The organism is Streptomyces sp. NPDC043861 (genome assembly GCF_056435905.1).
The window spans coordinates 275,630-389,500 of sequence record NZ_JBWKDP010000006.1 but is presented as its reverse complement, the minus strand read 5'-3'; the positions used below and the strand labels follow the sequence as shown (position 1 = coordinate 389,500).

Sequence of the window (113,871 nt, the reverse complement as noted above, 5' to 3'; positions counted from 1 at the left end):
TCGCAGATTGTGATCGCTTACTGATCGAATCGCTTCGCGATCTGTTGCAGCGCGTGATGGGTTGTGCCCATGTGCCGGTATCGGGACTGGCGGGAGGCGCGGCCGGGTAAGGGCATCGGAATGCGACGTGCCGCAGGCCGGCGTTCGGTGCCGTCGGTGACACCGGTCGTGGCGCCGGTTGTCCGCGGTGGTTGTCCGCGGTGGTGCCGAGGGGTGCCGGGAGCCGTGTGGTGCCCTCGGTGCCGGCTGTGTCCATGGCGGCGGAAATCCGGCACTGTCACGGCGCCCGGTGCCGGAGGGGCGGGCGATTCCGACGTACCGGGGAGCCGGCGGCGCCCGGTCTGGGGGGCGCTCGATGTGTCAGAGGCGTCAGCGGCGTCGGCGGTGAAGGGCGACGGCCGCGGCCGTGCCCCCCGCCAGTGCGCCGACCCCGGCCGCGGCCGGGATGCCGACCTTGGCCGCCTTGCGGCCCGTACGGTAGTCGCGCAGCCGCCAGTCGCGCTCCCGCGCGTGCCTGCGCAGCTTGGTGTCCGGGTTGATCGCGTACGGGTGCCCGACGAGCGAGAGCATCGGGATGTCGTTGTGCGAGTCGCTGTACGCCGCGCAGCGGGCCAGATCCAGGCCTTCTGCCGCCGCCAGGGCGCGTACCGCCTCGGCCTTCGCCGGGCCGTGCAGCGGCTCGCCCACCAGCTTGCCGGTGTAGACGCCGTCGACGGACTCGGCGACCGTGCCGAGCGCGCCGGTCAGACCGAGCCGGCGGGCGATGATCGTCGCGGTCTCGACGGGCGCGGCGGTGACCAGCCACACCTTCTGGCCCGCGTCGAGGTGGGCCTGGGCCAGGGCACGGGTGCCGGGCCAGATGCGGTCGGCCATGTACTCGTCGTAGATCTCCTCGCCGATCGACATCAGCTCGGAGACGCGGTGGCCCTTGACGATGGACAGGGCGGACTCGCGCACGTCCTGCATGTGCTCCGGATCCTCGACCCCGGCGAGCCGGAACCAGGTCTGCTGCCAGGCGAACCTGGCCAGCTCGCGGCGCTGGAAGAACTTGCGCTTGTAGAGGCCACGACCGAAGTGGAAGATCGCGGCGCCCTGCATGACGGTGTTGTCGAGATCGAAGAAGGCTGCGGCGCGGTCGTCCCCGGCGACGGGGAAGTCCGGTTCCTTCGGCACCGCGTCCCCGGTTCCGGGGGACGCGGTGCCGGCGGCGAGCTGTTGCGAGGTCTTGCGCGCTGCCTCGGCGGCGGCCTCGCCTGCGAGGACGCTCCGGGCGGTTGCGGAGCGCCTACGGGGGGTGAGCCATCCCAGTGCGGCCATGGCGTGAGCATAGCCAGTCGGTTCGGCGGTTCCTGACTCGCAGGGATGCGAAGGCGTGAACTCTCGGTGGCCCGATTGTTAAAACCGGCAGTTCGGACACGCGACCAGGAGTAGAGGAGCGGGGCGGAGAATGGGGTCATGAGTCCTCTGCTGCGGCGTACCAAAAAGAAGGCCGGCGAGCGGGTCGTGACCCTGATCGGGAAGCCCGGATGCCACCTCTGTGACGATGCGCGGGCGGTGATCGAGGAGGTGTGCGCGCAGACGGGCGCGTCCTGGGAGGAGAAGGACATCACCCAGGACGAGGAGCTGCACCGGGCGTACTGGGAGCAGATCCCGGTGGTCCTGGTGGACGGGGAGCAGCACACCTTCTGGAGAGTGGATGCCGGCCGGCTGCGCCGCGAGCTGGGGGCGTGACCCGAAAGGCGGTTACCATCGTGGGCGATTTGGTGGGGTCTCGGGGGCGTGGCCGTAAGGAGTGTGGACCGCTTTGCCCCCTTCGTTTTTTCAACGGACACGAGCGGTCCCGGGTTCCGGAATCCCGCGATCGGCTCGCGTGACCCCGGTCACTTTGCACGGACAAAGCGGACACCATCTTTGTGCACGCGTTCACAAAGACATAGCCTGCATTCGACGGGGCGGTCCTGGAACGTATGGCCGCCTGCAGCCTCGCTCATCCCGCAGGAGCACCGTGGCAACTGGCCGAACTCACCGACCGGCGACCCGTAGCCGAGGAATCCCCGAGGCCACCGTCGCCCGGCTTCCGCTGTACCTGCGCGCGCTGACCGCGCTGTCGGAGCGCTCTGTGCCCACGGTCTCCTCGGAGGAGCTCGCGGCCGCGGCGGGGGTCAACTCCGCGAAGCTGCGGAAGGACTTCTCGTACCTCGGCTCGTACGGCACCCGTGGTGTCGGCTACGACGTGGAATACCTCGTCTACCAGATCTCCCGGGAGCTCGGCCTCACCCAGGACTGGCCGGTCGTGATCGTCGGTATCGGTAATCTCGGCGCCGCCCTGGCCAATTACGGCGGCTTCGCCTCCCGTGGCTTCCGGGTCGCCGCGCTGATCGACGCGGACCCGGCGATGGCCGGCAAGCCGGTCGCCGGGATCCCTGTCCAGCACACGGACGAGCTGGAGAAGATCATCTCGGACAACGGCGTCTCCATCGGCGTCATCGCGACGCCGGCCGGGGCCGCGCAGCAGGTGTGCGACCGGCTGGTCGCTGCCGGAGTCACCTCGATCCTCAACTTCGCGCCCACCGTGCTCTCGGTGCCTGACGGCGTCGACGTGCGCAAGGTCGACCTCTCGATCGAGCTGCAGATCCTCGCGTTCCACGAGCAGCGCAAGGCCGGCGAGGAGGCGGAGGCAGAGGTGCCGCCCGCGGGAACGCGCGGGGCGACGGGCCCGGACGACACTGCCGCCGCCGCGTCCGCCGGGACGGACACCTCCGCGGACACCTCCGCGGCCGCGGGCACGGGTGCAAGCCGGAAGGGACCCGACGGGGACGTCCCCGCCGTGATGCCGGCATGAGCCTCCTGGTCGTCGGACTCAGCCACCGCAGCGCCCCGGTCAGCGTGCTGGAGCGCGCCTCGCTGTCCCCGGACACACAGATCAAGCTGCTGCAGGACACGCTGGCCGCGGAGCCCGCGGTGGAGGCGTCGGTCCTCGCCACCTGCAACCGCATCGAGCTGTACGCCGACGTCGACAAGTTCCATGCCGGCGTCGCCGAGCTCTCCACCCTGCTCGCCCAGCACAGTGGCGTCGGGCTGGAGGAGCTCACTCCTTATCTCTATGTGCACTACGAGGACCGCGCCGTCCACCATCTGTTCTCGGTGGCATGCGGTCTTGACTCGATGGTCATAGGCGAGGGCCAGATCCTCGGGCAGATCAAGGACTCCCTCGCGCTCGGCCAGGAGCTGCACACCGCGGGCAGGCTGCTGAACGACCTCTTCCAGCAGTCGCTGCGGGTCGGCAAGCGCGCCCACAGCGAGACCGGGATCGACCGGGCCGGCCAGTCGCTCGTCACCTTCGGCCTCGAGCAGCTGTCCGACGGCACTCCGGTGGAGATCTGGGCGAAGGGCAAGCGGGCGCTCGTCATCGGCGCCGGCTCGATGTCCTCGCTCGCCGCGGCGACCCTGGCGCGCGCCGGAGTGGCCGAGATCGTCATCGCCAACCGGACGCTGGAGCGCGCCGACCGGCTCGTGCAGATCCTGACCGAACCCGGTGGTACGGGCGTGCGTGCCCGAGCCGTCGACATGGACTCGGTGGGTGAAGAGCTGACACGTGCCGATGTAGTGGTCTCGTGCACGGGTGCCACCGGTCTGGTGCTGCACACGGACGCGGTCGAGGCCGCGCTGGCGGGACGGGGCGGCACGCTCGCGCTGCTCGACCTCGCGATGCCCCGCGACATCGACGCCGCCGTGCACCGTCTCGACGGGGTCCGGCTGGTCGACATCGAGTCCCTCGCCGAGGCATCCGCCGACGCCCCGATGGCCGCCGACGTCGACCAGGTGCGCACGATCGTCGCCGACGAGGTCGCCGCGTTCGGCGCCGCTCAGCGCGCCGCGCACATCACGCCGACCGTCGTCGCGCTGCGCACGATGGCCGCCGACGTGGTCGCCGGTGAGATCGCGCGGCTGGACGGACGGCTGCCCGGTCTGGACGAGAAGGAGCGAGCCGAGATCGCCCAGACCGTCCGCCGCGTAGTCGACAAACTTCTGCACGCGCCCACTGTGCGGATCAAGCAGCTCGCGGCCGAGCCCGGCGGTGCCGGATACGCGGACGCGCTGCGGACACTCTTCGACCTCGACCCGGAGACGGTCGCATCCGTCAGCCGGGCCGACCTGAACGACGCCGACGTCAAGAACCGAGGGCGGGTATGACCGAGAGGGCCGAGAAGGCTTTGAGGCTGGGGACGAGGCGGAGCAAGCTCGCCATGGCCCAGTCCGGGCACGTGGCGGAGGCGGTGACCCGGCTGACCGGACGCTCCGTCGAGCTCGTCGAGATCACCACGTACGGTGACACCTCCCGTGAGCACCTGGCGCAGATCGGGGGCACGGGTGTGTTCGTCACCGCGCTGCGCGATGCGCTGCTCGCGGGCGAGGTGGACTTCGCCGTGCATTCGCTGAAGGATCTGCCGACCGCGCAGCCCGAGGAGCTCACGCTCGCGGCCGTGCCGCGGCGCGAGGACCCGCGTGACGTGCTCGTCGCGCGCGACGGGCTGACGCTCGACCGGCTGCCGAAGGGCGCCCGGATCGGCACCGGCTCGCCGCGGCGCATGGCGCAGCTCAACGCGTACGCCCGCGCGCACGGGCTGCAGATCGAGACTGTGCCGATCCGCGGGAACATCGACACCCGGGTCGGATACGTACATGACGGGGAGCTCGACGCCGTGGTGCTGGCCGCGGCCGGGCTGAACCGTATTGGCAGGATCGACGAGGTGACCGACTTCCTGTCGGTCGACATCGTGCTGCCCGCCCCCGGCCAGGGGGCACTGGCGGTCGAGTGCCCGGCAGCCAATGCCGGACTCGCCGCTGCGCTCGCCGAGCTCGACGACCCGCACACCCGGGCCGCCGTGACCGCCGAGCGGTCCCTGCTCGCCGCCCTGGAGGCCGGCTGCAGTGCACCTGTGGGTGCACTGGCCGACCTGCCGGCCGATGAACAGGCTGTTCATGAGATGCACCTGCGCGGTGTCGTCGGTACGACCGACGGCTCGACGCTGGTGCAGCTGTCCACCACCGGTCCCGTACCCAAGTCGCACGAAGACGCCGTGGCATTCGGTCGCGAACTCGCGTCCGAGATGCTCGCCAAGGGTGCGGCCGGTCTTATGGGGGAGCGAGCACATTGAGCCCCACCACCACTGCCACCTCTGCCTCGTCGGCGTTCTCCGCACCAGGGCATGTCACCTTCCTCGGCGCCGGTCCCGGCGACCCGGGGCTGCTGACGCTGCGCGCCGTGGAGGCGCTGGCCGGCGCGGACGTGCTGATCGCCGAGCCCGATGTCCTCGAGGTCGTTCGCGGCCATGCGCGGACGGGCGTGAGCACGTCCGAGCTGACGGTTGTTGACGATGCGTCAGCACCCGCCGGGGTCCCCGTGTTGAGGGATGCGACCAATCTTGTCATGGAGGCTGCACGGGGCGGCAAGCGGGTCGTCCGTGCGGTGAGCGGTGACCCCGGACTCGACGGCAACGCGGGCCAGGAGATGCTCGCCTGCGCCGCGGAGGGCATTCCGTTCGAGGTCGTGCCCGGCGTCGCGACGGCGGTGGGCGTGCCCGCGTACGCCGGCGTGCCGCTCCGTGACGCGCAGGGAACCGACGTGCGGTTCATCGACGCCCGTACCGCCGGCGAGCGTTGCTGGACCGAGGTCGGGGCGTCGGACGGGACCGTCGTCGTGTCGACCTCGCTGGACGCGGTCCCGTCCGCGGCGGGTGAGCTGATGGCCGCCGGGCGCAAGCCCGACACCCCGCTGACGGTGACGGTCGGCGGCACCACGACGCGGCAGCGGACGTGGACCGCGACGCTCGGGACCATCGCGCAGGTCTTCAAGCAGGCGAAGGTGCTGCCCTCGCCCGAGGGGCACCGGCCGGTCATAGCCGTGGTCGGCGAGCGCAGTGCCGCGGCTCAGCGGGACCAGTTGGCGTGGTTCGAGTCCAAGCCCCTGTTCGGCTGGAAGGTCCTCGTGCCGCGGACGAAGGAGCAGGCGGCTTCGCTCTCCGACCAGTTGCGTTCGTACGGCGCGGTGCCGCACGAGGTGCCGACGATCGCCGTCGAGCCGCCGCGTACGCCGCAGCAGATGGAGCGTGCGGTGAAGGGGCTCGTGACGGGCCGCTACGAATGGATCGCCTTCACGAGCGTCAACGCCGTCAAGGCGGTGCGTGAGAAGTTCGAGGAGTACGGGCTCGACGCCCGCGCCTTCGCCGGGATCAAGGTCGCGGCGGTGGGTGAGCAGACGGCCCGCGCGCTGATCGACTTCGGGGTCAAGCCGGACCTGGTGCCCAGCGGGGAGCAGTCCGCGGCGGGGCTGCTGGAGGACTGGCCGCCGTACGACCCGGTGTTCGACCCGATCGACCGGGTGTTCCTGCCGCGGGCCGACATCGCCACGGAGACGCTGGTGGCGGGCCTGATCGAGCTCGGCTGGGAGGTCGACGACGTCACCGCCTACCGGACGGTGCGGGCCTCGCCCCCGCCGGCCGAGACGCGCGAGGCGATCAAGGGCGGCGGCTTCGACGCCGTGCTGTTCACGTCGTCGTCGACCGTGCGGAATCTGGTGGGCATCGCCGGGAAGCCGCACAACGTGACCGTGATCGCGTGCATCGGTCCCGCGACCGCGAAGACCGCCGAGGAGCACGGGCTGCGGGTGGATGTGCTGTCGCCCGAGCCGTCGGTGCACAAGCTGGCGGAGGCGCTGGCGGAGTTCGGCGCGCGGCGGCGCGAGGCCGCGGTGGAGGCCGGGGATCCGGTGACGCGTCCGAGCGAGCGGAGGCCGGGGGCGCGCAGGCGTCGGACGACCTGATCGATGGGGTCGAGGGGCCACGGGGTTGTTCCCCGTGGCCCCTTCCTCGTGCTGCTCCGCCGTCGTGGCAGGTCGCCGGGCACGGCCCCGTGGCGGTCGTGACCGCGTTCGGCGCCCTGCCGGCCACCGGCGGTCTGTCGGTAAATGCCTGCCCCGGACCGGCGTAGCGTGGTGGGCATGACTGTGTACGGATCCTTCCCCGGATCGCGGCCGCGGCGGCTGCGGACCACTCCCGTGATGCGGCGCATGGTCGCCGAGACGCGACTGCACCCCGCTGATCTGATCCTTCCGGCGTTCGTACGGGAAGGCGTCGTCGAGCCCGTGCCGATCGCGGCGATGCCCGGCGTCGTGCAGCACTCGCTGGACACGCTGCGCAAGGCCGCGGTGGAGGCCGTGGCCGCCGGTGTCTCCGGGATCATGCTCTTCGGTGTTCCGGAGGACGCGAAGAAGGATGCGGCGGGGACTGCCGGCACGGATCCGGAGGGCATTCTTCAGGTCGCCGTCCGCGCCGTGAAGGAAGAGGTCGGGGACGATCTGGTGATCATGTCCGACCTGTGTCTTGACGAGTACACCGACCACGGGCACTGCGGAGTGCTCGACGCCGACGGCCGCGTCGACAACGACGCCACGCTGGAGCGGTACGCCGAGATGGCGCAGGTCCAGGCCGACGCGGGCGTCCATGTGGTGGGGCCCAGCGGGATGATGGACGGTCAGGTCGGGGTCGTCCGGGATGCGCTGGACACCATCGGCAAGGAGGACGTGTCGATCCTCGCCTACACCGCCAAGTACTCGTCGGCGTTCTACGGGCCGTTCCGTGAGGCCGTCGCCTCCTCGCTGACCGGCGACCGCAAGTCGTACCAGCAGGACCCGGCGAATCTGCGGGAGTCCATGCGGGAGCTGGCGCTCGACCTGGAGGAGGGCGCCGACATGGTCATGGTCAAGCCCGCGGGTCCGTACCTCGATGTGCTGGCCAAGGTCGCGGACGCGGTGGACGTACCCGTGGCCGCGTACCAGATCAGCGGTGAGTACGCGATGATCGAGGCCGCGGCCGAGAAGGGCTGGATCGACCGGGACAAGGCGATCCTGGAGACGCTGACGGGGATCCGGCGCGCAGGCGCGCAGATGATCCTCACCTACTGGGCGACCGAGGTCGCGCAGAAGCTGGGGCGCTGAGCGCGCTCAGTCCCACCGGAACGTCCAGTGCTCCTTCCCGAGCACTGCTTCGGCTGCGTAGGTACGCAGGGTCTCGTAGCCCTGCCAGACGTTGTCCGGACAGAACGCGTGGTGCTCGGCGGCCACGGCGAGGGCGTGCGCCATGGTGCGGGGCGGCGCCGCCACGGAGAGATGCAGGCGGTCGGCGGGGAGCGCCACGAGGCGTGCGCCGAAGCGGTCCTCCCAGGAACGCAGCACTGCGGAGATCAGACCGGCCTCCGTGTGGTTGCAGGCACCGGTCCAGCCGAGGGCGGCCGGTATGTCCGCGCCGCTTCTGGCGGGGACCAGGGCTGCTCGGGCGCCGGGCAGCCGGTCGGTGTCGAGGAGCGCGGCGCTGACGCCGGCGGCCACGGCGTCGGCGTCGGCCTGCGACTCTCCGGCGGGTGCGAGCCCGGGCCACTCAGGGGTGAACGGCGCGATCGTGTCGGCGTCGTCCTCGTCGTGGTCCACGGCCTGCACCCGGCCCCAGAGATGCTGAAGCGTCTCCTCGGGGTCGTGGTCGTCCGGGTCGGCAATCTGGTCGGCGTAGAGGTACTTGCCCTCGTCCACCATCAGCACGGGGTGCATACCGGCTTCCTCCCGAGCCGGGAGGAGGCGCGCCCAGGTGTTGTGGTCCGCGGGTGTGTCCGCGTACCAGAACGACGGCTGTGTACGCACAGCGCCGGACGGCAGGTCCAGGCCCAGCGCATTCGGGTTCATGACCATGGTCCGAACCGTACGGTCCGCCACTGACAGCGCCGGGCACGGGCAGCGGACGGGCGCCGACGGCATGTCAGGTGCCACGGACGGGGCTGTCACGGACGAGGTGGGCCTGCCGCATGCCTCCTGTTGCGCACGGCCCGAACTTCGACGGCCTCCCCGCCGCGGTCTCCGGGCTTGCGCGGCTTCCCCCGGTTCGTGGCTTCCCCGGCTTCCTGGCAGGGCGTTGCGCGGCGCAGAGGCACGGGGCGGGGTGCTCATGGGGATGGTGAGCACCCCGCGCCGGCTGCGGAGCCCGGCCGTCAGTACGTCAGAGCGTCCTGCATCGAGCTCTGCCAGTAGGTGACGGAGGCGGCATCGTCCTTGTGAGTGCCCGCAGGGAGCACGAGCCTGGTCGGTGCGCCGGTGGAGCCTGCGCCGTCACGAGGGGCGAAGAGCACGGTGAGGTCCTTGGCGGTGCGGCCGTTGCTGTCACCGCCGCCCTCGCCGCTCAGCAGGACCGAGGCGTAGGCGGACCGGCCGGGCGCGAGGCTGACGACGGCCTGTGGCTTGCTGTCCTCGTTGACCTGGGTGGGGGACTGCTCGTCGTCGAAGCGGAGGAACGGCGCGGCGTAGGCATCGCAGACGCGGGAGCCCGTGTTGGTGACGGTGAGCAGCAGGTGGTTGATGGGGCGCGTGACCTTGGTGACGACGACCTTGGTGTTCCCGCCGGTGCAGGTGGCGGGGGCGCCGCTGCCTGCACTGCTGCCCTTGCTGCTCTGGTTGGTTGCGCCCTTGCCCGTGTGCTCGGCGCCGCCCTGCGCGCCGGTGCCGCTGCTGCCCGATGAGCCAGTGGCCTGGGTCCCGGCGGCGGGGGCGCCCGCCTTGCCGGAGCTTGTGGCGGCAGGGGCATGGGCACTGTCCTTGCCGTCGTTCTGACAGGCGGTCAGGGACAGGCCGGCCAGAAGGGCCGTGGCGGCGGTGATGACGGTACGGGTACGGATGGTGCGCATGGTGGATCGACTCCCCGTTGTGGTGAATTCAGTGATGCGTGATCAGCGAGACCAGGACGGCGATGCAGATGATCAGCACCGTCGTGGCGAGAACATCGCTGATGTTGAAGCGGGTTCGCATGGAGGCTCCCGGTGGGGCTGATGCTGAACACACCTTGCGGGGCCCGTCGATGACGGGACAACAGACCCGGGACAATGAGGGAAGCCGGAACGCCGGAACGGTAGTTGACCTGGGAAAGTCCCCTGTCCCTGGAACGACCGCCTGGGATGCGTTCCGGGACGCGGGACGACCTGGAGGACCGGGGTGGCGACAGAGACGGACGGCTTCGCGGGGCTGCTGAGCGCGCTGAAGAAGCGCTCGGGACGCAGCTACGGGGCCCTGGCCGGGCAGCTGCACATGAGTACGTCCACGCTGCACCGCTACTGCAACGGCGACGCGGTCCCGACGGACTACGCCCCGGTGGAGCGGATCGCGCGGTTGTGCGGGGCCACCTCCGAGGAACTGATGGAGCTGCACCGTCGCTGGATCCTGGCCGACGAAGCGCGCAGGCGCAGCCGGAACGGCACCGCCGAGTCCACGGCGGGGACCGCTCGAGCAGCAGGGCCGATCGGCGCGGCAACGCCTGCCGAGGCAGTGACGGGCGAGACGGCAACGCCTGCTGTGGCAGGGACGACCGGCGCGGCAACGCCTGCCGAGGCAGTGACGGGCGAGACGGCAACGCCTGCTGTGGCAGGGACGACCGGCGCGGCAACGCCTGCTGAGGCAGTGACGGGCGAGACGCCGGCGACAGTTGTGGCCGTGACCGGCGAGACGGCGGCGCCTGCTGAGCCGGCCCGTACCGCGGCAGCCGCTGAGGCCGGGGCCGATGCTTCCTCGGCGGACCGCGCGACCGAGGACGCGGAGGACGGCGGCCCTGACACCGACGTGGCCGGGCCCCCGCCCCTCTTGCGCAAGCGCCGGATCCGCATCGCTCTCGCCGCGGCCGTCGTCGTCGCCCTCGCCGTCCCGGCGGCCTTCGCCATGGGCGAGTTCCCGCGCACCTCAGGAACGAGCGACGAGGACGGGAAGGAATCCGTCGAGGGCGCCGGAGCCGGCGCTCCCGCAGGAACCTCCGCGTCCGCATCGTCGTCGGCCAGTGCCGCCCCGAGTGGCAGCGCTTCCCCGCGTGACAGCGCCGCCCCGGCCGGGGGGACGCATCCCACCCCCTCCGACCCGTCCGCAACACGAAAGTCGCCGCCGCCCGCCGTCAGCGGCGAGCGTGGTGCCCCGCCCAACGTGGGGATCAGCTCATACAACTGGGAGGCGCCGTGCGATGAGAACTATCTGCTGGACCGTCAGCCCGACCAGGTGCCACGCCCGCCCGCCCCACAGGACGCCCGCCGCTGGGCGGGTGCCCTGGGCGGCGTCGACGGCGGGCGGATGCACCTGCAGCTGACCGCCACGGGTACCACGGACGAGGCGGTTGTACTCGGTGCCCTCCATGTACGCGTCGTGGGGCGCGACGCGCCTCTGCCCTGGCAGGCCTATTCCATGGGGGACGGCTGCGGCAGCGGCGTGACTCCGCAGACCTTCGACATCGACCTGGACGACGCACGGCCGGTGGCCACGCCGAGGGCCGGACAGGACGGCGACACTGTCGTGCCTGCCAAGAACTTCCCGTACAAGGTCTCCGCCCGCGATCCGCAGGTCCTGAACCTCGATGTGCACACCGAATTGCATGAGGTCAGGTGGTACCTGGAACTGACCTGGCGCAGTGGTCCCCGGCACGGGACAGTGCGCATCGACGACGGCGGCAAGCCGTTCCGTACGAGCGCGCTCGAGGGACGCAAGCAGTATCTCTACTGGCCCACGAAGGGTGAGTGGATTGCCGAGTGACCGCCCGGTGCGGTGACGGCAGGCGTCCCGGACACGGGCAAGGCAGGGGTCCAGTCGCGCTGCCGGGGTGTTCCGGCAGGGCGATGGGGGTGTACTCGCGTACACCCCCATCGGACCGTCGCACCGGTCAGAGGCGCTCGGGCGTGCCGATACCCAGCAGGGCCATGCCCTGGCGGAGCGTGCGGGCGGTGAGGTCGCAGAGGAACAGCCGGTTCTCCGCGATCTCCTGCGGAGGCGCAGGCTTGATGACCGGGCACTGGTCGTAGAACGTCGTGAGGAGCGACGCCAGCTGGTACAGGTACGCGGCCAGCTTGTGCGGTTCGTACGCCGCCGCCGCTTCGGCCACCGTCTCGCCGAACTGGTCCAGGTGCAGGCCGAGTGCCCGCTCGGCCGGGGCCAGTTCGAGCTCCGGGTGGGCCACCGGCGTCCTGTCGCCCGCCTTGCCGAAGATCGACTTGATCCTGGCGTAGGCGTACTGGAGGTACACGGAGGTGTCGCCGTTCAACGACACCATCTGGTCCAGGTCGAACTTGTAGTCCCGGGACGCGGAGGTGGAGAGGTCGGCGTACTTGACCGCGCCGATGCCCACCTGGGCCCCGCGTTCGGCGATCTCCTCCTCGGTGAGGTCCTTGGCCTTCTCGCGGACTACCGTGGAGGCACGCTCGATCGCCTCGTCCAGCAGGTCCACGAGACGCACGGTCTCGCCCTCGCGGGTCTTGAACGGCTTGCCGTCCTTGCCGAGCACCGTGCCGAAGGCGAGCTGAACGGCCTTGACGTCGTCGTTCAGCCAGCCGATCCGGCGTGCGGTCTCGAAGACCATCCGGAAGTGGAGCGACTGACGCGCGTCCACCACGTACAGCAGCGTGCTCGCGCCCAGGTTCCGGACGCGGTCGCGGATCGCGGAGAGGTCCGTTGCCGCGTAGCCGAAGCCGCCGTCGGACTTCTGGACGATCAGCGGGACCGGATTGCCGTCGGGGCCCTTCACATCGTCGAAGAAGACGCACAGCGCGCCGTTCGAGCGGACCGCGACGCCCGACTCCTCCAGGATCCGGCAGGTCTCGACCAGCATGTCGTTGTAGCCGGACTCGCCGACGACGTCCGGGTCGTTGATCTCCATGTCGAGCTTGTTGAAGACCGAGTAGAAGTAGATCTTCGACTCGTCGACGAAGCGCTGCCACAGGGCGAGGGTCTGCTCCTCGCCCGCCTGGAGGTCGACCACGCGGCGACGGGCCCGGTCCTTGAACTCCTCGTCGGAGTCGAAGAGGGCGCGCGAGGCCTTGTAGAGCCGGTTCAGATTCGACATGGCCTCCTCACCGGAGACCGCGGCCTCGTTCCTGTGGTCCAGCTCGTGCGGATGCTCGATCAGATACTGGATGAGCATGCCGAACTGGGTGCCCCAGTCGCCGATGTGATGGCGCCGGATCACCTTCTCGCCGGTGAACTCCAGGATCTCGACCATCGCGGCGCCGATCACGGCGGAGCGCAGATGGCCGACGTGCATCTCCTTCGCCACATTGGGCTGGGCGTAGTCGATCACGGTCGTGCCGGCACCCGCGGCGTACGGAACACCGAGGCGGTCGTCGGCGGCACGGGCCGCCAGGGTCTTCACGATCGCCTCGTCGGTGACCGTGATGTTGAGGAAGCCCGGACCGGAGACCTCGATGTCCTTCAGGACGTCGTTGGCCGGGATCGCCTCGACGACCTGAGTGGCCAGCGCACGCGGATTGCCCTTGAGCTGCTTGGCGAGCGCCAGGATGCCGTTGGCCTGGAAGTCGGCCCGGTCGCTACGTCGCAACAGCGGGTCGGCGGAGCCGGCCTCCGGCAGGGCTGCCGAGAGGGCTTCCGCGAGTCGCTGCTGCACGGTCGAAGCGAGGGAAGGGACCGAGGCCATGAGCTTCCGTTCCTGTCGGTGGGTGGTCGGCGGTGCTTAATCGGTAGTCAAGTGTCCCATGGGGGAGCAACCTGTTTCCTCCACGGAAGCGGGAGGCTGTGGACAACCACGCGCCTGTGGACAACCATCGAGCCCGCTGTTCCGTCTGGGAGAATGGCCGAAGCCAGCTCCGAAAGACTCAAGCATTCAAGGACGTGCCGATCGTGGCTCAGAGCAGCACCGAGACCGACTGGGTCTCCCGTTTCGCGGACGATGTCATCGCCGAGTCGGAACGGCGTGCGCCCGGGAAACCGGTCGTGGTTGCCTCTGGGCTGTCCCCGTCAGGACCGATCCACCTGGGCAATCTGCGCGAGGTCATGACCCCGCACCTGGTCGCGGACGAGATCCGCCGGCGCGGGTACGAGGTCCGTCATCTGATCTCGTGGGACGACTACGACCGCTACCGCAAGGTGCCGGCCGGCATCCCAGGAGTCGACGACTCCTGGGCCGAGCACATCGGCAAGCCGCTCACCTCCGTGCCCGCCCCCGAGGGCTCGCCGTACGCGAACTGGGCCGAGCACTTCAAGGCCGCGATGGTCGAGTCGCTCGCCGAGATGGGCGTCGAGTACGACCCGATCAGTCAGACCCGGCAATACACCTCGGGTGTTTACCGCGAGCAGATCCTGCACGCCATGAAGCACCGTGCCGACATCGACGCGATCCTCGACCAGTACCGGACGAAGGCCAAGCCCCAGCCGAAGAAGCAGCAGCAGAAGCCGGCCGACGAGGCCGAGCTGGAGGCCGCCGAGGGCTCCGGCGCGGCGAGCGAGGACGACGGCAGCGGCGGCTCCGCAGGGTACTTCCCCTACAAGCCGTACTGCGGCAACTGCGAGAAGGACCTGACGACGGTCACCGAGTACCTCGACGCGACGACGGAGCTGACGTACTCCTGCACGGCGTGCGGCTTCTCCGAGACGGTCCGGCTGAGCGAGTTCAACCGCGGCAAGCTGGTCTGGAAGGTCGACTGGCCGATGCGCTGGGCGTACGAGGGCGTGATCTTCGAGCCCAGCGGTGTCGACCACTCGTCGCCGGGGTCGTCGTTCGTCGTGGGTGGACAGATCGTCCGCGACGTCTTCGACGGAGTGCAGCCGATCGGACCCATGTACGCCTTCGTGGGGATCTCCGGCATGGCGAAGATGTCGTCGTCCCGCGGTGGGGTGCCGACACCTGCCGACGCGCTGAAGATCATGGAGGCACCCCTGCTGCGCTGGCTGTACGCCCGGCGCAAGCCCAACCAGTCCTTCAAGATCGCCTTCGACCAGGAGATCCAGCGGCTCTACGACGAGTGGGACAAGCTGGAGAGCAAGGTCCAGGACGGGACCGTGCTCCCCGCCGACGCGGCGGCGCACTCCCGTGCGGTGCGCACCGCCGCGGCCGAGCTGCCGCGGACCCCGCGCCCGCTGCCCTACCGCACGCTCGCCTCGGTCGTCGACATCACGGCCGGCCATGACGAGCAGACCCTGCGGATCCTCAGCGAGCTGGACCCGGCGAATCCGCTGACCTCGCTCGATGTCGCCCGGCCGCGCCTCGACCGCGCGGAGAACTGGATCACCACTCAGGTTCCGGCCGACGCCCGGACGATCGTCCGGGCCGCCCCCGACGCGGAGCTGCTCGGGTCGCTCGACGAGGCGGGGCGGGAATCGCTGCGGCTGCTCCTGGAGGGGCTCGACTCCCACTGGTCGCTGGACGGGCTCACCACGCTCGTCTACGGCGTGCCGAAGGTGATGGCCGGGCTGGAGCCGGACGCCAAGCCGACGCCCGAGCTGAAGGTCGCTCAGCGTTCGTTCTTCGCGCTGCTGTACCGGCTGCTGGTCAGCCGTGAGACCGGACCGCGGCTGCCGACGCTGCTGCTGGCCGTGGGCGCCGAGCGGGTGCGGAAGCTCCTCGGCTCCTGACCCGCCCCGGGCCCCAACCCCGCCCCGGGCCCCGACGCCGCCCAAGTCCCTGAGCCCGCTTCGGGCCGGATCCCGCTTCGGGCGCGACGGGCTTGGTGCCTGACCCGGCCGTCGCGTCGGCACGGCGCCGCAGGGTCCTCGCCCACTGGGGCGAGGACCCTGCGGCGCTGCTGTCTCCACTGGAACAACCGGCCCGGCCCCGCCGCCTGGGAGCTGTCCAGGACAGGTGTCGGGTGCCCACCGGGCGACCGCGGGGGCAAGGAAGCCGATCGCGGCGTCAGCCGGCCGGATCACCGGAGTCCGGGGACCTGCCGGCTCCCGCTGTCCGGCAGTCCCGTCCACGGGGACGAGCGGTAGGGGACGACCAGGAATCGGTGGGGGAGATGCCCACCGCCGAATAAGCGGCCCTCAGGGTGCTGTGCCCGGTGCTGTACGCGGTGCTCGCGGTCCGGGAAGGACGACGGGGAGAAGCGGGCATGACCCGCCGCCCACCGTGCGGTCGGTCCCTACGCGATGTGCTCGGCCTCCAGATCGGCCTGGTAGCGGTTCTGGAACTCCGGCATCAGACGCCGCAGGAGGCTTCCGCTGCGCGGGTGATGGATTGCGTGGACGTCGGCGAGGGTTATGTCCAGCACATCGTTGCTGGGGAAGGCGCCGTGGAGGTCCACGTAGTCCTTGAAGACCGGGTAGGCCAGCTCGGCGAAATCGGCGTCCTCGAGGAGGTCGGCGTCCTCGGGAGCGGCAGGCTCGGTGAGGCCGCCGGCCGGGGGCACGGTCGGCGCACCGGATCCGCGCTCGGCCTGCGGGGCGGCTACCGGGGCCTGTTCGTACATCGCCTGCTGCTCGGCACGCGGCGCCGGAATGGTGCCGGGACCCTGACCGGCGGGCATCGCGTCCGGGCCGGCCGGGACCGCGACCGCAGTCGGCTCCAGACCCTCGACATAGGTCGGGTTGTACGCGCTCTCGTACGCCTCCTGGGGTACCTGCGGCGCGGCGAACCACGGGCTTTCATGGGACCCCTGCCGCTCACCCTGCGGCAGCCGGTGATCGTCCGGGTGGGGCTGGGCCCATTCCTGCCGGGAGTCCGCGGGGGCGAGCGGCGCCGGAAGGCCGCCTGCCGGCGAACCCGCGGCGGACGGTCCGGCAGCGGGAAGCTCCGTTGCCGGCCGCTCCCCCGCGGGCGGCGGGTTCGGCGGCAGCAGGGCCGGCTCGATCCCTGCCGCCGCAAGTCCCGCAGGCGCCGTTTCCGCCAGCGGAACCCCGTACTTGGCGAGCCGCAGCGGCATCAGCGCCTCGATGGGCGCCTTGCGCCGCCACGCCCGCCCGAAGCGGGCCTGCAGACGGGCCTGGTAGATCAGCCGGTCCTGCTCCAGCTTGATGACCTGCTCGTAACTGCGCAGCTCCCACAGCTTCATCCGCCGCCAGAGCCGGAACGTGGGCACGGGCGAGAGGAGCCAGCGGGTGAGCCGCACGCCCTCCATGTGCTTGTCGGCCGTGATGTCCGCGATCCGGCCCACCGCGTGCCGGGCGGCCTCGACCGAGACCACGAAGAGCACCGGAATGACCGCGTGCATACCGACGCCGAGAGGGTCGGGCCAGGCCGCGGCTCCGTTGAAGGCGATCGTCGCGGCCGTCAGCAGCCATGCGGTCTGGCGCAGCAGCGGGAAGGGGATGCGGATCCAGGTGAGCAGGAGGTCGAGAGCGAGCAGCACGCAGATGCCTGCGTCGATGCCGATCGGGAAGACGAGGGAGAAGTCGCCGAAGCCCTTCTTCTCGGCAAGCTCGCGCACGGCAGCGTACGACCCGGCGAAGCCGATCGCGGCGATGATCACCGCTCCGGCAACGACGACGCCGATGAGAATGCGGTGCGTGCGTGTCAGCTGCATCGCGGCCACCCGCGATCCCCTCCCGATATCGAATTCCGGATCGAACTCCGGTGCCCGGACGCCGGCTCGCGCGCCGTCGGAGCGGGCCAAGCCTGGCACATGATTGCGGAGCCCGAGCCTCCGGGGAGGTGGTCCGGGCTCTCGCTGTGCCTTTTACCTGGGCTCCGGGCCGCTGCTGCCGGATTTCCGACGGTTCCCGGACCGGTGTCCGGAACGGGAGCGCGGTGGAGCGTCCAACGGCCGTCGCCGGGCGGGACGGTCGGGTGATCACATGATCGGGTCCGGCCTCGCCGGGTGGACTACTTGTTGGCCGTCGCGATCGAGGCCGCTGCTTCCTTGGCCGCCTTCACGGCGTCCTTCAGCAGCTCCGCCCCGTCCGGTGTCTTGGCACCGGCGTAGCCCGCACCGTTGTAGCCGAGGGTGAACACGACGTTCCCCGCACGGGCCACGATTGTGGCGTACTTGAACGTCTCGTCCGTCTTGTTCAGGTCGAAGCTGATCGCCGTGGCCTCGTCACCGACGCCCTGCGCCGGCGACTTCTTGACGCTCTTGGCGCCCTCCGTGGCCGCGGTCTTGGCGACTTCCTTCTCGTACGCCTCCTGGGCCCGCTTCTGGCCGCTGCCCAGACCGGACTCGGACTGGTAGCGCAGGAAGGAGACGTCGAGCCAGCGGTAGTTCGAGCCCTTGACGCCCTTGTCCTCCAGGCCGTTCCAGGAGCAGCCGCCACGGACGCCGACGTCACTGGAGGTGCCTGCCGTGCCGGCCTTGTTCTTCACCTTCGGCACCAGCTCCCCGATCGTCTTCGAGGAGAGCGCCTTGCACGGCTCGGGCAGCTTGGCGAACTTCGCGGGCTCGACGGCCGCCGCTGACTGCTTCGAGCCGGATGCCGCCTCGCCGGGGGAGGAGGGGGCCGAGCCGGAGGCCTTGTCCTCGCTGCCGGAGTCCGACGAGCAGCCGGCGACGACGAGCATCACCGGGACGGCGGCGCAGGCGAGTATGCGGGTGAGTCGCGGGGCTGATCGGTGCATGGTTCCTTCACTCGGTGTGTCGTACGGTCCGCCGTGGTGCGGGACGGACGGTCGGCCGGTCCGGAGCCTTCCGGTCGGCCACGGTACGCCGACACGTTACGTCGCCGAGGGCGTCCTGCGGGATGGGGTGCCGGAACCCGGTGGTGCGGGCGGGCACCCGACGGTGCCGGCGGTGGACGGGCTAGTCGTTGAAGCGCTCGGCCAGGTTCAGGGCCAGGGCCTGCGCCTTTTCCTGCAGTTCCTTGCTGTCCGGGATCTCTGTGACGAGGGCCGGCTGCTCGACGTACTCGACGGTCACGATCACGTTCGATGTGCGGAAGACCACGCTCACGGTCCGGTGCTGTGCGGTGGAACCGGCACGGGTGAGGGCGTCGTCGAGGAACGCCGCGTCGCCGAGGCCGTCGAGCTCTCGGGGTTCGAGCCCCTCGGCGCTTTCCCCCGGAGCAGGGCTGCCCGTGGTGCCCGAGGGGGTCGGGGTGCCCGCGGCTCCCGCAGCGGCGCTGGGCTTGGGTGACGCCGTGCCGCCGGAGGGCTCCGTGTCCTGGACCTTCTCGTCGCGGGGGTCTGCGGGCGCAGGCAGCTGGGCAGCGTCCTGCTTGCGGGCGTAGACCTCCTGGGCCCGGACGTCGTCGCTGACCTCCGTGTCGTACGACACGACGCGTTCGACGTCGATACGGAGGTGGTGCGAGGCGTCCGGCGCGTCGGCCTTCCAGCTGCAGCCGACCCGGCGGTCCGTGTCGTAGGTGACGGCTGCCGTGCCGCCGTACACCTTCTCCTGCTGCTCCTCGGGCAGTCCGGCGGCGCCGGGGAGCAGGTCCCGGAGGGTGGAGCGCTCGACCGCGCCGCAGGGCTCGTAGAGCGTGCGGTACTTGCCGGGGGCGGCCACGCCGGGACCGGCGGAGTCGCCGGGCTTGGTGTCGGTGGCGGAGCCGTTGTCCCCCGACCCGGCGGTGCAGCCGGTGACGAGCGCGACGAGGAGCGCCGCCATGCCGGATACGTACGCCTTTCGCTGCACGGTGCGGAACTCCTTCTGCCACGGGAAAACTGCTTGCCGCCCGGTGCGGGCCGATGGACACAATGTGTATCGCACGCGCAGCTGTGAACGCCGGTCGGTTGTCCGTTCAGCCGACCTTGGCGCCGGTTTTTGCGTTTTCAGGCTTATCGGGGGAATTGGGGAAGTATGTCGTATGTAGAGATGCCCGGGGCGAAGGTCCCGATCCGGATGTGGACGGATCCGTCCACGGTCGAGGACGGCGCGATGCGGCAGCTGCAGAACGTCGCCACGCTGCCCTGGATCAAGGGACTCGCCGTGATGCCGGATGTGCACTACGGCAAGGGTGCCACGGTCGGCTCGGTGATCGCGATGCACGGTGCGGTCTGCCCCGCGGCGGTCGGCGTCGACATCGGCTGCGGAATGTCGGCCGTAAGGAGCTCGCTCACCGCGAACGATCTGCCGGGCGATCTGTCCCGGCTGCGGTCCAGGATCGAGCAGGCCATCCCGGTCGGCCGGGGCATGCACGACGACCCGGTGGACCCGGGCCGGGTGTACGGGTTCCCGGCGGCGGGGTTCGGTGACTTCTGGTCGCGGTTCGACGACGTGGCCGACGCAGTGAAGTTCCGGCGTGAGCGCGCGACGAAACAGATGGGAACGCTGGGCTCGGGCAACCACTTCGTGGAGTTCTGTCTCGACGAGTCCGGCGCGGTGTGGCTGATGCTCCACTCCGGCTCGCGGAACATCGGCAAGGAGCTCGCCGAGTACCACATCGGCGAGGCCCAGAAGCTGCCGCACAACCAGGGCCTGGTCGACCGGGACCTGGCGGTGTTCATCGCGGACACCCCGCAGATGGCGGCGTACCGCAACGATCTCTTCTGGGCGCAGGAGTACGCGAAGTACAACCGCGCGATCATGATGGGACTCTTCCAGGAGGTCGTCCGCAAGGAGTTCAGAAAGGCCAAGGTCACCTTCGATCCGGTCATCTCCTGTCTGCAGGAGGATGCCGAGGGCCGGATGAGGACCGTCGAGTACCGCCCCGGCGTGATCAGCTGCCATCACAACTACGTGAGCGAGGAGCGGTACGACGGGATGGATCTGCTGGTCACCCGTAAGGGAGCCATCAGTGCGGGCTCCGGGGAGTGGGGCATCATCCCCGGCTCCATGGGGACCGAGTCGTACATCGTCCGTGGTCTGGGCAACCCGAAGTCGTTCAACTCGGCCTCGCACGGCGCCGGCCGGAGGATGAGCCGGACCGCTGCGAAGCGGAAGTTCTCGACGAAGGATCTGGAGGACCAGACACGGGGTGTGGAGTGCCGCAAGGACTCCGGAGTCGTGGACGAGATCCCGGCGGCGTACAAGCCGATCAGCCAGGTGATCGACCAGCAGAAGGACCTGGTGCAGGTCGTGGCGAAGCTCAAGCAGGTCATCTGCGTCAAGGGCTGACGTCCGGCACACCACGTCATCGACGGCCCGGACTCCGAAGCCGGGGTCCTGCTGTGGGCTCGGGGCCTCGGCCCTGATCGCGAAGTGGCGTGCCGGGTATCCCGAGCGCTCCGGGGCCCGATCGAGCCGGCGCGTGCCCTGCCTGCGGGCTACCGCCGACTCGGAGGACGGTGCCCGGCCATCGCTCCGCCGCCGGTGGCGACGCCGCCGCTCGGCCTGGGTGCGGAGAAGGGGGGCGTGTCCTGCCGGCACGTCGTTCCGGCCGGCGGGAGGGCGCCGTCGATGAGGTACCGGCTCTCGTACTGCTTGACGCAGCTGCTGGGGTTGATCAGTGCGGTGTGCCCGTACCCGTTGTTGGTGAGCAGACGGGCGTTGGCCAGTTCCCTGGCCATGGCCTGCGCGCCCCAGTAGGGAGTGGAGGGGTCGTCGGTGGTGCCGACCACCAGGACGGGGTGAGCCGTCGGCTTGTTCCACGGGCCGCGATAACGGTGGGCGGCGACCGCCGGCCAGGTGGCACACCCTTCGGCGGCCCAGGTCCAGAAGCGTCCGGCGTCGCCCGCGCGGGTGGCGGCGGCCTCCTCCAGGGCGTGGTAATCACCGGGGTCACGGGGATTGGGGCTGTCGCCGCAGAGCACCGCACTCGCCTGTTCTTCGCCCAAGTACGGATTCGGATGCGGAACCGGTGGTGCGGGTGGGAGCGGGGACGGCTCCGGGGCGCTGCCCCGCCACAGGTCCTGCAGCCTGCCGGCGAGGTCCGTCCACCCGGGATGGACGACGAAGAGGCTGTTCACGACGTCACCGACCGTGCGGCCGTAGGTCCACGCGCCCACGGAATGTTCCCGGAGCCGCTGCATCAGCCGGTCGAACTTGTCCCGGGTCGCCTTCGGGCTGCCGGCCGAGAAGGCGCAGCGGTCGGTGGTGGCAGCCCCGCACAGGGTGAGGAACCGGTCGAGGGTCGCTGCTGCGCTGCGGTCCGAGCCCAAGCGCAGGAATGTGGTGAGCCGGGGGTCGTCCTCGGACGCATGGTTCGTCCAGGCCTGCGGGTCGATGTTGCTGTCGAGGACCATGGCGCGGACCTTGCCGGGAAAGAGATTGGCGTAGGTGGCGCCCAGGATCGTGCCGTAGGAGATCCCGAAGTAGGTGAGTTGCGGGTCGCCCACCGCCTGGCGGAGCTGGTCGAGGTCGCGAGCGGTATCGGTGGTCGACACATGGCGCAGGAGCTCGGGGTCGCGCTGCTGACAGCGTCGCCCCAGATCCTTGTACGCGGCGATGAAGGCCGTCCGCTCCTGTTCGCCCACCGGGAAGCCGGCCGCTTTGCTCGCATTCCAGGTGGCGGCTTCCTCGGGACTCGCGAAGCAGTTCACCGCGGTGCTGCTGCCGACCCCGCGGGGGTCCCAGCTGACGATGTCGAACCGCTCCCGCACGTCCTGCGGGAAGGACTCGTAATTCTGCGGCATTTGCACCGTTCCCGGCCCACCGGGTCCGCCCGGGTTGAAGAACAGAGTGCCGACGCGTTGTCCGGGGCCGGTTGCCTTCCGCTTGATGACGGCCAGGTCGATGGTGCGACCACGGGGGTTGTCGTGGTCCAGCGGCACCTTCGCGGTCGCGCAGTCGAACCGACTGCCGTGAATGCAGGGTCTCCAGTCCAGCTGTGGGGCGGGCACCGAAGGTGCGGGTGTACCGCCTGCCGCGGCGAGGTGCTGTCCCGTCAGTACCGTCGAACAGGTCACCAGTGCGGCTATCGCCGCGACACCGGGCCGACGGCCCGCTGCGGATCCGGATATCGGCATGCTTGTCCTCCACGGCTGAGCGTCCGTTGCCATCCGTGCGCTGGGCCCCGGCACGCATCCGTGTCCACGACACCGCAGTCCGGCAGCGTGCGCGAGCCGACCGCAGCCGAATGGCGGTCGACACGGCGGTCGTCGGTGAGAGCGGTCGTAGACTCCGGCGGATGACACATACGACTGCTGCCATAGCCGAGGACCTGGCGCCGAGCGGCTTGTTGCGGGCCTCGATCAACCTCGGTAATCCGGTACTTGCCCAGGGCGCACCGGACGCGCCGACCGGGGTCACGGTCGATATCGCGCGTGAGATCGGCGCGCGGCTCGGTGTGCCGGTGGAACTCATCTGTTTCGACGCGGCGCGGAAGTCGTTCGAGGCGATGGCAACGGGCCGGGCCGACCTCTGCTTCCTGGCGGTCGAGCCCGCTCGCGAGGCCGAGGTCGCCTTCACCGCACCGTACGTGGTGATCGAGGGTGTGTACGTGGTGCCCCAGGAAGCGGCTTTCACCACGGCCGCCGACGTCGACCGTGCGGGTGTGCGCATCGGCGTGAAGCGTGGGTCCGCCTACGACCTCTTCCTCTCGCGCACTCTTCTGCACGCGGGCGTCGTGCGCGGAGAGGAAGGAGCCGAAGTGTTCCGTGCCGAGGGCCTGGAGGTCGCGGCCGGAATCAGACAGCCGATGACCGAGTTCGTTGCGTCGCACCCCGACGTCCGCCTGATCGACGGTGCGTTCATGCAGATACGGCAGGCGGTGGGCACGACGAAGGCCCGGCGGCCCGAGACCGTCCGCTTCCTCGGGGACCTCGTCGAGGAGTTGAAGGCCCGAGGGTTCGTCGCCGACGCACTTCGGCGCGCGAATCAGTCCGAAGCCCTGGTCGCCCCGCCCCGGTAGGCGCGGCGTTCGGCGGCTGGTCCAGCGGCATGAGTGATCGACAGCCCCGGACCGGCTTCGGTCCGGGGGGCTGGACGGATGCCTCGACCCGGCGGAGCGGTAGCCCCTGAACGGGGGCGGGCGACGAGTGCGGGACGGGTGATGAGCCCTGATCGTGCGGAGCGGCGGAGCACTTCAACCGGATTTCGGCCAGATCAGGCGATCGCATGCGCATCGGGAGTTTCAGCGGCCGCTCGTCGGCGACCCGAGAGGGGACCGAAAAACGTCTGCGAATGGAGGAGGCGCTCCCCGTGGAGTACGAGAACTGGCGTCATGACGCGGCATGCCTCGACGAAGACCCCGACCTGTTCTTCCCCATCGGCAACACCGGTCCCGCCCTCCTGCAGGTGGCCGAGGCCAAGTCCGTCTGCCGCCGGTGCCCGGTGCGTGAGCAGTGCCTCGAGTGGGCCATGGAACATGGTCAGGACACCGGGGTGTGGGGTGGTCTCGGCGAGGACGAACGGCGGGCGCTCAAGCGCCGTACGGCCCGTCGTCGCTACCGGGAACGGAGCGCCGGTTAGCGGCTGTGGCACGGTGCGGCGAGGGCCCGGGGGGACAGACTGCCGAGCCGTCGTTCGGTGAGGGGTCACTCCTCGGTCCAGCCGCATACGTGCGCCTTCTGCACCGGCTCACTGGTGACCTGCCCGTCGAACCCTGTGACCAGCTCGTACTCGATGGACACGGTGATCTGCCCGTCGTAGAAGGCTGCCTCGCCGCTCATCAGGCTGTACTCGCCGCTGTAGCGGCCGTCGTCCGATGTGGCCTCGACGACCTGCGCGGAAACGTTGTAGCCGCGCCGCAGGTCGATGCTGTTGGTGCCGTCGGAGAACGACTTGGGGGACTGGTCGGAGGCAGGCAGCGTGTAGGACGCGCAGTTGCCGACCGGTTCGTCATCCGAGTCCGTGCCACTTCCGGTGTCGGCGCCGTCGCCGCCCTGATCGGTGTCCCCGGCCTCGCCCGCGGTGTCGTCCGTGCCGGCCTCGCCCGCATCGTCCGAGCCGCCCGAGCCGTCCGTTCCGGACGAGGGCCCGGAGGTGCCTCCGCCGGAGTCGTCGTTGTCGCTGCACCCCGCCGGGAGCATGCAGAGGGCGACGAGAGCGACCGCTGTGAGCCGGCGGGCCAGGGTGGGGCGCGTGTGCTTCATGGTTCCCCCATACATGGACGGAGCAGCGAACTCCGTTGTAGGGGTGGACCGGGCCGGGCCGTGTCAGCTTGCCGGGTTATGGGCCGGCAACCACCTCCCGGATTCGAACAGCGCACGCCGAACTCCGTAGGAGGCCTCACACCAGGTAACGCGCAGGTGTGCATGGGGAGTCGTAGCTCGTCCCGGCTCCGGGAATCGCCACAACGTTCGTCGGCTCGGGCCTCCTGGGGAGGGCTCCGTGGCCGTGCTCAGGGTTCGCGGTGGACCTTGGTGTTGGACGCCTGGGCGCGGGGGCGGACGACCATGAGATCGATGTTGACGTGGGACGGGCGGGAGACGGCCCAGGCGATCGTCTCGGCGACGTCCTCGGCGGTGAGGGGTTCCGCCACACCCGCGTAGACCTTGGCGGCCTTCTCGGTGTCGCCGCGGAAGCGGGTCGTGGCGAACTCCTCCGTCTTGACCATGCCGGGGGCGATCTCGATGACACGGACCGGGGTGCCGACGATCTCGAGCCGGAGTGTCTCGGCGAGTACGCGGGCGCCGTGCTTGGCGGCGACGTATCCTGCGCCGCCCTCGTAGGTGGCGTGGGCGGCGGTCGAGGAGAGGACGACGACCGTACCGTCGCCGCTGGCCGTGAGCGCCGGGAGCAAAGCCTGGGTCGTGTGGAGCGTACCGAGGACGTTGACCTCGAACATCTGGCGCCAGTCGGCGGGGTCGCCGGTCGCGACCGGGTCGGCTCCGAGTGCTCCGCCCGCGTTGTTGACCAGCACCTTGACCGGCCCCCGGCCGGAGCCGTCGAGCGAGGCGGCGAAGGCATCGACGGCGGCGCGGTCGGTGACGTCCAGTGCGTAGGCCGTGGCCTGGTGGCCGGCTTCGGCGAGTTCGGCGGCTATGGCCTCGATGCGGTCCTTGCGGCGGGCGGTGAGGACCACATGGAACCCCTCCGAGGCCAGGCCACGTGCCGTCGCGGCACCGATACCACTGCTCGCTCCGGTGACGACGGCGATGGGCGCGGCGGAGGTCATGGCGGCTCCTAGGACATAGATCGATACCAGCGGCCACTGGTCAGGATATGCCGTGGTCAGCGGCTCCGCGGCTGCGCACATGATCGCTGGTGGTCGTGGCGGCGGCAGGATGTCGACGGCGTTGCGACAGCGGTGCCCTGCCCCGATCACCTTCGAGCCGTGCGGGGCCGAGGCCCTGGCTGTGACCGTGCCTGTACTTGTGCCTGGACCGTGCACCCGGACGCCGGTCCCGGCAGCGGGGCACAGGGCCGGGCGCGGCTGTGGATCAGCCCTGCGCCCAGGCGATGTATCCGTCAGGGCGGACCAGCAGGGACGTGCCCTGCGCCGTCTGCCAGTGGGCCAGGAGGACGGGACCCGGTGCGGTGGGCGCGGCCGCCGCGGCCGACGGGTCTTGACGGGGTATGACCAGGACGAACTCGCCTTTGCGCAGCAGTTCGTAGAGACGGCCCTCGGAGAGATCCAGGTCGGGGGCGCGTCGGCCCGTCAGGCGGTGGGCACCGCGCTCCGCGCCGTAGGCGATGCCGATGCCGGAGATCATGCCCATCGCCTTCCCCGCCGCGGGGCGGACCGTGTTGAGGAATCGCGCAGCAAGAGAGCGGGCCAGACGCTGGAGCGGCGTGTGCGCCATGGCGAGACGGACGATCGCCCCACTGCTGCGGAGCACCATGGCACCGACGGGATGCCGCTCTGCCTGGTAGGTGTCGAGGAGGGCATCGGGGGCGGATGTCTCGCCGCGGAGCACGGCAGCGATCTTCCAGGACAGATTTGCCGCATCCTGCAGGCCGGTGTTCATGCCCTGGCCGCCCGCGGGGGAGTGGACGTGTGCCGCGTCTCCGGCGAGGAAGACCCTGCCCGCGCGGTACGAGGGGACCTGCCGCTCGTCGCTGTGGAAACGGGACATCCAGCGGGCATCGCGCATGCCGAAGTCGCTGCCGAGTGCCTGACGGGCGATGTCGCGCACCTCGTCCAGCTCGACGGGCTCGCTGTCCGGGACCTGCCGGGTGCGCTTCCAGCCCATCACCCGGTACCAGCCGTCGCCGAAGGGGGCGATGAACGCGAAAGCATCGCCGGTGCCGTTGACCGTGAGGAGGCGCCCGGGCTCTTCGGAGAGGCGGACGTCCGCGAGCACGATGGAACGGATCGCCGACACGCCTGGGAAGGGCAGGCCCAGAACCCTGCGCACCGAGCTGCGCACCCCGTCCGTGCCCACGAGATAGCGGGACCGCAGTGTCGATTCCCGCTCGTCCCCCTCCTTCAGCTCGGCGGTGACCGAGTCGTCGTCCTGGCGCAGTCCGCGCAGCTCCGTGCCGTACCGGAACTCCACCCCGGCGGAGAGCGCCCGGCGCTCGAGGAGGTGCTCCACCTCGTACTGCGGGGTTATCAGCAGATAGGGGAACCGCGAGCGGAGGCGGGACAGGTCGAGGGAGAGACGGCCGAAGAGACGGAGGCCGGTGACGGGCGTGCCCTTCTTCACCAGCTCGTCCGCGAGTCCGCGGGCGTCGAGCAGTTCGAGGGTGCGGGCATGGACGCCGAAGGCGCGCGTCATATTGCTGGTCTCATGCGGTCGGCGCTCGACGAGCGTGACCCTGAGGCCCGCGGTCGCAAGGTCTCCCGCCAGAAGCAGGCCGGTCGGGCCCGCGCCCACGACGATCACGTCCGGGTCCGGGGTGTCCGGCACAGAAGCGGCGGACGGGGCTGCGGTCCGGTTACCGGCCTTGCCGGTCTCGCCGGTCTTTCCGATCATGGTGGCCTCCTGCCAACGCTTGTGGGTCAACGCCTGTGGGTCAACGCTTGTAGGCAAACGTACGCCCGACTGCTCTGGCATGTCAACATACGTTGGCCTACAGTTGTTGGCGTGAATTCGGAAGCAGTAGCCAGTACGCCGCGTCGCTCCGACGCCACCCGTGCCGCGATCCTCGATGCAGCCCGCGAGCGCTTCGCCGCGGACGGATACGAGCGGGCCACGATCCGCGCCATCGCCCGGGACGCCGGCATCGATCCGTCGATGGTGATGCGCTACTACGGCAACAAGGAGGGCCTGTTCGCCGCAGCCTCCGAAATCGATCTGCGGCTGCCCGAACTGGGCGCGATGCCCGGCAAGCACGTCGGCGCGGTCCTCGTCTCCCATTTCCTCGACCGCTGGGAGCAGGACGAGGTGCTGACGGGACTGCTTCGTGTCGGCGTCACCAACGAGGCCGGCGCCGAGCGCATGCGGCAGGTGTTCAGGGCGCAGATGGCACCGATAGCAGCTGGGGTCTGCCCCGTCCCGGACGAAGCCCCGCGCCGGGCCGCGCTGGCCGCCTCCCAGATCCTGGGGATGGCGCTCGCCCGCTATGTGCTGCACATGCCGCCGGCGGTCGACATGACCAGGGAGGAGGTGATCGCCTGGCTGGCACCCACGATCCAGCGCTACCTGACCGCGGAGAACCCGTGAGCCCGCTCGTTCCAGGCCGGCGGTGCCGCAGGGTCCCCCACGGCCTTACGTGCCGTGGGCGGAGGTGACGGCGGAAGGGAGGTGCGGACGTGAGGCGGCAGGCAAGCGGGGCTCCGCGACCGGACCCCACCCGGAACCGGTCCGGACCAGGCGGCCGAACCGCGCATCGCGGGCCCGGTCACAGCACTAGGCGACCGCGCCGCCGAATTCGCGCAGTGCGTCCTCGACGATCGCCTCGAGCCGGGCATGGTGGGCGCCCCGCCAGTAGACGCGCTCGCATGCCGTGCACTGGGCGAACACGTCGTAGGAGCGCTGTGTGCCCTGCTCGAGGTGGTGCTCGACAGCCTGCTTGTCCGTGTCCGCCAGTGGGCCGTTGCACGCCGTGCAGCGGGTCCACGGAGCGAGAACGGGCGCGAACCGCTGAAGCACGTCACGGAGCTGGTCGTCGGGGCGGTCGCTGTAGATGTACGCCCCGGCCCACAGTTCGCGGCGTCGTAGCAGCCCGCGGTCCCGGGACAGCATCACGCGCTGTTCCCGGGCCGAGAGCGTGGCCAGCGCCGCGTCTCCGATGTCCTCGCTCTCGTACGCCGCGTCGACACCCAGCAGCCTCAGTCGTCTGGCGAGGGTGCCGAGATGCACGTCGAGGAGGAAACGCAGCGGGGCGCCCGGTACATGCTGGGGGCGGTCGATGCCGAGCACCTCGATGTGCTCGCCCTCGGCGGGGATGTGCGAGACCTGGACCGGGCTGCCGTTCACGAGCAGTCGCCCCGCTTCGGTGAGCGGAACGCCGAGCGACTCCACGACGTGACCGAGCGTCGATGCGCCGTCGGTGACGAGGAGTGTCCGCCTGTCGCGGCGCTCCGCCGCGACGAAGAGTCGCAGCTCGGGGGCGAAGCTGATGTGGATCTCCGGTCGGTTCACGCCGTCAGCATGCCATCGGGCGTACCGGGCCAGCCAGGGAATTCCCGTGCAGGGCGGCGGGATCGGATCGCCCATGTGCGGGAGCCGCATGGGTGCCCTTGTGCCGGCGGAGCGCTGCGACCGTCACACCCATGGCCGGGCCGTGCGCACGCATGTCAGGCAGGACCGCCGGACGACGGATCCGGGGTTCGCGGGACCGGGGAGTCGAAGGACCCTCGGTGACCCGGTACATCCGGTATCCCGGGCATGCTCGAGGTGTCCTGGGTGTCCTGGGTGTCCGGGGAATCCGGGTGGGCAGAGAGATCCAGCAGGTCGATGCGCCAGTTGTTGCCCCGCACAGGCCTGCCCGGCGGGTACTCGAACGTGCAATCGCCCAGCAGCGAAAAGCCCGCCTTGCGGCAGACGCCGTTCGACGCAGTGTTGTCAACGGAGGGGAAAGCGTGCAGATACCGGTGCCTGCCCGCTGCCCGGGCCTCCGCGACGACCGCCAGCGTCCCCGCAGTGGCGACGCCGCGCCCCTGGAAACCGGGCAGAATGCTCCAGCCCGTCTCGTACACCTGCTGACCCTCCCAGGTGGACTCCCAGAAACCCACCGAGCCGGCAGCCTCTCCGCTGTCGGCCAGCACCACCCGGTACATACACCCCGCGCCGGTGCGGACCGCGCTCAGCGCCACATAGCGCCGATGCCGGTCGGCAAGCTTGTCATCCGATTCCGGGCCGCCGAGGTGTTCCATCGACTCCGGTGCGTTCGCTGCCCGGAGCAGAGGAAAATCACGTTCCGACCATGGTTCGATCCGTACCGCCGCTGCTCTGCTCGCCATCCGGGCACCGTACGCCCCGGGTCTGACAACCGGGTGGGCCGGCCGCGTCCGACGGCCGGTTCCGACGGCAGGCCGGCCGCCGTCCGTCACCCGGGCGGATGCGCCGCATACGCCGTCGGGGGTACGCCGACCGTCGCCGTGAAGTCCCGCACCAGATGGGCCTGGTCGCTGTAGCCCAGCTCGGCCGCGAGGGCAGGCCAGTCGGGTTCGCGGCCGGAACCGGACCCGTCCGCCTCTGCGCGCTCCAGCGCCTCGTGGATGCGGTAGCGCAGGATGACCCACTTGGGCCCCACGCCGACGTACGCGGCGAAGAGCCGCTGCAGTGTGCGCGCCGACACCCCTTCGGCGTCGGCGAGTTGGGCGACACGGCGGATCGTCCGGTCCGTTCGGACCTGTTCGACCAGTGCCATGGCGCGCTCGGCCCCCGGGTCCGCCGCCGGGCCGAGCCCGAGCAGGAAAGAGTCGAGCGCCGCGACCTGTGCGTCCTCGTCCTCGGGCCCGACGACAGCCGCGGCTGCGGCCCTTGCGCTCGTCGGTCCGGCGGGCCCCGCCGCTCCCGAATCCGCCGCCCGCGCGAACCCCGTGAACACCTCGTCCACCGGCACTCGGCGGCCCGTCCACTCCGACACCGCCCGATCCGGTGCGAAGGGCCGGAAGCCGCCGGGCCGGAACTGCACTCCGCACACCCGCCCCCGCCCCGCCAGCTTCTTGGTGAAGAGCTCAAGGCCCACGCCCGCAACCTCGCCCCAGGGCTCCTCGTCCCCGTAGCGCTGGAACACGACATTCACCGACGGATGGGGCACCACGTGGGAGGCGTACGGCTCGGTCAGATCCCAGTCGATGAGCCAGTAGTGCTCCAGATACGGCCGCAGCGGCGGAGCGGGCTCCCGACGCCTGAACCGCACCCGCGCGAAGAGCTCCGGGGCGTCGACGATGCCCCGGGTGTCGCTTCGCGCTCCGCCGGAGAACTGTGCTCCGCCGCCCTCCGGCTGCTGTGGAGCGGACGGGTCCTCCGGTCCGCTGCTGCTCGCCATGGCCGGATCCTATGTCGCGTTTGTTCAAGACGCAGGGGTGCGGCGCTGCCAGCGTCATTCGCATGAAGACCATCAGTGAACTGCTCGAAGCCACAGCCGCACGTGCGGTGCCCGTCGTGCGGGGGGTGCGGGCGCAGGACATGGACGCGCCGACCCCGTGTCCCGAGTACGACGTGCGTGCCCTGATCAACCACCTCCTCCATGTGATCGTCAACTTCCAGGCGCTCGCCGCCAAGCAGGAAGCGGATTTCTCCACGACGCCCGACCGCGTCTCCCTCGGCAGAGGCAGTACTGCAGGCAACGCGGAGGGCACGGGCGCCACAGCGAGCGCACCCGGAACGGACGGCAGTGCCCACGACGACCCCGACGGCGTCCCCCGTCGCGGTTCCCGTGACGCCGCCCCCGGCGGCCCCCCTCACGACCCCCGCCACGACTCCGGTGATACCCCCGGTGCCGGGGACTGGCAGGGCCTCTTCGATGACGAGACACGGCGCCTCATCAAGGCCTGGGCCGATCCCCGTGCGGAAGAGGGCACCACGGGCACACTCGGCCTCCCGGCGAGAAACGTCGGGCACATGGTGCTGCTGGATCTGACCGTGCACATCTGGGACCTCGCCCGCGCCACCGGACAGCGGTACGAACCGGACGCGGAGGTCGTCGCCGAACTCGGTCACGTGGTCGAGGACATGGCCCCGATGGCCCGGAAGTGGGGGGCGTTCGGGGAGCAGGTCAGCGTGCCGGAGGAGGCGTCCCCGTTCGCGCGGGTACTGGCGACGACAGGGCGCGATCCGGGGTGGAGTCCGCGCTGAGCCGGCCGTCGTGGGGGCCGGGGCAGGACTCGTCGCGCGCGTGGGCGCAGGTGTCGTACAGCTTCGCAAGCCGTGCGTACGCCTCGTCCACGACCTCCTCGGCCACCACCAGCATCTCCCGTTCGGCGAGCCGGGCAGCGGCATGCGTGTACGGCGACGGCGGCGCCGGATGTCTGCGCCGCCACCAGCTCTCGCACACCGCGTAGATACCGCTCGCGCAGACCATCAGCGGGATGCACAGGGCCAGCACGACGTCACCCACGCCGGGACCTCCTTGGAGTCGGATCGACCTTGATGTCCTGATGCGATGCCGGCTCCCGGGCCCAGGACGGATCCGGGGACTCATCACATGTCCGGTGCACCCGACGACAGGTGCGACACGGTGCACTGTGGGCATCGGCCGGTGCGGCGGCCGGCTGGAGGCGGGTTCACCGTTCAAAAGGATGTCCGGACAGCCGGACATCCGGATCACCGCAGGAGCGCCACGCGATCCAACCCGAGGTCACCGTCCGCCCGGTGCCCGCGAGGCGGTCGTCATGGACAAGCGACTTTTCGTCGGAGAGGGTGGCAGGGGAAGACCCCAAGCCCGTCCGGGAGCCCGCGTTGTCGATGATCCGCAATCTCCGTCGCGCGGTGCGCCGCGCGTACCGTCGCACGGTCGACCTGAGTCACCCGGCCAGGTCCCCGCTCGGCAGCGCCGTCGTCAACTGCGTGGGGTACGCGGACGGGGTCCGGCAGGCGGGCAGTTGCCCGGCCGAGGAGGCACTGCGCCGCGTACGCAAGGAGAACAAGGCGGCACCCGGCAGCAACAGCTTCGTCTGGATAGGGCTGCACGAGCCGACGTACGAGGAGTTCACCTCGCTGGCCGAGCTGTTCGGACTGCACCCTTTGACCGTCGAGGACGCCGTCAACGCGCACAGCCGGCCCAAGGTCGTGCCGTACGACGACACGCTGCTCGCCGTCTTCAAGACCGTCGGTTACGCGGAGCACGACCAGCTGACCCCCACCAGCCAGGTCGTGGAGACGGGCGAGATCATGGTGATCACCGGCCGGGACTTCGTCATCACCATCCGGTACGGGCGGCACGGGTCGCTCGGCCCTCTGCGCGAGGCCCTGGAGACGATCCCGGAGCAGCTCGCCAAGGGGCCTTCGTCCGTGCTGCACGCCGTGGCGGACTTCGTCGTCGACGAGTACCTCGCCGTGGCCGACGCCGTGCAGGACGACATAGACGCGGTCGAACTGGCCGTCTTCTCGGAACAGGCGGGTCGTGGTGAAGCGGGCCGCGGCGAAGCCGGGCGGATCTACCAGCTGAAGCGGGAACTGCTCGAGTTCAAGCGGGCGATGGCTCCGCTGAACCGTCCCCTGGAGGCCCTGGCCACCCAGCCCGCCACTCTGATCGCCCCGGACATCAGGCCGTACTTCCGGGACGTGTCCGACCATCTCGCACGGGCGGGCGAGCAGATCAACGGGTACGACTCGCTCCTGGACTCGATCCTCCAGGCGCATCTGGCACAGATGACGGTCGCCCAGAACGAGGACATGCGCAAGATCACGGCCTGGGCGGCGATCGTGGCCGTACCGACGATGGTCTGCGGCATCTACGGCATGAACTTCGAGCACATGCCGGAGCTGCATTGGACCTACGGCTACCCGGCCGTCCTCGGCGTCATGGCCCTCGCCTGCTTCATGCTCCATCGCGGCTTCCGCCGCAACGGCTGGCTCTGACCCACCCCCTGGGCCGTACAGCCGCCACCGCCGCAGCCGGCCCCGGCGGGCACCGGCGCCACTTCGGCGGCCGATGCGCGGAGCACTTCGGCGGCCGGTGCGCGGAGCACTTCGGCGGCCGGTGCGCGGAGCCGGTCATCGACCCGATCGACAGCACGAAAAATGGCCCGGACATCGGCGGGTCCACAGGCCAGCGGGCCCAGACCCTCGGTGTGCCCGCACGGCACCGGCTCGTGCTCCCGGCACCGGCTTGTCCTCCCGTGGCCGCCCGGATCCCCGGATCCCCGGATCGCCGGATCCCCGGATCCCCGGTGGCTGTCCGGGGCGGGTCATCCGGGCGATGGCCGGCCCGCCGCACCGGATGCCGCGAGCTTCCCGGCACACAGCCCATAGCATCGAGGCTGCATCGCATCGACCACCGGAGTTGCCGCCATGACGTTGCCGCGTATCGGAGTTGTCATCGTGACGATGGGCACTCGGGCGCGGGAACTGGAGGCTCTGCTCGCCTCGGTCGAGAGGCAGGATGCGGCGGCGGCGCGAGTCGTACTGGTGGGCAACGCGACCCCGCTCACCGATGTGTCGGCCGACGTGACCAAGATCCCGCTCGAGGAGAACCTGGGCTGCCCGGGAGGCCGCAACGTCGGTCTGGAGGTCCTGTGCGAGTCGGGCGACGTCGACGTCGTCGTCGAGCTGGACGACGACGGGCTGCTGATAGCCGACGACGTGTTCCGCAAGGTCCGGCAACTGTTCGAGGCGGACCCCCGGCTCGGCATCGTGTCGTTCCGGGTCGCCGACGAGCACGGCCACACGGAGCGGCGCTGGGTGCCCCGGCTGCGCGCCGACGATCCCATGCGCCGCGGCCTGGTGACCGCCTTTCTCGGTGGCGGCCACGCCCTCTCCGTTCCGATGCTCGAACAGATCGGCACCTGGGCCGCCGAGTTTCGGTTCGGTCATGAGGAGACGGACCTCGCCTGGCGGGCGCTCGACGCCGACTGGAAGATCCTTTACGAGCCCGGACTCGTTCTCCAGCACCCGAGGACTTCGCCTGCGCGCCATGCCGTGTACTACCGCTTCACCGCGCGCAATCGGGTCTGGCTCGCAAGGCGCCGGCTTCCGGTCCCCCTGATCCCGGTCTATCTGGGTGTGTGGGTTCTGATCACTCTGGTGCGCATCCGTTCGCTTTCCGGCCTGAGGGCGTGGTGCGCCGGGTTTCTCGATGGCGTGCGTACTCCGTGCGGCTCCCGGGCGCCGATGACGTGGCGCACGGTGTGGCGTATGACCCGACTGGGTCGGCCCCCGGTGATCTGAGGCTGTTGCTGCGGCGGCATCCGCCCACCGCCCCGGTGCATTCCACCGGGGCTTGACGTCGGCACCGCGGGTCCGGCGACCTCAGCGGTGCCGGGCACCGGTCACCCGGGTGCGGACCCGGCTCTCAGGGCCCGCACCACGGAAGTCCGGCCCGCTGCCCGCGCGCCACCTGAGTCCTGCCCGTGGCTCGGAGTCGCAGCGGTGGCGCCCCTCAGGGCGGCCCGGCCCCACCGGACAGTGCGGCGCCCCTCAGGGCCACACCAGGCAGTACGGCTGATGTCCCGCTTCGTGCAGCCGGACCGAGAAGTCCTGCCACTCGTGCAGCAGCTGGTACACATTGAACGCGTCCCTCGGACCCCCGCGATCCGGGACGGTCGACCATATGAACGCCGCAGCGCCCACCGACTCCTCGCCGATGCCGCGCAGCGGGTCGACGACGGTCATGGGGAGCTTCACCACGGCGTAGTCCGGGTGCAGCACCACCAGCTCCAGCGGCGGCACCTTGTGCAGGGGCATGCCCTGGATGCCGGTGAGGACCATCGCGGCTATCGTCTCGGGCTTGATCTTGGTGAACATTCCGCCCATGCCGAGCTCATCGCCTCCCAGCTCCTCGGGACGCATCGAAATGGGCACGCGAGCAGCCGTGGCGCCGTCGGGGGCACCGAAATATTTGTATGTCACCCCCATACCTCGGCCACCCCTGCTTTCCACGGGATCGTGCGCTCCGTGTCGCCGGTGCCTCCCCCGCCGGGCAGGCTCGGGGCCCAGGTCGTCAGTCCCCTCGCCCAGTCCGCCACCGCGATGCATATCTCCACCCGACTGCTTTTAGGACGCACAGCGCCGGCCGCGCAACCCGATCATCGTGACAGTGACCTCCCCCGCGGACGTGTGGTGAAACACCTGTCCGCAAGAACGTCCGGGTCCTCTGACACCATGGATTCCGTGAGCTTTCCCTATGACGCCCCAGTTTCGCAGACGCTTTTCGACCGCGCGTCCCTCGTGACGCCCGGCGGCGTGAACTCCCCCGTCCGTGCCTTCCGTGCCGTGGGCGGTACGCCCCGGTTCATGGTGTCCGGCACCGGTCCCTACCTGACCGATGCGGACGGCCGTGAGTATGTCGACCTCGTGTGTTCCTGGGGTCCGATGATCCTCGGCCACGCCCACCCCGACGTTGTCGCCGCAGTTCAGGCGGCTGTCGCCCGTGGTACCTCGTTCGGTACGCCGGGCGAGGGGGAGGTCGCGCTCGCCGAGGAGATCGTGGCGCGCGTCGCCCCGGTCGAGCAGGTGAGGCTCGTCTCGTCCGGTACGGAAGCGACGATGTCGGCGATCCGGCTCGCCCGTGGGTTCACCGGCCGTGCCAAGGTGATCAAGTTCGCCGGGTGCTACCACGGGCACGTGGACGCGCTGCTGGCCGCCGCCGGTTCGGGTGTCGCGACATTCGGGCTCCCGGACACACCGGGTGTCACAGGGGCGCAGGCGGGCGACACGATCGTGCTGCCGTACAACGATCTGGAATCGGTTCACGCCGCCTTCCACGCATACCCGGGCGAGATCGCCTGTGTGATCACCGAGGCGTCGCCGGGCAACATGGGCGTGGTGCCGCCGCTGCCCGGATTCAACCAGGGGCTCAAGGACGCGTGCGCCAAGAACGGTGCGCTGTACATCTCCGATGAGGTCATGACCGGTTTCCGGACCTCGAGGGCCGGCTGGTTCGGCATCGACGGCGTCACCCCTGATCTGATGACCTTCGGCAAGGTCATGGGTGGTGGCTTCCCGGCTGCGGCCTTCGGTGGTCGGGCCGATGTCATGGAGCACCTGGCTCCGGCCGGGCCTGTCTACCAGGCGGGCACCCTCTCCGGGAACCCGGTTGCCACCGCCGCCGGTCTCGCTCAGCTGCGGCTGCTCGACGACGCCGCGTACGAGAAGGTGGACGCGGTCTCCGAGCAGATCAGGACCCTGGTCGCGGAGGCGCTGGCCAAGGAGGGCGTGGCCCACCGGCTGCAGACCGCGAGCAATATGTTCTCGGTCTTCTTCACCGCGCGTGAGGTCCGCGACTACGACGACGCGAAGAAGCAGGAAGCCTTCCGCTTCAACGCGTTCTTCCATTCGATGCTGTCTCAGGGCGTCTACCTCCCACCGTCCGCATTCGAGTCCTGGTTCGTCTCGACCGCCCACGACGACGCGGCGATCGAGCGGATCGCCGCGGCGCTGCCGGCCGCCGCCCGTGCCGCCGCGGAGGCGTCCGCATGACCGGCACGGACTTCAATACGGAAACGACCGTGGTTCATCTCATGCGCCACGGCGAAGTCCACAATCCGGACGGCGTGCTGTACGGCCGCAGGCCCGGCTATCACCTGTCCGACCTCGGACGGAGGATGGCGGACCGGGTGGCCGACCACCTCGGGGGCCGTGACATCACTCATGTGGTGGCGTCCCCGCTGGAGCGGGCGCAGGAGACGGCGACGCCGATCGCCAAGGCCCACGGTCTGACCCTGGACACCGATGAGCGGCTGATCGAGGCGGCGAACGTGTTCGAGGGCAAGACCTTCGGCGTCGGTGACGGGGCCCTGCGCAAGCCGGGCAACTGGAAGCACCTCACCAATCCGTTCCGGCCGTCCTGGGGCGAGCCGTACGTCGATCAGGTCGTGCGGATGATGGCCGCGCTGGGATCAGCCCGGGACGCCGCCCGCGGGCATGAGGCGGTCCTCGTCAGCCATCAGCTGCCGATCTGGATCGTGCGCAGCTATGTGGAGCGGCGCCGGCTCTGGCACGATCCACGCCGCCGCCAGTGCACACTCGCCTCGCTGACGAGTTTCACCTACCAGGGCGACGAGCTCGTCTCGGTGGGGTATTCGGAGCCCGCCCGCGATCTTGTCCCGGCCCATCTCCTGGCCGGAGCCAAGCCGGTCAAGGGGAAGTCGAAGGCCTTTGGCGCATAGCGATCTGGCTGTGTTCCACGTTCCGTGCTAATTCCCGGGAACCCCCGCGTTCGTCAGGTCATCTAACCCTTTGGTGATACGGCAGGACGCGAACGGCGGGGAGGGTATCGGTATGCGTGACATCAGCCGAAGGGGTCTGCTCGGAGCGGGACTTGGTGCCGCAGCGGCGATGGGAATCGCCGGCTGCGGCCCCGGCTCCGACAACTCCGGGTCGGGACGGTCCGGTGGCGGCGGAGGCGGAGGCAAGGCGCCGGGCCCGGCTCCCAAGCCGGTCCGGCTCATAGGTGACGGTTCGACCGCCGACACCGGAAAGCAGCCGCGCCAGCCCGACAGGCCCGTGCCGCTGCAGCCGGGCGAGACCCCGCCGCAGTTCGTGGTCTTCTCCTGGGACGGGGCGGGTGAGGTCGGCAACGGTCTCTTCCCGCGCTTCCTGGAACTCGCCAAGGACCATGACGCGGCGATGACCTTCTTCCTCTCCGGGGTCTATCTGCTGCCCGAGTCGAAGAAGACGCTCTATCGGCCGCCGGGCAACCGGATCGGTGCATCCGATATCGGATACCTCACCGACGACCACATCAAGGAAACCCTGAAGTACGTCCGCCAGGCCTGGCTCGACGGCCATGAGATCGGCACCCACTTCAACGGACATTTCTGCGCGGGGTCGGGATCGGTCGGTAACTGGACGTCCGCCCAGTGGCAGAGCGAGATCGACCAGGCTGTGTCCTTCGTCACCGAATGGAAGACGAACAGCGGCTGGAAGGACATCGATCCGCTGCCCTTCGACTACCGCAAGGAACTCGTCGGCGCGCGCACCCCCTGTCTGCTCGGCCAGGACAATCTCCTGCCGACGGCGAAGAAGCTCGGCTGGCGCTACGACGCGAGCTCGCCCGGCGGTCGCCAGAAGTGGCCGGAGAAGCGCGGCGGGCTCTGGGACCTGCCGCTGCAGGCGGTGCCGTTCCCGGGGCACTCCTTCGAGGTGCTCTCGATGGACTACAACATCCTCGCCAACCAGTCGAAGAATTCGACCAAGGGCATGCCGTCGCGCTATCCGGCCTGGCGCAAGCAGGCGACGGAGGCGTATCTCAACGGGTTCAACCGCGCGTACGAGTCGAATCGTGCGCCGTTCTTCGTCGGCAACCACTTCGAGCAGTGGAACGGCGGCATCTACATGGACGCCGTCGAGGCGGCAATCAAGGGCATGGCCGGCAAGAAGGACGTGCGTCTGGTGTCGTTCCGCCAGTTCTGCGACTGGCTGGACGTCCAGGACCCGAAGATCCTCGAGAAGCTCCGCACGCTCGAAGTCGGCCAGTCCCCGGCGGGCGGCTGGAACACCTTCCTCAAGAAATCCGCCGCATAGGTCACCGCCAGCTGCCCTTTAGGCGCCTTTGACAAGGTGCGTTACGGGCAGCAAGGGGGGCGTGGAAGATCCCCCGAAGGCCCATGCGAAACTTTTCACATGAGCCTTGTCCGCGCCCCTCGACGCACACTTCTGGCCGCCGGCGCCGCTGCCCTGGCGGCCGCGCTCACGCTGTCGGCGTGCAGTGGCGACTCCAACGGCAAGTCCGGCGGTGGTGGCGACACCAACTTCGTCACCAACACCGGCGGCATCTCCACCGCCGCCAAGGGCAAGCGGGCGCCCGCCCCCGAGCTCTCCGGTGAGGATCTCCAGGGCAAGCCGCTCGATCTCGCCGACTACAAGGGCAAGATCGTCGTCATGAACGTGTGGGGCTCCTGGTGCTCGCCCTGCCGCGGCGAGGCGAAATACCTGGAGAAGGTCGCCAAGGACACCAAGGCCAAGGGCGTGGAGTTCGTGGGGATCAACACCCGTGACAACGAGGTCGGCCCTGCACGCGCCTTCGAGCAGGAATTCGGGGTCAGCTACCCGAGCTTCCACGACCCGATCGGCAAGATGATCCTGAAGTTCCCCAAGGGCAGCCTCAATCCGCAGGCAATTCCCACCACGATGGTCATCGACAGGGACGGGAAGATCGCCGCACGCGCGCTGCGCCCTCTCGACGACAAGATGCTCCGCTCGATGATCGACCCGCTGATCGCGGAGAAGTAGCGTGGGTGAGACGGTCGAGAACGGGGCACTGCTGCTCGCGTTGCCCATCGCCGCGCTGGGAGGCCTCGTCTCCTTCTTCTCCCCGTGCGTACTGCCGCTGGTCCCCGGCTACCTCTCGTATGTGACCGGAGTGACCGGGACCGATCTGGCCGAGGCGAGGAGGGGCCGGATGGCAGCCGGGGCGTCCCTCTTCGTCCTGGGCTTCTCCGCCGTCTTCGTGTCCGGCGGGGCGCTCTTCGGCTTCTTCGGCTGGACCCTGCAGCAGCACCGGGAAGTCCTCACCACGATCCTCGGCGTCCTGATGGTCCTCATGGGGATCTTCTTCATGGGCCTGATGCCATGGCTCACCCAGCGCGAGTTCCGCTTCCACAAGCGGCCGGTGACGGGTCTGGTCGGTGCGCCCGTCCTGGGTGCGCTGTTCGGCATCGGCTGGACGCCGTGCATCGGTCCGACCCTCACGTCCGTCAACGTCCTCGCGGCCGAGCAGGCCAGCGCGGGCCGTGGTGCGCTGCTCACGGCCGCCTACTGCCTCGGGCTCGGTCTGCCGTTCATCCTCGCGGCCGTTGCCTTCAGGAAGGCGCTCGGTGCGTTCGGCTGGGTCAAGCGGCACTATGCCTGGGTGATGCGGATCGGCGGCGGCATGATGATCGTGACCGGTCTGCTGCTGCTCACAGGTGCGTGGGACACCCTCGTGCAGGAGATGCAGGGCTGGACCGAAGGCTTCCAGGTGGGGATCTGATCCATGAGCAAGACCGACACGACCGAGGACAACACCCTCGGCCAGGAGCCGGGCGAGCAGAGTGAGCTCGGCAGGGCGGGGGAGCAGCTCTCCACCGCTCCCCGGGAGCAGGCCGTACCCGGTTCCTTCGGCGGCCCGCGCGCACCCGGCGCCGCCGGTGCGATCGCCTGGGCCGTCCGTGAGACCGTCGGCTGGGTTCGCTGGTTCTGGCGGCAGCTCACCTCGATGCGGGTCGCGCTGATCCTGCTCTTCATGCTCTCGCTCGGCGCGATCCCCGGCTCCCTCGTCCCACAGAACAGCGTGGACGAGATGAAGGTGAGCAGCTGGAAGGCGGAGAACGAGTTCTGGACGCCGGTCTTCGAGAAGCTCCAGCTCTTCGACGTCTACAGCTCCGTGTGGTTCTCCGCGATCTACATCCTGCTGTTCGTTTCGCTCATCGGCTGCATCGTGCCCCGCACCTGGCAGTTCGTCGGTCAGCTGCGCAGCCGTCCACCGGGCGCGCCGAAGCGGCTCACGCGTCTGCCCGTTCACACGACGTGGCGCACGGAGGCGGATCCGGAGACGGTCCGCGAGGCCGCGCTCGCGATGCTGAAGAAGCGCGGGTTCCGCTCGCACGTCGCCGGGGACGCGGTCGCCGCCGAGAAGGGCTACCTCCGCGAGGTGGGCAACCTCCTCTTCCATGTCGCCCTGATCGTGATGCTGGTGGCGTTCGCCGTCGGTCAGCTCTTCAAGTCCGAGGGCGGCAAGCTGATCGTCGAGGGCAGCGGCTTCGCCAACACCCTCACCCAGTACGACGACTTCAAGTCGGGGTCGATGTTCAGCGTCGACGACCTGGCTCCGTTCAGCTTCACACTGGACAGGTTCACCGGTACGTACGAGACGAGCGGTCCGCAGCGAGGCACACCGCGCACCTTCGAAGCCGCCGTGACCTACACCGAGGGCGCCGAGGGCGAGGAGCGCAAGCGCGTCATCAAGGTCAACGAGCCCCTGGAGATCGACGGCTCCAAGGTCTATCTGCTCTCGCACGGTTACGCACCCGTCGTCACCGTCCGGGACGGCCGGGGCAAGATCGTCCATCAGGAGGCCGTACCGGTCCTGCCCATCGACAACAACATCACCTCGACCGGTGTCATCAAGGTGCGGGACGGCTACCGGGACAAGGACGGGAAGAAGGACCAGCTGGGCCTGCCCGCGTTCTTCGTTCCCACCTACGCCGGCAAGGGCCGGGGCCAGATGTTCTCGCAGTTCCCCGGGCTGGTCTTCCCGGCGCTGAACCTCGGCGCCTACCACGGTGATCTTCGGGCCAACGCCGGTCTTCCGCAGAACGTGTACCAGCTGGACACCAGCAAGATGACGCCCTTCAAGGACGCCGAGGGCAATGTGTTCAAGCAGACGCTGCAGCCCGGCGAGACCATGACCCTTCCCGACGGCGCCGGCTCGGTCACCTTCGAGAAGGAGATCAGGGAGTGGGCGAGCTTCAAGATCTCCCAGCAGCCCGGCAACGGTCTCGCCCTGGCCGGCGCCGTCGCAGCGATCGCCGGCCTCGTCGGCTCGCTGTTCATCCAGCGGCGCCGCGTCTGGGTCCGGGCCGTACGGGACGAGTCCACGCCCGGCGGAGTCACGGTCGTCGAGATGGCGGGCCTCGGCCGCAGCGAGTCCGCGAAGCTGCCCGAGGAACTGGCGGATCTCGCCGCCCAGCTCAACGCCCAGGCGCCGACTGCGCCGGATCCCGCGGAAGAACCTGCCGAACCCACCTCCCGAGGGGCTGACCAGTGATCCTCGCCGCCGAAACCAACGAGAGCCTGGCGCAGATCAGCAACTGGCTGATCTATTCGTCGATGGCCGTCTACACCCTGGCCTTCTTCGCCCATATCGCCGAGTGGGTCTTCGGCAGCCGAAGCAAGGTCGGCCGGACCGCGGCCGCGCTCACGGGCGGTCCGCAGGCCCGCGCGGCCACCGCCGCGGGCACCGGCTCGACGGGGGGTGGCACGGCCGTCCTGGAGCGCCCCAAGGTCGTCACCCGGACGGCGGCGGGACAGCGTGACGTTCCGGACGGCCCCGGTGCCGCGGGCAACGACCAGCAGGGCGACATGTACGGTCGCATCGCCGTGTCGCTGACCGCCCTCGCCTTCCTCATCCAGGCGGCGGGTGTCGTCGCCCGGGCCGTCTCGGTTCAGCGGGCGCCCTGGGGCAACATGTACGAGTTCTCCACCACCTTCTCGACGGTGGCGGTCGGCGCGTACCTCGGCTTCCTCCTGGCGAAGAAGAACGTCCGCTGGATCGGGCTCCCCCTGGTCACCACCGTCCTGCTGGACCTGGGCATCGCCGTCACCTGGCTCTACACCGACAGCGACCAGCTCGTCCCAGCGCTGGACTCGTACTGGCTGTGGATCCATGTCTCCACGGCGATCTTCTGCGGTGCGGTCTTCTACCTGGGCGCGGTCGGCACCCTGCTGTACCTCTTCCGGGATTCGTACGAGAACAAGCTGGCGACCGGCGGCAACCCCGGGGCCTTCGCCCGCTCGGTCCTGGAGCGGCTGCCCTCCGCGGCCTCCCTCGACAAGTTCTCGTACCGCGTCAACGCGGCGATCTTCCCGCTCTGGACCTTCACGATCATCGCCGGGGCGATCTGGGCCGGTGACGCGTGGGGACGTTACTGGGGCTGGGACGCCAAGGAAGTCTGGTCCTTCATCACCTGGGTGGCGTACGCGGCGTATCTGCACGCCCGCGCGACCGCGGGCTGGAAGGGCCGCAAGGCGGCGTATGTCGCGCTGATCGCCTTCGCCTGCTTCCTCTTCAACTACTGGGGCGTCAACCTCTTCGTGAACAGCCTGCACTCGTACGCCGGGGTCGAGTGACCCGCACGGGACGGCGGGGCCGGACCGGGCGCCGGGGAAGGCTCGGCCGGGTGGGCGAGAGCCGGTAGCGGGTCCGGCCGGTACGGGCGACGCTGGTGCCATGACCGAAGCGATCCCCCATGGCACCAGCGAGACCCGCGACGGCGAGGACGGCACGGTCCACGTGCTGCACTTCGTGCTGCATCTGCCGCACCCCGTGGTGCGGGTATGGGCCGCCGTCGCCACCCCGGAGGGACTGCCGCAGTGGCTGGCCGCGGCCGATCTGCTGGAGCCGCATCTGGGCGGCCGTGTGACGCTCCGCTGGCTCAACGCGGCGGCGGAGGGCGAGGGGACGGTCGTCTCCGGACAGGTCACGGCCTGGGACATGGAGGCTGTCGCGGAGTACAGCGTGGAGCTGCACGGCCGGATCCGCTTCCACATGGAGCCGGCGCCCGCCGACTCGCTCGCGACCGTGCTGCGCTTCACCAACGAACTCGTCGGCAGCGACGAGCAGCGCCTGGACAATCTGGCCGGCTGGCACCAGCACTTCGAGTACCTCGCGGACGCGCTCGACGGGCGGCCGGCCGACTGGCAGTCCTGGACCTCGGACCGCTTCCGGCAGCTCCGTGCCGAGTACGTCAGCCGGCGGTGATCGCGTCCAGCTGGGCCCGCAGATAGGTGTGCGAGTCGACACCCCGTACGTCAGTACCCGGATCGCACTCGTAGAAGTAGACGAGCGACATCAGTTCCTCGGACGGTGCATCGGCGGGCGGTGGCAGCACCCGATGGCGCCCCGAGCACCAGCGGCCGCCCGTCCAGCGGGCCATCAGATCCCCGATGTTGACGGTCAGCGAGTCCGGCGCCCAGGGAGCGTCCTGCCAGCCGGCCTCGTCCGTGAAGACCTGCAGACCGCCCCTGCCGGTCTGCCGGTCGAGCACGGTGACCGTGCCGAAGTCGGTGTGCGGGCCGATGCGGTACTGGCCCGGCTGCGGCTCACCTACGATGTCCCGGCCCGGATACCAGTTGATGTTGAAGCCCCAGGTCGGATGCCCGGTGTGCCGGGTGAAGAAGTCCTCCGGCTCGCCCAGGGCCACGCCGAGCAGCTCGAGAAGCCGGTCCGAGAGCGTCCGCATCCGGCGCAGATAGGTGTCCACCACCGGTCTGAGCCCCGGCACCTCGCCCGGCCAGGTGTTCGGCAGAAACCACTCCGCGTCGACGGCGGGTACGCCGGTCGGCTCCTCCGCCGCGAAGGACAGCGACTCCTTGAGATCGGGCGGTGTCGCCGTGCCTTCCGCGTAGCCGTTGGCCTCCGCACCGGGGCCCAGCCAGCCGCGCCCGCCCACCCGCACCGCGTACCGCTCCTTCACGGCAGCCGGAAGACGGAAGAAGCCGCGCGCCGTCTCCCGGACCTGCGTCCGCAGCTGCGGGTCGATCCCGTGTCCGGTGACGAGCAGGAAACCGGCGGTCCGCAGCGCGGCGTCGACGGTGTCGGCGGTCCGGGCGCGGGCCTCCTTGTCCCCGGAGAGCCACGGCCCCAGGTCGATCACGGGAATCGCGGGTGCGTCCAACGACGGGGCCGGGGAGCCGCCGGGAACGCGGTCACTCGTCATCGCCGATGTCCTCGCTCCACAGCTCCGGGTGCGCACCGATGAAGTCGCGCATCAGGGTCGTGCATTCGGGGTCGTCCAGGACCACCACCTCCACACCGTGTGCGGCGAGCCAGCCGTGGGCGCCGGGAAAGGTGTTCGCCTCGCCGACGACGACCCGGGAGATCCCGAACTGACGGACCAGCCCCGAGCAGTACCAGCAGGGGGAGAGGGTGGTGACCATCGTCGTGCCGCGGTACGAGCGCCGACGGCCCGCGGCGCGGAAGGCGGCGGTTTCCGCATGGAGCGACGGATCGTCGTCCTGGACCCGGCGGTTGCGGCCACGACCGAGGAGGGAGCCGTCCGGGCCGTACAGCGCGGCTCCGATCGGAATGCCGCCCTCGGCCAGCCCTGCGCGGGCCTCGGCGAGTGCGGTGGCCAGCCAGTGCCGTGTCTGCTCCTGGTCCATGTGCCCACTTTCCTGCGGTGGCGCTTCCGGCGCGAGTCACGGTGGGTCAGAACTGGCCGCCGTCCGTGTCCCCCTTCCGCTTCCGGTCCTTCTCCGGGTCGGTCTCTTCGTCGAGGGACTTCAGGAACTCCGGGTTGTCGTCCGGCGCCACCCAGCCGCCGCGCCGCGCCGGGCGCTGCACGGACCTGTTCTTGCCGACGATCAGCCAGGAGATCGAGCCGACGAGGGGGAAGAGCAGCACAAGGATCGCCCAGAGCGGTTTGGGGATGTACCTGATCTCCTTCTCGTCCGTGGAGATGCAGTCGATGAAGGCATAGATGCTGAGTGCCAGTGGCACCAAGAACATCAGCACCCGGAACATGGGCGTCCCCCTGCGTGCGGAGATCGGGGCCGTGTGAACGGCCCCCGTGACAGCTCCAGCCTAGCGAGTGGCAGATACTGGACGGCATGGCTTACGACGATCTTCGCTCGCTGCTCCGCGCACTGGAGCGCGAGGGCGACCTCAAGCGCATCAAGGCCGAAGTGGACCCGTATCTGGAAGTCGGGGAGATCGTCGACCGGGTCCAGAAGTCCGGCGGCCCCGCGCTCCTCTTCGAGAACGTGCGCGGCTCGTCCATGCCGCTCGCGATGAACGTGTACGGGACGGACCGCCGGCTCCTCAAGGCGCTCGGCCTGAAGTCGTACGACGAGATCAGCGCGAAGATCGGCGGACTCCTGAAGCCGGAACTGCCGCACGGGTTCGTCGGAGTGCGCGAGGCGTTCGGGAAGCTCGGAGCGATGGCGCACGTACCGCCGAGGAAGGTGAAGGACGCCCCGGTGCAGGAGGTCGTCCTGCGCGGTGACGACGTCGATCTGGATCAGCTGCCCGCGCTGTTCACCTGGCCCGAGGACGGCGGGTCGTTCTTCAACCTGGGCCTCACCCACACCAAGGACCCGGACACGGGGATCCGCAATCTCGGGCTGTACCGGCTCCAGCGCCACGACAAGCGCACCATCGGGATGCACTGGCAGATCCACAAGGACAGCCGCAACCACTACCAGGTGGCGGCGCGGCGCGGCGAGAAGCTGCCGGTCGCGATCGCGTTCGGCTGCCCGCCTGCCGTGACGTACGCCTCCACGGCGCCCCTGCCCGGCGACATCGACGAGTACCTCTTCGCCGGCTTCGTCCAGGGCAAGCGGATCGAAATGGTCGACTGCAAGACCGTGCCGCTGCAGGTCCCCGCACAGGCGGAGGTCGTGATCGAGGGCTGGCTGGAGCCGGGGAAGACGCTGCCGGAAGGGCCGTTCGGCGACCACACCGGGTTCTACACGCCGCAGGAGGACTTCCCGGCCCTCACCATCGACTGCGTGACGATGCGCCGGCGTCCGCTGCTCCAGTCGATCGTGGTGGGGCGTCCGCCGACGGAGGACGGGCCGCTGGGCCGTGCCACCGAGCGGTTCTTCCTCCCGCTCCTCAAGATCATCGTGCCGGACATCGTGGACTACCACCTGCCCGAGTCGGGCGGCTTCCACAACTGCGCCATCGTCTCGATCGACAAGAAGTACCCGAAGCACGCGCAGAAGGTCATGCACGCCATCTGGGGTGCCCACATGATGTCGCTGACCAAGCTGATCGTGGTGGTCGACTCCGACTGCGACGTCCACGATCTGCACGAGGTGTCCTGGCGTGCGCTCGGCAACACCGACTACGCCCGCGACCTGACCGTGGTCGAGGGGCCGGTGGATCATCTGGACCACTCCTCGTACCAGCAGTTCTGGGGCGGCAAGGCGGGCATCGACGCGACGAAGAAGTGGCCCGAGGAGGGCTACACCCGGGACGGGGGCTGGCCGAACATGGTGCTCTCCGACCCGGCAACGGCCGCGCTGGTCGACCGCCGTTGGAAGGAGTACGGCCTGTGAGCGCCTCCGCGGCGACGGTACCGGGTCCGGGCCGCACCAAGGCGTTCCTCCGGCTGGTGATGATCGAGCACTCGGTGTTCGCGCTGCCGTTCGCTTACATCGCCTCGCTCACCGCGATGTTCCGGCTCGACCGTCACGTCGACTGGGTCAAGCTGCTGCTCGTCACCGTCGCGATGGTGGGGCTGCGGACCTTCGCGATGGCCTGCAACCGGATCATCGACCGGGAGATCGACGCCCGTAACCCCCGTACGGCCGGGCGGGAGCTGGTCACGGGCGCCGTGTCGGTGCGTTCCGCGTGGACCGGAGCGGTCATCGCGGTCGTGTTCTTCCTGGGGGCCGCGGCACTGCTCAACCCGCTCTGCCTCGCGCTCGCGCCCCTCGCGGTCGTGCCGATGGTGGTCTATCCGTACGGGAAGAGGTTCACCGACTTCCCGCACGCGATCCTCGGCCTCGCCCAGGCGATAGGCCCGGTCGGGGCGTGGATCGCGGTCACCGGGACCTGGTCCTGGGACGCGGTGGTCCTCGGCCTCGCGGTCGGCGTCTGGATCGGCGGCTTCGACCTGATCTTCGCCTGTCAGGACGTCGAGGCCGACCGCGCCCACGGCGTGAAGTCGGTCCCGGCCCGTTTCGGCATCCCGGCTGCGCTGTGGGGCGCACGGGTCTGCCACGCGGTCACGATGGGCCTTCTGGTCTGGTACGGCCTCGCGACCGGAGCGGGCCTGTTCCTCTGGCTCGGTCTGGCGATCGTCGCGGTGGCCTTCGTCTACGAGCACACGATCGTGACGCCGCACGATCTGTCACGGCTGAACCGGGCGTTCTTCACCGTCAACGGCTTCATCGGGATCGCCCTGTTCGTGTGCGCCCTGCTGGATCTGGTCGTTCGGGGTCTGACCCTGTAACCACGGGGCGGCCTCCCGCCATCGGGTGCGTGGACAGGGAGGCCGGCCGTGACAATCCCGGAGACCGAACGACCGAACGACCGAAGGCACGCGCAGCCCAGCCGGTTCGAGGGGCATTGTTCCCGGGCTGCCGGACGGAGATAGCCGAGGGCTGCTCGGCCGCCGGCTGAGCAGCCCTACAAGGCCATGAGCCCGGCCGGGGGCGTCCGGCGGCGCCGTCGGAAGAGGAACGCCGCCGCCACGCCGCCCGCCAGGCCGAAGAGATGGGCCTGCCAGCTGATGCCCGCGTCGTTGGGGAGCGCTCCCCACAGCATCGAGCCGCCGTAGAAAGCGGCGACGAGCAGGCCGACCACCACGTCCAGCGCACTGCGGTCCACGAAGCCACGGACCACCACATAACCGAAGAGGCCGAAGACCACGCCGGACGCGCCCAGCGTGACGGAGCCGGGGGGCGAGGTCAGCCAGACACCCAGACCCGAGGCCACCACGACGGTGAGGACGACCCGGACGAAGCGGCCCATGCCGTCCAGCGCGGCGAGAAAGCCCAGCACGAGCAGCGGGAGGCTGTTGGCGGCGACATGGCCGAAGCCGCCGTGGAGGAAGGCGGCGGGCACGATGTCCCGCAGCTCGGTGACGTCGCGCGGAGTGATGCCGTACGGATCGAGGGCGTGGCCGGTCGCGGTGTCGACGGCCTCCAGTGCCCACAGCAGTGCCACCCAGCCCAGCATCAGCCGGCCGGCCGCCGTCATCCGGCGGGTGCGGCTCCCTTCGGGATGTGTGTCCGTCATCGCTGCCCCCCTGCGATTCCTGTGTCTTCCCCCGAAAACGTCCGGGGCACCTTACCCAGTTCCTCCCTCCGGTGGCCGGATAGGCTCATTGCCATGACTGACGCCAACCGCACCCCCTGGGTCGTCGGGGTCTCCGGGGCCTCGGGCACTCCGTACGCGGCCGCCGTGCTGCGCGGGCTGCTGGACGCGGGCGAGAGCGTGGACCTCGTGGTGTCGCGGGCCTCGCGGCTCACCCTCGTGGACGAGACCGGGATCGCGTTCCGGGACGCGCACTGGCGGGACGACCTGCGGGAGTGGCTGGGGCGGGGCGCCGACGGCAAGCCGGGCACCTTCGACGCGGATGTCACGGACGTACGGCACTGGGCGGCCGGTGATCTCGCTGCCGGGCCGTCCTCGGGCTCCTACCCGGTCAAGGGGATGCTGGTCGTGCCTGCATCCACGGCCTGTGTCGCGGGTGTGGCGCTGGGTCTGTCGAAGGACCTGCTGCAGCGCGCGGCGAGCGTGACGCTGAAGGAGCGGCGGAAGCTGGTGGTCGCGGTGCGGGAGACCCCGCTGAACGGGCAGACCCTCAGGCATCTGGTGTCGCTGGACGAGGCGGGCGCAGTGGTGCTGCCCGCCTCTCCGGCGTTCTACGCGGGAGCGACGCACATCCAGGATCTGGTGGACTTCGTCGCGGGGCGGGTGCTGGACGCGGCAGGGGTGCCGCACCGGCTCTACCGCCGTTGGGAGGGGGAACTGGGGGGTGCCCAGTCCCGCGGTGACTAGGCGGAGGCCTGGCGCTTCCCGGCCGTGCGGTTGGCCGGGCGGGACACCCGGTCGGCACGGTGTGCGGCGGCAGGCTGGTGAGCACGCGAGCGGCTGGCCAGCTCCTGAAGCTGTCGCATGTGGGCGTAGGCCATCTCGATCGTGTACACGGTGAGTGTCATCTCCTGTATGGATCGTCTTTGATCGTTTGAAAGATTCACAGGGTGTCGGCCCTGTGTGCCTTAGATTCTACACGTAAACTTGCGGTATCGCTGAATAATGGAAGGCTCAGGCATATGGACGCCGTGGATAGGCAGCTCATCCAGGCTTTGCGCGAGAACGGCAGGGCTTCGTACGCCGAGCTCGGCCGGCTGGTGGGACTCTCCGGTCCCTCCGTCACCGACCGCATCAACCGCCTGGAGGCGGCGGGCGTCATCACCGGCTACCGGGCGACCGTCGACGCCGCCTCACTCGGTCTCGGCGTCACCGCGCTGATCGGCATCTCGCTCTCCGACGCGGCCGACCACGAGGACGTGGCACGCCGACTGCGCGATCTCGCGGAGATCGAGGACTGCTGGTTCATCGCGGGTGACGACTCGTACATGCTCAAGGTCCGGGCGAGCGACGTCGACGGACTGGAGAAGACGATCCGCCGGCTGTCGGGGACGAAGGGCGTGTCCCGGACGCGTACGACGATCGTGCTCTCCACGAAGTGGGAGAACCGGGTCGGGGAGCTTCCCGAGGAGGAGTGACACGAAGCGCCGAGGGGTCTCCCCGCCTGGAAAGTGCGGGGGAGTACGGTTGGTGGAGCCTCCGGGAGTCCGGGGGCTTTCGCCGGGAGGGCACAGTCCCGGGAAGCACGGTACGTAGACACCTGGGAGGCGGCCGCATGGACGCGGGGCTCAAGCGCGAGCTGGAGGAGAAGGTCCGGGCCGGCGAGCGGCTGAGCCGCGAGGACGGCATCGCCCTCTACGAGTCGGACGACCTGGCATGGCTCGGTGGCCTCGCCCATGAAGTGCGTACGCGCAAGAACGGCGACGTCGTCCACTTCAATGTCAACCGGCACCTCAACATGACGAACGTGTGCACGGCGTCCTGCGCGTACTGCTCGTTCCAGCGGAAGCCGGGCGAGAAGGACGCGTACACCATGCGCATCGAGGAGGCCGTCCGCCTCGCCAAGGCGATGGAGAACGAGAACCTCACCGAGCTGCACATCGTCAACGGGCTCCACCCCAACCTGCCGTGGCGCTACTACCCGCGGTCGCTCAGCGAACTGAAGAAGGCCCTGCCGAACGTCTCGCTGAAGGCGTTCACGGCGACCGAGATCCACCACTTCGAGACGATCTCGGGATTGAGCGCGAGTGAGATCCTCGACGAGCTGATCGACGCCGGACTGGAGTCGCTGACCGGCGGCGGCGCCGAGATCTTCGACTGGGAGGTCCGCCAGCACATCGTGGACCACCGCACGCACTGGGAGGACTGGTCCCGCATCCATCGCCTCGCGCACGAGAAGGGTCTCAAGACCCCGTGCACGATGCTGTACGGGCACATCGAGGAGCCCCGGCACCGCGTCGACCACGTCCTGCGGCTGCGTGAACTCCAGGACGAGACCGGTGGCTTCCAGGTCTTCATCCCGCTGCGCTACCAGCACGACTTCGTGGACGTGAAGGACGGCAAGGTCCGCAACAAGCTCCAGGCGCGCACGACGATGGCGACCGGCGCCGAGGCGCTGAAGACCTTCGCCGTGTCGCGGCTCCTCTTCGACAACGTCCGGCACGTCAAGGTCTTCTGGGTCATGCACGGTGTGCAGACGGCCCAACTGGCGCTGCAGCACGGCGCGGACGACATGGACGGCTCGGTCGTCGAGTACAAGATCACGCATGACGCCGACAACTACGGCACCCCGAACAAGCTCACGCGCGACGACCTGCTGGAACTGATCCGGGACGCGGGCTTCCGCCCGGTCGAGCGGAACACGCGTTACGAGGTCATCCGCGAATACCCGGGACCGGACGGGGACCGCCGCGAGTCCCCCCAGCCGATGCGCGTCTGAACCCCGGGGGCTGTGCCGCGGCCCACGGGCCGCCGACCCGGTGACCGTGCCCCCGGACCCCGGCGCCCTGGGCCCGAACCTGCCGGGTCCGCGCCCCGGCCCGATCCCGGGTCGTGCCCGCGGACTTCGCCGGTGACCGCCCTCCGATCGCCCCCGGGGCCCGGGCGGTGACCGGGGGGATGGGGTGTCCCCGGGGGTTGTTACCGTCGGGGGCATGGCTCTTGCGTTCAGACTCGACCCGCCCGTCGCCCCGGGGCTGCGGGACGGGATCCTGGCGCTCTGGACGGACGTCACCAACGCGGGCGGCGCCGTCGGTTTCGTGCCATCGGTGACGGCGGAGGACATCAGGCCCCAGTGGCTGACGCATCTGGCCGGGATGGCCGAGGGGCACACACGCCTGCTCGTCGGGGTGGACCAGGAAGGGCAGCTCGCCGCCGCCGCGTTCCTCACCCACAACACCCACAGGCTGATGCGGCACTGGGTCTGGCTCTACACCGTGATGATCCACCCGCGGTACCAAGGCCGGGGCTACGGCCGTGAGCTGCTCGACGCCGCCGCGGACGCCGCCCGCACCTTCGACGGCATCGAGGCGATACGGCTCACCTGCCGCGGCGGGACAGGACTGGAACGGTTCTACGCATCGTGCGGCTACAAGGAGGTCGGGCGGGTGCCCGGCGCGATCCGGGTCGCCGACGGGGACGACCGTGACGACATCACGATGCTGCTCCCCCTGAACTGATCGAATCGACACGTGCTTCACTGGTCGGGCAATTCAGTGAAGGGAAAGGGACTGCTGTGTCCGACAGCAAGGCGAGCGCGACCCTCCGGTACACGCTCATGCGTTTCGGTGTCTTCGCCGGCTGCTTCTTCGCCCTCTGGGGACTGGTGTACCTGCGGGTGCTGCCGCGTGGTCTCGGCGACTCCAACCTGCTCTGGGTGCTGGTCCTCGCCATCCTGATCTCCGCACCGCTCAGCTACGTGCTCCTGCGCAAGCAGCGCGACGCGATGTCCGAGCAGATCGCCCCGAAGATCGACCGGGCGAGGTCGCGGCTGGAGGCGAACCGCAACCACGAGGACGGCGCCGTCCAGTAAGCGGAGCGTAAGCTTCCTCACATCCGCACAGTCCGTCCGACGCCCCGGCCAGGAGCACCCGCTCCAAGTCCGGGGCGTCGGTGCGTGCTTGTGCGACAGCTTTGTGTCTCCTTGCCTCAAAGCAGGGCTTTGAGGTTCTCAAAGTTCAAGTGTTAACGTGCTTTCCATGACGACAGCAGTGCGCCCTCGATCAGCCATGAGCACCCCGCTCGTGGCGCGCCTGCACGTCGATCTCTGCCGCTGTATGTCCGCGGTCTGTTGCCGCTCGGTCTGATCCGGCATCACAGCGGCGCCGCCCTGTTCCCCAGGCACGGGCGCCGCACCCCTGTTCCCGTATTCATCTGATACGTCTTCTTCATCTGATACGTCTTCCGGAGTGTGCCCGTGTCCGCGAATTCCGCGACGCCCACCCGCAGCAGCCGCATACCCGCCGTCCCATTCTGGATACAGATCGTCACCGGTCTCGTCCTCGGTGCCCTGCTCGGCTGGCTGGCCCGCAGCCAGGACATCAACTGGCTCCACACGACCCTCGGGCAGGTCGGCGACATCTTCGTCCAGCTGCTGAAGCTGGCGGTCGCCCCGCTCGTCTTCTTCGCGATCCTGGTGTCGATCACCAATCTGCGGAAGGTCAACAACGCTGCCCGGCTCGCCGGACGCACCCTGCTCTGGTTCATGATCACCTCGCTGATCGCGGTCGCGATAGGCCTCACGATCGGTCTGCTCACCAACCCGGGCGCCGGTACCGGTCTCACCCCGAAGGACGGCGAGAAGCCGGAACACGCGGGCTCCTGGATCGACTTCCTGACCGGCATCGTGCCGACCGACGTCATCACACCGTTCACCGAGCTGAATGTCCTTCAGATCGTCTTCATGGCCGCCGTCGCGGGTATCGCCGCACTGAGCCTCGGCGACCGCGCCAAGCCCGTCCTCGCCCTGAGCGAGGCTGTTCTGGAGCTGCTCCAGAAGGCCCTGTGGTGGGTCATCCGCCTCGCCCCGCTCGGCACCGTAGGCCTCATCGGCTATGCGATCGCCGACTACGGCTGGGACCTGATCGGCAAGTACGCGACCTTCACCGCCGATGTGTACATCGGCTGCGCGCTGGTGCTGTTCGGCGTGTACCCGCTGCTTCTCGCGACGGTCGCCAGGGTCAACCCGCTGCAGTTCTTCAAGGGCGCCTGGCCCGCCATCCAGCTTGCCTTCGTCTCCCGCTCCTCGGTCGGCACGATGCCGGTCACCCAGAGGGTCACCGAACGCCTCGGCGTGCCGAAGGAGTACACCTCCTTCGCGGTTCCGTTCGGCGCGACGACCAAGATGGACGGATGCGCCGCGATCTACCCGGCCCTCGCCGCGATCTTCATCGCGCAGATCTTCGGTGTCGAGCTCGGCGTCAAGGAGTATCTGCTGATCGCCTTCGTCTCGGTCGTCGGGTCCGCCGCCACCGCGGGTCTCACCGGCGCGACGGTCATGCTGACCCTGACCCTCTCCACGCTGGGCCTCCCGCTGGAGGGAGTGGGCCTGCTGATGGCGATCGACCCGGTCCTGGACATGGTCCGCACCGCGACGAACGTGGCCGGTCAGGCGCTGGTCCCCGTCGTCGTGGCCGCGCGGGAGAAGATCCTGGACCTCGAGGCGTACAACTCGGCATCGGCTTCGCCGGTCGACGGCGTCGAGGCGCCCGAGTCCGTGGGGCAGCCGGCGGTCCCCGTCGCCGCCTGACCGCGGGGCGTCCGTCCTCCGGCGAGCCGTGGGTGCGGGCCCATGGTGGCGAACCTAGACTTACCAGGACATGCAGAAGGCCCGAACAAGGAGATCTGCACCATGTCCAAGCGTGGCAACAAGCGGCGGGCCCGTAAGAAGAGAAAAGCGAACCACGGCAAGCGCCCCAACAGCTGAGCGAGTGCCGCCCGAGCGCGACGCGTCTGGACGCGAGGCCCGCGCACGGCGCCGAAGGCCGGTCCCCATCCGTGGAGACCGGCCTTCGGCAATTCCTGCCGACGGCGGGCCGTAGGCTTACCGCGGAGTAGATCGGTGGGCCGGGAGGGGCGTCGGGCGTGGATGTGGGCGGTAGGAGCAGCAAGCGGCTGCCGCGTGAGGTGCGGGAGCGGCAGATGCTCGACGCCGCGGTGCGTACGTTCGGGCAGCGCGGCTACCGGGCGGCGTCGATGGACGAGATAGCCGAGCTCGCCGGCGTGTCCAAGCCGCTGGTCTATCTGTACCTGAACTCGAAGGAAGATCTGTTCACGGCGTGCATCCGGCGTGAGTCCGCGGCTCTGATCGCCGCGGTGCAGGCCGCAGTGGATCCGGAGCTGCCGGCGGACCGGCAGTTGTGGGAGGGCCTCACGGCGTTCTTCCGGCACACGACGGACCACCCGGACGCCTGGGCGGTGCTGCACCGTCAGGCACGGACGCACGGGGAGCCGTTCGCCGCGCAGGTCGCCGTGATGAGGGACGAGATCGTGGCGTTCGTGACCATGCTGATCGGGGCTGCGGCCCGGGAGTCGCGCGGTGCCGGGGACCTGGCGGACCGTGATGTCGCCGGGCTTGCGCAGGCCCTGGTGGGCGCGGCGGAGTCACTGGCGGGGTGGGCGAACGACACGCCGGGCGTCACCGCCAAGGAGGCGGCCGTGACGGCGATGAACTTCGCCTGGGAGGGCCTGGGCAATCTGATGACGGGCGAGCGCTGGTCACCCCCCGACCGGTGAGGCGCGCGGGGGTGGTCGTGCCCCCGTCAGTCCGGCCGGCCCCGAGCGAGCCGCCAGTCGTGCAGGACCTCGTCGACGTCGTAGGGTGTCAGCCCGAGCAGCGGCCCCGGGGGCGGGCGGCGCAGGGCCGCGGCGATCTTCTCGTTGATGCAGCCGATGATGCGGCGCACCGCGGCTTCCGAGGGTGCGCGGGCGGCTGCCTCCAGGGCGTCCTCGGCCTCCTTGCGCAGGGCCAGGGACGGCGGCAGGCATGCCAGGCCCTCGTGGTGCATCTTGCCCTTGATCCACCACATCTCGTCATAGGGCTCTCCGCTGTCCGGCAGCGGCTTGCCGAAGCCGGGCAGATCCTTGAAGTCGCCGCGCTCGGTCGCCTCGCGGATCTGCTTGTCGACCCACGACTCGAAACTGACGCCGGGTGGCTTGCGCTCCGTCATGCACTCCAGCGTACGAGGACGGCTCTGACACACTCGAAGTGTGCTGATCAGAGAAGTGAGGGCGGGTGACTGGGACCGGATCTGGCCGATCTGGCAACGGGTCGTGTCCGCCGGGGAGACCTACACCTGGGACCCGGACACCAGTGAGCCGGCCGCGCGTGCTTTGTGGATGGCATCCGCGAACCGGGTCTTCGTGGTGGAGGACGAGGACGGCACGCTGGTCGCGTCGGCGTACCTGCGCCCCAACTACGGCGGCCCGGCCGCGCACATCGCGAACGCGGCGTTCATGGTCGACCCGGACCGGGCGGGCCGGGGGATCGGCCGGCGGCTCGGCGAGCACGTGCTCGAGCAGGCGCGCCGGGACGGCTACACCGGGATGGTCTTCAACGCGGTCGTGGAGACCAACCCGGCCATGAAGCTGTGGGAGTCCCTGGGCTTCCGGACCCTCGGAACGGTCCCGGGAGCCTTCCGGCATCCGGTGCACGGTCCGGTGGGGCTGAACATCCTCTTCCGGGAGCTCTGAGGCTGTCCCGCGTCCTGGTGGACCGGCGCGCGGCGTCAGAGCATGGGGTTTCCCCGGGCCCGCGGAGATCCCGGCACCGGACGCCGCGGGCTTTCCGGCAGACCCTTCCGGTCAGTGCACTGGCGGGCCGGCGGGGTGCGACGCGGCCCTGAGGGGGATCACCTGCGCTTCGGGTCCAGCAGCTGTTCCCGCAGTGCCGTCAGTTGGTGCGAGCACTCCACGGCCCGGGTCTCGTCCAGCGCGGTGAGTGCGAGGAGCAGTACGTCCGCGATCACCAGCCCGGTCAGGGACTCGGCCGTGATGCCGGTCGGGGTGTGGGGTGCCGTGAGAACCGCCTCCACCCGGTCGGCGAAGGCCTCGCCCAGCTCGTCCGTGACGAACACGACCTTGGCGCCCACGGCCCTGGCGCGTTCCACCAGCACGGTGAGCTCGCTGAGCGCCCGCCCCGGCTGGAAGATCACCACTGCGTCGCCCTGTCCGAGGGCGAGCAGCGCATCGGCCAGGGCGAACCCGGTGGCGCCGACGAAGCGGGCCCGGCGGCCGATCCTGCCCAGCGCGAGGGCGAGGTGCCGCGCGGCGAGTTCGGATGCGGCGACGCCGTAGCAGAACACCTCGCGGGCGGGCGCGAGTGCGGCGACGGCCCGGCGCAGTGCCGCGGGCTCGGTGAGTCGTCGGGTGTGCCCGATGCGCTCCTCGGCCTCGTCGAAGACCTCGCCCCAGATGGTGTCCACATCGTTCCCGAGATGGTCGATGCGTTGCTTGAGCCGGACTTCGGGGGCGACCGCGCTGGTGAAGTCCGCCGCGAGTTCGCGCTTGAGTGCGGGCAGTCCGGCGTAGCCGAGCCGCTGGAGGGCGCGGACGACGGTGGCGTTGCTGGTGCCGCTGGCGGTGCCGATCTCCTGGGCGCCGGCGAAGAGCAGCTGCTCGACGGGGGCGCTGGCCAGGTATTGGGCGACCGCACGCTCGCGTGCGGACAGCTGGTCCCACTGGTTGCGCACGGCGGCCCTGAGTCGGGTCACCCCGTCGCCGGGGGCCTCGCCCTCCGCGGCCTCTCCTGGAATTTTCATTACACCCATTGACTTCCGTGTGACCGGCGTTACTCTCCTGGCTAACACATTCCAAACGGAACGCATCCTGAAATCCACGTTACATGACGGGATCGGGGGAGCGCTCCATCGCGAGGAGAAGCATGTCAGCACCCTCCCTTCCCTCCCCCTCCCTTCCTGTGCCGTCTCCCGCGGTCCCCGAGCTGCCGGTCATCGAGATCTCCGGGACCCCCCTCGAGCGCGGCCGCCAGTACGGCGAGGCCGCCCTCCCGCAGATTCATGCCGCCCTCGCCTACTACGAGGCGGCCTTCGGTCAGTCCGCCGGACTGACCTGGGACCGGGTCACGGCCCGTGCCGCCCGGTGGCTCGAGCCGGTGAGCGACTACGCGCCCCACCTCGTCGAGGAGATGCGGGGCATCGCCGAGAGCGCCGGGGTGACCCTGCTCGACGTACTCGCGCTCAACGCCCGCGGTGAGGTGATCTACGACAGGTCCTTCGCAGGTATGAAGGCGGGTGCCGCGGACTCCGAGGACGAGGAGCCGGCCGAGGGCTGCACCTCCTTCGTGGCGTACGGCCCTGCCAGTGGCGACGGACATGTCTACGCCGGCCAGAACTGGGACTGGCGGGCGGGTGTTGCCGACACGGTCGTGATGCTGCGCGTCGTACAGCCCCCCAAGCCCACCCTCATCATGCAGGTCGAGGCTGGACAGGTCGGCCGCCAGGGGGCAAACTCCGCGGGAATCGCCTTCAATGCCAACGGACTCGGCGGACGGTTCGACGACACAGTCGGCCTGCCGCAGACCGTCGTACGCCGCACCGTCCTCGACCAGAACAACATCAGCGACGCCCTCGATGTGCTGTGCCGCGCCCGCGCCCACATCGCCTCCAACGCACTGCTCAGCTGCCGTGAGGGATTCGCCGTCGACCTGGAGACCACCCCCGCCGGTCACGGCTGGCTGTATCCCGTGGACGGACTGCTCGTCCACGGCAACCACTACCAGGCGGGCCTTCCCGGCCCGCTCGCCGCATCGGGCTACCGGCCCATGGCACCCGACTCGCTCGTGCGCGTACCCCGTGCCGAGCAGGGACTGCGCCGGCTTCGTGAATCCACCGGGCCGGACGAATCGCGGAAGATCGTCCGTCAGGCGATGTCCGACCACCTCGGACACCCCGAGTCGCTCTGCACCCACCCCGACCCCCGGCAACCGGTGCTCAAGCACTGGTCGACGCTCGTCTCCTCCTGCGTCGATCTCACGGCCGGGGACTACCACGTGACCGCGGGGACTCCCTGCGACCACGAGTACCAGCACCTCCCCTGGAACCTCTACGACGGCCCGTACGGCGAGAACTGACGGCGAAGAAGGCAGGAGACCCCGCACATGAACCACACCACGAGATCCGCCGTGGCGGGCCTGATGACGGCGGCGGCCGTACTCACCGCCGCAGGATGCAGCGGAGCACCGGACGCGGCGGGCGGCGGCAAGCCAGTCGACATCAGCAAGCTGCGCCTCACCCCCACCACCCCCACGGCCGAAGGCGCCCTGGAGAAGGCGACCTGGCTGCTCGAGGACGAGCCCGACTCGCTCGACCTCGACACCCAGGGCTCCAGCGCGGGCCGCGTCGTCCTCACCAATGTCTGCGAGCGCCTCTACCAGCTCCAGCCGGACATGAGCACCAGACCGTTCCTCGCCGAGAAGGCCACCGCCCCCGACGCGAAGACGCTCGTCCTGACCGTCCGTGACGGCGTCACCTTCCACGACGGCACGCCGCTGACCGCCGACGACGTCCTGTGGAGTCTGCAACGGCACGCAGACCCGGACATGGAGCAGGGAGACGAGTTCGTCAACGTCGCGGGGATGCGGAAGACCGGGGCCCGGGAGATCACCGTCTCCTTCAAGGAGCCCGACGCCCTGTTCACCAAGGCGCTCGCCGGCGACGCCGGAATCGTCTGGAACAAGGAACAGGTGACCCGCGCCGGCAAGGACTTCGGCACCCCCGGGCAGGGCGACGCCTGCTCGGGCCCCTACCGGCTCACCGAATGGAAGTCCGGTGAATCGATCACCATCGAGGCGTACGACAAGTACTGGGGCAAGAAGCCCCTCACCCGAAAGCTCGTCTTCCGCTGGGCGGCCGACAGCGCCCTGGTCAATGCGCTGACCACCGGTGCCGCCGACGGGGCCTACGCCGAGTCCACGAACACCGCTGCCGCGCTGAAGGGCAAGCCCGGCCTCGAACAGCACTACGGGCCGTCGACGGCGGCCCTCGTCCTGATACCGACCGAGCGCGGCGGCTTGAGGGATCCACGGATCCGCCGTGCGCTCTCGCTGACCCTCGACCGTGCGGGCATCGCGAAGTCCGGCTACGGCGGGCTCGTCCAGCCCTGGGGAGCACCGGTCGGATCCGGCGCGTGGGGTTACCAGAAGCCGGTGTTCGACGCCGCCCAACAGGCGATCGCGGAAGCCCCCGCCAGTCCCTCGGACGACGACGTCGAAGCGGCGAAGGCCCTGGTGAAGGAAGCCGGAGCACCCCAGAAGCCGATCGTCGTCGGCACTGACGCCACCCAGGGCCGCTCGGTCGTCGCCAACGCGGTCCGCGCCGCTCTGCTGCGCATCGGCCTCAAGTGCCGGATCGAGACCGTGCCGACCGCGCAGTTCGAGGAGTTCTACAGCGACTCGAAGGCCCGCACGGAGATCGATCTGCTCGTGGGCGACTGGTACATCTCCAAGGCCGACCCCATCGGCTTCTACGACAACGCCCTCACCGGCTCGTCCAACAACTGGGTCGGCTTCGCGGACCCCGAGTACGACGCCACGGTCAGGAAGGCGCTGGCCACCCTCGACGACGCGGACCGCGCCGAGCTCGTCGTCGCGGCCCAGAAGAGGTTCACGGACTCGGCCGTGTGGATCTCCGTCGCCCAGGTGCCGTCCGTGCTGGTGCTGGGATCCGAACTGACCGGCCCGCCCGCCTCGATGGCCTACCTGTACTACCCGTGGGCGGCCGATCTCGGCAAGAAGAGTGCGGAGTAGGAGAACCCCATGCTCGCCCGGACCCTCAGGCGGCTCGCGGGACTCCTCGCCACGCTCCTCGCCGCCTCGTTCGTCATCTTCGCCGCCGTCTACGCGGCACCCGGTGACCCGGCCGTCTTTCTCGCCGGTGGCCGGGACAAGCTCACCCCCGAGAAGCTGGAGCTGGTGCGCGCCCAGTACCACCTGGACGAGCCCCTGGTCGTCCAGTACGGCCGGTGGCTGTGGGACTGCGCCCATCTCGACCTGGGCCGCTCGTTCAAGTACAGCGACCAGGTCGCCGATCTGCTCGCCGCCCGCCTCCCCACAACCCTCGCACTCGTCGCGTACGCAACCGTCCTCTTCGTCGTCCTCGGTGTCGGCGCCGGAGTGCTCGCCGCCGTCCGGCGCGGTACGTGGGCCGACTCGGCCGTCGTCGGCGGAACGACGCTGGCCGCCTCCGTGCCGTCGTTCGTGTCGGCGATCGCCCTCGTCGCCGTCTTCGGGGTGCAGCTCCGCTGGTTCCCGGTCACGGGCAGCGGCGAGGGCCTGGCCGGGACGCTGCACCATCTCACCCTGCCCGCCCTGTCGCTGGCCCTCGGCGCGCTCGCGCTGATCAGCAGGGTGACCCGGCAGGCCATGGTGGACGCGGGCACCGCGGACCATGTGGCGGTCGCGCGGTCGGCCGGTGTGCCGGAGCGGCAGATCCTGCGGCGGCACATCCTGCGCAATGCGCTCGGCCCCATCGTCACCATGTGCGGGCTCGTGATGGCCGGGATGCTGGCCGGGACCGTGGTCGCGGAGACCGCCTTCGGGATCAGCGGCATCGGTTCGCTTCTCGTCGGTGCGATCAACACCCACGACTTCCCGGTCGCCCAGGCCGTGCTGCTGCTCATGGTCACCGGATACATCGTGGTGACCACCGCGGTGGACCTGGTCCACCCGCTGCTCGATCCGCGGGTGAAGGAGGCGGTGGCATGACTGCGCTCCCCCTCGTGCCCGTGGCCACCCCGCGACGTCCCCTGGGCGTCCGGATCGCCGGCGGCTTCCTCGGGCTCGTCGTCCTGGCCGCGGTACTTGCGCCGCTGATCGCGCCGCACGCACCCGACGCGATCGATCTGTCCGCCCCGCTGGCCGGCACCACGGCCACGCATCCCCTCGGCACGGATTCCTCCGGACAGGACCTGCTCTCCCGGGTGCTGTACGGAGCCCGTACGAGCCTCATCGCGCCGCTCCTGCTCCTGGCGATCGCGGGGGCCGCGGGTGTCACCCTCGGGACGGTGGCCGCCTGGCGCGGTGGCTGGGCGGACACCCTGATCTCCCGGGTCACGGACGTGATGTACGCGTTCCCCGGGCTGCTCTTCACCGTTCTGATCATCGCGGTGACCGGGCCGGGGATCACCACCTCCGTGCTCGCGCTGGGGCTGGCCTTCACCCCGACCGTTGCCAAGTACACCCGGTCGGTCGCCCTCGCCGAGCGGCGCAAACCGTACATCGACGCCTACCTGGTGCAGGGGATGGGCGGGGCCCGGATCTGTGCGCTGCACCTCGTGCCGAACCTGGCGCGCTCGATCACCGGATACCTGGTGGTGCTGTTCGGCGAGGCGCTGATGTCGCTGGCAACGCTGTCCTATCTCGGCTTCGGTGCCCAGCCGCCCAGCTCCGACTGGGGGCTGATGGTCCAGGAAGGGCAGGCGGCGGTCGTCCAGGGCGCGCTGCTCCCGGCGCTCGTCCCGGGGACCGCGATCGCGGCCGTCGTCGTGTCCTTCAATGTCGTCGGGGTCCGGGCCGCCGACCGACTCGGCTCCCGGAGGTGAGGGCCATGCTCCTCGACATCGAGAATCTGACCCTGCGGCTGCCGGGTGCGGCGCGCCCGCTGCTGGCGGAGGTGTCCCTGCGGGTGGCGGCCGGGGAGGTCGTCGGGCTCGTCGGCGAGTCGGGCTCCGGCAAGTCGACCACCGCGAAGGCCGCGCTCCGGTTGTTCCCGCAGGCCGCGGCGGTGTCCGGTGCCGTGCGGGTGGCCGGTGAGGATGTTCTCGCCCTGTCCGGGGAAGCGCTGCGAGCGCACCGGGCGGGCCGGGTCGCGATGATCCACCAGGACCCCCGCTCGGCGCTCAATCCGGTGCGGCGGATCGGGGACTTCCTCACCGAGCGGGGCGCCACGCCCCGAAGGGCGCAGGAACTTCTCGCGGCCGTCGGGCTGTCCGATCCCGGGCGCCGGCTGCGTCAGCGCCCGCACGAGCTCTCCGGCGGCATGCTCCAGCGCGTGGTCATCGCTGGCGCGCTGGCCGCCGAGCCACGGCTGCTGCTCGCGGACGAGGCGACGAGCGCGCTGGACGTCACGACACAGGCGGAGATCCTGGCGCTGCTCAGGACCCTGCGGGACGAGCGGGACCTCGGCCTGCTCTTCATCACCCATGATCTGCATCTGGCGGCGGCGTACTGCGACCGGGTGTACGTGATGTACGCCGGCCGGGTCGTCGAGGAGCGCCGTGCGGATCTGCTCTTCGGCGATCCCCGCCACCCGTACACACGCGGTCTGCTGGCCTGCTCCCCGGGTCTGCGGGAGGAGGCCCGTGTCCTGCTGCCGATCCCGGGCCGTCCGCCCTCCCTCTCGGACGCCTTCCCCGGCTGCGAGTTCGCTCCGCGGTGCGGTGCCGCGGATGCGGCCTGCACCTCGTGGCGCCCGGAGCCGGTGGCGCTCGGTGAGGGCACGGCGGCCTGCCGGCTGCTCGCCCGCACGGCCGGGGTTCCGGACGTGTCCGACGTGGCTGCGGTTCCGGCCGCCGAAGGGAGCACCCGATGAACGGGGCGCTGCTGGTCGCGGACGGCCTGCGCAAGTCGTACACGCTGCCCCGCGGCGGGAGTCTGGTCGCCGCCGACGGGATCTCGTTCGCCGTCGGGGCGGGCGGGTCGCTGGGAATCGTGGGGGAGTCCGGCTCGGGCAAGACGACCGTCGCACGGATGCTCGTGGGGCTCGTGCGGCCCGACGGCGGGACGGTGACCGTCGGGGGGCGCGTCCGGGGCGCGAAGGCGTCCCGGGGGCGGCGTGCCCGGCTGGCTCGGGCGCGGGAGGTGCAGATGGTGTTCCAGGACCCGTATGTCTCGCTCGATCCCCGGCTCACCTCCCGGCGGTGTCTGACCACCGCGCTGCGGCTGCACGGCCGTGACGAGGCCCTGGCCGAGGGGCTGCTGGAGCGGGTCGGGCTCGGTGCCCGGGAGGCCGGTGCGCGCCCGCACGAGCTGTCCGGCGGGCAGCGGCAGCGCCTCGCCATCGCGAGGGCACTCGCCGTGGACCCGAGGATCCTGGTGCTGGACGAGGCCGTCGCCGCGCTCGATGTGTCGATCCAGGCGCAGATCCTGCAACTGCTCGGCGAGATCCGCCGTGACACGGGTGTGGCGCTGGTCTTCGTGAGCCACGATCTGGCGGTGGTCCGGCACATCACCGACGAGGTGCTCGTGATGCGCCGCGGGGCCGTCGTGGAGCAGGGCCCGACCGCCGCCGTCCTGGCGGAACCGGAGCATCCGTACACGCGACGGCTGCTGGCCTCGGTGCCCGGCCCGGGCTGGGACCCGGCCGCGGTGCCCGCCTGAGCAGGCCCGCGCAAGGGCAGGAGCCCTGCCCCCGTACGAATGTACGGGGGCAGGGCTCCTTGGGTACTGCTAAGTCGTGCGCGATCGCCGACCCTGGGCTGGTTAGGCCGGGGTGACGTTCTCCGCCTGCGGGCCCTTCGGACCCTGGGTGACGTCGAAGTTCACGACCTGGTTCTCCTCGAGGGAGCGGAAGCCGGTCGCGTTGATCGCGGAGTAGTGGACGAAGACATCCGGGCCGCCGCCGTCCTGGGCGATGAAGCCGAAGCCCTTTTCAGCGTTGAACCACTTGACGGTTCCGGTAGCCATAAGCCCTCCTTGGGCCAAAGGGTTGCCCTGCTCCAGAACCTGCAAACAAGTCTGAAAACTACAAAAGCCTGCGGGTCACATGCTCCGCAGGCTCTGTACTGCAAGGGAAACCAAACTGCAACTTGCGTTGAGCCTAGCACGCAGGGTGTTCGGATGGGTAGAGGGAAAGATCACGTCACCCGGACGTTTGATGCAGGCTTGACATGCTGACGATCGTGCGGGCGCGCCCCGGCCATTCGTGCCGCCGACCAGAGGTCTAGCCTCACGATGTGGACAGTCATGCAGAACCCGCGGGACGTGCGGAACCGGGCGGTAGCACCGGCCCCACCGACGTCCGTCGCAGCCGGCCGCGTGTCGGTCACATCCAGTTCCTGAACTGCCTGCCCCTCTACTGGGGCCTGGCCCGCACCGGGACCCTGCTCGATCTGGAGCTCACCAAGGACACCCCGGAGAAGCTCTCCGAGCAGCTGGTGCGCGGTGACCTGGACATCGGCCCCATCACCCTCGTCGAGTACCTCCGCAACGCGGACGGCCTCGTCGCTTTTCCCGATCTCGCGGTCGGCTGCGACGGGCCCGTCATGTCGTGCGTGATCGTGTCGCAGCTGCCGCTGGAACGGCTGGACGGTGCGCGCGTCGCCCTCGGCTCCACCTCGCGCACCTCGGTACGGCTCGCCCAGCTGCTCCTGGCCGAGCAGTACGGTGTGTCGCCGCACTACTACAGCTGCCCGCCCGATCTCGGCGTGATGATGCAGGAGGCGGAGGCGGCGGTGCTGATCGGCGACGCGGCGCTGCGCGCCTCGCTGCACGACGCGCCGCGCCTCGGCCTGCAGGTCCATGACCTGGGCCAGATGTGGAAGGACTGGACCGGGCTGCCGTTCGTCTTCGCCGTGTGGGCGGCCCGCAAGGACTATCTGGCGCGCGAGCCGGGTGTGGTGCGGAAGGTGCACGAGGCGTTCCTGGCCTCGCGTGATCTGTCCCTCGAGGAGGTCGAGAAGGTCGCCGAGCAGGCATCACGCTGGGAGACCTTCGACGCGGAGCTGCTCAAGCGGTACTTCACGACGCTGGACTTCCGGTTCGGGGCCGAGCAGCTCGCGGGGGTGCGGGAGTTCGCACGGCGTACGGGTCCGACGACCGGGTTCCCGGCGGACGTGCGCGTCGAGCTGCTCGGCGCCTGACGGCCCGGGCACATGGCCCGACCTGCATCGTCAGGAGGCGGGGATGGGTGCCTGCATATGCTTGCTGATCCACTCGATCGAGCCGTCCCCCATGCCCTGGACATAGGTCCTGGCGTTGTGCTCGCCGTCCTGGATGACCTGCAGGCGGGTCTTGACCGGGCCCTTGGTGTAGTCGCGTATGAAGGACTTGACCTTCTTCACGCCGGATTCCCTGGTGCCGATCTGGAATGCCAGATAGACGCCGTTGTCCTTGGTGTCCGGCTCGGCCCCGAGGGTCCTGGCCAGTTTCTCGGGGTTGTTCGCCTGTTGTTCGGAGGGGTGTCCCGCCCACAGCGGGGAGTCGGGCACGATGTCCGGGCCGGAGGCGATGACCGCCTTGAACCTGTCGGGGTGTTTGAGTACGGACTTGAGTCCGACGAAGGCGCCCGATGAAGACCCCATGAACGCCCAGCCGTCACGGGATTTGAAGGTGCGGAAATTGGCCTTGACGAAATCGGGAACGTCCTCGGTCATCCAGGTGCCCATTCTCGGCTGCCCCGGAATATCGCTGCCGTCGTAGTAATACTTGTCGTCCGGGTTGAGGACGGGCATCACGACGATGAACGGAAGGCTCTTGCCTTCCCTGGACCACCGGCTGATGCTGCTCTGCAGCTTCAGATCGGTGCCCATCCAGTAATTGTTCGGGTAACCGTTGCCCCCGGGGAGCGCGATCAGCACGGGGAAACCACTGTGCGCGTACTTCGGATCGAAGTACTGCTCAGGTGCCCAGACCCAGACCTTGCCGGTGAAGCCGGACTTCTTGCCCTCCAGGGTGGTGACGCCGATCTTGGTGCCGTCGTCGATCGTGTTCTGGGTGGTGAACTCGGCCTTCGGGCCGGTCGGCATGAGGGACTTGGCAGCAGCCTCGGCCGCCTTGGTGTCCGCCGCCGGACCGGCCGCCGCCCCGGGTGAGGGAGCCTGGGCCGCCGGGCCGTCGAAGGAGACCGGCTCCCCTTCGCCCGAGCAGCCCGAGGCGAGGGCGACGGAACCGAGGGCGACGGCGGCCATGAGGACCTTGGGCAGGCGCGAGCGATGGCGATTCATGACGGTCTCCGAATGCTTTGCTGTGCTTTGCAGTTCTCTGCGGTGATTCCGGGGGAGGCGCGCGATTTACGCCCAGAGAGAGGGGACGCGGGGCCGATCGGTTGGCCCGGGGCGGGACCCAATCCCGGTGATCCGGCCCACGCCGCGCTCTACGCTGTCGGGGACGGACATCGAGGAGTCGGGGGGATCTCATGCAGCCGCTGGAAGCGGGTGAGCCGACGGCCATCGGTGCGTACCGGCTGCTCGGCCGGCTCGGCGCAGGCGGCATGGGGCGGGTGTACCTGGCGCGTTCGGAGGGCGGCCGCACCGTCGCCGTCAAGGTCGTCCATCCGCACTTCGCGCTCGACGAGCAGTTCCGGGCGCGGTTCCGGCGTGAGGTGGTCGCGGCACGGCGGGTGGGCGGTGCATGGACCGCACCGGTGCTGGACGCGGACCCGGACGCGCCGGTCCCGTGGGTGGCGACGGGCTATGTGGCCGGGCCGTCCCTGGGCCAGGCCGTCACGGAGCACGGCCCGCTGCCGGAGCACACCGTACGGACGCTTGGCGCGGGACTCGCGGAAGCGCTGGCGGCCGTGCACGCACTGGACCTGGTCCACCGGGACGTCAAGCCGTCGAACGTGCTGCTCGCACTCGACGGCCCCCGCCTCATCGACTTCGGCATCGCCCGTGCGACCGACGGCACCGCCTCGCTCACCACGACCGGCGTGTCCGTCGGCTCACCCGGCTACATGGCGCCCGAGCAGATCGTCGGCAAGGACGGGGTGACGGGCGCAGCCGACGTCTTCTCGCTCGGCGCCGTCCTCGCCTACGCAGCCAACGGAGCTGCGCCCTTCCCGGGCGACTCATCGGCGGCGCTGCTCTACAAGGTGGTCCATGAGGAGCCCGAACTGGGTGCCCTCACGGGGGAGCTGCGCGTCCTCGTCGCCGCCTGCCTGGCCAAGGACCCGTCCGCGCGGCCCTCGCCCGAGGACCTGGTCCGCCAGCTCGCCCCGGGCGCCGGCGCCGGCGCGCTCGTGGCCGCGGGCTGGCTGCCCGGCCCGCTGGTGGAGCAGGTCAGCCGGACGGCGGTCCGGCTCCTCGACCTGGAGCCGGCCCGGCAGGACCCGGAGGTGTCCGGTCCCGTGCCGTTCACCAGACAGGCGATGGGGGTGTTCGGTCCGAGGATCGACCCGCCGGCCGACCGGCCGCGGCCGCTGTCCGGGGCACCGCTGCAGTCGGCATTCGTGCCCCCCGCGACTCCGCCGCCCACGTCGCCGCCGTTCGCGGCCCATGCGAGCGGGGCCCCGCAGACGGCCGGGGCCCTCGGCACCGAGGCCGGGAAACCCGGCCGTCTTTCCCTGTCGGTGACCACGAGTACGGAACGTGACCGCTCCGGTGGCGCCCGCAGGATCAGCTGTACGGTCGCCCTCGCCGTGGCGGGTGCTCTGGCCGTGGTGACCGTGGGCGCGGGCGTTCTCTTCGACCTCCTTCCGGGTGGTGGCGGCGACCTCAAGGACTCGGCGGCCGAACCACCCGCGTCGTCGGCGTCCAGCAAGCCGGCGGACGGCGGGTCGGGCCCGGCGAAGGACGTGCCCAAGTCCTTCCTCGGTACCTGGGAGGGAGCGATCACGGCCTCCGGTCTGCCCGCCGGCACGATGAAGGTGACCATCCAACCCGGCCGTACCGGCGAGCGGATCGGCACGGCCGAACAGACCGACATCCTCGGGAACTTCATCTGCGAGGACCTGCTCACCGCCACCAGCGCCGACGAGCGGACCCTGGTCGTCGACGCGAAGCGTGGCCCTCGGAGCACGGGTGTGTGCTCCGAGGGCACGACGGGCATCCGCCTCGAACTGAGCGGGAACACCCTGCGCTACGTCTCCCATGACGCCCGCGCGGGCAACCCGGCCGGTGATCTGGCCAGGAGCGGCGGATGACCGTGCAACCGTGACGGCGTGCCCGGATCCGCCCACCCGCGGGACGGATCCGCCCCGCGCGGGCGCTCGTCACCGGTGCGACGAGCGGGACGCCGGGCGCGTGACCCCGGAGGGCTCACGCCGAGGCCGCGCGGCGGGTCCGGCGCAGGTGCGCCGCGCGAGGAGGACCTGGGGGCCCGCCGACGCCTCCGACCGGCGGGGCCGAGGGTGCGTCGGTATCCGCTCTCGGGGCTGTCGTAGGCTGGTCCGGCCCGCGCAACGCCCCGAAACACCGCCGAAAGGTGACTCCCGGTGACCCAGAAGGCCGACCAACAGTGCGTCCTGGACCGTGCCGCCGAGGGCGGGCGGATCACCCCCGAGGAGGCGCTCGACCTCTACCGGTCCGCGCCGCTGCACGCGCTGGGCGCCGCTGCCGATGCTGTACGCCGCCGGCGTTACGCCGGTACGGAGCACATTGCGACGTACATCATCGAGCGCAACATCAACTACACCAACGTCTGTGTCACGGCCTGCAAGTTCTGCGCCTTCTACGCGCCGCCGAAGGACACCGCCAAGGGCTGGACTCGCGACCTCGACGACATCCTGCGGCGCTGCGCCGAGACCGTCGAGCTGGGCGGCACCCAGATCATGTTCCAGGGCGGCCACCACCCCGACTACGGCGTCGAGTACTACGAGAAGCATTTCGCCGCCATCAAGAACGCCTTCCCGCAGCTGGTGATCCACTCCCTCGGCGCCTCCGAGGTCGAGCACATGGCCCGGATCTCCGGTGTCTCCGTCGAGGAGGCCATCTCGCGTATCCACGCCGCCGGTCTGGACTCCTTCGCGGGCGCCGGTGCCGAGTTGCTGCCCGAGCGGCCGCGCAAGGCGATCGCGCCGCTGAAGGAGTCCGGCGAGCGCTGGCTGGAGATCATGGAGACCGCGCACCGGATGGGCGTCGAGTCGACGTCCACGATGCTGATGGGTACCGGCGAGACCAACGCCGAGCGCATCGAGCACATGCGCATGATCCGCGATGTGCAGGACCGGACGGGCGGCTTCCGGGCCTTCATCCCGTACACCTACCAGCCCGAGAACAACCACCTCAAGGGCCGTACGCAGGCCACGATCTTCGAATACCTGCGGATGATCGCCATTGCGCGGCTCTTCTTCGACAACGTCGCCCACATCCAGGGCTCGTGGCTGACCACCGGCAAGGAGATCGGCCAGCTGTCGCTCCACTACGGCGCCGACGACCTGGGTTCGATCATGCTGGAGGAGAACGTCGTCTCCTCGGCCGGCGCGAAGCACCGCTCCAACCGCCTGGAGATCATCGACCTGATCCGCAAGTCGGGCCGCGTCCCGGCGCAGCGGACGACGACGTACGAGCACATCGTCGTCCACGACGACCCGGCGAACGACCCGGTCGACGAGCGCGTGGCCTCGCACATCTCCTCGACGGCGATCGAGGGCGGCACGGCGCATCCCGAGCTCAAGCTGCTGAACGCCAACTGACGTCGTCGTGCCGACGATCCATGCCGCGGGTCTGCTGCTGCCCGGCGGCGGCCTGGAGGCCGTGCCGGGCGGTGCGGTCGCCGTCCAGGGCCGCGAGATCGCGGCTGTCGGCCCGTACGAGCGGCTGGCCGCCGCATATCCGCAGGCACGGGTGAGGTGGTGGCCCGGTGTGCTCACACCGGGCCTGGTCAATGTCCACGGTCCCGAACTGCTGGAGCAGGCCTACCACCCCGATCCGCGCGAGGCGGACGAGCTCGGCACCGAGCCGCTGACGGGCGCAGCGCTCGCGGCGCTGGACATGACCGACGCCCGCTGGGGTGCGAGCGCCCGGCGCGGTGTGCAGCGGATGCTCGCCCACGGCACGGTTGCGGTGGCCGGGACCTTGCGGCGGCACACGGTCGTGGACGCCGTTGCCCGCGCGGGGCTGACGGTGGAGGAGAGGTTCACGGATCCGCCGGGCCCGCCGTCACTGGACCCGTTCGAAGGCCGGCCGGCGACGGAGGCGTTCCAGCTGCCGCCGCTCGCGTACGAGGGCAGGGACGCGACGTTCGCCGTCTTCGACGTGCCGGTCGACGAACCGCCTGTGAGCACACTGCGCACCCAGGGCGCCGCCGCCTGCGTCGCGACCGTCCTCGCAGGGCGGTTGGTGTACCGGGCGCGCTGACGGCGCTCCGTTCCGGCGCCGTGGCGGACGTACGCGGCCGGAACCGGCTGGGTACCGGCGCCCCCTTTCGGGCTCGCCCTCGTCGTGCTGCGCGGCTCCCTGTCGCGGCGCCGACCGGGTCGGGGGCGGTCCTCGGGGGCGTGCTGCTTGAATGGGGAGCGTGATCCGAGCCTCCCTGGACAAGCAGCCGCACGAAGTCGCCTCCATGTTCGACGACGTGGCGGCGAACTACGACCTCACCAATGACGTGCTCTCGCTCGGCCAGGACCGGCGCTGGCGCAAGGAGGTCGCCAAGGCGGTCGACGCGCGCCCCGCGCAGAAGGTCCTCGACCTCGCTGCCGGTACCGGCACGTCCTCGCTGCCGTTCACCCGCACCGGCGCGTACGTCGTGCCGTGCGACTTCTCCCTCGGGATGCTGAGCGAGGGAAAGAAGCGGCATCCGTGGCTGCCGCTGACCGCGGGCGACGCCACGAAGCTGCCGTTCCGGGACGGCGTCTTCGACGCCGTGACGATCTCCTTCGGGCTGCGCAACGTGCAGGACACCGATCAGGCGCTGCGCGAGCTGTACCGGGTGACCAAGCCGGGTGGGCGCGTCGTGATCTGCGAGTTCTCGCATCCGACGTGGGCGCCGCTGCGCACCGTGTACGAGGAGTACCTGATGCGGGCCCTGCCGCCGGTGGCCCGTGCGGTGTCCTCGAACCCGGACGCGTACGTCTATCTCGCCGAGTCGATCCAGTCCTGGCCCGAACAGGCGGAGCTCGCCCGTCTGCTGCAGAAGGCCGGCTGGACGAAGGTGGCGTGGCGAAATCTGAGCGGTGGCATCGTCGCACTGCACCGCGGCACCAAGCCGCAGTAGGCCCCAGGACCAGGACCGGGTCGGCCCCATGGACTACCAGGCACTGCTGGAGCGCATCGCGGAGGATGTGGCGCCGCTCGTCGGCAGCGGCACTCCCGCCGAGTACATCCCCGCCCTCGCGTCGGTCGATCCCGGCCGCTTCGGCATGGCCGTCGCGGACCTCGACGGCAAGGTGTACGGGACCGGCGACTGGGAGCACCCGTTCTCCGCCCAGTCCGTCACCAAGGTCTTCGCCCTCGCCCTCGCCCTCTCCCTCGGCGGCGACGAACTCTGGGAGCGGGTGGGCCGCGAACCATCGGGCAACCCGTTCAACTCGCTCGTCCAGCTGGAGTACGAGAACGGCATCCCGCGCAATCCCTTCATCAACGCGGGCGCGCTGGTCGTCACCGACCGGCTGCAGACGCTCACCGGCGACGCGAGCAGTGAGCTCCTGGAGTTCCTGCGCGCGGAGAGCGGGAATCCGGATCTGTCCTTCGCCCAGGAGGTCGCCGCCTCCGAGTCGGAGCACGGCGACCGCAACGCCGCCCTGGCCCACTTCATGGCCTCGTACGGCAATATCGCCAACCCCGTGCCGATACTGCTCGACCACTACTTCTGGCAGTGCTCGATCGAGATGAGCTGTGCCGATCTCGCCCTGGCGGCCCGCTTCCTGGCCCGTCACGGGCTGCGCGCCGACGGCTCCCGGCTGCTGACCCGCAGCGAGGCGAAGCAGGTCAACGCCGTGATGCTCACATGCGGTACGTACGACGCGGCCGGGGAGTTCGCCTACCGGGTCGGGCTGCCCGGCAAGAGCGGAGTGGGCGGCGGGATCGTCGCCGTCGTGCCCGGCCGCTGCACGCTGTGCGTGTGGAGTCCCGGGCTCGACCGGCGGGGCAACTCGGTGGCGGGCGTGGCGGCCCTGGACCGTTTCACGACCCTGACCGGGCTCTCGGTCTTCTGACCGCCTACGGAAGGGCGCTCTGCAGCTCGAGCCTGAAGCAGTAGCCCGTCCGCCGGGAGACCGGTGTCGTGAAGGTCTCGGCCAGCTCCATGCCGAGCCGCCGGGTCACGGCGATCGACCGCTCGTTCTCCGCCGCCACCATGGCGACCACGCTCGACACCCCCGTCGCCCGTACCCGCTCCAGCGCCATCCGGGCGGCGGCCGTCGCGTAGCCCTGTCCCCAGGCCCTGCGGGCCAGCCGCCAGCCGATCTCGATCTCGCCCACCGGGCCCCACGCGTGCGGCCACGGCTGCGCGCCGGTGAAGCCGATGACGTCACCGTCCGTGTCCAGCATCGTCCAGAAGCAGAAGCCGCGCTCCGCGTCGTGTCTGCGCTGACGGGCCGTCAGTTCCTCGTAGGCGGAGAGTTCCGCGGGCGCACCGCCGTGGAACTGCATGACCTCCGGGTCCGCGAAGATCCGGTGCCAGGCCAGGGCGTCCTCGTCGGTGGGCACACGCAACTGCACGACAGGCGCGACGGGAAGCGTTTCGCTCATGGGACAGCCCTTCGGTTCGTGGATCGGTACGCCCCCATAGACTGCACATGTCCAGTGCCTTCAAGCACGCGAAATCGAGTCTTCGGGAGACCACGCCGTGACCGAGAGCCTCTCCGAGCACACCGCAGATGTGATCGTCGTCGGCGCGGGCCCGGCCGGTTCCACGACCGCGTACCACCTGGCCAAGGCGGGACTGGACGTCCTCCTCCTGGAGAAGACCGCGTTCCCGCGCGAGAAGGTCTGCGGTGACGGGCTCACTCCCCGTGCCACCAAGCAGCTCGTCGCCATGGGCATCGACATCTCCGAAGAGGCGGGCTGGCTGCGCAACAAGGGCCTGCGGATCATCGGCGGCGGGGTACGGCTGCAGTTGGACTGGCCGGAGCTCGCGAGCTACCCCGACTACGGACTCGTGCGCAAGCGTGACGACTTCGACGAGCAGCTGGCGCGGCAGGCACAGAAGGCTGGCGCTCGGCTGTACGAGCGCTGCAATGTCGGCGAGCCGGTCATCGACGGCCGCACGGGCCGTATCACCGGCGTGCACGCCAAGCTGGGCGAGGAGAAGACCCCCGTCACCTTCCACGCCCCGCTGGTGGTCGCCGCCGACGGCAACTCCTCGCGGATCTCGCTCGCGATGGGACTGCACCGCCGCGAGGACCGCCCGATGGGCGTCGCGGTCCGCACGTACTTCACGAGCCCCCGCCACGACGACGACTACCTGGAGTCCTGGCTCGAGCTGTGGGACCGCCGCGGCCCCGGCGAGGACCGGCTGCTGCCGGGCTACGGCTGGATCTTCGGCATGGGCGACGGCACGTCCAACGTGGGTCTCGGCGTGCTCAACACCTCCGCCTCCTTCAAGGAGCTGGACTGGCGAGAGGTCCTCAAGGCCTGGTGCGCGTCGATGCCCGAGGACTGGGGGTACGTCCCCGAGAACATGACGGGGCCGATCCGCGGCGCCGCCCTGCCGATGGCCTTCAACCGGCAGCCCCACTACACCCGCGGTCTGCTGCTCGTCGGCGACGCGGGCGGCCTGGTCAATCCGTTCAACGGCGAGGGCATCGCCTACGCCATGGAATCCGGGCAGATCGCCGCCGAAGTCATCGTCCAGGCCCACGCCCGGGCCACGCCCGCCCAGCGCGAACTCGTCCTACACAACTACCCGAAGGTCCTCAAGGACACCTACGGCGGCTACTACACGCTGGGCCGTGCCTTCGTGAAGCTCATCGGCAACCCGAAGGTCATGAAGATCGCGACCCAGCGCGGACTGACCCACCCGGTGCTGATGAAGTTCACGCTGAAGATGCTCGCCAACCTCACGGACCCGAAGGGCGGCGACGCCATGGACCGCATCATCAACGGTCTTTCGAAGGTGGCCCCGAAGTCCTGATCCCGGGGCTCCTCGGCGACACCCGGACGCAGGCAACGGAAGGGCCGCGGCTCCCCATCGGGAGCCGCGGCCCTTCCGTATGCCTATGTATCGAATGCCCGTTTCGGGGCGTAGGGGCAGCCGTGCGTCAGAGTACGCGGACCGCACCGCTCGCGGGGTAGCCCGACAGGTCCTGGATCACTACGCCCTTGCTGGGGTTGGCGGCGTCGAGGTACTGGCCGTCGCCGATGTAGACGCCCACGTGGTAGGCCGAGCCGGCGCCGCCCCAGTAGAGGATGTCGCCGACCTGGACGTTGTCCAGGGAGACCGGGGTGCCGGCCACCGACTGGTCCTGGGAGACGCGCGGGAGGTCCACGCCGACCTGACGGTACGCGGCCTGGACGAGGCTGGAGCAGTCCCAGGCGTTGGGGCCGGTGGCGCCCATGACGTAGGCGTCGCCGAGCTGTGCCTTGAGGAAGGCGATGACGGTGCCGACGGAGCCGGAGGGGGTGGAGGAGTCGCTCTTGGACGAGCCGGAAGCGGAGAGGGTGGTGCGCTCGGAGGTGCGCGAGGCACGCTCCGACTCGGCACGGGCGGCCTCTTCGGCCTTCTTCTCGGCCTCGGCCTTGCGGACGGCCTCGTCCTTGGCCTTCTTGGCGGCCTTGGCTGCCTTGGCGGCGGCCGCGTCCTCCTGGGTCTTCAGCTGGGCGTCCAGGGCCGCCTGCTGGGTCGCCTCGGCCGAGAGGGCCACGGCGCTGGCGAGTGCCGGGGTCTCGAGAGTGAGCGCGGGCATCTCGATGGTCTCGGTCACCGGCTCGGCGTTCGCCGGTCCGGCGCTACCGGCCACTGCGATAGTGCTGAGGACGCCACCGGCAACTCCGGCCCGGAGCGCGAGCTTCGAGGCGCTCTGCGGGCGGGGCTTCCGGTGGCTTCGTATGTGAGCGGTGTGGGACATGAGGACAACCGGTATCAAGGACCGCCGGTTCCCTTCAAGAAACGTGTGTTGCGCCACAGTTACGTTCGGAATCTCGTAATCCGCTTTCCTGGGACCTTTATTGACGCCGTAACGGGCAAAACGGGCATCCATGATCAGGGCTGTGATCATGGACTTTCAGCAAAAGGTCCGTATTGCCCGCCGCTTACCACCCCTTCACACCGATGGCCAAGCCCTGAATTCCGGTGCCCGTGCGGGAGTGGTACAGGTCACAGAAAGGTCACCGCCCGCCGCCCTTCGGGGGCGCTTCGGGGGGTGGGGGCCGGAAGGTCGCCCCGGAGGTGTCCCGGCGGTCGCGGGGAGTGGGCCCCGCGGGGTGGTCGTGGAGCGGTTCGCCGGGGGCCGGGCGCGTGTCATGCACGGGTCGGTTGCTCGTGAACGGATGCACGCGTCCACTTCCGTACCCGGGGCCCCTCGCTTGAGTGACAGGCACCCCCTACCACCCTGTCCGGCCACTCGCGAATTTGCGTGTATGTGGCACTCCTGGTATTGACCGCACGCCCCTGACCAGCGGTAACGCACCGAAGAGTGACCTCTTGTAGTCGCTCGTGCGCTTCGTGTGCAAGATCACCGCTCATCCGACTTCATGATCCTTCGTCAGGTGGTGGAGATCACAAAGACGTTGTCGTACCCCGTGTCGCAGATCACAGACCGGCAGGCATAGGATGCGGAGCAGTCGGGCTTGTGAACTGCCTCACATATGCACGATCTTCGAGGTGGCGACGGATGCCCGGCGGTGCGGTCCAACGGTCAAGGACGACTGGAAGGAGCGAGGAGCGTGAATGCTTACGCGCCCATCCTCGTGCTCGGCGCCCTAGGGGCAGGCTTTGCGATCTTCTCCGTGGTCATGGCCACGCTCATCGGCCCGAAGCGCTACAACCGGGCGAAGCTCGAGGCCTATGAATGCGGTATCGAGCCGACGCCGACGCCGGCCGGAGGGGGCCGCTTCCCCATCAAGTACTACCTGACGGCGATGCTCTTCATCATTTTCGATATCGAGATCGTCTTCCTCTATCCCTGGGCCGTCACCTTCGACGCCCTGGGGATCTTCGGGCTCGTGGAGATGCTGCTCTTCGTGCTCACCGTCTTCGTCGCCTACGCGTACGTCTGGCGGCGCGGCGGCCTGGAATGGGACTGAGGGGCTGAGGAGCACACCAATGGGACTCGAAGAGAAACTTCCGAGCGGCTTCCTGCTGACCACCGTCGAACAGGCCGCGGGTTGGGTGCGCAAGGCATCCGTCTTCCCCGCCACCTTCGGCCTGGCCTGCTGCGCCATCGAGATGATGACGACCGGCGCGGGCAGGTACGACCTGGCCCGCTTCGGCATGGAGGTCTTCCGCGGTTCCCCGCGGCAGGCGGACCTGATGATCGTCGCCGGACGGGTGAGTCAGAAGATGGCGCCGGTCCTGCGCCAGGTGTACGACCAGATGCCCAACCCCAAGTGGGTGATCTCCATGGGGGTTTGCGCATCGTCGGGTGGAATGTTCAACAATTACGCGATTGTGCAGGGCGTTGACCACATTGTTCCTGTTGACATCTATTTGCCGGGCTGTCCCCCGCGCCCGGAGATGCTGATGGACGCGATTCTCAAGCTCCACCAGAAGATCCAGAGCTCCAAGCTCGGTGTGAACGCGGAGGAAGCGGCCCGCGAGGCGGAGGAAGCCGCTCTCAAGGCGCTCCCGACGATCGAGATGAAGGGGCTGCTCCGGTGAGCGACGCACGTGCGGCCGCCGGGCCGCGGACCATGACCGAAGCCGCACCTCTGCGCAGCGCGGGCGGAGAAGGGTGCACACCCCGTACGCCCTGCGGGCGTGGGGGGACCCCCACCCGGGCGTCGGTTCCGGGGAAGACCAAGGGGAGGCAGCGATGACCGACCAGCCGAACCCCGAGAAGGAACTCAGCGAGCAGAACCTGCCCGGTCAGCGCGGTGAGCACGGGGAGGAGATCCGCGTCCAGCGCGGCATGTTCGGCGCCAACAACGGCGGCGACACCTCCGGCTACGGCGGACTCGTACGATCCGTCCGGTTGCCCGGCGCGGCCACCCGCCCCTACGGCGGCTGGTTCGACGAGGTCGCCGACGAGCTCGAGGGCGCCCTGGAGGAGCAGGACCTTCTCCCCGAGAGCGCGATCGAGAAGACCGTCGTCGACCGTGGCGAGCTCACCTTCCACATTGCGCGCGAGCACATCGTCCGGGTCGCCAGGACGCTGCGCGACGACCCGGCGCTGCGCTTCGAGCTCTGCACGGGTGTCAGCGGGGTCCACTACCCCGGCGACAAGGGCCGCGAGCTGCACGCCGTCTACCATCTGCGCTCGATCACGCACGGCCGGCTGATCCGCCTGGAGGTCAGCGCCCCGGACACGGACGCCCACGTCCCGTCCCTCGTCGAGGTCTATCCGACCAACGACTGGCACGAGCGCGAGGCGTACGACTTCTTCGGCCTGGTCTTCGACGGCCACCCCGCCCTCACCCGGATCATGATGCCGGACGACTGGCAGGGCTTCCCGCAGCGCAAGGACTACCCCCTCGGCGGTATCCCCGTCGAGTACAAGGGCGCCCAGATCCCGGCTCCGGACCAGCGGAGGTCGTACTCGTGACCACCTCATCTGCAAGCGCACGCGAAACCACCGAGGGGACTGTATATACAGTCACCGGCGGCGACTGGGACGAGGTCGCACAGACCGCGGCCAAGGCCGACGACGAGCGCATCGTCGTCAACATGGGGCCCCAGCACCCGTCCACCCACGGCGTGCTCCGCCTCATCCTGGAGATCGACGGCGAGACCGTCACCGAGGCCCGCTGCGGCATCGGCTATCTCCACACGGGCATCGAGAAGAACCTCGAGTACCGCACCTGGACGCAGGGCACCACCTTCGTCACGCGCATGGACTACCTGACGCCCTTCTTCAACGAGACGGCGTACTGCCTCGCGGTCGAGAAGCTGCTCGGCATCGAGGACCAGATCCCGGACCGGGCCTCGGTCATCCGGGTGCTGCTCATGGAGCTGAACCGGCTCTCCTCCCACCTGGTGTGCATCGCCACGGGAGGCATGGAGCTCGGCGCCACCACGATCATGATCTACGGATTCCGTGATCGTGAACTCATTCTCGACATCTACGAACTCATCACCGGTCTGCGGATGAACCACGCGTACATCCGTCCCGGTGGCCTCGCCCAGGACCTGCCTCCGGGCTCCGTGGACCAGATCCGCGAGTTCGTGAAGAAGATGAAGAGGAACCTTCCCGAGTACGACAAGCTCGCCACCGGGAACCCGATCTTCAAGGGCCGCATGCAGGGCATCGGCTATCTCGACCTGGCCGGATGCATGGCGCTCGGCGCGACGGGGCCGATCCTGCGCTCCACCGGCCTGCCGCACGACCTGCGCAAGACCGATCCCTACTGCGGATACGAGAACTACGAGTTCGACGTGCCGACCGCCGACACGTGCGACTCGTACGGCCGCTTCCTGATCCGTCTGGAGGAGATGCGCCAGTCGCTGCGGATCGTCGAGCAGTGCCTCGACCGGCTCGCACCCGGCCCGGTCATGGTCGCCGACAAGAAGATCGCCTGGCCCGCGCAGCTCGCGCTCGGCCCGGACGGTCTCGGCAACTCCCTCGACCACATCAAGAAGATCATGGGCACCTCCATGGAGGCCCTGATCCACCACTTCAAGCTGGTGACCGAGGGCTTCCGGGTCCCGGCCGGACAGGCGTACGCGGCCGTCGAGTCGCCCAAGGGCGAACTAGGTGTCCATGTCGTCTCCGACGGCGGCACCCGCCCCTACCGGGTCCACTTCCGTGACCCGTCGTTCACCAATCTGCAGTCCATGGCGGCGATGTGCGAGGGCGGCCAGGTCGCCGACGTGATCGTCGCCGTGGCATCCATCGACCCCGTGATGGGAGGCGTCGACCGGTGACTGACGTCAGCTTGGGGATGCCCCAGCTCCCCGCACCCGACTACCCGGCCGACGTACGGGCCAGGCTCGAGGCCGACGCCAAGGAGGTCATCGGCCGCTACCCGGACAGCCGGTCCGCGCTGCTGCCGCTGCTCCACCTCGTGCAGTCGGAGGAGGGCCATGTCACCCGCACCGGGATGCGTTTCTGCGCGGAGCTGCTGGGGCTGACGACGGCGGAGGTCACGGCCGTCGCCACCTTCTACACGATGTACCGGCGCAAGCCCTCCGGCGACTACCAGGTGGGCGTGTGCACCAACACGCTCTGCGCGGTGATGGGCGGCGACGCCATCTTCTCGGAGCTCAAGGAGCATCTCGGCGTCGGCAACAGCGAGACCACCGAGGACGGCAAGATCACGCTCGAGCACATCGAGTGCAACGCGGCCTGCGACTTCGCCCCGGTCGTGATGGTCAACTGGGAGTTCTTCGACAACCAGACGCCCGAATCGGCACGACAGCTCGTCGACGACCTGAGGGCCGGGCGCACCGTCGAGCCGACCCGCGGCGCCCCGCTGTGCACCTTCAAGGAGACCGCGCGCATCCTGGCCGGCTTCCCCGACGAGCGCCCCGGTGCCGTCGACGCGACCGGTGGTGCGGGCCCGGCGTCACTGATCGGACTCCGGCTGGCCAGGGGCGAGTCGCCGCAGCCGCGCGTGGTCCACCCGCGTGGCGCCGCCCCGCAGGACGGGACGCCGTCCGACCACCTCAGTTCGCATGACGCGCCGCAGCAGACATCGGCGTCCGACCCGGCCCACCCGGCCGGCCCGGTTTCCGAGGAGGGGGAGTGATGACCGTGTCCACCGAGTACGGACCGGAGGCCGGTGGAGAGGCGAGCCCCGAGAAGCTGCTCGTGCCCGTGCTGTCCGCCTTCTGGGACCAGCCCGAGTCCTGGACCCTGAGCACCTACCTGCGCCACGAGGGCTACGAAGGCCTGCGCAAGGCCCTCGCGATGACCCCGGACGATCTCATCGCCTACGTCAAGGATTCCGGTCTGCGCGGCCGTGGCGGTGCGGGCTTCCCCACCGGAATGAAGTGGCAGTTCATTCCCCAGGGCGACGGCAAACCCCACTACCTCGTCGTCAACGCCGACGAATCGGAGCCGGGGACCTGCAAGGACATCCCGCTCCTCTTCGCCAACCCGCACTCCCTCATCGAGGGAATCGTGATCGCCTGCTATGCGATCCGGTCCAACCACGCCTTCATCTATGTGCGGGGTGAGGTCGTCCCCGTACTGCGCAGGCTGCACGAGGCGGTGCGTGAGGCGTACGAGGCCGGCTACCTCGGCAAGAACATCCTCGGCAGCGGGCTCGATCTCGAGCTCACCGTGCACGCGGGCGCGGGCGCGTACATCTGCGGTGAGGAGACCGCGCTGCTGGACTCCCTGGAAGGCAGGCGCGGCCAGCCCCGGCTGCGTCCCCCCTTCCCCGCGGTCGCCGGTCTGTACGCGTGCCCCACTGTGGTGAACAACGTCGAGTCCATCGCCTCGGTTCCCGCGATCCTCAACAAGGGCAAGGACTGGTTCCGTTCGATGGGCAGCGAGAAGTCCCCGGGCTTCACGCTGTACTCGCTGAGCGGCCACGTCGCCGGACCCGGGCAGTACGAGGCACCGCTCGGCATCACCCTGCGCCAGCTGCTCGACATGAGCGGCGGGATGCGCCCCGGCCACCGGCTCAAGTTCTGGACACCGGGCGGCTCGTCCACCCCGATGTTCACCGACGAGCACCTCGATGTCCCGCTGGACTACGAGGGCGTGGGAGCCGCCGGGTCGATGCTCGGCACCAAGGCACTCCAGTGCTTCGACGAGACGACCTGTGTCGTACGGGCCGTCACCCGCTGGACCGAGTTCTACGCCCACGAGTCCTGCGGCAAGTGCACGCCCTGCCGCGAAGGCACCTACTGGCTCGTCCAGTTGCTGCATGACATCGAGAACGGGGCCGGCACCATGAGCGACCTCGACAAGCTGAACGACATCGCCGACAACATCAACGGCAAGTCGTTCTGTGCCCTCGGCGACGGCGCCGCCTCGCCGATCTTCTCCTCCCTGAAGTACTTCCGGGACGAGTACGAGCAGCACATTCGCGGCAAGGGCTGCCCCTTCGACCCGGCGAAGTCCACCGCCTGGGCGGACCGGCCCGCCGACACCATGGAGGTGAACGCATGACTGTGACCACGAATAGCGCTCCCTCCGGGGGCGGCGAGGCCGCCGTCCCGCCCGAGGACCTGGTCTCCCTGACCATCGACGGCATCGAGATCAGCGTGCCCAAGGGCACTCTGGTCATCCGCGCCGCCGAACTGCTCGGCATCGAGATTCCCCGGTTCTGCGACCACCCCCTCCTCGACCCGGTCGGCGCCTGCCGGCAGTGCATCGTCGAGGTCGAGGGCCAGCGCAAGCCGATGGCCTCCTGCACCATCACCTGCACCGATGGGATGGTGGTGAAGTCACAGCTCACCTCGCCCGTCGCCGAGAAGGCGCAGCAGGGCGTCATGGAGCTGCTGCTCATCAACCACCCCCTCGACTGCCCGGTCTGCGACAAGGGCGGCGAGTGCCCCCTGCAGAACCAGGCCGTGTCGCACGGCCAGGCCGAGTCCCGCTTCGAGGGCAGGAAGCGGACGTACGAGAAGCCCGTCAACATCTCCACCCAGGTGCTGCTCGACCGCGAACGGTGCGTGCTGTGCGCGCGCTGCACCCGCTTCTCGAACCAGATCGCCGGAGACCCGATGATCGAGCTCCTCGAGCGCGGTGCGCTCCAGCAGGTCGGCACCGGTGAGGGCGACCCCTTCGAGTCGTACTTCTCCGGGAACACCATCCAGATCTGCCCGGTCGGCGCGCTGACCTCGGCGGCGTACCGCTTCCGCTCCCGCCCCTTCGACCTGGTGTCGTCGCCCTCGGTGTGCGAGCACTGCGCCGGTGGTTGTGCCACCCGCACCGACCACCGGCGTGGCAAGGTCATGCGCCGGCTCGCCGCCGACGACCCCGAGGTCAACGAGGAGTGGATCTGCGACAAGGGCCGTTTCGGCTTCCGCTACGCCCAGCAGCGCGACCGGTTCACCACTCCGCTCGTACGGAACAAGGAGACGGGCGAGCTGGAGCCGGCGAGCTGGCCCGAGGCCCTGGAGGCGGCGGCCACCGGACTCGCCGCCGCGCGCGGCAGGGCGGCGGTGCTGACCGGCGGCCGGCTCACCGTCGAGGACGCCTACGCGTACGCCAAGTTCGCGCGGATCGCCCTCGACACCAACGACATCGACTTCCGTGCACGGGTGCACTCCGCCGAGGAGGCCGACTTCCTGGCGTCGTCGGTGGCCGGCCACGGCCGGGATCTGGACGGCAAGGGAGTCACCTACACCTCCCTGACGGCTGCCCCCGCCGTGCTGCTCGCGGGCTTCGAGTCCGAGGAGGAGGCCCCCGGTGTCTTCCTGAGGCTGCGCAAGGCCTCCCGCAAGCACGGCCAGCGGACCTTCGCCCTCGCCCCGTACGCCACCCGTGGTCTGACGAAGGCCGGAGGCGTTCTGCTGCCTGCGGCCCCCGGCACCGAGACCGAGTGGCTGAACGCGCTCGCGTCCGGTACAGGGCTCGACGCGGACGGCGCCGCTGCGGCCGAGGCACTGCGCGCTCCCGGAGCCGTGATCGTCGTCGGCGAGCGGCTCGCCGGAGTGCCCGGCGCCCTGACGGCAGCGGTACGGACCGCCACCGCGACCGGTGCCGGGCTGGTGTGGATCCCGCGCCGGGCGGGCGAGCGCGGCGCCGTCGAGGCGGGCGCGATTCCGTCGCTGCTGCCCGGCGGCCGTCCCGCCACCGACCCGCGGGCCCGTGAGGAGACCGCGGCGGCCTGGGGCGTACGCGAACTGCCGCACCGCTACGGCCGCGACACCGGCCAGATCGTCGAGGCGGCGGCCACCGGTGAGCTGGGTGCCCTGGTCATCGCGGGCGTCGAGACCGCGGATCTGCCCGATCCCGCACGCGCACGCGAGGCGTTCGACGCGGTGGGCTTCCTCGTCTCGCTGGAACTGCGGCCGAGCGAGGTGACCTCGCGCGCCGACGTGGTCTTCCCGGTTGCAGCCGTCGCAGAGAAGCCCGGAACCTTCCTCAACTGGGAGGGCAGGGCACGGCTCTTCGAAGCCGCGCTGAAGCCCGACCAGATGACCCGGCCACTGCCGCCCACGGACGCCCGCGTGCTGCACATGCTCGCCGACGCCCTGGACGTGCACCTCGCGCTGCCGGATCTGCGGTCGGCGCGGCGGGAGATGGACCGGCTCGGTGGATGGCAGGGGCCGCGGGCCTCCGCGCCCGCCGAGACCGCCCGGCCGGTGCCGCGCGCCGGCGCGGGCGAGGCGGTGCTCGCGGGCCACCGGATGCTGCTCGACCAGGGGCTGCTCCAGGAGGGCGACGATGCGCTGGCCGGCACCCGGCATGCGGCGGTCGCCCGTCTCTCCGCCGCCACCGCGGCGGAGACCGGAGTCAAGGACGGCGATGTCCTCGCCGTCACCGGACCGGCCGGTTCCGTACAACTCCCGCTGCAGGTGACCGAGATGCCCGACCGGGTGGTCTGGCTTCCGCTCAACTCGACGGGCGGCGGGGTGCTGAACGACTCGGGCGTGGCGCCCGGCCGGCTCGTCCGCATCGGTCCGGCTGCTGCCGCCGGCCCGGAGGCCGTCGGCAGTGACGACGTACCGGAGGTGCGCGCATGAACCCGATCCTCCTCGCCGCCGAGGACCTCTCGCTCTTCGGACGGGATCCCTGGTGGCTCGTCGTCATCAAGGCGGTCTTCTGCTTCGCCTTCCTGATGGTGACCGTGCTGTTCTCCATCGTGTGGGAGCGCAAGGTCGTCGCCTGGATGCAGCTGCGCATCGGCCCCAACCGGCACGGTCCCTGGGGCCTCCTCCAGTCCCTTGCGGACGGCGTCAAGCTGATGCTCAAGGAGGACGTGATCGTCAAGCGTGCGGACAAGGTGGTCTACATCCTTGCTCCGGTCGTCGCCGCGATCCCCGCTTTCATGGCGATCGCCGTGATCCCCTTCGGTCCAGCCGACAACGAGATCTCGATCTTCGGCCAGCGGACCACGATGCAGCTCACCGATCTGCCGATCGCGATGCTCTACATCCTCGCGGTCGCCTCGGTCGGCATCTACGGCATCGTGCTGGCGGGCTGGTCGTCCGGCTCGACCTATCCGCTGCTCGGCGGACTGCGGTCCTGCGCGCAGATGATCTCGTACGAGATCGCCATGGGCGCGGCCTTCGCCTCCGTCTTCCTCTACTCCGGGTCGATGTCGACCTCGGCGATCGTCGAGGCGCAGGCGGACCGCTGGTACATCGTGCTGCTGCCGGTCTCGTTCCTGATCTACATCGTGACGATGGTCGGCGAGACCAACCGGGCTCCGTTCGACATGCCGGAGTCCGAGGGCGACCTGGTCGGCGGGTTCAACACCGAGTACTCCTCCATCAAGTTCGCGCTGTTCATGCTCGCCGAGTACGTCAACATGGTCACCGTCTCGGCGGTCTCGGTCACGCTCTTCCTCGGTGGCTGGCGGGCCCCCTACCCGATCAGCACCTTCTGGGAGGGGGCGAACCACGGCTGGTGGCCGATGCTCTGGTTCGTCATCAAGGTCCAGCTGCTGCTGTTCTTCTTCATCTGGCTGCGCGGCACGCTCCCGCGCGTCCGCTACGACCAGCTGATGAGGCTCGGCTGGAAGGTGCTCATCCCCGTTTCGGTCGTCTGGCTGATGCTGGTCGCGACCGTACGGGCGCTGCGCAACGACGGCCGGGACTTCACCCAGATCGTGCTGTACGTGGGCGGGGCCGTCCTCGCCGTGCTGCTGCTGTCCTTCGTCGTCGACCTCTTCCGCGGCAAGGGTGAACAGGCCGGCGAAGAGGCGGCGGCACCGGCGCCCTTCGACCCGATGGCGGGCGGATTCCCGGTGCCTCCGCTGCCCGGGCAGGAGTTGCCACCCGTGCCGCGCAGGCGGCCGCGCCGCGACCGCGAGCTGATTGTCAGTGGCGGCACGAATACTGACAGTGACGGTCCTCGTGACGGAAAGGAGGCTGACGGTGTCTGAGGAATCCGAGAGCTCGTTCCAGAACCCGGTTGCCGGCTTCGGCGTGACCTTCAAGGCCATGTTCAAGAAGCGGCTGACCGAGCAGTACCCGGAGCAGCAGAAGACGACGGCGCCGCGCTTCCACGGCCGGCACCAGCTCAACCGGCACCCGGACGGGCTGGAGAAGTGCATCGGCTGCGAGCTGTGCGCCTGGGCCTGCCCCGCGGACGCCATCTACGTGGAAGGCGCGGACAACACCGACGAGGAGCGTTACTCGCCCGGCGAGCGGTACGGCCGGGTGTACCAGATCAACTACGCCCGCTGCATCCTGTGCGGACTGTGCATCGAGGCATGCCCGACCCGGGCGCTCACGATGACCAACGAGTTCGAACTGGCCGACAGCTCCCGAGAGAACCTGATCTACACGAAGGAGCAGCTGCTCGCGGGACTCGAGCCGGGCATGGTCGACACCCCGCACGCGATCCACCCCGGCACGGACGAACAGGACTACTACCGGGGCCTGGTCACCGAGGCCGCCCCCGGCACCGAGCGCCAGGTCGCCACCTCCAAGGGCGAGAAGCCGGAAGATCAGGGGGTGGACGCATGAGTGCCACGCTCGCCGCGGCCACCTCGACCGGCGAGGCCGTCCAGTTCTGGGTGCTGGGCACGGTCGCCGTCGTCGGTGCGCTGTGCACCATCCTGATGAGGAAGGCCGTGCACAGCGCGCTGTGCCTCGCCGGGACCATGATCGTCCTGGCGGTCTTCTATCTCGCCAACGGCGCCTACTTCCTGGGCATCGTCCAGATCGTCGTCTACACCGGCGCGATCATGATGCTGTTCCTCTTCGTCGTCATGCTCGTCGGTGTGACGGCCGCGGACTCCCTCAAGGAGACCATCAAGGGGCAGCGCTGGTGGGCGGCGCTCTGCGGACTCGGCTTCGGGGTTCTGCTGATCGCCGGTATCGGCAACGCCTCGCTGACCTCGGGATCGTTCGTCGGGCTGGGCCAGGCCAATGCGGGCGGCAACGTCGAGGGTCTGGCCGCCCTCATCTTCACCAAGTACGTCTTCGCCTTCGAGATCACCGGCGCGCTGCTGATCTCGGCGGCCGTCGGCGCGATGGTCCTCACCCACCGCGAGCGCACCGAGCGCGCCAGGACCCAGCGGGAGCTGGCCGAGCAGCGCGTCCGCGAGGGCAAGCACCTGCCGCCGCTTCCCGCCCCCGGCGTGTACGCCCGGCACAACGCGGTGGACATCGCGGGTCTGCTCCCGGACGGCACCCCGTCCGAGCTCACCGTCAACAAGACGCTGCGCGCACGAGGTCAGATCCGTGACGTGTCCGGCGAAGCGCTGAACGACCTCAAGGCGCTGGAGCAGCGCTCGGAGGAGCGCCTCGGACGCGACCGGGACGAGCCCGACCGGGACGAGCCCGCCCGGGACGGACGGCGCGACGGAAAGGAGGCCAAGCGGTGAATCCGGTCAACTACCTCTACCTTGCCGCCCTGTTGTTCACCATCGGTGCGGCGGGCGTGCTGATCAGGCGGAACGCGATCGTCGTCTTCATGTGCGTCGAGCTGATGCTCAACGCCTGCAATCTCGCGTTCGTCACCTTCTCCCGGATGCACGGCAATCTCGACGGGCAGATCATCGCCTTCTTCACGATGGTCGTCGCCGCCGCTGAGGTCGTCGTCGGACTCGCGATCATCGTCTCGCTCTTCCGTTCCCGCCACTCGGCCTCGGTCGACGACGCCAGCCTGATGAAGCTGTAAGGGGTCGCAGACTCGTGGACAACGCAGAGAACCTCATTGCGCTGCTGATCGCGGCGCCCCTGCTCGGAGCGGCCCTGCTGCTGTGCGGCGGGCGCCGGCTCGACCGTACGGGCCACTGGATCGGCACGGCGCTCGCCGCCGTCTCCTTCGTGATCGGCGTCGTGCTGTTCGCCGACATGCTGGGCAGGCCGGGCGACGACCGCAACCTGACCCAGTATCTGTACAGCTGGATCCCGGTCGAGGGATTCCAGGCGGACGTCGCCTTCCAGCTCGACCAGCTGTCGATGACCTTCGTCCTGCTGATCACCGGAGTCGGCTCGCTCATCCACCTGTACTCGGTCGGGTACATGGAGCACGACGAGCGCCGCCGCCGCTTCTTCGGCTATCTCAACCTGTTCCTCGCGGCGATGCTCCTGCTGGTGCTCGCCGACAACTATCTGCTGCTGTACGTCGGCTGGGAGGGCGTCGGCCTCGCGTCGTACCTGCTCATCGGGTTCTGGCAGCACAAGCCCAGCGCGGCGACGGCGGCCAAGAAGGCCTTCCTGGTCAACCGGGTCGGCGACATGGGCCTGTCCATCGCCATCATGCTGATGTTCACCACCTTCGGGACCTTCGCCTTCGGGCCGGTGCTGGCGTCCACGGACAGGGCCTCCGAGGGCATGTTGACGGCCATCGGCCTGCTGCTGCTGCTCGGCGCCTGCGGCAAGTCCGCCCAGGTGCCGCTGCAGTCCTGGCTCGGGGATGCGATGGAGGGCCCGACTCCGGTCTCGGCCCTGATCCACGCGGCGACGATGGTGACCGCCGGTGTCTATCTGATCGTCCGCTCCGGCGCGATCTTCGACGCGTCACCGGACGCACAGCTCGTCGTCGTGGTGGTCGGCGCGGTCACGCTGCTCTTCGGTGCGATCGTCGGTTGTGCGAAGGACGACATCAAGAAGGCACTGGCCGGTTCGACGATGTCGCAGATCGGCTACATGATCCTGGCCGCCGGCCTCGGCCCGATCGGCTATGTCTTCGCGATCATGCATCTGGTGACGCACGGCTTCTTCAAGGCCGGGCTCTTCCTCGGCGCCGGGTCGGTCATGCACGGCATGAACGACGAGGTGGACATGAGGAAGTACGGCGGACTGCGCACGTACATGCCGATCACCTTCGTCACCTTCGGCCTCGGCTATCTCGCGATCATCGGATTCCCCGGCCTGTCCGGCTTCTTCTCCAAGGACAAGATCATCGAGGCGGCCTTCGCCAAGGGCGGTACCGAGGGCTGGATCCTCGGCGCGGTCACGCTGCTGGGCGCTGCCATCACGGCGTACTACATGACCCGGGTGATGCTGATGACCTTCTTCGGCGAGAAGCGCTGGCAGCCCGACGAGAGCGGCGATCTGCCGCATCCGCACGAGTCCCCGCGGACGATGACCATCCCGATGATCGTGCTCGCCTTCGGGTCGGTCTTCGCGGGCGGACTGTTCTCGTTCCACGAGTCGTTCGTGAAGTGGCTGGATCCGGTCACCGGCTTCGAGCACGGTCACTCACCGATCAGCGCGGGTGCCGTGACGACCGCCACGGTGGTGGTGATGGTCATCGGTGTCGCGCTCGCCTACGTCCAGTACGGGCGCCGTCCGGTCCCGGTGGTCGCCCCACGGGGGTCGCTGCTCACCCGGGCCGCCCGACGCGACCTTCTCCAGGACGACTTCAACCATGTGGTCCTGGTCCGCGGCGGCGAGCACCTCACCCGCTCGCTGGTGTATGTGGACCACACCCTGGTCGATGGAGTCGTCAACGGCACGGCGGCATCGTTCGGCGGACTCTCCGGACGGCTCCGCAAACTGCAGAACGGCTACGCCCGCTCCTACGCGGTCACGATGTTCGGAGGTACGGCGGTGCTCATCGCCGCGACCCTGCTGATGAGGGCGGTGTAACCGATGTCGTTCCCTCTCCTGACCATGACCGCGGCGCTCCCGGCGGTCGGTGCGATCGCCACCGCCGCAGTCCCGGCCACCCGGCGGACCGCCGCCAAGTGGCTGGCGCTGCTCGTCTCGCTCGCCACGCTCGTCCTGGCTGCGGTCATCGCCGTCCGGTTCGAGCCCGGCGGCGAACGCTACCAACTCACCGAGTCCCACGCCTGGATCAAGGACTTCGGTGTGCGGTACGAGCTGGGCGTGGACGGTATCGGGGTGGCGCTCATCGCGCTGACCGCGGTGCTGATCCCGTTCATCATCCTGGCGGGCTGGCACGACGCCGACCCCCTGGAAACCCGGTCCAAGCGCTGGCGGCCGACGCAGGGCTTCTTCGCCCTGATCCTCTCCGTCGAGGCGATGGTGATCCTCTCCTTCGAGGCCACCGACGTCTTCCTCTTCTACATCCTCTTCGAGGCCATGCTCATCCCGATGTACTTCCTCATCGGCGGCTTCGGGGACCGTGCCCACGCGGGCAGCGAGGAGAACGCGGCGGCCCAGCGTTCCTACGCCGCCGTGAAGTTCCTGCTCTACAACCTCGTGGGCGGGCTGATCATGCTGGCGGCGGTGATCGGGCTCTACGTCGTCGCAGGGAACTTCTCGCTGACGGAGATCGCCGAGGCCCGCGCCAACGGGACGCTGGACATGTCGTCCACCACCGAGCGGCTGTTGTTCCTCGGTTTCTTCTTCGCCTTTGCGGTGAAGGCGCCGCTGTGGCCGCTGCACACATGGCTGCCCAATGCCATGGGCGAGGCGACCGCCCCGGTCGCCGTGCTGATCACCGCGGTCGTCGACAAGGTCGGCACCTTCGCGATGCTCCGCTTCTGCCTGGGGCTGTTCCCCGAGGCCTCGGAGTGGGCGACGCCGGTGATCCTCGTCCTGGCGCTGATCAGCATTGTCTACGGGGCGCTGCTCGCCGTGGGCCAGCGGGACATCAAGCGTCTGATCGCCTATGCGTCGATCTCGCACTTCGGCTTCATCGTCATGGGCATCTTCGCGATGACGAGCCAGGGCCAGTCGGGCGCGACGCTGTACATGGTCAACCACGGGATCTCGACGGCCGCGCTGATGCTGGTGGCCGGCTTCCTGATCTCGCGGCGCGGCTCGCGGCTCATCGCCGACTACGGCGGAGTGCAGAAGGTCGCCCCGGTCCTCGCGGGCACCTTCCTCATCGGCGGCCTGGCGACCCTGTCACTGCCGGGGCTCGCACCCTTCGTCAGTGAATTCCTCGTCCTGGTCGGCACGTTCACCCGCTATCCGGTGGTCGGCATCATCGCCACCTTCGGCATCGTGCTCGCCGCGCTCTACACCCTGGTGCTCTATCAGCGGACGATGACGGGCCCGGTGAAGGAGGAGGTGCGGACGCTGCCGGATCTGCGCCTGCGCGAGCTGCTGGTGGTCACCCCGCTGATCGCCTTGCTGATCCTCCTCGGCGTCTATCCGCAGCCGCTGACAAAGATCGTCAACCCGGCGGTGGAGCACACCATGTCCGACGTACAGAAGAAGGACCCCCAGCCCGAGGTGGAGGCGGCCAAGTGAGCACGACAGCTGTCCACAGCCTGTGGACGACGGCGGCCGAGCCATTGGACAGGATCCCGGCCCCGCACATCGAGTACGCGCAGCTCGCCCCCACCCTCATCGTGGTCGGCGCTGCGATCGTGGGCGTGCTGGTCGAGGCCTTCGTCCCGCGCAAGGGTCGCTACCACACCCAGGTGTTCCTGTCGGTCGTCGCACTGGCGGCCGCGTTCGCCGCGGTCGTCGGCCTGGCCGCCGGGGGGTACGGCACCACCAAGGCACACATCGCAGCGATGGGAGCCATCGCGGTCGACGGACCCGCGCTGTTCCTGCAGGGCACGATCCTGCTGGCCTCGCTCGTCGCGATCTTCACCTTCGCCGAACGGCACCTCGACCCGAAGGCACACGGCAACCGTGTCGACTCCTTCGCCGCGCAGGCTGCGTCCGTGCCGGGGAGCGACAGCGAAAAGGCCGCGGTCAAGGCCGGGTTCACCACCACCGAGGTGTTTCCGCTCGCCCTGTTCGCGATCTCCGGCATGCTCGTCTTCCCCGCGGCGAACGACCTGCTGACGCTGTTCATCGCGCTCGAGGTGCTCTCCCTGCCCCTCTACCTGCTGTGCGCCCTGGCCCGCCGCAAGCGGCTCATGTCGCAGGAAGCAGCGGTGAAGTACTTCCTGCTCGGCGCGTTCTCGTCGGCGTTCCTGCTCTTCGGCATCGCGCTGCTGTACGGATACGCAGGCTCGGTGTCCTACGCGAAGATCGCCGGTGTGGTCGACGGCAGCATCCAGACCATCGACCCGGCGCTCGCCTCCACCATGGGCAACGACGCACTGCTGCTCATCGGTGGGGCGCTGCTCCTGATGGGCCTGCTCTTCAAGGTGGGCGCGGTGCCGTTCCACATGTGGACCCCGGACGTCTATCAGGGTGCACCCACGCCGGTCACCGGCTTCATGGCGGCGGCCACCAAGGTTGCGGCGTTCGGGGCACTGCTCCGGCTGCTCTATGTGGTGCTGCCCGGGCTGCGCTGGGACTGGCGGCCGATCATGTGGGCGATCGCGATCGTCACCATGCTGGGCGGTGCCATCGTCGCGATCACCCAGACCGACATCAAGCGGCTGCTGGCGTACTCGTCGATCGCACACGCCGGCTTCATCCTCGCCGGTGTCATCGCGGTCACGCCCGAAGGCGTCTCTTCGGTGCTCTTCTACCTGGTCGCGTACTCCTTCGTGACCATCGGCGCCTTCGCGGTCGTCACTCTCGTCCGGGACGCGGGCGGCGAGGCCACGCATCTGTCCAAATGGGCGGGGCTTGGCAGGCGTTCACCACTCGTGGCGGCGGTCTTCGCGGTCTTCCTGCTGGCCTTCGCCGGAATCCCGCTCACGTCGGGCTTCTCCGGGAAGTTCGCCGTCTTCAGCGCGGCGGCGGCGGGCGGCGCGGGCGTGCTGGTCGTGGTCGGTGTGATCTCGTCCGCGATCGCCGCGTTCTTCTACATCCGGGTGATCGTGCTGATGTTCTTCAGCGAGCCGAAGCCCGAGGGGCCGACGGTCGCCGTCCCGTCGCCGCTCACCATGACCACGATCGCGGTGGGTGTCGCGGTCACGGTGGTGCTGGGTGTGGCCCCGCAGTACTTCCTGGATCTCGCGGGGCAGGCCAGCGTGTTCGTGCGCTGATCCCGTCCCCGCTCCGAGGCAACCAACGGTCGAGGTCCGGCGTCCTCCAGGGCGCCGGACCTTGATCATTGACACGGGGGACACCATGGAAGCACCAGCGAGGCAAGAGGAACAGCAGCGGACTTCGAGCACCGCCGACACCTGGCCCGCGGTGCTGCTCCTCCCGGCTCTCCTCCTGCTTCGCTTTCTGGGCGAGCACGCCTGGGCCTACTGGACCGCGGCGGTCATCGGCACTCTGGGAGTGATCGCCACCGTCGTCGAGATCACCGCCTCGGTCGGGCATCTGCGGAACCGCCGCCGGCCGTGGGTCGCGGTCTGGGTCCTTACCGTACTGGTGTCCTCGGTGATCGTCCTGGGGCTCAGGCTGGCCGAGCAGTGGTGAGGCTCCGGGCCGCGTAGGCCCGTACATCGGCGTCCGGGTCGCTCGTGGCCGTCGCGAGTGCGGCGCGGGCGCCGGAATGGTCGTGCCGGAGCAGTGTCAGTACGGCGGCCTTGCGGACATCGGCGTGGGGGGTCGGCAAGTGCCCCGCCGAGGGCGGGTGCGGCGACATAGGCTGCCGCGGTCCCGAGCGCGGCCGCGGCGCCCGCGCCCGCCTGGCAGGTGGGCGCCCGCGCCCACCTGCCAGGCCGGGTCGCCCAGGGCCGCGACGGCCGCTGCCGCGGAGAGGGGGCGGGCAGTCCGTCGACCCGATGGCGTCGAACGCGGCGGCACATACGAGCGCGTCCTCGTCCCCCGTCAGCCGGGCCAGGGTCCCGGTCACCCCGGGCGTGGGCGCCGACCGCCGCGAGGCCATCGCCGAGGCGACCCGGACCTCGCGGGCAGGGTCGCCGACGGCCGTCGACAGAGCGGTGAAGGCCTCGACCGGGACAAGGGCCCGGACCGTTTTGATACGCATTGGACGCCGCTAGTGCTGTGACCGGATAGGTTTGCCGGGAAGCTCGCGGCGTCCGGTGCGGTGCATCGCAAGGCGGAGTATCGCCCTCGTACTGGATGTACTCGGGTGATTCGACAACGCAGCGAGGTGCCGTGCAGGGCGTCGCGAGCCGGTGAACCTATCCGGTCACAGCACTAGCTTCCCGGCAGACCTATCCGGTCACAGCCCTAGTCGGCGGCGGGGGTGATCCGCCCGGTGACCTCGCCGAGGCCGACCCGGACACCGTCCGGCCCCGGCGCCCAGGCGGTCATGGTGACCTCGTCGCCGTCCTCCAGGAACGTCCGCTTCCCGAACGGCAGCTCCAGCGGGTCCCGGCCGTTCCAGGTGAGCTCGAGGAGGGAGCCGCGCTGGTGGACGTCGGGGCCGCTCACCGTTCCGGAGCCGTACAGATCGCCGGTGCGGAGCGAGGCGCCGTTGACGGTCATGTGGGTGAGCTGCTGGGCGGCCGTCCAGTACATGGTGGCGAAAGGCGGCTCGCTGACGATCTGCCCGTTGATCGAGACCGAGATCCGCAGGTCGAAACCGCCCGGCTCCTCGTCGCCGGCGTCGTCCAGATAGGGGAGCAGGTCGAAGTCGCGCGGGGGCGGGCCCACGCGGGCGGCGTCGAGGGCCTCCAGCGGGGTGACCCAGGCGGAGACCGACGTGGCGAAGGACTTGCCGAGGAACGGCCCGAGGGGGACGTACTCCCAGGCCTGGATGTCGCGTGCGGACCAGTCGTTGAGGAGCTGCAGTCCGAAGACATGGTCGCGGAAGGCGGACAGGGGGACCGGCCGGCCCAGCTCGGTGGGAGTGCCGACGACGAAGCCGACCTCCGCCTCGATGTCCAGCTTGACGGAGGGACCGAAGACGGGCGCCGCGTCGGCGGGGGCCTTGCGCTGGCCCGAGGGGCGGATCACGTCCGTGCCGGAGACGACGACCGTGCCGGAGCGGCCGTGGTAACCGATCGGAATGTGCTTCCAGTTCGGGGTCAGCGGGTCGCCGTCGGGGCGGAACATGTGCCCCACATTGGTGGCGTGGTGTTCGCTCGAGTAGAAGTCGACGTAGTCGGCGACCTCGTACGGAAGGTGCAGGGTGACCGAGCCGAGCGGGTACAGCAGCGGCTCGATGTCCTGGCGGTGTGCGGGCACCGTCACCCATGCGGTCAGCGCGCGCCGTACGTCGCGCCAGGCCGTGCGGCCCGCCGCGAGCAGCGGCCCGAGGCTCGGCTGCGCGAGCAGCGCCGCGTAGGGGGACCCGAGCGTGTGTGCCGCCGCACCGGCGTCGAGCACGTAGTCGCCGATCCTGACCCCGACGCGCCGCCGGTCGGGCTCGGCGGCGGTGGTGAAGACGCCGTACGGCAGGTTGTGCGGGCCGAAGGGGTCGCCCTCGGCCAGATCGAGCGGGCTCTGCTCGGGCATCGGTGCTTGCCTCGCTTTCCACGTGTGTGGGGGACACGTTACGTGGCTGGTGCACCCGGCGTCAGCGCCCACTTGGCGTCAGTCCCCGGTCGGCCGCCGCGCCCCCCGGACGGACGAGGCGGCGGGGGCGGCCGCGCGGGGGATCCGCCTTTCCCAGGTGCGGTGGAACACCACCTCCTGCCCCTGACGGCACACCACCTCGTCCGAGGTGAGGAAGTCGGTGGTGTCGCAGGCGATTTCGGAGCGGGCTTCGATGCGGATGTCCCACGCGATGTCAGGACGGTGGAGACGGATCCTCCAGTTCGAGTGGGTACGGGCGGACAGCGGATCACGCTCCTGGACCGTGTACGTCTCCAGCGCCTCCTCGGTGACTTCGAGTCCGTCGGGGTACACGCGGGTGCCCTCTTCGCCGGCGGCGGTCTCGAGCCGCCATTCACCCTTGGCGACATCGCGGACGATCACCCGCGCGGGGCGGGGCGCGTCCAGGGTGACCGGGGTGACCACGCCCAGCGGTTCCGACTGCTCGGGGCCCTCGAAGGCGATCGGTTCGGCGGTGGTGGCGCGTACGGGAAGTTCGAGGGAGGAGCCTTCCGGGTCGAGAGTGAAGACCGTCGGGCCGGCCGCCGGCCAGAGCAGTGGCCAGTACGCGGAGGACACGGAGAGCCGGATGCGATGGCCGGGCGGGAAGGTGTACCCGGTGCCGCTCAGCTCGAAGGCGAGGTCCTCGGACCCACCGGGCCGTCCTGCTCCGCCCCGTCCGCCTCGGGCTGCGATTCCGGCGGCGCCACGGGCGATCAGGGTGGACGAGCCGTCGGGGGCCACATCGCAGAGGCGGGCGACGGCGTGCCCTCGGGGGGCGTCCGTTCGGAGCCGCAGAGTCACCCGGGGTCGCCCGAGAACCGAGAGGGGTTCGGACACCGCGAACTCGAAGCAGACGGATCTGGCGTCCTCCTCGCGCTGGTCGGGCGGCAGGTCGGCGTCTCCGCCCCGGGGGAGGGAACTGCCCGCGTCGATTCCCGTGTGCTGGGGGGATGCGACGGGAAGGAGCGGGCCCCGGAACGCGTACTCCACGGAGGCGATGTGCCGGGACGGCCAGGTGTCGTCGCCTGTCCAGTGGCCGCGCAGTTCGCCGTACGTCGTCGCGGGCGGGCGGGAATCGCCGATCCAGGAGCGCAGCAGCGGCCAGGACATCGGGTCCGTGCCTCCGCTGCCCGGGCTGCTGCCGGAGGCGGCCTTCAGCCAGTGGTCCCACCAGTGCAGCGTCTCCTGGAGGAAGCCGATCGCAGGGCCGGGCGGGCTCTCCCGGTCCGGGTACTGATGGGCCCACGGGCCGATCAGCCCGCGTACCCGTGACGGGTCGAGGCATTCGACCAGCCGCAGCACCGTGTCGTGGTTCGGGTCGTGCCAGCCGCCCACAGCCAGTACGGCCGCCCGGATCGCGCCGAGGTCCGGGCCGGCTTCGCGGTCGAAGCCGTCCTCGCCGCGCATCCGGCGCTCGAGCCGGCCGAGGGCGAAGGGTTCCACCGCTTCGAGCCGGTTCAGCCACATGGCAAGCCACGCATCGCCGGCGAACAGCGGGTCCGGTGGGAGGGCGGCGGAGGCCGGCATGGCCGGTGCCCGGGCGTGCAGTTCCGTGGCGGGCAGGGCCTCCACCGGATGAGGCGCCTCGTCGCCGTGGCCGCCGTGGGGGGAGCAGACCGTGACGATCGCCTTCAGCGGCTCGGGCGCGAGCGCTGCGATGCGCAGACAGGTGAGGCCGCCCGGGCCGAGCCCGAACATGCCGACGTGGCCGCTGCACCAGGGCCGGCCGGCGAGCCATTCCACGACCGCCACTCCGTCGGCGACCACGGCCTCCGAGCTGGGGTCGCCCGGCATGCCCTCACTGTTGCCGTGCCCGCGGGCGTCCACCCGTACGGAGGCGTAGCCGTGGCCCGCGTACCAGGGGTGACGCTGCCGGTCACGCGGCGCGGTGCTGTCGGTCAGCCGGCTCGGGAGGTATTCGAGGAGCGCGGGGACGGGCTCGTCGGTCAGCGGCTGCCACACCCGTGCATGGAGCCCGGTGCCGTCCGGCAGCGGGACACGGATGTCCTCATGGCGGGTCTCGTACGGGAAGGAGGTGCGGATGTGCATGGGAACCCCGGGGGACGGCGAAGAGAAGGTCGGGTCCGGTCACGGTTGAGGACAAAAGCGCTACTACCGGTCATACAACCTGATCAAGAACATACCGGCGGCGGCGGGAAGGCGCCGCCGGTGATCGAAAGGGGACCGGATACGCTGACTTGAGTGATGGCAGCGACACATCGACAATCCGTGTGATCGTCAGCAGACAGGAGTACCTCTCGTGACCGTCGTCGGGCCGTTCGGGCTGAGCGTGCGGGACCAGGCTCTTGAGGCCGATGTCCAGACCGGATTGGCGGCTGTCGAGGCCGGGCTGCTCGATGCCACCAAGAGCGAGGTGCCCTTCATCACGGAGGCCGCGCAACACCTCGTCCGTGCGGGCGGGAAGCGCTTCCGGCCGTTGCTGGTGATGCTGTCCGCGCAGTTCGGCGATCCGTACGCACCGGGCATCGTGCCCTCGGCCGTCGTCGTCGAGCTGACGCACCTCGCGACCCTGTACCACGACGACGTGATGGACGAGGCCGATGTGCGCCGTGGCGTGGACAGCGCCAACGCCCGCTGGGGCAACTCGGTGGCCGTCCTGACCGGCGACTTCCTCTTCGCCCGTGCCTCGCACATCCTGGCCGACCTGGGACCCGAGGCCGTACGCATCCAGGCCGGCGCCTTCGAGCGGCTGGTCACCGGCCAGATCCTGGAGACCGCGGGGCCGCGCGACGGCCGTGACCCGGTCGAGCACTACCTCGACGTCCTGGCGGGCAAGACCGGCTCCCTGGTCGCCGTCTCCTGCCGTTTCGGCGCGATGATGTCGGGTGCCGACGAGGGGATCGTCGACATCCTCACCCAGTACGGTGAGCGGCTCGGCGTCGCCTTCCAGCTGGCCGACGACGTTCTCGACATCGCCTCCGACTCGCACGAGTCGGGCAAGACGCCGGGCACCGATCTGCGCGAGGGCATCCCCACCCTGCCCGTGCTCCGGCTGCGGGAGCAGGCCGCCGCGCAGGGGCGGGCCGAGGACCTGGAGCTGGTCGACCTGCTGGCCGGGGACCTGACGGACGACGCCCGGCATGCCGAGGCGCTGTCCAGGCTGCGTGTCCACCCCGCCCTCGAGCAGGCTCGGCGGGACACCGTGCGATACGCGGAGGAGGCGCGGGCCATGCTGGCGCCGCTGCCCGAGGGCTATGCGAAGGCCGCCCTGGTGGAGCTCTGCGACGCCGTGGTGCACCGCGCGGGCTGATCCGCTGCCCGAAGCTCTGCGGGACGGCCCCGTGCCGGGTGGACCTGGCTCCGTGCCGGGTGGGCATCCGCGCGTCGTGGCGGGCAGGGGCCCTGCGCCGTACCGGGTGGTGGGCCGTTGACGCGAAACCGGCGGAACCTGCGCTGTACGGGGCCCGGAAATGGATCGCCGCCGGGCCAGGACTCATGGCGGTGGCCCGGTCCGGCGAGCCCCTCACAGAAGCGGCCGGACGACCACATCCCCTACTGGTCGGCGGAGTTCCGGTGCCTCCGGGTCATACCGCAGCAGTACGCGGAGTTGATTCCGCGGGCTGACGCTTTCTGCAGGGCGATTTGGTCAGATGGTGTGGACGGACGACGCCGCTATCACGGAGGTAGGGCACACCATGGCACCGAACGAGAACGCATCGATCACCGAAGAGCCGGAGGAGGTCGGTCCGGCCCGCCGGAGAGCGGCGCGGTACGTCGTCCCGGCCGCGGTGGCGGGCGTTGCCGCGGCGACCATCGGGCTCGTCCCGGCGCTCGCCGCGTCAGGCGACCCCGATCTGCCGAAGATCACGGCACAGAAACTCATCGAGAAGATCGCCGCATCGGATGTGCAGCAGCTCTCCGGCACGGTGAAGATCAGCACGGATCTGGGCCTCCCCGACCTCGGCGGCCTGGCGAGCAGCCTCGCACCCGGAGCCGGCAAGGGCGGCTCGGCGTCCCCCGACGCCAGGCTGATGGAGCTGGCTTCCGGGACGCACAAGGTGGACGTCGCCGCCGACGGCCCGGACAAGCAGCGGGTCGCGTTCCACTCCGGCGGCGAGGAGTACAGCGTCACCCACAACGGTGAGGACGTCTGGGCCTACGACAGTGCCTCGGACGAGGTCGTCCACAGCAAGGACGGCGACAAGGGAGAGGGCGGGGAGCGCACGGCCCCGAAGGAGCTGCCGACGACGCCCAAGGACCTCGCCGACGAGGCGCTGAAGGCGGTGGACGACACGACCTCGGTGACCGTCGACGGCACCGGGCGTATCGCCGGCCGGGACGCGTACCAGCTCGTCATCAGGCCCAAGCAGAGCGGCTCGACGATCAGCTCCATCAAGGTCGCGGTGGACGCGGAGAACGGAGTGCCGCTGAAGTTCACCCTGTTGCCGAACGACGGCGGCAAGGCGGCGGTCGACGCGGGCTTCACCAAGGTCGACTTCTCGAAGCCCGCCGCCTCGACCTTCGACTTCGCCCCGCCGAAGGGCGCGAAGGTCACCGAGTCGGACGACCTCGACACGCTGGAGAAGGGAGCCCCGAAGGCGCCCGCTTCGCCCGAGTCCCCCGAGGAGTTCAAGGGGATGGAGGACTTCGACGGCCTGAACGTCATCGGCAAGGGCTGGACGTCCGTGGCCCAGCTGAAGGGCCCGGGCGGCGAGGGGATGAAGGCGCCGAAGGCCGGCGAGGGCGACGTACCGCCGGAGGCCGGCAAGTTCCTCGACGCTCTGGGCGACCAGGTGAAGGGTGACTTCGGCACGGGTACGGTCTTCACGACCCGTCTGGTCAACGCCCTGATGACGGACGACGGCAAGGTCTTCGTCGGCGCGGTCACCAAGGACGCCCTGGTCAAGGCAGCGAACGAGGCGAAGTAGCGGTCCCGGCGTACGGGACGACGGATGCGGGGCGCCCCATCGAGGGGTGCCCCGCATCCTGTGTGTCCAGCCGCTGCCGCCACGACGCCCGACGGCGCCGGGCCGAAACATCGCCCGAGGCCCATGGAACGGAGAGCCTGGAACGCTGCAGGGCCGGTAGCGCGTACAGCGCCTGCCGGGCCGAGCGCTCGCCGGCTCAGAAGGTGAGTTTCCAGCTGTTGATGTAGCCGGTGTCCTGTGCCGCCACGTCCTGGACCTTCAGCTTCCAGGTGCCGTTCGCGGCCTCGCTGGACGCGTTCACCGTGTAGGTCGCGATGACGTTGTCGGCCGAGTCGCTGCCACTGGAGTTCTTCAGGCGGTACGACGTGCCGTCCGGTGCCACCAGGTCCACGACCAGGTCACCGCGCCAGGAGTGCTTGATGTCCACACCCACGGCGAGGGCGGCCGGGGCGTTTCCGGTCCGGCCGGAGACCGTCACCGACGAGGTGACGGCGGCGCCGTTGTCCGGGATGGAGACATCGGCGGCGCTCTCGTAGACATCGCCCGGCGGGACCGTCGTACCGGCGGACAGGGTCCAGATCGCGTGGGCGATCGCATCGCTGTTGCGGTCGAGTGCGGTGTCGTTGATGTTCGCAGTGGTGTCGCACGCGGAGTGGTAGCAGCGGTCGAAGGCCTGGCCGGCCGTGCCGCCCCACTTCTGTGCCTGTGCGCTGCTCTTCGTGCGGCTCGCGCCGGTGAACAGCCCGCCGACCGGTATGCCCACGTTCTTGAACGAGGCGTGGTCGGAGCGGCCGTCGCCCTCGGTCTCGATCTCGGTCGGCACACTGATGCCCGCGAAGTAGTCCTTGAAGGTCTTCTCGATCGTCGGATCGTCGTCGTAGACGAAGTAGCCTGCGTTCGCCGAGCCGATCATGTCGAAGTTGAGGTAACCGGTGATCTTCGAACGGTCCGCGGACGGAAGGTTGTTGACGTAGTAGCGGGACCCGACGAGGCCCAGCTCCTCAGCACCCCACCAGGCGAAGCGCAGATGCTTGTCCGGCTGGAGCTGGGCGCGGGAGACGGCAAGCGCGGTCTCCAGGACGCCAGCCGAGCCGGAGCCGTTGTCGTTGATGCCGGGACCCGAGGTGACCGAGTCGAGGTGTGCGCCGGCCATCAGGACCCGGTTGGGGTCGCCGCCGGGCCAGTCGGCTATCAGGTTGTAGCCGGTGGCGCCCGAGGACGTGAACTGCTGGACGGTGGTGGTGAATCCGGCCGTGTCCAGCTTGGCCTTCACATGGTCGATCGATGCCTTGTAGCCGGTGCGGCCGTGCGCGCGGTTTCCGCCGTTGGCGCTCGCGATCGACTGGAGATCGCTGAGATGTGCCTTGACGTTGGCGAGCGGGATGTCCGGAGCGGCGAGCGCCGCCGGGGAAGTGGCGGCGCTCGGAGCGTCGGCGGTCGAGGTTGCGGCTGCGGTCGGTACCGCTGCGGCGATCAGTCCGGCGAGGGCAAGTGCCGTGACTGCCGCGGTGCGTCTGTGCACGGAGTGGGTCATGTGGGGGCTCCGGATTCCGTTCGGGGACAGGACGGAACGTGCGAGACACCCTGCGACGGCGGTGCCGCAGGGTGTTGGAGCTGTACTCGGTGCGGTGTGTGTGGTGAATGTTCAGCGAGACGTTGACTGACCGTCAAGGGCGGAAACCGGTCAGTCGGGTTCGGTTAACGAACGCCGTGCAAGGGGCTCCGTACGCGAGGTGCCGTGCCTACTGCACGCAGAATTCGTTGCCCTCGGGGTCCTGCATGACGCACCAATCCCCGCCCGGTTCCTTCACATGACGCAGCGCCGTCGCGCCCAGCCCCTCCAGCCGGGCCACCTCCGCGTCCCGTTGCCCCGCCTCCGCGTGCAGGTCGAGATGGAGCCGGTTCTTGACCGTCTTCGCCTCGGGAACCCGCTGGAACAGCAACCGCCTGCCGAGGCCGATGCCGGTCTCCTCCTCGTAGGGGTCGTCCGGATGCCGGACGGCGGCGAGATCACGCCATGCGCGACGGCCGTGCCGTTCCACCGTCACCTCGGGCGGTACGGCTCCGGAGCCGAGCAGCCGCTCGATCAGCGCGCTGTTGTCCTCGGGTGCGTACCCGAGCGCTTCGGCCCAGAAGTCGGCCTGGGCGAGCGGGTCGGTCGCGTCGATCACAAGCTTCCAGTGCAGGGTCATAAAAACCACTTATAGTGGTTACGTGAACCGGACGGCAATCGACTCGCCCGAAACGACCCGTGTGCAGGTACCGGGGCTGACGTTGCACACCCCGGAGGGCACGGCATTCCGCTTCGACCCGGGCGCGCTCTGCCTCGAACTGCTGCCCACCGGCGGTCCTGGCGCCCTTGCGCGCCACGAAGTGCTGAACGGCCCCGATGCGCTGGTGCGCTGGGCTGGGCAGAGCCGGCTCGCCCCGGGGATTCGGCTCACCGTCGACCAGGGGGAGACCCGGGCGGCCCGCGAGCTGAGGGATGCACTGTGGGGGCTGGCCGGTGCCTGCGCCCAGGGCCGTCCCGCAGCCCCGGAGGACCTGGCCGTCCTCAACGAGGCGGCGGCCACCCCGCCCCTCGTCGCCGGGATCGCAGCCGACGGGTCCCGGGCCTGGGCTCCCGGCGCGACCGGCACCCAGCTCCTGTCGACCGTCGCCCGCGACGCCGTCGACCTGCTCACCGGCCCGTACGCCGCCCGCATCCGCGAGTGCGGGGCTCACGACTGTGGTCTGCTCTTCGTCGACACCTCGCGCCCCGGGCGCCGTCGCTGGTGCTCGATGGAGCGCTGCGGCAACCGTCACAAGGTCCGGGCCCACCGGGCCCGCAACTTCGAAGGAGACGGGAAGATGCCCACGGGACTGACGCAGGGCGCCGGCTGGCAGATCGGCGTGTCGAGGACTCTTCCGCTTCCGGCCGACGCCGTCTGGGACTTCCTCACGAGCAGCGAGGGTGCGGCGCTCTGGCTGGGGGTGCGCGGTGAACTGCCGCGTGAGAAGGGTGAGTCGTACGAGACGGACGCCGGCATCACCGGTGAGGTGCGCAGCTTCCGGCCGGGCGACCGGATCCGGCTCACTCATGGGACGACGACCGTCCAGGTCGCCGTCTCCGCCTCCGGGCCCGGGAAGACGGTGCTCCGGTTCCATCAGGAACGCCTGGCGAATGCGGGGGAGCGCGAGCAGCGGCGTGCGCACTGGCAGTCGGTCATGACCGCGGTGCGGACGGCGCTCGGCGTTTCCTGAGAGGCCGGTTGTTCCCGTCCGGCCTCGTTCAGCTCGCTGCGGTCTCTCGCGGGGACGGCTCCGGGGCGGAGTCGGCTCCCGCGCCGGCCTGTGCGTCCCCGCCCTTGATGCGTTCCGCTGCCGCCGCGAGCCGCAGGGCCTGCGCCCTGCTGCGGCGCGCCGTGCGCAGGGCGTCCCAGGTCAGGACGGTCAGGGCCAGCCACACCAGGGAGAAGCCGGCCCACCGCTCGGCGGGCATGGCCTCGTGGAAGTAGACGACGCCCAGCATGAACTGGAAGACGGGCGCCAGATACTGCAGCAGCCCCAGCGTCGACAGTGGCACCCGGATGGCCGCGGCCCCGAAGCAGACCAGCGGCGCGGCGGTGACCACGCCCGTGGCCGCGAGCAGGGCCGCGTGGCCCGCGCCCTCGTTGCCGAAGGTGGCCGAGCCGTGGGACCCCAGCCACAGCAGATAGCCGAGGGCGGGCAGGAACTGCACGGCCGTCTCCGCGGCCAGGGACTCCAGGCCACCGATGTTGATCTTCTTCTTGATCAGTCCGTACGTCGCGAACGAGAAGGCCAGCGTCAGCGAGATCCACGGCGGTCTGCCGTAGCCGACCGCCAGCACCAGCACCGCGGCGAAGCCGATGCCGACCGCCGCCCACTGCGCGGGACGCAGCCGCTCCTTGAGCAGCAGTACGCCCATCGCGATGGTGACCAGCGGATTGATGAAGTAGCCGAGCGACGCCTCGACCACCTGGCCCGCGTTGACGGCCCAGATGTACACGCCCCAGTTGACGGTGATCACTGCTGCGCCCACGGCGATCAGGCCGAGCTTGCGCGGTTCCTGCAGCAGGGCGCGTATCCAGCCCCAGCGCCGCAGGGCCAGCAGTGCGACGGCCACGACGGCAAGCGACCAGACCATGCGGTGGGCGAGGATCTCGACGGCGTCGGCCGGCTTCAACAGCGGCCAGAAGAGCGGGACCAGGCCCCACATTCCATAGGCGCCGATGCCGTACAGCAGCCCTGCCCGCTGCACGCCCGTGCGCTCTTCGCTCTCTGCCTTCACCGGTTCTCCTGCCCTTGCCGCGGCGGCGTTCCGACGAAGGTATCGCCGGACCGGTGCCGCTGTCATGTCCGTATCGCGATACGGTCATGACGGTCGTCGGCCCGGCGAATTGCGAGCAGTGAGGAACACCCGGCGACGCGGGGCCCGGAACGCTGTCAGGGGCGCCGGTCCCGGACCGGCGCCCCTGACAGTGATTCCTCTTGGGCTGTCCCTCAGCCGACGACCGTCCAGGTGTCGTTCCCGGAGAGCAGTGCGGACAGGTCGCCCTTTCCGTTCTGCTCGATGGCGGCGTCGAGCTGGTCCGACATCTGGGTGTCGTACACAGGCCGTTCGACGCTGCGGAACACGCCGATGGGCGTGTGGTGCAGCGTGTCCGGGTCGGCCAGGCGCGACAGTGCGAATGCCGTGGTCGGGCTGGCGCTGCGCGCGTCGTGGACCAGGATCTGCGACTCGTTCTCGGGCGTGACCGCGACGACCTTCAGATCGCCCGTGGCCGTGTCACGGACGACGCCCTTCTCCTGGTCGGTGCCGAAGCGGATCGGCCGGCCGTGTTCCAGCCGGATCACCGCCTCCTCGGCCTTCTGCTTGTCCTTGAGGACCTCGAAGGCGCCGTCGTTGAAGATGTTGCAGTTCTGGTAGATCTCCACGAGTGCCGTGCCCGGGTGGTCGGCGGCAGCACGCAGCACCTCGGTCAGGTGCTTGCGGTCGGAATCGACCGTGCGGGCCACGAAGGAGGCCTCGGCGCCGATCGCCAGCGACACCGGGTTGAAGGGTGCGTCGAGCGAGCCCATCGGGGTCGACTTGGTGATCTTGCCGACCTCGGACGTGGGGCTGTACTGGCCCTTGGTCAGACCGTAGATCCGGTTGTTGAAGAGCAGGATCTTCAGGTTGACGTTGCGGCGCAGGGCGTGGATCAGGTGGTTTCCGCCGATGGAGAGGGCGTCGCCGTCCCCGGTGACGACCCAGACGCTCAGGTCGCGGCGCGACGAGGCGAGCCCGGTCGCGATGGCGGGCGCACGGCCGTGGATCGAGTGCATCCCATAGGTGTTCATGTAGTACGGGAAGCGGGAGGAGCAGCCGATGCCCGAGACGAAGACGATGTTCTCCTTCGCCAGGCCGAGCTCGGGCATGAAGCCCTGCACGGCGGCGAGGATCGCGTAGTCACCGCAGCCGGGACACCACCGGACCTCCTGGTCCGACTTGAAGTCCTTCATGGACTGCTTGGCCTCGGCCTTCGGAACCAGGGACAGCAGAGTGGACGCTGTCTCAGTCATTGATGGCCTCCTCGAGAGCCTTGGCCAGCTGCTCGGCCTTGAACGGCATGCCGTTGACCTGGTTGTAGGAGTGGGCGTCGACCAGGTATCTCGCCCGGATCAGGGAGGCGAGCTGGCCGAGGTTCATCTCCGGAACCACTACCTTGTCGTAACGCTGGAGAACGTCGCCGAGATTCCTCGGGAACGGGTTCAGATGGCGCAGATGGGCCTGGGCGATGGGCCGGCCGGCGCTCCGCAGCCGCCGTACCGCGGCCGTGATCGGCCCGTACGTCGATCCCCAGCCGAGCACGAGCGTACGGGCGCCGTCGGGGTCGTCGACCTCCACGTCGGGCACCTCGATGCCGTCGACCTTGGCCTGCCGGATGCGGACCATGAAGTCGTGGTTGGCCGGGTCGTACGAGATGTTGCCCGTGCCGTCCTGCTTCTCGATGCCGCCGACCCGGTGCTCCAGCCCGGGGGTGCCCGGCACGGCCCAGGGACGGGCCAGTGTCTGCGGATCCCTCTTGTAGGGCCAGAAGACCTCGGTGCCGTCGTCGGTGGTGTGGTTGGGGCCGGTGGCGAACTGCACCCGGAGATCGGGAAGGTCGTCCACGTCCGGGATCCGCCACGGCTCGCTGCCGTTGGCCAGATAGCCGTCGGACAGCAGGAAGACCGGGGTGCGGTACGTCAGCGCGATCCGCGCCGCCTCCAGGGCCGCGTCGAAGCAGTCCGCGGGCGTCCTCGGAGCCACGATCGGGACCGGTGCCTCGCCGTTGCGTCCGTACATCGCCTGGAGCAGATCGGCCTGCTCGGTCTTGGTGGGCAGACCGGTCGACGGGCCGCCGCGCTGAATGTCCACGATCAACAGTGGCAGCTCCAGGGAGACCGCCAGGCCGATCGTCTCGGACTTCAGTGCCACACCGGGACCCGAGGTGGTGGTCACGGCCAGCGAGCCGCCGAAGGCCGCGCCGAGCGCCGCACCGATGCCCGCGATCTCGTCCTCGGCCTGGAACGTCCGCACACCGAAGTTCTTGTGCTTGGACAGCTCGTGCAGGATGTCCGACGCCGGGGTGATGGGGTACGAGCCCAGGTAGAGCGGCAGGTCCGCCTGCCGGGACGCGGCGACCAGGCCGTAGGACAGTGCCAGATTCCCGGAGATGTTGCGATACGTGCCCGTCGGGAAGGCCTGGGAGGCCGGGGCGACCTCGTAGGAGACCGCGAAGTCCTCGGTGGTCTCGCCGAAGTTCCAGCCGGCCCGGAAGGCCGCCACATTGGCCTCGGCGATCTCCGGCTTCTTGGCGAACTTGGTGCGCAGGAACTTCTCGGTGCCCTCGGTGGGCCGGTGGTACATCCAGCTCAGCAGGCCCAGCGCGAACATGTTCTTGGAGCGCTCGGCCTCCTTGCGGGAGAGCCCGAACTCCTTCAGTGCCTCGACGGTGAGCGTCGTCAGGGGGACCGGGTGGACGTTGTAGCCGTCGAGTGAGCCGTCCTCGAGCGGGCTGGTGGCGTAGCCGACCTTGGCCATGGCGCGCTTGGCGAATTCATCCGTGTTGACGATGATCTCCCCGCCGCGGGGCACGTCGTCGATGTTCGCCTTGAGTGCCGCAGGGTTCATCGCGACCAGGACGTTCGGCGCGTCACCGGGGGTGAGGATGTCGTGGTCGGCGAAGTGCAGCTGGAACGAGGAGACACCCGGCAGGGTGCCTGCGGGCGCGCGGATCTCGGCCGGGAAGTTCGGGAGAGTCGACAGGTCGTTGCCGAAAGTCGCCGTCTCCGACGTGAACCGGTCACCTGTCAGCTGCATACCGTCACCGGAGTCACCGGCGAACCGGATGATCACACGGTCCAGGTGGCGGACCTCCTTGTCGCCGGGGGGCCTGCGCTGTCCCCCGACGACGGCCTCACCGGCGTCGTCTGCCTCGTCTGCGTGCTCGGCTGGACTACTGACCTGGCTGGTCACTGAACTGGACCTCCTTCGAGGCGGCTGGGCTGCGGCCGGCTCACCGGTCGCTCCAAGGCCAACCCTACGTCGCTAAGGGTGGCCTTCCCTGGACCGCTCATATGCTGGACGTCATTCTGAGACGCCTCTGTGCCCTGGCTTGCCATGTTCTGTTTGCCCCCCGGGTCCTCTTCCAAGGACGCTCCCTGTCCGTCCACTGGTTGCCGCGTCCGATGTATCTGACAGAGTGTCAGGTGCTCAGGAGTTGAGATAGGTCAATACGGCCAGTACACGCCGGTGGTCCCCGTCGCTGGGGGGCAGCCCGAGCTTCAGGAAGATGTTGCTCACGTGCTTCTCCACCGCTCCGTCGCTCACGACCAGCTGCTTCGCGACCGCCGAGTTCGTCCGTCCCTCCGCCATCAGGCCGAGGACCTCCCGCTCCCGCGGCGTCAGCCCGGCCAGGACGTCCTGCTTGCGGCTCCGGCCCAGCAGCTGCGCCACCACCTCCGGGTCCAGCGCGGTGCCGCCCCGGGCCACCCGCACGACGGCGTCCACGAATTCGCGGACCTCCGCGACCCGGTCCTTCAGCAGATAGCCCACGCCCCGGCTGCTCCCGGCCAGCAGCTCCGTCGCGTACCGCTCCTCGACGTACTGCGACAGCACCAGGACCCCGACCCCGGGATGGTCGCGGCGCAGCCGTACGGCCGCGCGGACACCCTCGTCGGTGTGCGTGGGCGGCATCCGCACATCGGCGACCACGACGTCGGGCAGCTGCTCCTTCGCCGCGAGGTCCCCGACCGTCTTGATCAGCGCGTCCCCGTCCCCCACGCCCGCGACCACCTCGTGGCCCCGGTCGGTCAGCAGGCGTGTCAGGCCTTCCCGAAGCAGTACGGAATCCTCGGCGATGACCACCCGCACCCTGTCCTCCACGACCTGCAGCCCCCATATGTCGAAATGCGTCCACCCCTGCCCCTCCAGCATCCCAGCATCCGGGCGCGTACGTGCTCAACACCCCTCATCCGATCCGGCGTGCCGCAGCACCGGTCCCGCTGCGTGGCGGCCGCTGTACGGCGCGTCCGGGCTGCCACGGACCCCGATGCCGCAAGGGCCGGGCCGACGCCCAGCCCGAGTGCCGGACGCTCGGCGTCCGGCACTCGGGCTGTGGATCCCGCGCCCGCGTCATACGCGCCAGGGCAGTTCCGCCGTCACCACGGTCGGCCCTCCCACCGGTGAGTTCACGACGAGAACCCCGTCCACCGCTTCGAGCCGCTCGGCCAGCCCGGCCAGTCCGCTGCCCGCCGACACATCCGCACCGCCCCGCCCGTCGTCCCTGACCTGAAGCATCAGTCGCTCCTTGGCCCGCCACACGTCGACGGATCCCTGGCGCGCCTGCGCGTGCTTGCTGATGTTCTGCAGCAGCTCGCAGACCGTGAAGTACGCAATGCCCTCGATAGCCGGAACAGGGCGGCCCGGCAGATCGACCTCCACCTGGACCGGAACGGTGCAGCGGGAGGCCACGGCCGAGAGGGCCGCATCCAGACCGCGGTCGGTGAGGACGGCCGGGTGGATGCCCCGGGCGAGGTCCCGCAGCTCCTGGAGCGCCGTCTTCACCTCTCCGTGCGCCTCCTCCACCATGCGCGCGGCCTGCTCGGGGTCCTCCTGCAGCTTCTCCTTGGCCAGACCGAGATCCATGGCGAGTGCGACCAGCCGGGCCTGCGCCCCGTCGTGCAGATCGCGCTCGATGCGCCGCAGATCGGCAGCTGCCGTGTCCACGACCACCCCCCGGTCGGATTCCAGTTCCACCACGCGGCCCTCCAGCCTGGACGCGCCCAGCAGCCCCGTGACCAGCAGACAGTCGACGGTGACGAGTCCCCGCACGATCCACGGGGTCGTCATCATCAGCAGCAGGCCTATCGCGCAGGTCGCGCCCAGCTCGAAGGGCGAGTCGAGGTAGAAGTTGCGCGTCCCGTCCCCGTACAGCTGGAGCCCGTCCTGGCCCGCGTACATCGGGAACACCCAGTGCCAGAGCGGATACGTCGCGAGGCTCCAGGCCATCGTCCAGAGGGGGACCGCGACGCAGAACGAGAACACCGCCCAGGGCAGATGCAGCAGCGCGTAGAGCAGATGCCGCCACGAAACCCCGCTCTTCAGGGTCGCGCCCACCCATGACATGGCCCCGCCCGTCCGGGGCCTGACAGGAGCGGGAGCGGCGACGTCGAGGCGCAGTAGTGCGCCGGCCCGGAACCGCTCCAGCGTGCCGAAGCCGCGGCACATGGCCAGCGCTCCGGCCAGCAGCGGAATGCCGAGGAAGGTGACCAGCAGGCCGATGCCCGTCGCCGTCAGGGAGACGGCGAGAGCGAAGAACACGATGCTGAGCGGCAGGCTCAGTACGAGATAGCCGAATTCGCGCCAGGTGCGCGCCTCGAACGGCGCGCGCAGTGCAGGGGGAAGGCGGAAGATCCGGGTCTCCGGTTCTGCGCGGAATACCGTGGCCATGGTCGTCGTCCGTTTCTTCTCGTCATCGGCTCGCCCCGCTGTGACGCACCGGGTGATTCGCTGTCCCCCATGCTGCTCAGGACGCCGGCCGGGGACCATATGGGCGGTATCCCTCTTGGGCCGGGGGTTATCCCCACCCGCGGCGGAGACCCGGATCCACGTCGACGGGCGGGTATGCGGGTGTCCGGGCGCGGCGCGGCCGGGCCCGCCCGAGTGCGTCCTGGTACGAGTGCGTCGCCCGGCCCGTGCGACCGCACGGGCCGGGCGACGCGGCCAGGGCCCCTGCGGGCGACGGCGCTACGGCGCGGAGACGTCCTGGCGGCCGGGCGGACGGACACCCGCCTTCGCGGCCGTCCCGGGTCCCACGGGTGCCCGGTCCCGCCACGGCAGTTCTGCCGTGACCAGTGTCGGGCCACCGTCCGGGGAGTCCACGACGAACAGCCCGTCCACCGCCCCGAGCCGCTCCGCGAGCCCGGCCATACCCGTACCGCCACCGAGCGAGGCCCCGCCCTGCCCGTCGTCCCGCACCTGGATCAGCAGCCGGTCCGCCTTCCGCCACACCTCCACCGACGCCCGTGCGGCCCGTGCGTGCTTGCTGACGTTCTGCAGCAGCTCGGAGACGGTGAAGTACGCGATGCCCTCGATCGCCTCGGCCGGGCGCTCCCGAAGATCCACGGAGACCTGGACGGGCACGGTGCACCGGGAGGCGACGGCGGACAGGGCGGCGTCCAGGCCCCGGTCCGTGAGGACGGCCGGGTGGATGCCCCGGGCGAGGTCCCGCAGCTCCTGCAGCGCCAGCTTCACCTCGCCATGGGCCTCGTCGACCATGGCCGCCGCCGCGTCCGGGTCCTCCAGCAGCTTCTCCTTGGCCAGGCCGAGCCCCATGGCGAGTGCGACCAGCCGGGCCTGCGCCCCGTCGTGGAGATCGCGCTCGATGCGCCGCAGGTCGGCGGCCGCGGTGTCCACGACCACCCCCCGGTCCGACTCGAGCTCCGCGATCCGCCGCTCCAGTTCGTCGGAGGGCGAGAGCAGTCCGCGGACCAGCGCCCGGTCGACGTTGGTCATGCCCCGTGCCACATACGGCAGTACCGGCCACAGCACGAGCAGTCCCACCAGGGTGACGACGAAACCGAGCACGCCCCACGGCAGCCGTATCACCTCGTACAGCACGGAGCGCCAGGCCACCGGGTCCTTCAACCCCGTCCACACCCGGGTGAAGAGGGTGTCGTCGGGCCGGTGGGGGAGACGGCTCGGCTCGTCCACCCGTACACCCAGCAGCCCCCGCGCCCGCGCCCTCTCCCACTTCCCGAGCAGCCGGGACCCGGCGAGACCGCCGGCGAGGAGAGGCAGACCGATGACCGTGACGGAGAGACCCGCGCCGACCGCGACCATGAACACCGTGTAAACAAATCCGAGTAGCGTCAACGGCAGGCCGGAGAGGAGATACGCGATCTCCCTCCAGGTGTGCCTGTCGTACGCGAAACGGGCGGGCGGCGGGCCATCGTGCTCGTCGGCACCGGCCTTGCTGGTCATGGTCATGGGCCCCAGCCTGCCGGGTCCCCTCTGTGCACGCCATGGGGTATCTGGGTGGGGCGAAGTAGGGATATCCCCACCCATCGGGCAGTCCGTCCCGACCAAGGCGTGACACAGCTGCTTACCGTGCCCTTAGCAGGGCCTAGACTCCCGTGCGAAAGGATCGTCGAACCGTCGAACCGGATCGACTGACGAAGGATCGTCGAACCAGAGCGTCGAACCGTCGAACCGTCGAACCGGATCGACTGACTGAATCGTCGGACAGGGGCAGGGAGCGAGGGACGGACGTGCCGGAACCCACCGAACCGACCGTACTCGCGGCCGACTACTTCCAGAGCTACTCGGTCGTCGGGCTGCTCGCCGTGATCGGAGTCCTCTTCGTCGCGGTGGCCTTCGGCGCGGGCCGTCTGCTGCGGCCGGTCGTACCGACTCCCGAGAAGCTGCTCACGTACGAATGCGGAGTCGACCCCGTGGGTGAGGGCTGGGCCCACACCCAGGTCCGCTACTACGTGTACGCCTTCCTCTACGTGATCTTCGCCGTCGACTCGATCTTCCTGTTCCCGTGGGCGACGGTCTTCGCCGAGGCGGGATACGGAGCGACGACGCTCGTGGAGATGTTCATCTTCCTCGGCTTCCTGGCCGTGGGACTGCTCTACGCATGGAAGAAGGGCGTCCTCGCATGGACGTGACCCCGCAGACCCCCGAGCCCGTGCTGCTTCCGGAGCCGAAGCGGCTGGGCGCCCTCGCCCGGCTCGCGCCCGAGCCGATGAAGGTGGTCCTGAACTGGGGCCGCCGCTACAGCCTCTGGGTCTTCAACTTCGGGCTCGCCTGCTGCGCCATCGAGTTCATCGCCGCGTCGATGGCCCGGCACGACTTCATCCGGCTCGGTGTGATCCCCTTCGCGCCCGGACCGCGCCAGGCCGATCTGATGGTCGTCTCCGGAACGGTGACCGACAAGATGGCGCCCGCGGTGAAGCGGCTGTACGAGCAGATGCCCGAGCCCAAGTACGTCATCTCCTTCGGAGCCTGCTCCAACTGCGGCGGCCCCTACTGGGACTCGTACTCGGTGACCAAGGGCGTCGACCAGATCATCCCCGTCGATGTGTACGTCCCCGGTTGCCCGCCGCGGCCCGAGGCGCTGCTCCAGGGCATCCTCAAGCTCCAGGAGAAGATCGCACGCGAGTCGCTGGCCGAACGCTACGGCTCCGCCCCGGGCCGGGCTTCCGTCGGTGAGCTCCGCAGCGGTCTGGTCACCCCGCCTCCCGCCCCGGGAGCCGCCTCGTGACCGCCTTCGAGGCCGAGGTCGCCGAGCGCTTCGGACCGGACGCCACCGCCGAGGCGGCGTACGACGTGCTGACGGTGGACGTGCCGCCGGCCCGCTGGCTCGATGCGCTGCGTACCGCCCGTGACGAGCTCGGCTGCACCTACTTCGACTGGCTGAGCGCCGTCGACGAACCCGGCACCGGCTTCCGTGTCTGCGCCCATGTCGTGGCACTGGGGTCCGGACCCGGGGGACACACGGTCCATCGGCTTCTGCTCCGCACGACGGTCCCGCACGACGCCCCCGCCCTTCCCACGGCCGTCGGCGTCTATGCGGGAGCGGCGTGGCACGAGCGCGAGACGTACGAGATGTTCGGCGTCACCTTCACCGGCCACCCGCACCTCGTTCCGCTGCTGCTCCCGGAGAGCTTCGAGGGCCACCCGCTGCGCAAGGACTTCGTCCTGGCGGCACGGGTCGCCAAGGCATGGCCGGGTGCGAAGGAGCCGGGGGAGTCCGCGGCAGGCGATCACGGCGGGCCGAAGCGCCGCCAGATGCTCCCGCCCGGTGTCCCCGACCCGAACGAGTGGGGTCCCCTCAAGGGTCAGCTTCCCCCGGCCCCCGCCCGCCCCGCGCGCACCCCGCGCGCCGCGGGGGAGCGTCCGCCGCGGCGTACCCGCAGCGTGACGGAGGGCTCGGCGAGCCAGACCCCAGAGACCCCCGCAACCCCGACTCCTCCGGCCCGCCGCGCCGGTACCGCGTCCGGCGGCTCTGCCGGCCCGCGCCCGGCGGTCTCCGAGCAGCCGACGGCCGACGCCTCCGCCGCGGGCGCGCCGGATGCCTCGCCGTCGGAGGGCAAGCCGCCCGCCGCCGGGACGTCCGCTGCGACGCCCCGTCGCGCGCGCAGCGCGAGCGAAGACTCGGCGACGCAGCGCGCGGAGACGACCGCTGGACCCGAGACGGCGGACGGTCCCGAGACGACCGCGGGACCCGAGGCGCCCGCGGGACCCGAGGCGGGTGGACCCGTGGCGACCGCCGGACCGGAGGCAGCCGGACCGGAGGCGTCTACGGAACCCGAGGCGACCGCCACGCCGGAGGGTGCAACGTCGCAGTCCCGTCCGCGGCCCCGTAGCGCCGATGCGCCCTGGCATCACGCCCGCCCGGCGTTCGACGACGCCGTGCCCGAGGCCCAGCCCGAACCGCAGCCGAAGCCTCCGGCCGGACCCCAGCCGGAGGCACCTGGGCCCACCCCGGAACACGAGGGCCCTGCAGGGCCGGCGGATCCGGCGCAACCCGCGCCCGAGGCCGGACGTGAGCCCGGTTCGGATCGCGGCAGCGAGACCGAGCGTGAGCCCGGTTCGGATCGCGGCAGCGAGGCCGGACGTGAGCCCGGTTCGGATCGCGGCAGCGAGACCGAGCGTGAGCCCGGTTCGGATCGCGGCAGCGAGGCCGGACGTGAGCCCGGTTC

The 113,871-nt window shown here is 69.9% G+C and carries 104 protein-coding genes and 2 pseudogenes; 69 read left to right on the top strand and 37 right to left on the bottom strand.

Annotated features, from left to right (window positions below):
- Positions 1-369 precede the first annotated feature (369 nt).
- Positions 370-1,317, bottom strand: coding sequence for an HAD family hydrolase (locus tag AC068D_RS17595; RefSeq protein ID WP_478823903.1), 948 nt, complete (start codon positions 1,315-1,317; stop codon positions 370-372).
- A 138-nt stretch (positions 1,318-1,455) separates the two neighbouring features.
- Here AC068D_RS17595 and AC068D_RS17590 point away from each other — a divergent pair, with 138 nt between their 5' ends.
- The 6 genes from AC068D_RS17590 to hemB all read left to right on the top strand — a co-directional run bounded on the left by AC068D_RS17590 (position 1,456) and on the right by hemB (position 7,996).
- Positions 1,456-1,731, top strand: a complete 276-nt coding sequence (locus AC068D_RS17590; RefSeq protein ID WP_478823902.1) for a glutaredoxin family protein — start codon at positions 1,456-1,458, stop codon at positions 1,729-1,731.
- Positions 1,732-2,005: 274 nt separating this feature from the next.
- A complete protein-coding gene (locus AC068D_RS17585) occupies positions 2,006-2,842 on the top strand; it encodes a redox-sensing transcriptional repressor Rex (RefSeq protein WP_478823901.1) in 837 nt (278 codons plus the stop codon).
- Positions 2,839-4,194 carry a glutamyl-tRNA reductase gene (locus tag AC068D_RS17580; RefSeq protein WP_478823900.1) on the top strand — a complete coding sequence of 452 codons (1,356 nt, stop codon included), beginning with the start codon at positions 2,839-2,841 and terminating at the stop codon, positions 4,192-4,194. Before AC068D_RS17585 ends, AC068D_RS17580 begins: the two co-directional genes overlap by 4 nt.
- Positions 4,191-5,159, top strand: coding sequence for a hydroxymethylbilane synthase (gene hemC, locus AC068D_RS17575; protein WP_478823899.1), 969 nt, complete (start codon positions 4,191-4,193; stop codon positions 5,157-5,159). Before AC068D_RS17580 ends, hemC begins: the two co-directional genes overlap by 4 nt.
- The gene (locus AC068D_RS17570; protein WP_478823898.1) at positions 5,156-6,823 is read left to right on the top strand and encodes a bifunctional uroporphyrinogen-III C-methyltransferase/uroporphyrinogen-III synthase; all 1,668 of its coding nucleotides are present in this window, start codon (positions 5,156-5,158) and stop codon (positions 6,821-6,823) included. The genes hemC and AC068D_RS17570 overlap by 4 nt, the downstream gene beginning before the upstream one ends.
- A 177-nt stretch (positions 6,824-7,000) precedes the next feature.
- Positions 7,001-7,996: a porphobilinogen synthase gene (hemB, locus tag AC068D_RS17565; protein WP_478823897.1), complete on the top strand. Its 996-nt coding sequence runs from the start codon at positions 7,001-7,003 to the stop codon at positions 7,994-7,996.
- A 6-nt stretch (positions 7,997-8,002) separates the two neighbouring features.
- On the opposite strand, the gene AC068D_RS17560 is transcribed toward hemB, so the two are convergent.
- Together AC068D_RS17560 and AC068D_RS17555 are read right to left on the bottom strand one after the other, a co-directional pair.
- Complete coding sequence (locus AC068D_RS17560) at positions 8,003-8,740, bottom strand: DUF4253 domain-containing protein (protein ID WP_478823896.1); 738 nt, start codon at positions 8,738-8,740, stop codon at positions 8,003-8,005.
- 296 nt (positions 8,741-9,036) lie between these two features.
- Positions 9,037-9,726, bottom strand: coding sequence for a DUF4232 domain-containing protein (locus AC068D_RS17555; RefSeq protein WP_478823895.1), 690 nt, complete (start codon positions 9,724-9,726; stop codon positions 9,037-9,039).
- Between the two features lie 304 nt (positions 9,727-10,030).
- On the opposite strand from AC068D_RS17555, the gene AC068D_RS17550 reads away from it, so the two are divergent.
- The gene (locus AC068D_RS17550; protein WP_478823894.1) at positions 10,031-11,602 is read left to right on the top strand and encodes a helix-turn-helix domain-containing protein; all 1,572 of its coding nucleotides are present in this window, start codon (positions 10,031-10,033) and stop codon (positions 11,600-11,602) included.
- Positions 11,603-11,729: 127 nt separating this feature from the next.
- On the opposite strand, the gene argS is transcribed toward AC068D_RS17550, so the two are convergent.
- Positions 11,730-13,493 (bottom strand): arginine--tRNA ligase, encoded by a 1,764-nt coding sequence (gene argS, locus AC068D_RS17545; protein WP_478823893.1) that lies wholly within the window; start codon positions 13,491-13,493, stop codon positions 11,730-11,732.
- A gap of 194 nt (positions 13,494-13,687) precedes the next feature.
- Here argS and lysS point away from each other — a divergent pair, with 194 nt between their 5' ends.
- The gene (lysS, locus tag AC068D_RS17540) at positions 13,688-15,427 is read left to right on the top strand and encodes a lysine--tRNA ligase (protein WP_478823892.1); all 1,740 of its coding nucleotides are present in this window, start codon (positions 13,688-13,690) and stop codon (positions 15,425-15,427) included.
- Between the two features lie 506 nt (positions 15,428-15,933).
- Here lysS and AC068D_RS17535 read toward each other — a convergent pair.
- From AC068D_RS17535 to AC068D_RS17525, 3 genes are all read right to left on the bottom strand, one after another.
- Entirely contained in the window at positions 15,934-17,322 is a 1,389-nt protein-coding gene (locus AC068D_RS17535) for a DUF2637 domain-containing protein (protein ID WP_478823891.1), read from the bottom strand.
- A gap of 290 nt (positions 17,323-17,612) precedes the next feature.
- A complete protein-coding gene (locus tag AC068D_RS17530; protein ID WP_478823890.1) occupies positions 17,613-18,341 on the bottom strand; it encodes a DUF3558 domain-containing protein in 729 nt (242 codons plus the stop codon).
- 181 nt (positions 18,342-18,522) lie between these two features.
- A complete protein-coding gene (locus tag AC068D_RS17525; protein WP_478823889.1) occupies positions 18,523-19,356 on the bottom strand; it encodes a DUF3558 domain-containing protein in 834 nt (277 codons plus the stop codon).
- Between the two features lie 165 nt (positions 19,357-19,521).
- On the opposite strand from AC068D_RS17525, the gene AC068D_RS17520 reads away from it, so the two are divergent.
- On the top strand, positions 19,522-20,778 hold the full coding sequence (locus tag AC068D_RS17520; protein ID WP_478823888.1) for an RtcB family protein: 1,257 nt from the start codon (positions 19,522-19,524) through the stop codon (positions 20,776-20,778).
- A 149-nt stretch (positions 20,779-20,927) separates the two neighbouring features.
- Here the strand turns inward: AC068D_RS17520 and AC068D_RS17515 are convergent, their stop codons facing one another.
- Positions 20,928-22,568, bottom strand: coding sequence for an alpha/beta hydrolase (locus AC068D_RS17515; RefSeq protein ID WP_478823887.1), 1,641 nt, complete (start codon positions 22,566-22,568; stop codon positions 20,928-20,930).
- Between the two features lie 161 nt (positions 22,569-22,729).
- Here AC068D_RS17515 and AC068D_RS17510 point away from each other — a divergent pair, with 161 nt between their 5' ends.
- Both AC068D_RS17510 and AC068D_RS17505 read left to right on the top strand, forming a co-directional pair.
- A complete protein-coding gene (locus AC068D_RS17510) occupies positions 22,730-23,452 on the top strand; it encodes a transporter substrate-binding domain-containing protein (protein ID WP_478823886.1) in 723 nt (240 codons plus the stop codon).
- A 272-nt stretch (positions 23,453-23,724) separates the two neighbouring features.
- Positions 23,725-24,012, top strand: coding sequence for a WhiB family transcriptional regulator (locus AC068D_RS17505; protein WP_478823885.1), 288 nt, complete (start codon positions 23,725-23,727; stop codon positions 24,010-24,012).
- 65 nt (positions 24,013-24,077) lie between these two features.
- Here the strand turns inward: AC068D_RS17505 and AC068D_RS17500 are convergent, their stop codons facing one another.
- The 3 genes from AC068D_RS17500 to AC068D_RS17490 form a co-directional block, all read right to left on the bottom strand.
- The gene (locus tag AC068D_RS17500) at positions 24,078-24,635 is read right to left on the bottom strand and encodes a hypothetical protein (protein WP_478823884.1); all 558 of its coding nucleotides are present in this window, start codon (positions 24,633-24,635) and stop codon (positions 24,078-24,080) included.
- Positions 24,636-24,883: 248 nt separating this feature from the next.
- Positions 24,884-25,660, bottom strand: a complete 777-nt coding sequence (locus AC068D_RS17495) for an SDR family NAD(P)-dependent oxidoreductase (protein ID WP_478823883.1) — start codon at positions 25,658-25,660, stop codon at positions 24,884-24,886.
- 265 nt (positions 25,661-25,925) lie between these two features.
- Positions 25,926-27,404, bottom strand: coding sequence for an FAD-dependent oxidoreductase (locus AC068D_RS17490; protein ID WP_478823882.1), 1,479 nt, complete (start codon positions 27,402-27,404; stop codon positions 25,926-25,928).
- A 111-nt stretch (positions 27,405-27,515) separates the two neighbouring features.
- On the opposite strand from AC068D_RS17490, the gene AC068D_RS17485 reads away from it, so the two are divergent.
- Entirely contained in the window at positions 27,516-28,094 is a 579-nt protein-coding gene (locus tag AC068D_RS17485; RefSeq protein ID WP_478823881.1) for a TetR/AcrR family transcriptional regulator, read from the top strand.
- A 186-nt stretch (positions 28,095-28,280) separates the two neighbouring features.
- Here the strand turns inward: AC068D_RS17485 and AC068D_RS17480 are convergent, their stop codons facing one another.
- The 3 genes and pseudogenes from AC068D_RS17480 to AC068D_RS17470 all read right to left on the bottom strand — a co-directional run bounded on the left by AC068D_RS17480 (position 28,281) and on the right by AC068D_RS17470 (position 30,870).
- Complete coding sequence (locus AC068D_RS17480; protein WP_478823880.1) at positions 28,281-29,015, bottom strand: Mut7-C RNAse domain-containing protein; 735 nt, start codon at positions 29,013-29,015, stop codon at positions 28,281-28,283.
- A 308-nt stretch (positions 29,016-29,323) separates the two neighbouring features.
- Positions 29,324-29,836, bottom strand: a pseudogene (locus AC068D_RS17475) (GNAT family N-acetyltransferase); the annotation flags it as partial.
- An 86-nt stretch (positions 29,837-29,922) separates the two neighbouring features.
- On the bottom strand, positions 29,923-30,870 hold the full coding sequence (locus AC068D_RS17470; RefSeq protein ID WP_478823879.1) for a DUF6597 domain-containing transcriptional factor: 948 nt from the start codon (positions 30,868-30,870) through the stop codon (positions 29,923-29,925).
- Between the two features lie 62 nt (positions 30,871-30,932).
- Here AC068D_RS17470 and AC068D_RS17465 point away from each other — a divergent pair, with 62 nt between their 5' ends.
- Positions 30,933-31,679, top strand: a complete 747-nt coding sequence (locus AC068D_RS17465; RefSeq protein ID WP_478823878.1) for a TIGR03086 family metal-binding protein — start codon at positions 30,933-30,935, stop codon at positions 31,677-31,679.
- Here the strand turns inward: AC068D_RS17465 and AC068D_RS17460 are convergent.
- Entirely contained in the window at positions 31,600-31,941 is a 342-nt protein-coding gene (locus tag AC068D_RS17460; RefSeq protein WP_478823877.1) for a hypothetical protein, read from the bottom strand. The genes AC068D_RS17465 and AC068D_RS17460 overlap by 80 nt on opposite strands.
- A 347-nt stretch (positions 31,942-32,288) precedes the next feature.
- On the opposite strand from AC068D_RS17460, the gene AC068D_RS17455 reads away from it, so the two are divergent.
- Complete coding sequence (locus AC068D_RS17455) at positions 32,289-33,404, top strand: magnesium and cobalt transport protein CorA (protein ID WP_478823876.1); 1,116 nt, start codon at positions 32,289-32,291, stop codon at positions 33,402-33,404.
- A 432-nt stretch (positions 33,405-33,836) separates the two neighbouring features.
- Positions 33,837-34,712, top strand: a complete 876-nt coding sequence (locus AC068D_RS17450) for a glycosyltransferase family 2 protein (protein WP_478823875.1) — start codon at positions 33,837-33,839, stop codon at positions 34,710-34,712.
- A gap of 249 nt (positions 34,713-34,961) precedes the next feature.
- Here AC068D_RS17450 and AC068D_RS17445 read toward each other — a convergent pair whose 3' ends face one another.
- Positions 34,962-35,519, bottom strand: coding sequence for a hypothetical protein (locus AC068D_RS17445; RefSeq protein ID WP_478823874.1), 558 nt, complete (start codon positions 35,517-35,519; stop codon positions 34,962-34,964).
- 126 nt (positions 35,520-35,645) lie between these two features.
- On the opposite strand from AC068D_RS17445, the gene hemL reads away from it, so the two are divergent.
- The 8 genes from hemL (at position 35,646) to AC068D_RS17405 (ending at position 43,944) form a co-directional block, all read left to right on the top strand.
- The gene (hemL, locus tag AC068D_RS17440; protein ID WP_478823873.1) at positions 35,646-36,962 is read left to right on the top strand and encodes a glutamate-1-semialdehyde 2,1-aminomutase; all 1,317 of its coding nucleotides are present in this window, start codon (positions 35,646-35,648) and stop codon (positions 36,960-36,962) included.
- Positions 36,959-37,651 carry a histidine phosphatase family protein gene (locus tag AC068D_RS17435; protein ID WP_478823872.1) on the top strand — a complete coding sequence of 231 codons (693 nt, stop codon included), beginning with the start codon at positions 36,959-36,961 and terminating at the stop codon, positions 37,649-37,651. The genes hemL and AC068D_RS17435 overlap by 4 nt, the downstream gene beginning before the upstream one ends.
- A gap of 112 nt (positions 37,652-37,763) precedes the next feature.
- Positions 37,764-39,008: a polysaccharide deacetylase family protein gene (locus AC068D_RS17430; RefSeq protein WP_478823871.1), complete on the top strand. Its 1,245-nt coding sequence runs from the start codon at positions 37,764-37,766 to the stop codon at positions 39,006-39,008.
- 99 nt (positions 39,009-39,107) lie between these two features.
- Complete coding sequence (locus AC068D_RS17425) at positions 39,108-39,716, top strand: TlpA family protein disulfide reductase (RefSeq protein ID WP_478823870.1); 609 nt, start codon at positions 39,108-39,110, stop codon at positions 39,714-39,716.
- Position 39,717: 1 nt separating this feature from the next.
- Positions 39,718-40,455: a cytochrome c biogenesis CcdA family protein gene (locus AC068D_RS17420; protein ID WP_478823869.1), complete on the top strand. Its 738-nt coding sequence runs from the start codon at positions 39,718-39,720 to the stop codon at positions 40,453-40,455.
- A gap of 3 nt (positions 40,456-40,458) precedes the next feature.
- The gene (resB, locus tag AC068D_RS17415; protein ID WP_478823868.1) at positions 40,459-42,231 is read left to right on the top strand and encodes a cytochrome c biogenesis protein ResB; all 1,773 of its coding nucleotides are present in this window, start codon (positions 40,459-40,461) and stop codon (positions 42,229-42,231) included.
- A complete protein-coding gene (gene ccsB / locus AC068D_RS17410; protein ID WP_478823867.1) occupies positions 42,228-43,313 on the top strand; it encodes a c-type cytochrome biogenesis protein CcsB in 1,086 nt (361 codons plus the stop codon). Before resB ends, ccsB begins: the two co-directional genes overlap by 4 nt.
- Positions 43,314-43,413: 100 nt before the next feature.
- Positions 43,414-43,944: an SRPBCC domain-containing protein gene (locus AC068D_RS17405; protein WP_478823866.1), complete on the top strand. Its 531-nt coding sequence runs from the start codon at positions 43,414-43,416 to the stop codon at positions 43,942-43,944.
- Here AC068D_RS17405 and AC068D_RS17400 read toward each other — a convergent pair.
- From AC068D_RS17400 to AC068D_RS17390, 3 genes are read right to left on the bottom strand one after another with little or no spacing between them, the layout of a single operon-like run.
- Positions 43,931-44,902, bottom strand: a complete 972-nt coding sequence (locus tag AC068D_RS17400; protein WP_478823865.1) for an isopenicillin N synthase family dioxygenase — start codon at positions 44,900-44,902, stop codon at positions 43,931-43,933. The two genes, AC068D_RS17405 and AC068D_RS17400, sit on opposite strands and share 14 nt — an antisense overlap.
- The gene (locus AC068D_RS17395; RefSeq protein WP_478823864.1) at positions 44,892-45,347 is read right to left on the bottom strand and encodes a nucleoside deaminase; all 456 of its coding nucleotides are present in this window, start codon (positions 45,345-45,347) and stop codon (positions 44,892-44,894) included. The genes AC068D_RS17400 and AC068D_RS17395 overlap by 11 nt, the downstream gene beginning before the upstream one ends.
- Positions 45,348-45,393: 46 nt before the next feature.
- Entirely contained in the window at positions 45,394-45,708 is a 315-nt protein-coding gene (locus AC068D_RS17390; RefSeq protein ID WP_478823863.1) for a PLD nuclease N-terminal domain-containing protein, read from the bottom strand.
- A gap of 86 nt (positions 45,709-45,794) precedes the next feature.
- Between AC068D_RS17390 and AC068D_RS17385 the strand changes: the two genes are divergently transcribed.
- Positions 45,795-47,246 (top strand): menaquinone biosynthesis decarboxylase, encoded by a 1,452-nt coding sequence (locus tag AC068D_RS17385; protein ID WP_478823862.1) that lies wholly within the window; start codon positions 45,795-45,797, stop codon positions 47,244-47,246.
- Positions 47,243-48,145, top strand: a complete 903-nt coding sequence (gene mqnP / locus AC068D_RS17380) for a menaquinone biosynthesis prenyltransferase MqnP (RefSeq protein ID WP_478823861.1) — start codon at positions 47,243-47,245, stop codon at positions 48,143-48,145. Before AC068D_RS17385 ends, mqnP begins: the two co-directional genes overlap by 4 nt.
- A gap of 176 nt (positions 48,146-48,321) precedes the next feature.
- Here the strand turns inward: mqnP and AC068D_RS17375 are convergent, their stop codons facing one another.
- Positions 48,322-48,933: a rhomboid family intramembrane serine protease gene (locus AC068D_RS17375; protein WP_478823860.1), complete on the bottom strand. Its 612-nt coding sequence runs from the start codon at positions 48,931-48,933 to the stop codon at positions 48,322-48,324.
- Positions 48,934-49,026: 93 nt separating this feature from the next.
- Here AC068D_RS17375 and AC068D_RS17370 point away from each other — a divergent pair, with 93 nt between their 5' ends.
- On the top strand, positions 49,027-49,698 hold the full coding sequence (locus AC068D_RS17370; protein WP_478823859.1) for a UbiX family flavin prenyltransferase: 672 nt from the start codon (positions 49,027-49,029) through the stop codon (positions 49,696-49,698).
- Here the strand turns inward: AC068D_RS17370 and AC068D_RS17365 are convergent.
- On the bottom strand, positions 49,695-49,859 hold the full coding sequence (locus tag AC068D_RS17365) for a hypothetical protein (RefSeq protein ID WP_478823858.1): 165 nt from the start codon (positions 49,857-49,859) through the stop codon (positions 49,695-49,697). The two genes, AC068D_RS17370 and AC068D_RS17365, sit on opposite strands and share 4 nt — an antisense overlap.
- A 114-nt stretch (positions 49,860-49,973) precedes the next feature.
- Between AC068D_RS17365 and AC068D_RS17360 the strand changes: the two genes are divergently transcribed.
- The 7 genes from AC068D_RS17360 (at position 49,974) to AC068D_RS17330 (ending at position 55,524) form a co-directional block, all read left to right on the top strand.
- A complete protein-coding gene (locus tag AC068D_RS17360; RefSeq protein WP_478823857.1) occupies positions 49,974-50,429 on the top strand; it encodes an Lrp/AsnC family transcriptional regulator in 456 nt (151 codons plus the stop codon).
- Positions 50,430-50,566: 137 nt separating this feature from the next.
- Positions 50,567-51,730, top strand: a complete 1,164-nt coding sequence (mqnE, locus tag AC068D_RS17355; RefSeq protein ID WP_478823856.1) for an aminofutalosine synthase MqnE — start codon at positions 50,567-50,569, stop codon at positions 51,728-51,730.
- A 214-nt stretch (positions 51,731-51,944) separates the two neighbouring features.
- Positions 51,945-52,469: an N-acetyltransferase family protein gene (locus tag AC068D_RS17350; protein WP_478823855.1), complete on the top strand. Its 525-nt coding sequence runs from the start codon at positions 51,945-51,947 to the stop codon at positions 52,467-52,469.
- A gap of 56 nt (positions 52,470-52,525) precedes the next feature.
- A complete protein-coding gene (locus AC068D_RS17345) occupies positions 52,526-52,822 on the top strand; it encodes a DUF4229 domain-containing protein (protein WP_478823854.1) in 297 nt (98 codons plus the stop codon).
- Between the two features lie 384 nt (positions 52,823-53,206).
- Positions 53,207-54,538, top strand: coding sequence for a dicarboxylate/amino acid:cation symporter (locus tag AC068D_RS17340; RefSeq protein WP_478823853.1), 1,332 nt, complete (start codon positions 53,207-53,209; stop codon positions 54,536-54,538).
- A 102-nt stretch (positions 54,539-54,640) separates the two neighbouring features.
- Positions 54,641-54,715, top strand: a complete 75-nt coding sequence (locus tag AC068D_RS17335) for a 50S ribosomal protein bL37 (RefSeq protein ID WP_407077648.1) — start codon at positions 54,641-54,643, stop codon at positions 54,713-54,715.
- A 164-nt stretch (positions 54,716-54,879) separates the two neighbouring features.
- Entirely contained in the window at positions 54,880-55,524 is a 645-nt protein-coding gene (locus AC068D_RS17330) for a TetR/AcrR family transcriptional regulator (RefSeq protein ID WP_478823926.1), read from the top strand.
- A gap of 26 nt (positions 55,525-55,550) precedes the next feature.
- On the opposite strand, the gene AC068D_RS17325 is transcribed toward AC068D_RS17330, so the two are convergent.
- Positions 55,551-55,958, bottom strand: a complete 408-nt coding sequence (locus AC068D_RS17325; protein WP_478823852.1) for a DnaJ family domain-containing protein — start codon at positions 55,956-55,958, stop codon at positions 55,551-55,553.
- A gap of 40 nt (positions 55,959-55,998) precedes the next feature.
- Between AC068D_RS17325 and AC068D_RS17320 the strand changes: the two genes are divergently transcribed.
- The gene (locus AC068D_RS17320; protein WP_478823851.1) at positions 55,999-56,481 is read left to right on the top strand and encodes an N-acetyltransferase family protein; all 483 of its coding nucleotides are present in this window, start codon (positions 55,999-56,001) and stop codon (positions 56,479-56,481) included.
- A gap of 158 nt (positions 56,482-56,639) precedes the next feature.
- Here AC068D_RS17320 and AC068D_RS17315 read toward each other — a convergent pair whose 3' ends face one another.
- Positions 56,640-57,557: a MurR/RpiR family transcriptional regulator gene (locus AC068D_RS17315; protein WP_478823850.1), complete on the bottom strand. Its 918-nt coding sequence runs from the start codon at positions 57,555-57,557 to the stop codon at positions 56,640-56,642.
- A 113-nt stretch (positions 57,558-57,670) separates the two neighbouring features.
- On the opposite strand from AC068D_RS17315, the gene AC068D_RS17310 reads away from it, so the two are divergent.
- From AC068D_RS17310 to AC068D_RS17285, 6 genes are read left to right on the top strand one after another with little or no spacing between them, the layout of a single operon-like run.
- Positions 57,671-58,879, top strand: a complete 1,209-nt coding sequence (locus AC068D_RS17310; protein WP_478823849.1) for a C45 family autoproteolytic acyltransferase/hydolase — start codon at positions 57,671-57,673, stop codon at positions 58,877-58,879.
- Between the two features lie 27 nt (positions 58,880-58,906).
- Positions 58,907-60,553 carry an ABC transporter substrate-binding protein gene (locus AC068D_RS17305; RefSeq protein WP_478823848.1) on the top strand — a complete coding sequence of 549 codons (1,647 nt, stop codon included), beginning with the start codon at positions 58,907-58,909 and terminating at the stop codon, positions 60,551-60,553.
- A gap of 9 nt (positions 60,554-60,562) precedes the next feature.
- Entirely contained in the window at positions 60,563-61,510 is a 948-nt protein-coding gene (locus tag AC068D_RS17300) for an ABC transporter permease (protein WP_478823847.1), read from the top strand.
- Positions 61,507-62,346 carry an ABC transporter permease gene (locus AC068D_RS17295; protein WP_478823846.1) on the top strand — a complete coding sequence of 280 codons (840 nt, stop codon included), beginning with the start codon at positions 61,507-61,509 and terminating at the stop codon, positions 62,344-62,346. The genes AC068D_RS17300 and AC068D_RS17295 overlap by 4 nt, the downstream gene beginning before the upstream one ends.
- Before the next feature lie 5 nt (positions 62,347-62,351).
- On the top strand, positions 62,352-63,335 hold the full coding sequence (locus tag AC068D_RS17290) for an ABC transporter ATP-binding protein (RefSeq protein WP_478823845.1): 984 nt from the start codon (positions 62,352-62,354) through the stop codon (positions 63,333-63,335).
- Positions 63,332-64,123, top strand: a complete 792-nt coding sequence (locus AC068D_RS17285; RefSeq protein ID WP_478823844.1) for an ABC transporter ATP-binding protein — start codon at positions 63,332-63,334, stop codon at positions 64,121-64,123. Before AC068D_RS17290 ends, AC068D_RS17285 begins: the two co-directional genes overlap by 4 nt.
- Positions 64,124-64,225: 102 nt before the next feature.
- Here AC068D_RS17285 and AC068D_RS17280 read toward each other — a convergent pair whose 3' ends face one another.
- Entirely contained in the window at positions 64,226-64,429 is a 204-nt protein-coding gene (locus AC068D_RS17280; protein ID WP_017948713.1) for a cold-shock protein, read from the bottom strand.
- Between the two features lie 269 nt (positions 64,430-64,698).
- Here AC068D_RS17280 and AC068D_RS17275 point away from each other — a divergent pair, with 269 nt between their 5' ends.
- A complete protein-coding gene (locus AC068D_RS17275; RefSeq protein WP_478823843.1) occupies positions 64,699-65,604 on the top strand; it encodes a menaquinone biosynthetic enzyme MqnA/MqnD family protein in 906 nt (301 codons plus the stop codon).
- Positions 65,605-65,634: 30 nt separating this feature from the next.
- Here AC068D_RS17275 and AC068D_RS17270 read toward each other — a convergent pair whose 3' ends face one another.
- Positions 65,635-66,687 carry an alpha/beta hydrolase gene (locus AC068D_RS17270; RefSeq protein ID WP_478823842.1) on the bottom strand — a complete coding sequence of 351 codons (1,053 nt, stop codon included), beginning with the start codon at positions 66,685-66,687 and terminating at the stop codon, positions 65,635-65,637.
- Positions 66,688-66,878: 191 nt separating this feature from the next.
- Between AC068D_RS17270 and AC068D_RS17265 the strand changes: the two genes are divergently transcribed.
- The 5 genes from AC068D_RS17265 to AC068D_RS17245 all read left to right on the top strand — a co-directional run bounded on the left by AC068D_RS17265 (position 66,879) and on the right by AC068D_RS17245 (position 72,554).
- On the top strand, positions 66,879-68,603 hold the full coding sequence (locus AC068D_RS17265; RefSeq protein ID WP_478823841.1) for a serine/threonine-protein kinase: 1,725 nt from the start codon (positions 66,879-66,881) through the stop codon (positions 68,601-68,603).
- 291 nt (positions 68,604-68,894) lie between these two features.
- Entirely contained in the window at positions 68,895-70,094 is a 1,200-nt protein-coding gene (gene mqnC, locus AC068D_RS17260) for a cyclic dehypoxanthinyl futalosine synthase (protein WP_478823840.1), read from the top strand.
- 7 nt (positions 70,095-70,101) lie between these two features.
- On the top strand, positions 70,102-70,758 hold the full coding sequence (locus tag AC068D_RS17255; protein ID WP_478823839.1) for an amidohydrolase family protein: 657 nt from the start codon (positions 70,102-70,104) through the stop codon (positions 70,756-70,758).
- 160 nt (positions 70,759-70,918) lie between these two features.
- Positions 70,919-71,614 (top strand): demethylmenaquinone methyltransferase, encoded by a 696-nt coding sequence (locus AC068D_RS17250; RefSeq protein ID WP_478823838.1) that lies wholly within the window; start codon positions 70,919-70,921, stop codon positions 71,612-71,614.
- Positions 71,615-71,642: 28 nt separating this feature from the next.
- Positions 71,643-72,554: a glutaminase gene (locus tag AC068D_RS17245; RefSeq protein ID WP_478823837.1), complete on the top strand. Its 912-nt coding sequence runs from the start codon at positions 71,643-71,645 to the stop codon at positions 72,552-72,554.
- 4 nt (positions 72,555-72,558) lie between these two features.
- On the opposite strand, the gene AC068D_RS17240 is transcribed toward AC068D_RS17245, so the two are convergent.
- Positions 72,559-73,089, bottom strand: a complete 531-nt coding sequence (locus AC068D_RS17240) for a GNAT family N-acetyltransferase (protein ID WP_478823836.1) — start codon at positions 73,087-73,089, stop codon at positions 72,559-72,561.
- A gap of 97 nt (positions 73,090-73,186) precedes the next feature.
- On the opposite strand from AC068D_RS17240, the gene AC068D_RS17235 reads away from it, so the two are divergent.
- A complete protein-coding gene (locus AC068D_RS17235; protein ID WP_478823835.1) occupies positions 73,187-74,473 on the top strand; it encodes a geranylgeranyl reductase family protein in 1,287 nt (428 codons plus the stop codon).
- A 127-nt stretch (positions 74,474-74,600) separates the two neighbouring features.
- Here the strand turns inward: AC068D_RS17235 and AC068D_RS17230 are convergent, their stop codons facing one another.
- Positions 74,601-75,407: a C40 family peptidase gene (locus AC068D_RS17230; protein WP_478823834.1), complete on the bottom strand. Its 807-nt coding sequence runs from the start codon at positions 75,405-75,407 to the stop codon at positions 74,601-74,603.
- A gap of 817 nt (positions 75,408-76,224) precedes the next feature.
- Between AC068D_RS17230 and AC068D_RS17225 the strand changes: the two genes are divergently transcribed.
- The 15 genes from AC068D_RS17225 to AC068D_RS17155 all read left to right on the top strand — a co-directional run bounded on the left by AC068D_RS17225 (position 76,225) and on the right by AC068D_RS17155 (position 92,713).
- Positions 76,225-76,584, top strand: a complete 360-nt coding sequence (locus AC068D_RS17225; RefSeq protein ID WP_003974383.1) for an NADH-quinone oxidoreductase subunit A — start codon at positions 76,225-76,227, stop codon at positions 76,582-76,584.
- A gap of 19 nt (positions 76,585-76,603) precedes the next feature.
- A complete protein-coding gene (locus tag AC068D_RS17220) occupies positions 76,604-77,158 on the top strand; it encodes a NuoB/complex I 20 kDa subunit family protein (protein ID WP_007383964.1) in 555 nt (184 codons plus the stop codon).
- Between the two features lie 154 nt (positions 77,159-77,312).
- Positions 77,313-78,041 (top strand): NADH-quinone oxidoreductase subunit C, encoded by a 729-nt coding sequence (locus AC068D_RS17215; protein ID WP_478823833.1) that lies wholly within the window; start codon positions 77,313-77,315, stop codon positions 78,039-78,041.
- Complete coding sequence (locus AC068D_RS17210) at positions 78,038-79,360, top strand: NADH-quinone oxidoreductase subunit D (protein ID WP_478823832.1); 1,323 nt, start codon at positions 78,038-78,040, stop codon at positions 79,358-79,360. The genes AC068D_RS17215 and AC068D_RS17210 overlap by 4 nt, the downstream gene beginning before the upstream one ends.
- A 17-nt stretch (positions 79,361-79,377) precedes the next feature.
- The gene (nuoE, locus tag AC068D_RS17205; RefSeq protein WP_478823925.1) at positions 79,378-80,184 is read left to right on the top strand and encodes an NADH-quinone oxidoreductase subunit NuoE; all 807 of its coding nucleotides are present in this window, start codon (positions 79,378-79,380) and stop codon (positions 80,182-80,184) included.
- The gene (gene nuoF, locus AC068D_RS17200) at positions 80,184-81,557 is read left to right on the top strand and encodes an NADH-quinone oxidoreductase subunit NuoF (RefSeq protein WP_478823831.1); all 1,374 of its coding nucleotides are present in this window, start codon (positions 80,184-80,186) and stop codon (positions 81,555-81,557) included. Before nuoE ends, nuoF begins: the two co-directional genes overlap by 1 nt.
- Positions 81,554-84,082 (top strand): NADH-quinone oxidoreductase subunit G, encoded by a 2,529-nt coding sequence (locus AC068D_RS17195; RefSeq protein ID WP_478823830.1) that lies wholly within the window; start codon positions 81,554-81,556, stop codon positions 84,080-84,082. The genes nuoF and AC068D_RS17195 overlap by 4 nt, the downstream gene beginning before the upstream one ends.
- Entirely contained in the window at positions 84,079-85,446 is a 1,368-nt protein-coding gene (gene nuoH, locus AC068D_RS17190; protein ID WP_478823829.1) for an NADH-quinone oxidoreductase subunit NuoH, read from the top strand. Before AC068D_RS17195 ends, nuoH begins: the two co-directional genes overlap by 4 nt.
- Positions 85,433-86,032, top strand: a complete 600-nt coding sequence (nuoI, locus tag AC068D_RS17185) for an NADH-quinone oxidoreductase subunit NuoI (protein ID WP_478823924.1) — start codon at positions 85,433-85,435, stop codon at positions 86,030-86,032. Before nuoH ends, nuoI begins: the two co-directional genes overlap by 14 nt.
- On the top strand, positions 86,029-86,895 hold the full coding sequence (locus AC068D_RS17180) for an NADH-quinone oxidoreductase subunit J (protein WP_478823828.1): 867 nt from the start codon (positions 86,029-86,031) through the stop codon (positions 86,893-86,895). The genes nuoI and AC068D_RS17180 overlap by 4 nt, the downstream gene beginning before the upstream one ends.
- On the top strand, positions 86,892-87,191 hold the full coding sequence (gene nuoK / locus AC068D_RS17175; RefSeq protein ID WP_018101339.1) for an NADH-quinone oxidoreductase subunit NuoK: 300 nt from the start codon (positions 86,892-86,894) through the stop codon (positions 87,189-87,191). The genes AC068D_RS17180 and nuoK overlap by 4 nt, the downstream gene beginning before the upstream one ends.
- A 14-nt stretch (positions 87,192-87,205) precedes the next feature.
- A complete protein-coding gene (gene nuoL, locus AC068D_RS17170) occupies positions 87,206-89,110 on the top strand; it encodes an NADH-quinone oxidoreductase subunit L (protein ID WP_478823827.1) in 1,905 nt (634 codons plus the stop codon).
- A 3-nt stretch (positions 89,111-89,113) separates the two neighbouring features.
- Positions 89,114-90,685 (top strand): NADH-quinone oxidoreductase subunit M, encoded by a 1,572-nt coding sequence (locus tag AC068D_RS17165; protein WP_478823826.1) that lies wholly within the window; start codon positions 89,114-89,116, stop codon positions 90,683-90,685.
- Positions 90,682-92,331 carry an NADH-quinone oxidoreductase subunit NuoN gene (nuoN, locus tag AC068D_RS17160; RefSeq protein WP_478823825.1) on the top strand — a complete coding sequence of 550 codons (1,650 nt, stop codon included), beginning with the start codon at positions 90,682-90,684 and terminating at the stop codon, positions 92,329-92,331. Before AC068D_RS17165 ends, nuoN begins: the two co-directional genes overlap by 4 nt.
- An 85-nt stretch (positions 92,332-92,416) precedes the next feature.
- Positions 92,417-92,713 carry a hypothetical protein gene (locus AC068D_RS17155; RefSeq protein ID WP_478823824.1) on the top strand — a complete coding sequence of 99 codons (297 nt, stop codon included), beginning with the start codon at positions 92,417-92,419 and terminating at the stop codon, positions 92,711-92,713.
- Between the two features lie 720 nt (positions 92,714-93,433).
- On the opposite strand, the gene fahA is transcribed toward AC068D_RS17155, so the two are convergent.
- Both fahA and AC068D_RS17145 read right to left on the bottom strand, forming a co-directional pair.
- Positions 93,434-94,663 (bottom strand): fumarylacetoacetase, encoded by a 1,230-nt coding sequence (fahA, locus tag AC068D_RS17150; protein WP_478823823.1) that lies wholly within the window; start codon positions 94,661-94,663, stop codon positions 93,434-93,436.
- 78 nt (positions 94,664-94,741) lie between these two features.
- Positions 94,742-96,793 (bottom strand): CocE/NonD family hydrolase, encoded by a 2,052-nt coding sequence (locus tag AC068D_RS17145; protein WP_478823822.1) that lies wholly within the window; start codon positions 96,791-96,793, stop codon positions 94,742-94,744.
- Positions 96,794-97,004: 211 nt separating this feature from the next.
- On the opposite strand from AC068D_RS17145, the gene AC068D_RS17140 reads away from it, so the two are divergent.
- Together AC068D_RS17140 and AC068D_RS17135 are read left to right on the top strand one after the other, a co-directional pair.
- Positions 97,005-98,015 carry a polyprenyl synthetase family protein gene (locus AC068D_RS17140; protein WP_478823821.1) on the top strand — a complete coding sequence of 337 codons (1,011 nt, stop codon included), beginning with the start codon at positions 97,005-97,007 and terminating at the stop codon, positions 98,013-98,015.
- Between the two features lie 385 nt (positions 98,016-98,400).
- Complete coding sequence (locus AC068D_RS17135; RefSeq protein ID WP_478823820.1) at positions 98,401-99,633, top strand: LolA family protein; 1,233 nt, start codon at positions 98,401-98,403, stop codon at positions 99,631-99,633.
- Positions 99,634-99,829: 196 nt separating this feature from the next.
- Here the strand turns inward: AC068D_RS17135 and AC068D_RS17130 are convergent, their stop codons facing one another.
- Entirely contained in the window at positions 99,830-101,167 is a 1,338-nt protein-coding gene (locus tag AC068D_RS17130) for a M28 family metallopeptidase (protein WP_478823819.1), read from the bottom strand.
- Between the two features lie 208 nt (positions 101,168-101,375).
- A complete protein-coding gene (locus tag AC068D_RS17125; RefSeq protein WP_478823818.1) occupies positions 101,376-101,825 on the bottom strand; it encodes a VOC family protein in 450 nt (149 codons plus the stop codon).
- Positions 101,826-101,862: 37 nt separating this feature from the next.
- Between AC068D_RS17125 and AC068D_RS17120 the strand changes: the two are divergent.
- Together AC068D_RS17120 and AC068D_RS17115 are read left to right on the top strand one after the other, a co-directional pair.
- Positions 101,863-102,477 (top strand): annotated as a pseudogene (locus tag AC068D_RS17120) (CGNR zinc finger domain-containing protein); the annotation flags it as partial.
- Positions 102,478-102,483: 6 nt separating this feature from the next.
- Complete coding sequence (locus tag AC068D_RS17115) at positions 102,484-102,876, top strand: SRPBCC family protein (RefSeq protein WP_478823923.1); 393 nt, start codon at positions 102,484-102,486, stop codon at positions 102,874-102,876.
- Between the two features lie 28 nt (positions 102,877-102,904).
- Here the strand turns inward: AC068D_RS17115 and rarD are convergent, their stop codons facing one another.
- The 6 genes from rarD to AC068D_RS17085 all read right to left on the bottom strand — a co-directional run bounded on the left by rarD (position 102,905) and on the right by AC068D_RS17085 (position 111,151).
- Entirely contained in the window at positions 102,905-103,924 is a 1,020-nt protein-coding gene (gene rarD / locus AC068D_RS17110; RefSeq protein WP_478823817.1) for an EamA family transporter RarD, read from the bottom strand.
- Between the two features lie 212 nt (positions 103,925-104,136).
- A complete protein-coding gene (locus AC068D_RS17105) occupies positions 104,137-105,198 on the bottom strand; it encodes a 2-oxoacid:ferredoxin oxidoreductase subunit beta (RefSeq protein WP_478823816.1) in 1,062 nt (353 codons plus the stop codon).
- A complete protein-coding gene (locus tag AC068D_RS17100) occupies positions 105,191-107,137 on the bottom strand; it encodes a 2-oxoacid:acceptor oxidoreductase subunit alpha (protein WP_478823815.1) in 1,947 nt (648 codons plus the stop codon). The genes AC068D_RS17105 and AC068D_RS17100 overlap by 8 nt, the downstream gene beginning before the upstream one ends.
- A 237-nt stretch (positions 107,138-107,374) precedes the next feature.
- Positions 107,375-108,034 carry a response regulator gene (locus AC068D_RS17095; RefSeq protein WP_478823922.1) on the bottom strand — a complete coding sequence of 220 codons (660 nt, stop codon included), beginning with the start codon at positions 108,032-108,034 and terminating at the stop codon, positions 107,375-107,377.
- A 261-nt stretch (positions 108,035-108,295) separates the two neighbouring features.
- Positions 108,296-109,612, bottom strand: a complete 1,317-nt coding sequence (locus tag AC068D_RS17090; protein ID WP_478823814.1) for a sensor histidine kinase — start codon at positions 109,610-109,612, stop codon at positions 108,296-108,298.
- Between the two features lie 297 nt (positions 109,613-109,909).
- On the bottom strand, positions 109,910-111,151 hold the full coding sequence (locus AC068D_RS17085) for a sensor histidine kinase (RefSeq protein ID WP_478823813.1): 1,242 nt from the start codon (positions 111,149-111,151) through the stop codon (positions 109,910-109,912).
- A gap of 281 nt (positions 111,152-111,432) precedes the next feature.
- On the opposite strand from AC068D_RS17085, the gene AC068D_RS17080 reads away from it, so the two are divergent.
- The 3 genes from AC068D_RS17080 to AC068D_RS17070 all read left to right on the top strand — a co-directional run.
- Positions 111,433-111,834 (top strand): NADH-quinone oxidoreductase subunit A, encoded by a 402-nt coding sequence (locus tag AC068D_RS17080; RefSeq protein ID WP_478823812.1) that lies wholly within the window; start codon positions 111,433-111,435, stop codon positions 111,832-111,834.
- Positions 111,825-112,430: an NADH-quinone oxidoreductase subunit B gene (locus tag AC068D_RS17075; RefSeq protein WP_478823811.1), complete on the top strand. Its 606-nt coding sequence runs from the start codon at positions 111,825-111,827 to the stop codon at positions 112,428-112,430. The genes AC068D_RS17080 and AC068D_RS17075 overlap by 10 nt, the downstream gene beginning before the upstream one ends.
- Positions 112,427-113,871 (top strand): NADH-quinone oxidoreductase subunit C (locus tag AC068D_RS17070; RefSeq protein ID WP_478823810.1); only part of this gene is annotated, 1,445 nt, incomplete at its 3' end. The genes AC068D_RS17075 and AC068D_RS17070, both read left to right, overlap by 4 nt.

What these genes read in the sequence shown, in the direction of transcription:
- AC068D_RS17595 (WP_478823903.1), bottom strand. Translation starts at nt 1,317, where the DNA reads ATGGCCGCACTGGGATGGCTCACCCCCCGTAGGCGCTCCGCAACCGCC.
- AC068D_RS17590 (WP_478823902.1), top strand. Translation starts at nt 1,456, where the DNA reads ATGAGTCCTCTGCTGCGGCGTACCAAAAAGAAGGCCGGCGAGCGGGTC.
- AC068D_RS17580 (WP_478823900.1), top strand. Translation starts at nt 2,839, where the DNA reads ATGAGCCTCCTGGTCGTCGGACTCAGCCACCGCAGCGCCCCGGTCAGC.
- hemC (WP_478823899.1), top strand. Translation starts at nt 4,191, where the DNA reads ATGACCGAGAGGGCCGAGAAGGCTTTGAGGCTGGGGACGAGGCGGAGC.
- hemB (WP_478823897.1), top strand. Translation starts at nt 7,001, where the DNA reads ATGACTGTGTACGGATCCTTCCCCGGATCGCGGCCGCGGCGGCTGCGG.
- AC068D_RS17560 (WP_478823896.1), bottom strand. Translation starts at nt 8,740, where the DNA reads ATGGTCATGAACCCGAATGCGCTGGGCCTGGACCTGCCGTCCGGCGCT.
- AC068D_RS17555 (WP_478823895.1), bottom strand. Translation starts at nt 9,726, where the DNA reads ATGCGCACCATCCGTACCCGTACCGTCATCACCGCCGCCACGGCCCTT.
- argS (WP_478823893.1), bottom strand. Translation starts at nt 13,493, where the DNA reads ATGGCCTCGGTCCCTTCCCTCGCTTCGACCGTGCAGCAGCGACTCGCG.
- AC068D_RS17530 (WP_478823890.1), bottom strand. Translation starts at nt 18,341, where the DNA reads ATGCACCGATCAGCCCCGCGACTCACCCGCATACTCGCCTGCGCCGCC.
- AC068D_RS17520 (WP_478823888.1), top strand. Translation starts at nt 19,522, where the DNA reads ATGTCGTATGTAGAGATGCCCGGGGCGAAGGTCCCGATCCGGATGTGG.
- AC068D_RS17515 (WP_478823887.1), bottom strand. Translation starts at nt 22,568, where the DNA reads ATGCCGATATCCGGATCCGCAGCGGGCCGTCGGCCCGGTGTCGCGGCG.
- AC068D_RS17510 (WP_478823886.1), top strand. Translation starts at nt 22,730, where the DNA reads ATGACACATACGACTGCTGCCATAGCCGAGGACCTGGCGCCGAGCGGC.
- AC068D_RS17505 (WP_478823885.1), top strand. Translation starts at nt 23,725, where the DNA reads ATGGAGGAGGCGCTCCCCGTGGAGTACGAGAACTGGCGTCATGACGCG.
- AC068D_RS17500 (WP_478823884.1), bottom strand. Translation starts at nt 24,635, where the DNA reads ATGAAGCACACGCGCCCCACCCTGGCCCGCCGGCTCACAGCGGTCGCT.
- AC068D_RS17495 (WP_478823883.1), bottom strand. Translation starts at nt 25,660, where the DNA reads ATGACCTCCGCCGCGCCCATCGCCGTCGTCACCGGAGCGAGCAGTGGT.
- AC068D_RS17490 (WP_478823882.1), bottom strand. Translation starts at nt 27,404, where the DNA reads ATGATCGGAAAGACCGGCGAGACCGGCAAGGCCGGTAACCGGACCGCA.
- AC068D_RS17470 (WP_478823879.1), bottom strand. Translation starts at nt 30,870, where the DNA reads ATGGCGAGCAGCAGCGGACCGGAGGACCCGTCCGCTCCACAGCAGCCG.
- AC068D_RS17465 (WP_478823878.1), top strand. Translation starts at nt 30,933, where the DNA reads ATGAAGACCATCAGTGAACTGCTCGAAGCCACAGCCGCACGTGCGGTG.
- AC068D_RS17455 (WP_478823876.1), top strand. Translation starts at nt 32,289, where the DNA reads ATGATCCGCAATCTCCGTCGCGCGGTGCGCCGCGCGTACCGTCGCACG.
- AC068D_RS17450 (WP_478823875.1), top strand. Translation starts at nt 33,837, where the DNA reads ATGACGTTGCCGCGTATCGGAGTTGTCATCGTGACGATGGGCACTCGG.
- AC068D_RS17445 (WP_478823874.1), bottom strand. Translation starts at nt 35,519, where the DNA reads ATGCATCGCGGTGGCGGACTGGGCGAGGGGACTGACGACCTGGGCCCC.
- hemL (WP_478823873.1), top strand. Translation starts at nt 35,646, where the DNA reads ATGGATTCCGTGAGCTTTCCCTATGACGCCCCAGTTTCGCAGACGCTT.
- AC068D_RS17435 (WP_478823872.1), top strand. Translation starts at nt 36,959, where the DNA reads ATGACCGGCACGGACTTCAATACGGAAACGACCGTGGTTCATCTCATG.
- AC068D_RS17430 (WP_478823871.1), top strand. Translation starts at nt 37,764, where the DNA reads ATGCGTGACATCAGCCGAAGGGGTCTGCTCGGAGCGGGACTTGGTGCC.
- AC068D_RS17425 (WP_478823870.1), top strand. Translation starts at nt 39,108, where the DNA reads ATGAGCCTTGTCCGCGCCCCTCGACGCACACTTCTGGCCGCCGGCGCC.
- resB (WP_478823868.1), top strand. Translation starts at nt 40,459, where the DNA reads ATGAGCAAGACCGACACGACCGAGGACAACACCCTCGGCCAGGAGCCG.
- AC068D_RS17405 (WP_478823866.1), top strand. Translation starts at nt 43,414, where the DNA reads ATGACCGAAGCGATCCCCCATGGCACCAGCGAGACCCGCGACGGCGAG.
- AC068D_RS17400 (WP_478823865.1), bottom strand. Translation starts at nt 44,902, where the DNA reads ATGACGAGTGACCGCGTTCCCGGCGGCTCCCCGGCCCCGTCGTTGGAC.
- AC068D_RS17395 (WP_478823864.1), bottom strand. Translation starts at nt 45,347, where the DNA reads ATGGACCAGGAGCAGACACGGCACTGGCTGGCCACCGCACTCGCCGAG.
- AC068D_RS17390 (WP_478823863.1), bottom strand. Translation starts at nt 45,708, where the DNA reads ATGTTCCGGGTGCTGATGTTCTTGGTGCCACTGGCACTCAGCATCTAT.
- AC068D_RS17385 (WP_478823862.1), top strand. Translation starts at nt 45,795, where the DNA reads ATGGCTTACGACGATCTTCGCTCGCTGCTCCGCGCACTGGAGCGCGAG.
- AC068D_RS17375 (WP_478823860.1), bottom strand. Translation starts at nt 48,933, where the DNA reads ATGACGGACACACATCCCGAAGGGAGCCGCACCCGCCGGATGACGGCG.
- AC068D_RS17370 (WP_478823859.1), top strand. Translation starts at nt 49,027, where the DNA reads ATGACTGACGCCAACCGCACCCCCTGGGTCGTCGGGGTCTCCGGGGCC.
- AC068D_RS17365 (WP_478823858.1), bottom strand. Translation starts at nt 49,859, where the DNA reads ATGACACTCACCGTGTACACGATCGAGATGGCCTACGCCCACATGCGA.
- AC068D_RS17360 (WP_478823857.1), top strand. Translation starts at nt 49,974, where the DNA reads ATGGACGCCGTGGATAGGCAGCTCATCCAGGCTTTGCGCGAGAACGGC.
- mqnE (WP_478823856.1), top strand. Translation starts at nt 50,567, where the DNA reads ATGGACGCGGGGCTCAAGCGCGAGCTGGAGGAGAAGGTCCGGGCCGGC.
- AC068D_RS17350 (WP_478823855.1), top strand. Translation starts at nt 51,945, where the DNA reads ATGGCTCTTGCGTTCAGACTCGACCCGCCCGTCGCCCCGGGGCTGCGG.
- AC068D_RS17325 (WP_478823852.1), bottom strand. Translation starts at nt 55,958, where the DNA reads ATGACGGAGCGCAAGCCACCCGGCGTCAGTTTCGAGTCGTGGGTCGAC.
- AC068D_RS17315 (WP_478823850.1), bottom strand. Translation starts at nt 57,557, where the DNA reads ATGGGTGTAATGAAAATTCCAGGAGAGGCCGCGGAGGGCGAGGCCCCC.
- AC068D_RS17310 (WP_478823849.1), top strand. Translation starts at nt 57,671, where the DNA reads ATGTCAGCACCCTCCCTTCCCTCCCCCTCCCTTCCTGTGCCGTCTCCC.
- AC068D_RS17305 (WP_478823848.1), top strand. Translation starts at nt 58,907, where the DNA reads ATGAACCACACCACGAGATCCGCCGTGGCGGGCCTGATGACGGCGGCG.
- AC068D_RS17300 (WP_478823847.1), top strand. Translation starts at nt 60,563, where the DNA reads ATGCTCGCCCGGACCCTCAGGCGGCTCGCGGGACTCCTCGCCACGCTC.
- AC068D_RS17295 (WP_478823846.1), top strand. Translation starts at nt 61,507, where the DNA reads ATGACTGCGCTCCCCCTCGTGCCCGTGGCCACCCCGCGACGTCCCCTG.
- AC068D_RS17290 (WP_478823845.1), top strand. Translation starts at nt 62,352, where the DNA reads ATGCTCCTCGACATCGAGAATCTGACCCTGCGGCTGCCGGGTGCGGCG.
- AC068D_RS17285 (WP_478823844.1), top strand. Translation starts at nt 63,332, where the DNA reads ATGAACGGGGCGCTGCTGGTCGCGGACGGCCTGCGCAAGTCGTACACG.
- AC068D_RS17280 (WP_017948713.1), bottom strand. Translation starts at nt 64,429, where the DNA reads ATGGCTACCGGAACCGTCAAGTGGTTCAACGCTGAAAAGGGCTTCGGC.
- AC068D_RS17270 (WP_478823842.1), bottom strand. Translation starts at nt 66,687, where the DNA reads ATGAATCGCCATCGCTCGCGCCTGCCCAAGGTCCTCATGGCCGCCGTC.
- AC068D_RS17265 (WP_478823841.1), top strand. Translation starts at nt 66,879, where the DNA reads ATGCAGCCGCTGGAAGCGGGTGAGCCGACGGCCATCGGTGCGTACCGG.
- AC068D_RS17245 (WP_478823837.1), top strand. Translation starts at nt 71,643, where the DNA reads ATGGACTACCAGGCACTGCTGGAGCGCATCGCGGAGGATGTGGCGCCG.
- AC068D_RS17240 (WP_478823836.1), bottom strand. Translation starts at nt 73,089, where the DNA reads ATGAGCGAAACGCTTCCCGTCGCGCCTGTCGTGCAGTTGCGTGTGCCC.
- AC068D_RS17230 (WP_478823834.1), bottom strand. Translation starts at nt 75,407, where the DNA reads ATGTCCCACACCGCTCACATACGAAGCCACCGGAAGCCCCGCCCGCAG.
- AC068D_RS17220 (WP_007383964.1), top strand. Translation starts at nt 76,604, where the DNA reads ATGGGACTCGAAGAGAAACTTCCGAGCGGCTTCCTGCTGACCACCGTC.
- AC068D_RS17215 (WP_478823833.1), top strand. Translation starts at nt 77,313, where the DNA reads ATGACCGACCAGCCGAACCCCGAGAAGGAACTCAGCGAGCAGAACCTG.
- nuoE (WP_478823925.1), top strand. Translation starts at nt 79,378, where the DNA reads ATGCCCCAGCTCCCCGCACCCGACTACCCGGCCGACGTACGGGCCAGG.
- nuoF (WP_478823831.1), top strand. Translation starts at nt 80,184, where the DNA reads ATGACCGTGTCCACCGAGTACGGACCGGAGGCCGGTGGAGAGGCGAGC.
- AC068D_RS17195 (WP_478823830.1), top strand. Translation starts at nt 81,554, where the DNA reads ATGACTGTGACCACGAATAGCGCTCCCTCCGGGGGCGGCGAGGCCGCC.
- nuoH (WP_478823829.1), top strand. Translation starts at nt 84,079, where the DNA reads ATGAACCCGATCCTCCTCGCCGCCGAGGACCTCTCGCTCTTCGGACGG.
- AC068D_RS17180 (WP_478823828.1), top strand. Translation starts at nt 86,029, where the DNA reads ATGAGTGCCACGCTCGCCGCGGCCACCTCGACCGGCGAGGCCGTCCAG.
- AC068D_RS17165 (WP_478823826.1), top strand. Translation starts at nt 89,114, where the DNA reads ATGTCGTTCCCTCTCCTGACCATGACCGCGGCGCTCCCGGCGGTCGGT.
- AC068D_RS17155 (WP_478823824.1), top strand. Translation starts at nt 92,417, where the DNA reads ATGGAAGCACCAGCGAGGCAAGAGGAACAGCAGCGGACTTCGAGCACC.
- fahA (WP_478823823.1), bottom strand. Translation starts at nt 94,663, where the DNA reads ATGCCCGAGCAGAGCCCGCTCGATCTGGCCGAGGGCGACCCCTTCGGC.
- AC068D_RS17145 (WP_478823822.1), bottom strand. Translation starts at nt 96,793, where the DNA reads ATGCACATCCGCACCTCCTTCCCGTACGAGACCCGCCATGAGGACATC.
- AC068D_RS17135 (WP_478823820.1), top strand. Translation starts at nt 98,401, where the DNA reads ATGGCACCGAACGAGAACGCATCGATCACCGAAGAGCCGGAGGAGGTC.
- AC068D_RS17130 (WP_478823819.1), bottom strand. Translation starts at nt 101,167, where the DNA reads ATGACCCACTCCGTGCACAGACGCACCGCGGCAGTCACGGCACTTGCC.
- AC068D_RS17125 (WP_478823818.1), bottom strand. Translation starts at nt 101,825, where the DNA reads ATGACCCTGCACTGGAAGCTTGTGATCGACGCGACCGACCCGCTCGCC.
- AC068D_RS17115 (WP_478823923.1), top strand. Translation starts at nt 102,484, where the DNA reads ATGCCCACGGGACTGACGCAGGGCGCCGGCTGGCAGATCGGCGTGTCG.
- AC068D_RS17105 (WP_478823816.1), bottom strand. Translation starts at nt 105,198, where the DNA reads ATGACTGAGACAGCGTCCACTCTGCTGTCCCTGGTTCCGAAGGCCGAG.
- AC068D_RS17090 (WP_478823814.1), bottom strand. Translation starts at nt 109,612, where the DNA reads ATGGCCACGGTATTCCGCGCAGAACCGGAGACCCGGATCTTCCGCCTT.
- AC068D_RS17085 (WP_478823813.1), bottom strand. Translation starts at nt 111,151, where the DNA reads ATGACCATGACCAGCAAGGCCGGTGCCGACGAGCACGATGGCCCGCCG.
- AC068D_RS17075 (WP_478823811.1), top strand. Translation starts at nt 111,825, where the DNA reads ATGGACGTGACCCCGCAGACCCCCGAGCCCGTGCTGCTTCCGGAGCCG.